Genomic DNA, 115,343 nt, shown 5'->3' on the forward strand with positions numbered 1-115,343 from the left:
TTAAAAGGCTTAGCTGTATATTCAGGGGGTTATTATGAGGTTATAGTACGGCAATATTTTATAAAAAATACCCGCCAAAACCTAACAAGGCTTATGTCGCAAATGTCTTATAAGTCTTTTGTGGTGTCGGATGTAGGTACAATTCAAAACGTACTGTCTGCCGAAGTTGCCAGGATTTCGGTGGCCTACCAACAGTACTTTGGCACCGTTCAGCAGGCAGTTATGGTTATTGTTTACATGATGTTTGCCTTTTTTGTAGATGCTAAATTTGCCGTGCTTATTTGTATTGGTGGTGCGCTTACTAACCTTGTTTATAAAAAGGTATATACTATTACAAAAAAAGCATCCGAAAAACTTACGTTTGAAAGTAATTTTTATCAGGGCCTGATTATACAGTATGTTAATAGCTTTAAATATCTAAAAGCAACAGGCTTATTAGGTAAATACAATCAAAAGCTACTCAATACTATAGAGCATATAGAGCATAACAATACAAAAATAGGTAAACTAAGTGCTATAGTTAGCGCAACCAGAGAGCCTCTTTTAATTGTTGTTGTAAGTGGTGTAATACTATTACAGGTAAATGTATTAGGAGGTACTTTAAGTACAATACTTGTAAGTATGCTTTTCTTTTACAGGGCGCTTTCATTTTTAATGATGATGCAGTCTTCTTACAATGGCTTTATAGCAGTTTCTGGCTCTATGGATAATATTACGGCTTTTGAAAATAAGCTAATGAATAACAAAGAGGCCAATGGTACTGTTAAAATTACCGAGTTTGATAGCGAAATTAAACTGGAAAGTGCAAGCTTTGGTTACAAAGACACTACGGTTTTAAAAAATATAAATATCAGTATTCCAAAAAACAAAACCATAGCCTTTGTTGGCGAGAGTGGTAGCGGAAAATCAACATTGGTTAATGTACTGGCAGGCCTTATTCCGTTAGATAAAGGATCTATGACGGTAAACGGAATTAATAGTTTAGAGCTTGATATCAAAACTTTCCAAAAAAGAATTGGGTACATTACACAAGACCCGGTAATATTTACCGATACCGTTTTTAATAATATTACCTTTTGGGACGAACCTTCACCCAAAAGTTACGATAAATTTAAAATAGCAGTAAAGCAGGCGTCGGTGGAAGATTTTCTGGCCGAAATGCCTCAAAAAGAAAATACGGTACTTGGTAATAATGGCGTTAATTTAAGTGGCGGCCAAAGGCAGAGAATTTCCATTGCAAGAGAGTTGTACAAAGATGTTGATATACTAATTCTTGACGAAGCTACATCGGCATTAGACTCTGAGACCGAAAAGGCAATCCAAAATAATATTGAATCTTTACATGGTAAATATACCGTGCTTATAGTAGCGCATAGATTGTCTACCATTAAAAATGCCGACCTTATTGTTGTTATGAATAATGGAGAGATTGTAGAATCAGGAAGTTTTTCTGAATTGATGGAAACATCCGTAAGGTTTAAAAGAATGACTCAAATGCAGGAACTGTAGGTTTTGCAAACTATTAAATTTAATTAAGTATTTATGACATCGCTTCTGCATAAAATTTTAAATACAAGAACTGTTTTTAGGTTCCTTAACAGCTATAAAAAGAAGGCTACAGCTCAAAATTTTATAAAATACCAAAAGTTATTAAATAAAAGTAAAGAGCAGGTTGCTTACAATGTAGGAGAACCTATTTATAATGGTAACGAATTTTTTAATAACCTTATTTATAAAAATGAGACCTGGCAGGTAGTAAAAAACAGGTTTAACGACAGGTACCTAAAGTTTTTTAATATTCCGCTAACTACAGTTGATACTGTTTGTACAGACAATAAAACAACTATAGATGGCGATAACATGTATTTTAATACCTCTGGTTTGTTAGACGACTGGATTTATTTTTATATAATGGATTATTCTCAAAAAAACTACGAGCTTAGTTTTGATGCTGTATTTAACACTGAGTTTAGAGAGATACAGTTTGGGTTTAGATATTATGATTTTTACAACCGATACAGGTTTAGGATAGAAGATAATCAGTTGCATTTTGATGCGGTGCATAAAGGGCAGTTTTACAACAGCCTGCAAACAGAGCCGTTTAAAATTAATGTAGACGAGGTTTATAAATTTATAATTGCAGTTAAAGACAATAAATTTAGCTTTATGTCTAACGGTAATGTAATTATGACGGTAACAGACGATTTAAAATTGTTTACCAAAGGATCTGTTGCTTTAATTTTGTGGGATGATAGTGGCAACAGTAATATTAAATGCGCCTTTAACAACATTCAGCTTAAGGCAGTTGTGTAACAGCACAACGATGTTTTAATACATTTAACCTATATATTTGATAATTTAGAAACAAAAATTATGAATTTTTTAATCGATAATGCCGGTTTTGTTAATAAAGGAGCTGAACTAATGCTTCGCTCTGTTATTGAGAAAACAAAAGAAAAATTTCCAGGCAGAACCTGTATTGTAACCCCACATAGCGTTGGTGGTATATATTCTCAGGCAATTGGAGAGGGATTATATATTTATCAAAAAAGTAAAATATTAAAATATTTGCCAGAAAAACTTCTTAAAAAAGTTTATTTTGTTAAGCCATCGCAAGTAGATATGCTTTTAGATGCAGGAGGGTTTCAGTTTGGAGACCAATGGGCAGCTATGTTTACAAAAGAATCTAACGAAAGAGCAAGAAGTTATTATAAAACATTAAAAGATGGCGGTGCCAAGCTTGTTTTTTTACCGCAGGCATTTGGCCCATTTACAAATGCACATGCAATTGAGCGCATGCAAATTGTTTTTGAGTATGCCGATATTTTATTTGCGAGAGAAAAAATATCATACGATTATTTGATAAAATTGTTTGGCGAAAGCCCAAAAATTGTTTTAAAGCCAGACTTTACTAACCTTATTAAACCTAAGGTGCCATTGGTTCAGTTTATTGAAAATAAAAGGTATGTTTGTGTAGTTCCAAACCGTAAGATGATTTCTGATACAAGCAAGGAAGTGTCTGAAGGATATGTAGCTTTTTTAACACAAATGTGTCAGTTTTTTATTGATCAGGGAGAAGAGTTGATTTTGCTTAATCACGAAGGAAAAGGAGATGAAGATATTATTAATAAAATACGTCCTCAGTTATCTAAAGAGGTGTTAATGCTTACAGATCTTAATGCGTTGGAGGTAAAGGCAATTATCGGCAAGACAAAACTTCTTATATCGTCAAGATTTCACGGTGTAGTTAGTGGTCTTTCTCAAGGAGTGTGTACCTTTGCAACCGGATGGAGTCATAAATATCCTGAATTGCTTGCAGATTATAAGGTTAGCGAAAATTTGCTGGATATTATGGATGTTGAAACGGCAAAATCCAAAGTAGGAGAAGCTTTAAAAAATGCAAACAGTATTCACCATGTTAAGCCAGAAGTTATAAAAAGCCTTGAAGCCAAATCTAACGAAATGTGGGATCAGGTCTGGAAGCTTAAATAATTAAGATATATAATTGTTGCCTACCTTACAAGAATGAATCGTGTTTCTATAATCATACCCACTTATAACAGAGCGGAAGAAATAATAAAATGCCTTGATAGCCTGGTAAGCCAGACGTATACAAACATTGAAATTATTGTGGTTGATGATGGATCTGTAGATGATACCGAGCAGGCAATAAAAGCATACTGTTTAGATAAGTCTTTGCCGGATGGCAAGTTGGTTTATTACAAGCAAAAAAACCAGGGAGCGCCAACAGCAAGAAACTTTGGATTAAAAAATGCAACCGGAAATTTTGTAGTATTTTTTGATTCTGACGATCTTATGTTCCCGGATCGTATTCGACTTCAGGCAGAGGCAATGACTAAAGAAGGCAGCGATAGCTGTGCCGGCGGCTTTACAGATTCGGCCAACGGTAAAAAATTTATCCCTAATCTTGATGAAAGTAAGGGAGTTATAGGTTCTTTGATCCACTGGAAAATAATGGGCAGCACGCAGTGCTGGATGTATAAAAAAGAGCTTTTGGATAAGCTGGGCGGCTATGATGTTTCTTATGCATGCTATCAGGACTGGGACCTAACGTTTAGGTACCTTTCTCATAATCCTAAAGTTGCTGTTGTAAAAGAGAGTCTTACGCTTTTTGTTAACGATGACCGTAACGACAGGATAACCTCTCAGGTACAATCGCAAAAAAGGCTGCCGCACATACAAAGGTATTACCTTAAGGTGTTAAAGTGGCTGCTAAATAACAATACCAATACTCAAACATTAAATCATACAATATTTATATATGTTAACCAGATTGTTTTTGGTTACTATAAAAACGGATTAAAAAGTAATGCTAAAGAGGCCTTAAAATCTTTTGGCGTTATTTTAAAACAGGCACCGGGCTTTTTGGCTGTAAAGTGCAAAACCATATTATATTATTATTTATTTAGAAGGCTACTACGTGTATGAAAAACTGAATTTAAATTTAATCTATAAAGCTTATGAATGCAAAGCTTACCCTAATAATGCGCTTGGTAAAACACGCTGTTAGACTTGATTACAATACATTTTATTTCAATTTTACATACTTTAAGTTTCAGGATGCTATTAAGCTACCTGTATTAGTATCAAAAAATGCAATATTAAAAGCCACTAAGGGCAGCGTTATTATAGATGGCCCTCTTTATTATGGCAGGGTTGTTATAGGAGGAGGCCATGTGGGCATTTTTGATAAAAGGCGTTCTAAAACAATGTGGGAGGTTTCGGGCACCGTAAATTTTAAGGGCAAAGCCTATATAGGGCGCGGCTCTAAAATAGTTGTAATTAAAGGTGGCGAATTAATATTTGGCGATAAGTTTAGCATAACAGCCGAAACATCTATAATTGCCGCTAAAAAAATTGAGTTTGGCAGCAACTGCCTTTTATCTTGGGATATTTTAATTATGGATTCTGATGCCCATAGCATATTAAATCAGATTGGAGACATAATTAATGCACCCAAAGAAATTATTTTTGGCGATGGTATTTGGATGGGTTGCCGTTGCACTGTTTTAAAAGGTGCCATTATAAGGTCTGGAGATGTTATTGGGGCAGGAACAACTGTAAGCAGGGTGTTAGATGAAGAAAATGCTTTATATGCAGGTGTGCCGGCAAAATTATTAAAGCAAAATATATCCTGGAGATAATAAACAAAAAATAAAGTAGCTGTTAAGCTGCTTACATTAATATAAATTATAGATTAATGAAGCTTTCGATTATTACAATAAATTTAAATAATGCTCAGGATTTAGTCAGGACTATCGAGAGCGTTAACAGTCAGACTTTTCGTGATTTTGAATTTATTATAATAGACGGGGCCTCTACAGATGGCAGTGTTGAAATAATAAAACAAATAGAAGACAGGCTGGCATTTTGGGTTAGCGAGCGCGATAGCGGTATTTTTAATGCTATGAATAAAGGTATTAAAAAAGCCAGCGGAGATTACCTCATAATGCTTAATGCCGGTGATGTTTTGTACGATAACAATACATTGCAAAATATTTTTGAAAGTAATCCTACCGAGGATATTTTATATGGCGATGCTATTTTAGAAAGTAAAGGGAAGATTTTTGGAGAAAAGATTTTTTCTCATCCTATAACTTTTGGTTTTTTTAGAAGAACTTCCATAAGCCATCAGGCAGCTTTTATTAAAAGAGAGTTGCATGACAGAATAGGCTTTTATGATGAAACTTTGCGATTTGCATCCGACTGGAAATTCTTTGTTTTGGCTTTTTGTAAATATGATATCAGCTCAAAATATTACAATAAATTTATTGCGGTTTGTAACTGCGATGGATTAACGTGGAATCCGAAGTATTTTCCAGCAATGAAAATAGAAATGGCTAACGTTTTAAATCAGTATTTTTCAGTTTTTACTGCAGATTATGAGGTTTTAGATAAATTTAAGAGTAAAAGAAATTTCTTTTCTACTCAACTAAATAAAGGTAAATCCTTTATTAAAAAGCTTATCAAATAATATATATGATTACAATCACATAATCTAATAAGAGTTAGTATATAATAGTATTAAGAAATTTTATAATTCGGATGAATTCAGCAATTTGTACACTTTTTGAAGGGCATTATCATTACGGCGTTGCAGTGCTTGCCAATTCTCTTTATAGAAATGGTTTTAGAGGTTCATTATATGCGGGATACAGAGGAGAACTGCCACCATGGGCAAAAAATGAGGAATTGCAAGAAATGCAGTGGTGTAACGGAAAGACATTAAAAGTCAAAGATGACTTTTCTATACATTTTATTCCACTTACAACAGATTATCATTTAACAAATTACAAGCCTGACTTTATGTTAGACCTTTGGAATGGACCTGCTGCTAATGTTGAAAGGATGTTTTATTTTGACCCGGATATTGTAGTTTCTGCTCCTTGGTTTTTTTTTGAAAAATGGGTTACTTGTGGGATTGCACTTTGTGAAGATGTCAATTCTCCTCTTTCTAAAAACCACCCTACAAGATCTGCCTGGCGTAATTATTTTTCGAAAAATGGTATCTTCCTATATTTTAAAGATATTATTTATGTCAATGGGGGGTTTGCGGGAGTTTCATTAGGTAATAGAGGTTTTTTAGAAACTTGGAAATTGGTACAGGAGGCTATGGCGCCTGCAATAGGAGGTTTAAATAGTTCCGCATTTATTAATGGCTCTCAATTACCTGAAGGTGCACAGGGGCCTTTTGCTCCTTTCGGTAAAACAGATCAAGATGCACTAAATGCAACTATTGAGGCATGGGATGGCGAGTATAGTTTTATCACCCAAGAGGGGATGGGCTTTAGGTCTGGCTTGGCTATTTTACCACATGCTTTGGGGCAGCCAAAGCCGTGGAAATGGAATATATTTAAACAGTCTTTATCAGGCAGAAGACCTCGTCTAGTAGATAGAGAATATTGGAAATATGCTGATGGGCCTCTTAAACCACACTCTTTGAAACATGTTAGGGCGAAAAGAAGGCGATTAATCATAGCGGCGGTGGTAGGTAGGTTTTATAAATTGTAGATAGAATTAAATTTATTAAAAACTAAATATGGGAAAATTTTCAGAGCGTTTTTTTTTTGTACTTCGCATACGTTATATAAATAAATACATTTTTATGCTAAGAAAATTGTCTCTTAAAATACAGGGAATGAAAATTGGTGCCTCTACCGTTACGCCAAAAATGAATGTTACTTGGCCGCATCAGGTTAGTATAGGTAATAAATGTAGGTTAGAGCACGATATTTATTTTCATTACGATGGAATCTGGAAACAAGGGCCATCTATCATAATAGGTAATAATAATTTTATAGGTTTTGGCTGCGAATTTAATATTACAAAAAAAATTACAATAGGTAATAATTGTCTTATAGCTGCAGGGTCTAAATTTATAGATCATAACCATGGCACGGCTCTTACAGAGTTAATGCGAACGCAAAAATCTACCGAAGACAAAATTGTAATAGGTAATAACGTGTGGATAGGGGCTAATGTGGTTGTTTTAAAAGGAGTTATTATTAATGATGGTGCTATAATAGCAGCCGGTGCAGTGCTTAACAAAACTGTGCCCGCTGATGAAATATGGGGAGGGATACCCGCAAAAAAAATAGGAGAAAGAAAGTAATTGTGTGACTTTGATTATTACAAGATCTTCTAAAATTAAAATTAAAAAATGAAAATAGTTTTTCTTTGTGGCTCTTTAGAGCCCGGTAAAGATGGGGTTGGCGACTATACTTTGCTTTTAGCAACAGAATTGATACGCCAGGGCCATGCTGTAAAAACTATTGCGCTTAACGACAGGCATGTTAAAACAGATGTATACAGTGTCTGGCATGATAAAGAAACATCAGTAGATGTGCTTAGGCTGCCGTCATTACAAACGTGGAACGAACGTATGATTAAAGCCAAAAATTTTATTGATGGCTTTAACTCGGATGTGTTGAGTTTACAGTATGTGCCTTTTTCGTTTAACGATAAGGGCCTGCCTTTTAACCTAAGCTCAAAGCTTAATAAACTTTCGCATAAAGGTAAATGGCACATTATGTTTCATGAGCTTTGGGGCGGTATAAACAATAGTAAAACCAATACGCTTAAAAACCGGGTGTTTTATTTTTTACAAAAAAAATGTGTTTTCCATAATTTAAATGCTGTTAAGCCATTTTTAATAACAACAAGTATAAGTGCCTATCAAACGCATTTAAAAAAATATAAAGTATCTATACTGCCTCTTTTTAGTAATATAAGATTTTTAAATAACCATCAGGTTAAACAGAATACTGATATACAGGCTGTAAATTTTGGCACATTTTCCGGAGAGCTGGATAAGTTTAAAAACCAGCTAAACTGGCTTAAAAAAGTGGCCGAAAAGCAGGGCAAAAAAATAATTTTCATAACCTTTGGCAGCGGAGGGCAATTTAAGTTACCTTCGCTGAATATGGCAAAAAATATTTTTGGTAACGAAAATGTCTCTGATTTAGGGCTATTGCCGGCACAAGAGATATCAAATATTTTAAGCCGGTCAGACATTGGAATATCCCGTGCTGACGGACTTTTATGGGGTAAAAGTGGTACTACAATGGCAATGCTTGAGCACGGCCTGCCGGTAGTTTTAAAAGGTACAAGGGCAGATCTACAACTTTCGGTATCGGACTTTAATTATCAGGAACATCTTTATTTTTGCGATGATGATTATAATAACCTGCCGCAAAGAACGCATCCTGTAGATGCTTTGCCTAAAGTGGCAAAACAATTATATAACTTATATACCATAAAAAAATAATATTAAACTTATATATAAATGAAATACTATTATCAAGTAGAAGGTGATGTAAGAAATAATATAGGGGATGTATTGCAGGGCATGGTGGCGAAAGCTTTTTTGCCTGCAGATTCTTTGGTTGCAGATCGCGAAGATCTGGCTTCGATAGATAAAGACCAACCAGGCTTTCTTGTTGCAAACGGATGGTATATGCATTCTTTCGACAAATTTCCGCCGCCGGTTAATGTAACTCCATTATATTTATCTGTACACGTTGCAAATTCTGCTTTATTTCAAAGAGCCGAAGTAAGAGAGCATTTCAAGAAAAACGGCCCTGTTGGCTGTCGCGATCATAAAACGCTTAAATTGTTTTTAGGCTGGGGTATACCCGCATACTATTCGGGTTGCTTAACGGTAACCTCTAATGCACGCTCTCCTATAAACGTTTCGGGCAAAGGCGAATGCCTTTTAGTTGATAATGTAGACCACCCTATCCCGGAAAATGTAAAAGTTAAGTTAGAAACATTACTGGGCGAAAAATTAACAAGGGTATCTCATGATCCGCCGGATACTACAGGTAACCTTAAGGAATACGATAAAAAAGCAACAGCCCACATGGAAATGCTGCTTGAAAGATATTGTAAAGCCCGTATAGTATTAACCACAAAAATACACTGTGCACTGCCAAGTCTTGGTATGGGGGCTAATGTAGCGTTAATACACCCGGACCCTACAGACCCAAGGCTGGATACATTGCGTGAGTTTACAGAGATTGTATCGTACGACCAAATCCTGGCAATGACAACTTTTGAATTGCCTAAAGTAGATAAAACGGCACTTGCCAACAGAAGAAATTTTTTAAGCAAAGTAGTTAAGCAGGGGGCAGAATCAATTTCTAACCCTATAAGTACGTTTGCCGAATATAAAAGCATTAAAAGAAGCAGCGCTATTAAAGCTATGCTATACAGGCAGGCTATTAAAGTATTGCTTTTAGTAGGTGCATCGCAACAAATAACACGTGTTTACAAGTCAAGAGAATAATTAATGGGTAGTATGCCAAAAAAAAGAATCTTGCTTTATTCTACCCAGTTAATGGAAACGGGTGGAATAGAGAGCCATGTAAAAGAATTTATTTCTCAGGTGGCTCCTTTAGACAACGTCTTGATAGACTTAGTTGTTTTAAGGGCAAACAACTCTTTAGAGCAAAAGCAAATGCTCAGGCAATACTGTACCCGTACTTTTTTGCCATCCGGTAAAACTATACAGGGTAAACTCGGATTTCTATTGTTTGTGTTAGGGTCGGTATTCACAAAATATGATGCCCTATACACTAACGGGCAGGGCGAAAGCATTAGCCTGATAAAAAAAATGTTCAGGTTTAAAAAATGGGTACACCACCACCATACATCGGGCGATCTGGCCGATCAGCAAACCTGGGGGCCTTCGTATAAGGTGTCTTTAAGTGAGGCAGACACTGTTGTGGCCTGTTCTAAAAAAAATGCCAAAGACATGCAGTTGGCACTTAAGCGCGATGTTATTACAATACCTTGCTTTTCAAGAAAAATTGTATTAGATAGGGTTAAACAACCTAAAGTATCATCAGATAAGGTTAACCTTGGATATTATGGAAGGCTGATACCTGAAAAAGGGATAGACATATTGTGCAGGTTAAGTAATGAGGAGAATTTAAACCATATACAATTTCATATATGGGGAGAAGGGCAAATGTATCCTGCATCTTTTTTTTATAAGTACCCTAATATAAAATACCACGGGCAATTTAACGGTCAGGAAGAATTAAAACAGGTTTTGGTATCGATAGATGGCTATTTACTATTATCTGTACATCCTGAGGGGCTGCCTATAAGCCTGCTCGAAATAATGAGTGCCGGCATACCGTGGATGGCTACTGATAAAGGGGGCATATCTGATATTGCCTGCGATCCGGTAGCTACAAGAGTAATAGAGTCGTTAGAGCCTTACGGCGATTTAAAACAAAAAATTAACCAGTTTGCTATAGATATAGCTGCAGGAAAAATTGATAGAGAAAATCAGGTTGCGCTTTATGATACTAAGTTTTCGCCAAAGGTATTGGTTAAAGAATGGCTAAATGTTTTATTTACAAATTAATAAATTATGATCATTCTTTCTCATCCGGTTGGTAATCAAAATGTAAGGGCTGCTTTAAGAGGTTTTAAAGATGCAGGTATGCTTAGCGCATTCTGTACCTCTATAGCATCATTTCCGGATAGTTTGTTGCACAAAGTAAGCAGCTCCGTAAAGCCTTTACAGGAAATTAATAAAAGGAGTTTTGATGCCGACCTCCAATCTCTAACCTATTTAAAGCCGGGTAAAGAGTTGGTTAGGCTATTGTCTTTAAAAGCGGGTATTTCCAGCTTGGTTGAGCACGAAAAAGGCGCTTTTAGCATCGACAGGATATGCCATAACATAGACCAGTTTACGGCACATAAGGTGTCCGGCAGTAAACTAAACAACATCAAGGCTGTTTATGCTTACGAAGATGGTGCACTTGAAACCTTTAAACAGGCAAAAAAGTCGGATATATTTAGTTTTTACGACCTTCCTATAGGCTACTGGCGTGCTGCAAGAAGATTAATGCAAAGCGAAATAGACTTGAGGCCGGAATGGGCATCTACCATGCACGGTTTTAGAGATTCTCAGCTAAAGCTAAACCGTAAGGATGACGAGCTTGCCCTTGCTGACCATATTTTTGTTGCGAGCTCTTTTACCGCCCAAACGTTGTTAGATTACCCGGGTAGCCTTGCACCAATAACGGTTATACCCTATGGGTTTCCTAAGGTGTATAACAATAAAACCTATAGCAACGATTTTTCTAAGCCTTTAAAAGTTTTATTTGTAGGCGGGTTATCGCAACGAAAAGGAATTGCAAATATATTTGAGGCGTTTAAGCACGTTGGCGGAGATAAAATAGAGTTAACCATAGTGGGAAGAAAACCCTCTACAGAGTGCAAACCGCTTGAAGAAGGTTTGGCAAAATGTAAATATATACCTGGCCTGCCCCATGCCGAAATTTTAAAGCTTATGCAAACACAGGATGTTTTTGTGTTTCCGTCTCTTTTTGAAGGTTTTGGGCTTGTAATTACAGAGGCTATGTCTCAGGGGTTGCCTGTAATTACCACAGAGCGCACCATTGGGCCAGATATTATATCTAACGGCAATAATGGCCTTATAATTAAAGCCGGCTCTACAGAGTCGTTAATAGCGTCTTTAGAAAATATTTTGCAGGACAGAAGCCAGCTAAAAAAAATGGGCGAGGCAGCAATGCTAACAGCAATGCAAAGGCCCTGGGAAAAATACGGACAGGAACTGGCTCAGGCTGTAAATAAAATTATCAATAAAAATTAACCAACCCAAAAAATGCAAAATAACCCTACCGTAATTAAACAAGAACACAAAAGAAGCTTTGGCCTCGATCTTGTAAGGGCAATAGCCATATCGCTGGTTTTGATTGCTCACTTTGCATATAAATTTGAGCACTTTGGTTTTTGGGGCGTAGAAATGTTTTTTGCCTTAAGTGGTTATCTTATTGGGCAAATACTCTGGAAGAGTTTTTCGTCTAACGATGACTGGTCTTTTAAAAGAATACATAATTTTTGGTCAAGGCGCTGGTGGAGAACGTTACCAAACTACTATCTTTTCCTGTTCTTAATGCTTATATTTCATTACTGGCAGCATGGAGTTTTACCATCATTACTGCGCTTTTCATATTATTTGTGGTTTGGTCAAAATTTGCTTTCGGGCAGCCCTGAATTCTTTGGTGTATCTTGGAGTTTATGTATAGAAGAGTGGTTTTACCTGTCTTTTCCAATTGTTTTATTTTTAATAAGTAAAATAAATTTAAGTAAGCGGGTTTCGTTCTCGGTTACAATTTTTGTATTCTTTGTGTTTTCGGTTATAATGCGTCAGTATTTAATCAACCAGGGAGTTAGTCATCCAAGGGGTATTACGCTTGCAAGATTAGATGCTATTTGTTTTGGTGTAATGGTCGTTTTCATCTTTTCTGGTAATGTGGCGCGTAACCAGCTGAAAAAAATATTTTTTGCATTAGGGCTGCTATTGTTTTTTATAAGCTTTTATCTTGTGTACCTTTCGGGCCTAACGTATGATGAAATTAAAGAAAACCAGTTTGTTTTAACCCTTACACCTTTAGCTTTTGCTTTTATGCTTCCATTTATCGAAAACTGGCCGGGATTAAAGCTTAAATTTGTAAATACGGCAATTACTAATATAAGTTTATGGTCTTATTCTATTTATCTTAGCCATATACCGGTGCTTTTTGTATGCTACGAGGTTTTTTCGTTTATGAGAGCCAGTTCGGCAGGTAATTTATTTAGCAAAATTTTGGCATTGGGTTTTACAATAATCATTTCAGCCTTTATATATAAAAAGTTCGAGGTTCCTCTAACTAAAAGAAGGCCAAAAGAGGTAACTAATTCTTAAAATAAAAAGTTGAACAGACTAAATATAAATGCGCAAGGCGAAAGGTCCCTAAATGCTGTTAATGCCAAAAATAAGTCACACGATTTGTTTTTGATCAAGAGGGCTATATGGATATATTTTTTCTTAGTTATATTTGAAGGCGCCATAAGAAAATGGATTTTACCTGCCCTATCTACGCCACTGTTAGTAGCAAGAGAGCCTTTTACCATCTATATTATTATCCTGTCGATAAGGAATAGGCTTTTTCCTGCCTCAATATCACTTCCATTGCTTATCCTAATAAGTATTTTAAGTTTTTTTGCAGCTGTATTTTTTGGGCATCAAAATATATTTGTGGCTTTATTTGGGGCAAGGATATTTTTGCTGCACATTCCGGTAATGTTTATTATAGCCCAGGTTTTTAATAATGATGATATTGTCAAAATGGGCAGAATAATGCTGTGGATTACCTTACTCATGGCAATTATTATATTTCTTCAGTTTTATTCTCCCCAAACGGCATGGATAAACCGAGGGGTAGGTGGTAATGAAAGCGGAGGTGGATTCCAGGGGGCTATGGGCTATTTGAGACCTCCGGGCACGTTTTCTTTTACAAGTGGTACAACCTCATTTTTTTCGTTTGCAGCTCCATTTGTAGCCTTTTTTTGGCTATCTGCAGATAAAATTAAAGTTAACAGGGCTTTACTAATTGCGGCCACTTTTAGCGTAATTATAGCTATACCACTTTCTATAAGCCGAACTTTATTTTTTAACGTTGGCTTGGTACTTTTGTTTACAATATTTATCTCGATTAGAAACCCTGTGTTTTTAACAAGAATCCTGGTTGCTTTAGTGGTAATGTTTGGAGCTTATACAATATTATCGCAGCAGGAGAGCGTGCAAACAGCGATTGAGGTTTTTACGGCAAGGTTTGAAAATGCTAACGAATCTGAAGGTGGTTTAGAAGGTGTATTGATTGATCGTTTCTTAGGGGGTATGTATAATGCTCTTTTTTCTGGTACAAATGCGCCACTTTGGGGATATGGTATTGGTATGGGATCTAATGTCGGTGCGATGCTATTAGCAGGTTCGACAGCATTTCTTTTGCCTGAAGGTGAATGGGGCAGGTTGATTGGTGAAATAGGCATGATAATGGGACTTATAGTTATATTTATACGTATTTCTATGGGCGCCGGTATTTTAACAAAAGCATATTTTTTACTGTCAAAAAAACAGATTTTGCCATGGTTGTTATTAAGTACAGGGCTAATAGTAGTATTGCAGGGTCAATGGGGACAGCCAACTAATCTTGGTTTTTTTGTGATAATAACAGGGGTGTTAATGGCATCTGTTAAACAAAATTAATCGCTTAATTAATTACCGAACTGCATTTATTTAAATTTCATGCAGCTATTTACTATGAAAATAATATTTTTATCTCATCCACTTTTTTTGGGTTCTAATAGTATGCCAAGGTATGCTAATTGGCTTTCTAACGGTATGCGTGCACGTGGGCATGAGGTAGAAATTTGGCAGCCTAAAGCAAGATTTTTTAATTTGCCTGCCCCGCAATCGCTTAAAAAATGGCTGGGTTATATAGATCAATATATTGTTTTTCCGTTTGTTGTAAAAAAAAATATAAAAAAACAGCCTGTCAATACTCTGTATGCTTTTACAGACCATGCTTTAGGACCATGGGTACCATATTTTACTAAATTAAAGCATATTATACACTGTCACGATTTTTTAGCACAACGGTCTGCTATGGGGTCTATACCACAAAATAAAACTGGCTTTGGAGGGCGTATTTATCAAAAATTTATTCGCAGCGGTTATATACAGGGAGAGAATTTTATATCCATATCAAAAAAAACGCAGGAAGACCTGCATTTTTTTCTGGGTAATAAAAAGCCCAAATTTTCTACAGTTGTTTACAATGGATTAAACCAGGATTTTAGCGTACAGGATGCTGCTTTGTGCAGGCATGCTATATCACAATTAATAAATAAAGATGTTTCTGAAGGTTACTTTTTGCATGTGGGTGGTAACCAATGGTACAAAAACAGAGAAGGCGTTATAAAAATTTATAACAGTTTAAGCTTGGATAAAAACTATGGCAAGCTTCCGTTAGTTATGATTGGACCAAAACCTAACCAAAATCTGATTAACGAGCGCAATGCATCGATATTTAAAGATTCTATTTTTTTAATGAGCGATGCGCCCGATGATTTGGTTAAAAAAGCATATAGCGGTGCTACGGCGTTTATATTTCCATCGTTAGCCGAAGGTTTTGGCTGGCCAATTGCCGAGGCTATGGCCAGTGGCTCTTTTGTGGTTACAACTAACGAGGCGCCTATGAACGAAGTTGCGGGCAATGCCGCTCTTTTAATAGATGTATGCCCGGTAGATGCTACGCAGCATAATGCATGGGCAAACAAGGCGGCAATAGATATAATATCGGTTTTGAATAATCCTGAACAAAAATTATCTTATATACAATTAGGTGCTGAAAATGCAAAACGTTTTGACTCTGAAAAAACATTAGATAAAATAGAAGCACTATATAATCAAATTATTGAAGCTAATTAATATGAAAATACTGCGTGTAATAGCTTCAATGAATCCGGAAAACGGCGGCCCATGTCAGGGTATACGCAATAGTATACCTGCATTGCAAAGCCTTGGCGTGTATAATGAGGTGGTATGTTTTGATAGTCCTGATGCCGGTTATCTTGGTAGTGATGATTTTATAATAAATGCTATTGGTCCCGCAAAAGGGCCTTATGCCTATTGCACGGCTTTACAGCCATGGTTGTTAAAAAATATGGCAAGGTTTGATGCTGTTATAATTCACGGGCTATGGTTATACAATAGCTATGGTACCTTTAAAGCATGGAAACATTTTAAAAAACAAAATGCAAATGCGCCAAAGCTTTTTATAATGCCTCACGGTATGTTAGATCCTTACTTTCAAAAGGCTAAAGAGCGTAGAGTAAAAGCTGTAAGAAACTGGTTTTTCTGGAAACTTTTCGAAAACAAGGTAGTTAACAATGTAACTGGTGTGCTATTTACCTGCCAGGAAGAACTACTTTTAGCCAGAGAGCCTTTTGCGCCTTACACACCTAATGCGGAGTTAAATGTAGGTTATGGTATACCTAACCCACCGGTGTTTGATAGCGGTATGCTTACGGCATTTTACCAAAGATGCCCAGAAGTTGCTAATAAACCCTATATACTTTTTTTAAGCCGTATACACAGTAAAAAAGGTGCAGATTTATTAGTATATGCATACAATATACTATACAAACAAAACAATGCTATACCAGCGTTAATTATTGCCGGTCCCGGCCTGGATACAGATTATGGTAAGCAATTAAAAGATATTGCCGGCCCTAATATTTACTTTCCGGGTATGCTTTCTGGTAATTTAAAATGGGGGGCTTTTTATGGTTCAGAGGCATTTATACTACCCAGCCATCAGGAAAATTTTGGTATTGCCGTAGTAGAAGCTATGGCGTGCGCTAAGGCAGTAATAATTAGCGACCAGGTAAATATTTGGCGCGAAATTGAAGCTGGCAATGGCGGTATTGTTATAAAAGATACGCACGAAGGTGCTTTAAGCGGCCTTGAGCAATGGGTAAATTTAGAAGAGAGTAAAAAAGTAGCCATGGGTAAAAATGCCCAAAACACTTTTAAAAAGTTCTTTTCGGTAGAGCAGGCTGCTTTAAATTTAAAAACTATATTTGAGGATATTTAAATGGTTAACACAGATACACATACAGGTGCTTCTTTTTCTCTTAAAAACAGGTTATTACGTGTTTTGTGGGGTATTGTCTATTTTGTGTTTTTTAAATTTTCGCCAAGGCCACTGCATGGTTGGCGCTCTTTTATACTTAAATGCTTTGGTGCTAAAGTTGGCAAAGGAGTGCATGTATACCCCGGCGTAATTATATGGGCACCGTGGAATTTAATTTTAAAAGACCATTGTGGTATTGCAAGTGGTGTTAATTTATATTCGCAGGGAGTTATAACTGTAGGTGAAAAGGCAGTAATATCTCAGGGTAGTTACATTTGTACCGGTACTCACGACTATACAAAAACAGGATTTCCGCTTTATACATTGCCCATTGCAATTGGAGATGATACCTGGGTAGCGGCAGATGTTTTTATACATCCGGGAGTAACTATTGGAAACGGATGTGTAATTGGAGCAAGGTCTGTAGTAACCAAAAATATGCCAGCCTGGATGGTTTGTGCAGGTTTTCCGTGTAAGGTAATTAAAGAAAGAGCAATAGTTAATTAGGCGTAATTAAGATATAAGCTTACTACGTACTTTAGAAATTTGTTAATTATATATAGTAAAATGTCAAAAATTCCTGTAACAGTTATTATCCCGGTAAAAAACGAAGAGTTAAATATAGTTCATTGCTTAAAACTTATATCTGGTTTTGATCAGATTATGGTTATAGACTCTAACAGTACCGATAATACTGCCAAAATTGCTGCAGAGCATGGCGCAGAGGTGCATCAGTTTACGTGGGACGGACAGTTTCCTAAAAAAAGGAACTGGGTTTTACGCAATTTACCTATACGTAACGAATGGGTTTTGTTTCTGGATGCTGACGAATATATTACAGATGCTTTTGTTGCCGAAATACAGCAGGCTATTAAAAACCCTGATTATAATGGCTACTGGATTACGTTTATTAATTATTTTATGGGAAGGCAATTAAAACATGGCGACCCATTTAAAAAACTGCCTTTATTTAGGGTAGGTAAAGGAGAATACGAAAAAATTAAAGAAGACTCGTGGAGCCACCTGGATATGGAGGTGCACGAGCATCCTATAATAGAGGGTAAGGTGGGACAGTTACAATCGCCTATAATACATAACGATTACAAAGGGCTTGAGCATTACATAGCTAAACATAATGCTTATTCTACCTGGGAAGCTAAACGTTTTGTAGCACTGGAAAAAGAAGGTTTTGGAAACCTTACCAAAAGGCAAAAATTTAAATATTCATTAATGCAATCCGGATTTTTGCCTATTATTTATTTTATAGGTGCTTATTTTTTAAAATTAGGCTTTTTAGATGGCAAGCAGGGATACTTTTTTGCAAAATATAAATCATACTATTTTTTACAAATACAAACCAAAATTAACGAACTTAAAAAGATATGAAAAAGAGGATTCTTGTTACTGGCGGAGCAGGCTTTATAGGGTCGCATTTATGCACGAGGCTTTTAAATGAAGGAAATGAAGTAATTTCCTTAGATAACTATTTTACAGGCTCTAAAAAAAACATAGTTCACTTGTTAGATAACCCTTATTTTGAAATGATAAGGCATGATGTAACAGAACCTTTTTTTATTGAAGTAGACGAAATTTATAACCTTGCATGCCCTGCAAGCCCGGTACATTATCAATACAACCCTATCAAGACCATGAAAACATCGGTTATGGGGGCTATTAATATGCTTGGCCTTGCTAAAAGGGTTAATGCAAAGGTGTTTCAGGCAAGTACCAGCGAGGTGTATGGAGACCCGGCAGAGCATCCGCAAAGGGAGTCGTACTGGGGTAATGTTAACCCAATAGGTATCCGTTCGTGCTATGATGAAGGTAAACGCGCTGCCGAAACTTTGTTTATGGACTATCATAACCAAAACAATGTAGATGTAAAAATTGTAAGGATTTTTAATACATATGGACCAAATATGAACCCAGAAGACGGGCGTGTGGTTTCTAACTTTATCGTTCAGGCTCTTAAAGGTGAAGATATTACTATTTTTGGCGATGGGCAGCAAACAAGGTCATTTCAATATGTAGATGATTTGGTAGAAGGTTTTATAAGGTTAATGGATACCCCTAAAGGTTTTACCGGGCCGGTTAATATTGGTAACCCGTACGAGTTTACGATGCTGGAGCTGGCAAAAAATGTTATAGAACTTACAGGTTCGTCTTCTAAGCTTACCTTTATGCCATTGCCGCAAGATGACCCAAAACAAAGGCAGCCGGACATTTCTCTTGCTAAAAAAGAGTTGGATTGGGAGCCAAAAGTTCAGTTAAGAGAAGGTTTGGTTAAAACCATTGCTTATTTTGATACTTTGCTTAGAGAAGAAAATAAGATAGCATAATATTTAAAACAATCAAGATGCAGGTAAATAAATATTTAAAAGTAGTTGTTTACCTGTATTTCCTGATACTTATATATATAACATTTTTTTCGGGTCAGAGGCATTCTGATGATCTGTATGAAAATAACATTAGCTTTAAACTTTTAGAAAGTAAATGGGATTACCTTAATAATTTTGATGACTTGTATGCTAACCAAAAGAGGTTTGTTTTAATAGAAGTTCTTGGTAACCTTATGCTATTTATGCCTTTTACAGCCTCAATATTTGTACTTGTAAAGAAAAAGATTTCTGTATTAGTTTTAATAGCAATTTTGCTTGGGGTGATAATAAGTGTAGAATCATTTCAATACCTTTTTCATTTAGGGGTGTTTGATATAGATGATATTGTTTTAAATTTTACCGGAGGCATGATAGGCTTAACGGTATTTAATTTGTTTTTTAGGAAATATATTTTAAAATGAGGATATTAATATACGGCATTAATTATAGTCCGGAACTTACAGGTATAGGCAAATATACCGGAGAAATGGGCAGCTGGCTGGCTACGCAGGGGCATGATGTGCACGTAGTTACGTCGGTACCGTATTATCCAGAATGGGAGGTTCATCAAAAATACAAAGGCAAGCTTTGGCATACCGAAATTATAGATGGTGCCAAAGTGCATAGGGTGCCATTATATGTGCCTAAACAGGTGTCATCGGTAAAAAGAATAATTCATGAATTCTCATTTATACTGGCGTTACTACCGGTATGGTTTGGCTTTTTATTCAAAAAAAAGGCCGATGTTGTGTTTTGCACAGCACCACCATTTCATTTGGGTTTTTTCCCATTACTGTACTCTAAGCTAAGAGGTGTACCCATGATAAGCCATGTGCAGGACCTGCAGGTAGATGCTGCTAAAGAGTTAGGAATGATAAAAAACAAGGCATTTCTTAATTTAATGTTTTCGTTAGAGCGTTTCCTGTTAAAAAACAGCGCTTATGTATCGACAATAAGTTTGGGCATGCAGCAAAAAATTGCAGCAAAGGGTATTGCTCCCAAAAAACAAATACTTTTTCCTAACTGGGTAGACGAAAATAATATTAAGCCTTTACCAAAAGAACAATCTTTGCGAGCAGAGTTTGGTTTAAGTAATACTGATAAGGTAATCCTGTATTCGGGCAATCTTGGAGAAAAGCAAGGCTTGGAAACCATTATAGAAGCTGCTGCACATTATAAGGATAGGACTGATGTTTACTTTTTAATTGTAGGCTCTGGCGGTGCTAAAGAAAAGCTTGAGCAAATGGTTAAAGAGTCAGGCCTTACAAGGGTTAAATTTTATCCGTTGCAGCCTTACGAAAAGCTGTCTGCATTACTGGCAACGGCAGATGTTCACCTTGTTTTGCAAAAAAAATCGGCTGCAGATTTGGTTATGCCAAGTAAGCTTACGGGTATATTGGCAGCAGGCGGATGTGCCATTGTTACGGCGGAACCGGGTACATCTTTATATGAGGTTGTAAACCAGTATGCTATGGGTATATTAACAGAGCCGGAATCGGCTGTTGCACTAAAAGAAAGTATTGATATTGCTATTAACAGCGATCTTGATATTTATAAAAAAAATGCACGAAGTTATGCCGAAATGTTGCTGAGTAAGAAAAATATCCTTAAAACTTTTGAAAACACGCTCTTAAATGTGTCTTCCATTTAGTTCTTAATTTTTAAATTGTATAGCGTATGGACTTGGTTTTTAATATTAATCAGTTAGGATTAGAGGGGTTAGGGGCTACTTTAACATCATTGATTAGAAATTGCTCTGATAATAGAGAACTTACTTTGTGGTTTTTATGCAATGGACTTTCTGATAGCGATAAAAAAAACATTAAAGCCTTATTAAATGCAGAGAATTATTTAGGTAAGGATAATTATATTGATTTTGATGCTGATGTAGAATTTGGCCATCTTAATTCTTTACACGGAGACAGAACAACTTATGGCCGGTTATTAATGCCAAAATTTGTAAATGCAGATCTGGCTTTATACCTGGATGCAGATCTTGTAATAGAGTTGGATGTATTGCAGCTAAAAGGCTTTGATTTTGATGGTAATTTGTTGGCGGCTGTTTCTGGTTCTACTATTAAATATTCGTTAGATAATCCGTTGTTCATAAATAAACTTAATTGGGATATTAATACCCCTTATTTTAATGCGGGTGTTTTGCTTTTCAATCTACATAAATGGAGAAACGAAAATATAGATTTACAGATTAAAGATATAATGAAAAATTATTCTGACTATCTTGTTTCTCACGATCAAACATTACTTAATGCGCTTTGTGGCGGAGTATTTTCAAGATTACCAAAATCATTTAATGTAACATGGTATCCTGATGCTAAAAAACCTGCCCAGGAAACTGATGCAATAATTCATTTTGTGGGTTCTCCAAAACCTTGGGACTTTTTAGCAGGCAATTTTCATAAAGGTTACAACTTATGGAAATCTTATAATACACCATTTTGGAGCAAACAATATTCATCACTCACGGCAGATAAAGTTTCAAGATTTTGGAATATTAGGCGCAGCTATTTAAGATTGCTTAAAAAGAAAATTAAAGGCTAAGCTCAAAAATTTAATGCTAAGCTAATTTTATGGTAGTGGTCTTTTAAATGTAATATTTATCTGATTTAAAAAAAGGAAAATAATAAGAAAGAATTAGATTTTTATTACAATTTTTAATAATAAAATTCATGACCTTTACGGCAAATATTTTAGCAATTTATTAAAAAGATAAAATGTCGTATACATTGTATTCTAAAAGAATGCTTTAAATTTGCGATTTAACAAAAAAATAGAGTTATATTATTAGTAATAACTACTTTAGATTAAGTAATTAGAGTTACTAAAATATTTAGAAACCGATGCAGCAATATCTTAATAAGATTTCACTGGTAAGATTAATAGCAGATCTCTCTGTTGTAGCATTTACATATATACTATGTATATATATAGTGCAGCCCGATACTTTTCTGGACGATTTTAAAGCAAAATTTTTTCTGCTAATCATACTTCTTTGGGTATGGTTTTTTAGTGGTACGTCTAACAATCTTTATAACGACCACAGGATTAAGCCAGGCTTTTCTATAGAAATATATAAAACGCTTAAAAGTGTATTAATGCTTGGGCTTACAGTAATTATTGTGTCTTATTTTTCGAGATCGTTTTTGCCGGCAAGCTTTGTTATTATGTATGCCGCGGCTTTAATGTTCTTTTTTGGCACAGAGAAATACATCATAAACCGTTTAGTTCTTTTTTTGCGCAAGCAGGGTTTTAACCTTAGGCACGTAATAATTGTGGGGCACGGCAATTCGGCACAGCAATTTCATCAGCTTATTATAAATAATCCTCATTTGGGCTACGATATTTTAGGTTATTTTGAAGACGAACCTAAAGAAACTGCCCTGTGCCCATATTTAGGTACAACTACTAATTTAGGAGCATTTTTAAAAACCAATCGTGTAAACGAAGTTATTGTAGCTACCCCGGGCATAACTATTGGCGAGATAGAAGAAATTACCCATGTAGTAGATAAGGCCGGTATAAGGGTACGTATAATACCCGATTTTCATTTTCAGTTCTATAACCGATACGAGTTTAAACAATTTGGCAACATACCAACCGTTTCGTTACGAAAAGAGCCATTAGAAGAAACCTATAATAAATTTACCAAACGTACTTTTGATATTGTGTTTAGTGGCTTAGTATTGTTACTGGTGTGCTCATGGCTTTTTATAATTATTTCTATATTTATTAAAGTAAACTCTAAAGGGCCGGTATTGTTTAGACAAAAAAGGCTGGGCAGGGACAGAAAAGAATTTTGGTGCTACAAATTCAGGAGTATGCATGTTAACCATGATTCTGATAAAAAAATGGCAACAAAAGGAGATTCTCGTATTACATCGGTTGGACGTTTTTTAAGGAAATCCAGCCTCGACGAATTTCCTCAGTTTTGGAATGTGCTTACGGGTAATATGTCTATTGTAGGGCCAAGGCCACACATGAGTATTCAAAATACAGAGTATCAGGAAATAATAAACAACTATTTAGTGCGTCAGCTTATTAAACCGGGTATTACCGGTTGGGCACAGGTAAATGGTTACAGGGGCGAAATTGAATCGCACTACGATATTAAAAGCCGCGTATCTTATGATATATGGTATCTTGAAAACTGGAGCTTTTTTCTGGATATTAAAATAGTATACCTTACTGTCTGGAATATTTTTAAAGGCGAAGACAAAGCTTATTAACTAAGGTAAATGATAAAAAGGCTGTTTGATATAATTTTATCTGTAATAGTCCTGGCCTTTATGTGGTGGTTAATTATGGTGCTTTATATTTTGGCCACATTTAGCACACACCAAAACGGTTTTTTTATCCAGGAACGCATTGGCCGCTACGGCAAAAAATTCAGGATAATAAAAATACGGTCTATGACAGATGTTGCGGGCAAAAAGCATACAACAACTTTTGGCCGGTTTGCCAGAAAATACAAGTTAGACGAGCTTCCTCAACTTTTTAATGTGTTGGCAGGTAGTATGAGTTTTGTTGGACCGCGGCCAGACCTGCCTGGATACTACGATATGCTCGAGGGGACCGACAGGGCAGTTTTAACGCTTAGGCCGGGCATTACCGGGCCTGCAAGTATTAAATATGCAAACGAGGAAGAGATTCTGTCTCGCGTAGATAATCCTTTAGTTTATAACGATACTATTATATTTCCAGATAAAATTAAGATTAACCTTGAGTATCTAAAGCGGCAATCGCTCTGGTTAGATTTAAAAATATTGTTTTTTACAGTTACACGAAAAAATGCAGATAAGTTGTTTTAAGTAACAGATTTTTAGAACAATATTAACACTTGTTTTTTTACATTTGCAACCAACCCGTATTTCTAAATATATGGCTTCATCAAGAATATGGCTTTCTTCTCCACACATGGGTGGCAGCGAGCTACAATATGTTAGCGAAGCTTTTAGTGGTAATTGGATTGCGCCTTTAGGGCCTAATGTTACCGGCTTTGAAGAAGATTTACAGGGCTATTTAGAAAACGATGTTTTAGTAGCTGCTTTAAGCTCTGGTACGGCGGCCATTCATTTAGGCCTTCTTTTATTGGGTATAGGTGCCGGAGACGAAGTTTTATGCCAAAGTTTTACATTTGCAGCGTCGGCAAATCCAATACTATATCTTGGTGCCACACCGGTTTTTGTAGATAGCGAACCCGATACCTGGAATATTTGCCCATTTTTTTTAGAGCAGGCAATAATTGACAGGATTGCGAAGGGTAAAAAACCCAAAGCTATAATTGCAGTCCATTTATATGGTATGCCATATAAGGTAGATGAAGTTGCTAAGATTGCTGAAAAATATGATATTCCGATATTGGAAGACAGCGCCGAGGCATTGGGCAGTACCTATAAAAATCGAAAATGCGGTACTTTTGGAGATGTTGCGGCACTATCTTTTAATGGTAATAAAATTATAACCACATCTGGCGGTGGAGCATTAGTAACTAAAAGTAAAGATTTAAAAGAAAAAGCAATATACCTGGCCACACAGGCCAGAGAAAATAAACCCTATTACGAACATACAGAGATAGGTTACAATTACCGGATGAGTAATATAAGTGCCGGTATTGGCCGTGGTCAGATGGAAGTTCTAAATAGTCATGTTGCTTTGCGTAGGCAGATGCATGATTTTTACCATTCGGTTTTTGAGAATGTAAATGGTGTAACAGTTTTTAAAGAATATAGTGCCGATTGCATTTCTAATTTTTGGCTTACAACCATTTTAATAGATAGTAAGCTTACTAATGGTGTAACGGCAGAAGATATTAGAATTAAGCTATTAGAAGATAATATTGAGGCCAGGCCTTTGTGGAAACCCATGCATATGCAGCCGGTATTTAAAAAATATCCGTACTACGGAGGCAATTTTTGCGAAAAACTGTTTAATGCAGGTTTGTGCCTGCCATCGGGTTCTAATTTGCAGGTTCAGGAAAAAGAAAGAATTAGGGTTGCCTTGCTTAAAGCTCTTAGGTATAATGCTAAATAAAGGGTTTTAAACTTGTTTTTAAAATAATTACAAAAAATGGTACTATGTTTAATTGGCCGGGTGTAAACTACGATTTAGAAGATTTACTGGAAAGAAAGCCTATTGTGTTAGATGATAAGGCCATAACCGCCCAGCTTAAAGGTAAGGCCGTTTTGATTACTGGGGCTGCAGGTTCTATTGGCAGCGAAATGGTTAGGCAGGTGCTTAAGTTTTCTCCGGGTAGCATTATAATGCTGGATCAGGCAGAAACGCCACTTTATCTGTTAGGCCTCGAAATGGATGGAGAAGTAACACAAACAAAACTGCACACCATACTCTGCGATATTACAAGAAAAGATGCCTTAAAAGAGGTGTTTAAAAAATACAGTCCGGATGTAGTTTATCATGCAGCGGCCTATAAGCATGTGCCCATGCTGGAAAATAATCCGGTACAGGCAGTACTTGTTAACGTATTGGGTACTAAAAATGTGGCCAACCTTGTGGCTGAGTTTAATGTAGGTGTTTTTGTTATGATATCTACAGATAAGGCAGTTAATCCGGGCAGTGTAATGGGGGCAAGCAAATTAATTGCCGAAAAATATGTGCAGGCATTGCATAACAAACTTAAAAAGGAAGATAAAGCGGTTAGTAGGTATATTACTACCCGTTTTGGTAATGTATTAGGTTCTAATGGTTCTGTAGTACCTGTGTTTGCTAAACAGATACATTTGGGCGGGCCTGTTACTGTAACACATCCTGAAATTACGCGTTATTTTATGACCATTCAGGAAGCATGCCAGTTGGTGCTGGAGGCCGGCGCTATGGGGCAGGCATCAGAAATATTTATATTTTATATGGGCAAACAGGTTAAAATTGTTGAGCTCGCAGATAAGATGATACGCTTAGCGGGGCTAAATCCGGGAACAGATATCGAGGTTAAGATAACGGGTTTACGCCCTGGAGAAAAGCTTACAGAAGAACTTATAAATGCTACAACCATTATACTGCCAACTCATAACGAATCTATAATGATAGCAGAAGAACAGCCCATGGATTTTTTGCATGTTTTTGATAATATAGAGGCGATGGTAAAATATGCTAAAAATTATCAATTTAATGAAACTGTAGCGCAAATGAAACAATTATTGCCTGATTTTAGGAGTAAGAATTCGCAATATCAAATTTTTGATAACAACCCTGATAAGCCTTTTTTGTAAAATAATTATATATGTTACAGTACTTTTCTATGTCAACAAAAATACTATCTTTGCTCAATAAAGTAAGCAATATGTGTACTTTACCATCTCGTAAAACCAATAGCAGTCTACAAATGATAAAAAAAATAGGATTACTAATTGTAATTATTTTTGCATTCAGTTCATGTGCTCCAAGAAAAAAAATGGCTTATTTTCAGAATATTGCAGATGTTTCTTCTGATAAATTATATGAAACAAAATTGCAGGCCGATGACTTAGTTAGAATTATGGTAGATGCTCCTGCACCAAATCAGGAACTTGCTGCTCCTTTTAATTTAACTACTCTTTCTCCTACCGCTTCTGGTGGAACATCTGTTACAACAGAGGGCAGAGAGTATCTTATAGATAAAAATGGTGAAATCAGTATGCCCCTGATAGGCAAAGTTAAGTTAGGCGGGCTTACCCGAGATGAGGCGCTATTAAAAATAACAGGAGAAATAAGTAAATATGTTACTAATCCTATCATTAATCTGAGGTTGATGAACTTTAAGGTTACCGTATTAGGAGAGGTAAATTCGCCAGGTAGTTATCCTATAGGAACTGAAAGAATAACGTTGCCTGAAGCACTTGCATTAGCGGGAGATTTACAAATAACCGGTTTGCGAAAAAATATTATGATTATCAGGGAGGTAGAAGGTAAAAAAACCTATGGTTTTGTAGATATAACTAACGCTGATTTTATGAATTCTGAGTTTTACTATTTAACACAAAATGATTTAGTGGTAGTAGAACCAAACAGAATGAGAAGAAATTCATCGGCTATTGGTAGAGAATTATCAATTGTGGTTTCTGCAGTTTCATTGATAGTAACGATTATTACATTTGCAACAAGATAATTTATGAGCGAAAATTCAAAAGATAAATTTGCTGAAATATCATCAGTAAACAATAAACAACTGGATATTAAACAAATTCTTGGGCAGTATCTTTATTATTGGAAATGGTTTGCTTTAAGTGTAATTATATGTTTAATTGCAGCTTACGTACATTTAAGATATGTATCTCCAATGTATAGTATTACGGCTACTATCTTAATTAAAGATGATAAAAAAGGAGGATTAGCCTCAGAATTATCTGCTTTTGGTGATCTTGGCGTTGTAAAAGGTGCTAAGAGTAATACCTATAATGAGGTTGAGCTTTTAAAAACGCGATCTCTTGCAAAAAAAACAGTTAAGGAATTAGAACTTTATGTTTCTTATTTTCAGGAGGGCAGGATATCTAAAAAAGAGATGTATAAAAATGTGCCTATAAAAGCCAGTTTTTATAATACATCTGAAGATTTTTTACTTAAAGGTTTAGGTACTTTTATTGTACAGGTAAAAAGTCCTACTAAGTTTGATCTTTTAGATGCCAAAGAGGTTAAAATCGGAGAATATTCGTTTGGTCAGCCAATTAAAAGACAGCACGCAACAATGGTTATTACCAATACTTTTGGTAAAGATTTTCCTGGAAAAACAACTTATATTGTACGTATAGGTGGGTTAGAAGGGGTTGCTTCATCATACAGAGGAAGGCTGCAGGTATCTCACGGTAACGAAGAAACTACAATACTAACTCTTACCATTGTAGATCCTATAATAGAGCGTGGAAAAGACTATTTAAGTGCAATTATTGACAATTACAATCAGGAAGCCATACAGGATAAAAACGAAGTGGCAAGAAAAACAGATGCTTTTATCAATCAAAGGCTTGACTCTATTAGTCGCGACCTTGACGAGGTAGAAATCGGTATCGAAGGTTTTAAAAGAGAAAACAAGATAACTGACCTTCCAATTGATGCCGGTATTTTTCTTCAAAATAATACAGACTATGCCCAAAGTGCAGTTAGTAATGCAACGCAAATAACGGTAATTGATGTAATGCTTGATTTTTTGAAAAAAAGTACAATAGACGATATTATACCACAAAATATTATGCCTAATAGTGGAGACGCAATACCACTAATTTCTGAATATAATAGGTTAGTATTGGCAAGGCAGCGATATAAGTTAGAAGCAACCGAGCTTAATCCTGCAGTAATTTTTAATAATCAGCAAATTGAGGCCTTAAAAAGTAATATACTCGAAAGTCTTAACAATCTTAGACTTACTTTGCAAATTGCTCAAAAAGATATAGAGCGCCAAGAAGGTATATTTGGCGGCAAAATAGGTAAATATCCTACACAAGAGAGGCAGTTTAGAACAATTACAAGGCAACAAACTGTTATAGAGGCTTTATATCTTTATTTATTACAAAAAAGAGAAGAAAATGCTATTAGTTTAGCTGTAACAGCTCCAAATTCTAAAGTTATAGATGAGGCTTATTCCAATTCTTCACCAATTTCTCCTAAAAGAAATGTCGAATTTTTAAGTGCGTTTTTATTTGGCCTTTTTGTACCATTTAGTATTATTTATGGTAAAAAAATGTTGGATAATAAAATACACAGCAGTAAAGACCTTGAAGATCTTTCTGTGCCGTTTTTGGGCGATGTGCCAAGGGCTGAGTTTAATAACGAACTTATTAGCCAGCATAGCCGTTCTGCAACAGCGGAGTCTTTAAGAATTGTGCGTACTAATCTGGAGTTTATGTTTAACAGTATTCCAGAAGGGGTAGCCAAAACGATATTTGTAACGTCTACAATACCTAAAGAAGGTAAAACATTTATATCGGTAAATCTTGCTGCCACACTTGCTTTAACTGGTAAAAAAGTTTTGTTAATAGCAATGGATATCAGGAACCCTAAATTAGATGAGTATATCAATGTGCCATCTAAAGGATTAACCAATTTTCTTTCTTCTAAAGAAACGGATATTAATAAGTATATATTTAAGCAGGAAGGATTTGAAGAATTTTATGTTCTGCCTCCCGGTATCATACCGCCCAATCCTGCTGAGCTGCTAATGAATAGCAAGGTAGCAGACCTTTTTGAAAAACTAAAATTAGAATATGATTATCTTGTTGTAGATACTGCTCCTGTTAGCTTGGTAACAGATACGATGATATTAGCGCATTATGCAGATACCTTTGTATATGTAACCCGTGCTAACCACTTAGATAAGCGCATGCTAAATATACCAGAAAATCTTTACCGAGAAGGTAAACTGCCGGGCATGGGTATGCTTCTTAACGATACAGGTAGCGAAAAGGGTTATGGTTACGGCTACGGTTATGGCTACGGATATGGCTATGGCTACGGACCGGATATTAAGAAACCTAAAACATGGAAAGACAAATTATTTGGAAAGAAATAAATATTTCCGGATAGGTTTAAATAAAAATTCCCTCTTTAATAGCTAAAGAGGGAATTTTTATTTAGAGCCTGTATCAATGAGGTTGTATCTCTTAGTAGTACATCACTTTTAAAGGCTTCGGTATGGCGCTCATGGTGGGTGTCAGATCCTGTAAAGTCTATCATGCCTTCGTCTAACAGCTTTTTGGCTGTATCTAATACTCCTTTGCCATAATAGCCTGTTACTGATAACAAGTTGAGCTGAAAAAAGCAACCCGCCCTTTTCAGTTTACCATATTCTTCATGCTTAAAATGATAAAATAAATACCTTTCGGGGTGGGCAAGCACAGGTTTATAGCCTTCTATCTGCAAATTGAATATAATATCGTACAGCTGGGCCGGAGGGTTTAAATACGACATTTCTATCAGGACGTAATTATCTTTTAAGGTTAAAAGCGGTTCTGTTTTTAAAAGATTTAAAAATGTATCATCCATCAAATATTCGGCGGCGGCCTTAAAGGGCATTGTAAGTCCCTGCTGATTTAAAAACAGTTTTGTAGCCTCTTCTTTGCCTGTAATGCCAGCGCGCGTGTTATTCCAAACCCCAGTTAATACGTGTGGTGTAGTTATAAACTGCGAAAAACCATACTCCTTAAGGCTATTAATTAGCGTAAGGGTATTATTCTCGTCTTTAGAGCCATCGTCTATACCAGGTAGCAGGTGCGAGTGTATATCGATATAACCATCCGGAATAAGGTCGGCCAAACGTTGTTTTTTGGGTTTGTTAAAAAAGAACAAGGTGTTGTTATTTTATAGTTATCAAACAAAAATAACCATTCCGTTTATAGTTAAAAAACCTGTGCGTAAATTTTATGCTTTTGTAACAGCATTTTTGCTGAATTGGATAGCTCTTATTAATAGTATTATTATTAAAGCAGCCAGGGGCAGTACAATTAAAAAGTGAGGTTTGTTAATCATCCATGCAATGTAAACTGCAATGCACCCAAAGCATATAAAAGCGGTTAATTTTACGGCTTCGTGTTTTTTAGCAAATATAAAATAGAGCAATACTAAAAATAGCGGATTTATAAGCAGGGCGTTGTAATTTAAAGCTATTTCCGCATGGAAGGAGTAGAAGCCAACCGTGCAGAAAAACACACCTAAAAGCCCAAAAATAGCTAATAACGACCTTTGTAAAACCGCCTTGCCAGATAAGTACATTAGCAACAGGCAGGCAAAGGCATAGGTGTAACAATTATTCCATAAGGATGTTTGTTGCTGCGCATTTGCTTTAAAAACGGTAACTGTTGGCTGCGCCAGTGGCCCTGTAGTTAATGTTGTATTACCAACGCCTTCTAATAATTGCTGTGGCAAAAAAAGCTTATACATAATAGCATCGGTTTTATGGCCAAAAATAAGGCTTATGCCAAGGTTTTCGTAAAAGCTGTTGCCCAGACGCTCGTAAATTATTTCGCGGTTGGTTTTGCCTTCATCGGCATTTTTCATTGATATTTTTTCGGGGATGTACTTATTAAAAATATCGCCTACCATAGTAGTACAATTACGGTCGAAAAATTTATAGGTGTAAAATCGCTTGTCTGAATGTAAGGTCGTGCTCAGTTCCGTGGCAATTTGTTGTTTTTGAAGAGGGGAGAGATTTAGTTGTTGCTCAAAAACATCGCGGTTATAATATTGGTAGGTATATACAAAATCTTCGTAAGAACTGGCCGATACAAAGTACTGCAAATCGCCTTTTACAAACTTTAGGTAAAAGTTAGGGGTGTCAAAATCAAAGGTTCCAAAGTTATACACCACGTCCAGGCCAACCAACGGGTCGTGCACCCTAACGGCGGTATGGCCAAAAACGGAATACAACTCGTTACCCGGCCCGCAGGTAATAAGGCTTATAGTGGCTCTGTCAGATAATTGTACCTGAGCTACAAGAGTGTTGGAAAAGAGGGTGGTAACAAGTAAAAGCAGTACAACTTTTAGAGTTTGCATTGGTGTTGGATTTTATCTGCTAAAGATACCTAAATCTACTTTAAGAGAAAAGATGTTAGAGTATAAAGCAACACTCTGATCGCCAATATCGGTAAGTGCATAATCTACAGAGATACCCCTGTATTTAAAACCAAGGCCTATATTGGGCTGAAAACTAAGGCTTGTAGAATTGTCTATTTGTTTTTCATTCTGAAAGTTACCTACACCTGCACGTAGAAAAACAAGGTCCAGATAGCCAAATTCAAAACCGGCTGCAGGGTCTATGCTAACAAAATCAAGGTTAACAATATCGTTAGTTTTGGCAAACTGCATATTAAGGTTTACGGCAGCAAGAAGGCTATAGTCGTAATGAAAGATGAATTTTTTAGACATACCAAACTGAGCTTTTGGCAACGTGATCTCGCTGGTTTCGGGAAGCTCCTGGTTTTGCCCGGCTACGGCGCCGCTTACAGTAGCATACTCGTCTTCATTAATATTCCAAACATTATAAGTGGTGGTAATATCGCGAAGCATTAACCCGAACTTCCATTCGTTTTTAGTCTGGTACTGAAAACCCAGATCGAAACCAAAGCCCCATGAGTTGGCAAACTTGCCAATAACACGGCGAATAACCTTTGCATTAACCCCGTAATTAAAACCATCTAAAGGGGCCGCACGGGCGTAAGAAAGGGTAATGCCATAATCTGCTGCAGAAAAAAGGCTTATACGGTTGTAATCTATATTGCCTTCGCTGTCAATTAATTGTGTGGTATTTAAAATGTCGTCTACCCCAAAACGTATTATTGATACGCCAATGGCACTGCGCCTGTCTTCCAGGGGCATAGCAAAAGCGGCATAATCGTATTGGGCTATATTGGCAAAATAGCTGGCATGCATAAGGGCAAGCTGCTTATCCTGCACGCCTAAAAGGCCGGCGGGGTTCCAGTAGCCTGCGTTAACATCGGCCGTGCTGGATGTAACTGCGTTACTCATACCCAGGGCAGCAGCATCTACACCAATGCTCATAAACTCATTGGAGTATTTTCTAACAACCTGGCTATAAGCAAGAAATGGAGTGCAAAAGAATAAAATAAAAAGTAACTTTCTCAATGCTGTTATTTTGTGCAAATATGACATAAAATTCTCAATTACTAAACTCCAATTCTATTAACTTATTGTGTTAACTTTGTGCTTATAAAAAAAATAGCTGCTATGCCTTTTAAGAAACACGTACCTAACCTTGTAACGCTGCTTAACCTTACGTCTGGCCTTATTGCCCTTGTGTATGCTTTTGATACCAATTGGCAAATGGCTTTTTTATGGGTATGTATAGGTATATTTTTTGATTTTTGGGATGGTTTTTTTGCACGCATTTTAAAAGTACAGAGCGAGCTTGGGCTTCAGCTGGATTCTTTAGCCGATATGGTTACCAGTGGCGTAGTACCGGGCATGATAATGTTCCAGATGCTGGTAGGCATTGCCGATAACCAGGAGGAGTACAACCTTAGCCCCGATAATTTTTATTTAGGCATGTTGCCTTATGTTGGTTTTATTATAACACTGGCCTCTTGCTACAGGTTGGCTAAATTTAATATAGATAAACGCCAAACCGATTCTTTTATAGGCCTGCCAACTCCGGCCAATGCCTTGTTTATTATGAGTCTTCCTGTTATACAGGCGCACAGCGATGGTACCGGCTATGTGTTTTCGTTACTAAGCAATCCGTATGTGCTAATAGGTATTAGCCTTTTGAGTGCCTTTATGCTTAACAGCGAGGTTAGGCTTTTTTCCCTAAAAATCAAATATTTTAATTGGGATACCAATAAAACACAGGTAATTTTTCTTGTAATATCTGTAGTATTACTGTTTTTATTGCAGTATATGGCTATACCGGTAATAATATTATTTTATGTGTTGCTATCGGCTATTATGGGTAAATACAATGCTAAAGCTGCACATTAGACTATGAAACGCGCGCCCGCAAAAAAGCAGGCGGCATCGCCAATGCGGGCCGTAGCAACAACTACGCATAAAAAGGCTGTACGCCGAAAACCCAAGCCTAAAGCTTCTAAAAAAGTTACTCCGGGAAAAATTCTTAAATATTCTTTCCTGCTCCTCGTTATATCTTTTATTGTGGCGGCCGGCTACCAGTACCGTCATGGGTTTTTATACTACCTTGGCTTTAAAACCAACAAGCGTATTGAGGCTATTACCAAAGAAGAAAAAAAAATTGCCAGCCTGCGCCTGTATGAAATTGTGGCCCGGCATAAAGACAAGGTATTTGGTATAGATGTATCGCACTACCAGGGCAAAATTAATTGGGATAGTATAGACCGCACTAAAGGCGAGTTTCCGCTTGATTTTGTATTTATCAGGTCTACCGCCGGAATTGATGATGATACCCAATTTGACCGTAACTGGAGCGAAGCTAAAAAGGGTGGATTTATGCGCGGTGCCTACCATTATTATCGTCCTAATGAAAACTCTCTTAAGCAGGCTGAAAACTTTATTAAAACCGTAAAGCTCGGTAAGGGCGATTTGCCCCCTGTTTTAGATATCGAAAAAATACCCAGCGAACAAAGTATGGACAGCCTTAAAAGCGGACTTAAGCGCTGGCTTGATAAGGTAGAGAAGCACTACGGCGTTAAACCTATTATTTACAGTGGCGAGAGTTTTTATACCGACTTTTTAAAACAGGAGTTTGAAGGCTACAACCTTTGGATTGCCAACTATAGTTTTTTTGAAGACGAAATTAGAAAAGAATGGCTCTTTTGGCAATTTACCGATAAAGGGGGCATAAAAGGGATTGATGGTTCAGTTGATGTTAATATTTATAATGGTAGCCTCTTTGAGCTTGAAAAATTGCGTATACAATAATGCTCCAAAACAATTCTGCTAAATATTTTAGATACGATATTAATGCCCTTAGGGCCATCGCAATTATTGGGGTGCTATTGTATCATTATAAGGTAGAATTATTTTCAGGGGGCTTTACCGGGGTAGATGTATTTTTTGTTATATCCGGTTATTTAATGAGCCGTGTTGTTATTGGGCAGATTGATAAGGGTACTTTCTCGTTTAATGAGTATTTTGAGAGGCGGCTGCACAGAATTGTGCCGGCTTTACTTTTTTTAGTAGCAGTGCTTACTGTAGTCTGTTTCTTTTTTTACCTGCCGGATGATTATAAAGCGAGCCTTAAAAATGCAGCATCCAGCATTTTGTTTTTATCCAATATATTTTACTGGTATAATTCTCCATCCTATTTTGATGCTTCGGCAGATACCAATATGTTTCTCCACACATGGTCATTGTCTGTAGAGTGGCAGTTTTATCTGGTATATCCCTTTGTTTTATTGCTTTTTAATAAAATTTTTAAAAGTAAACGCACTTTTAAAATTGTATTTATAGCGCTCACAATATTTGTGTTTGTTATGTCAGTTATAGTTTCTAATTACAATAGCAGCGCATCGTTTTACCTGCTGCCCACCCGCTCTTGGGAGATGCTTTTTGGCGGTATTGCCTTTTTTGCAGAAGGTAAATTAAGAGGGGCTGTGCTAACAAAAATTATCGCGATAGTAGGTTACTTGCTAATCTTAGCGAGTTTCTTTGCTCTTAAAGAATCACTGCTTTGGCCTGGTTTTTATACGCTTATACCCGTTGCGGGTGCATTTTTGGTAATTATAGCTAATTACAATGACTTTAAAATAGTACGAAATAACAGTCTGCAGTTTATAGGTAAAATATCCTACTCGCTTTATTTATGGCATTGGCCTGTGTATGTTGTAGCTCAGTATTATGGCATCGGAACAGGTTTTGCTGCCGTTCTTGGTTATTGTTTGCTGTCTGTAGTTTTAGGGTATACGTCATACAGGTGTGTGGAAACGTTGCAGTTTTCGGGCAAACGGACTATTGCTACTATTGCAGCAGGATTACTTATCGGAGTATTCTCTATACAATATTTTAATAGCAACAGAATAATGTATAGCAATAAAACACTTGCTATAGCGGCTAATTCGGGTATAAAGCGAAAGCCTTTTTTTAGTCAGTACCGTAAAGATACCTGCTTTGTAGAGTCTATGGCATCTTACAAAAAAAATACCTGTCTGTGTTTTGAAGGTGGTAAGAAAAATATATTGCTAATTGGTGATAGCCATTTAGCGCAGCTATCGCAATCTTTGCGGGAAGAATTTAAAGATGTCAATTTTTTACAGGCAACAGCAACAGGCACATTGCCAACCGTTAAAAGCTACTACAATAAGAAGAAAAATTTAAGGGTATTAATGGATTATGTTTTTTACGAATTTATCCCAAAAAATGCCGGTAAAATAGATGGGGTTATAATTAGCGGTAATTGGGCTGGGCAAAGTGTTGTAGATAAGCAGGCTATTTTGCATGGCCTTAAAGAAACTACAGCCTATTTAAAGCGCTATAAGATTAAGGCAATTGTTATTGGCCAGACCGAACGCTACACCGTGCCTTATCCGGTAATTGCAGCCAGGAGTTATGAATACGGGATTGATAACAACCAATTTTATCTTGACGATTACGCCATTAGTCTCAACAACTTTCTTAGCCCGAATTTAAAAGGAAGTTATGTTGATTTAATTAATACAAGTAGTTTTCCTGCGCTATCGGCCAAAAACCAGACGTACATGCGCGATAAAGATCATCTCACGAAATATGGCGCCGACCTGCTGGTGCAAAAAATAAAACAAGACAGTATAGCTAAAGCTTTTTTTGAGAATACTAAAAAACCGTTCGAAAAGAAGTAATTATTTTGCTTTTTGAACGGTTTTTGGTGTATTTAAAAATTTTCCTGATCTGGTACTGTGGCGTCGGCTTCTTCGCCTTTTGTTTTGTGGAAGTCGATCTTCTTTTTACGAAGCTCAAAGTTTTGGCCAAGGTATACTTTACGTACCATTTCGTCTTGTACCAACTCTTCGGGTATACCGGCTTTAAGGATGCCACCTTCAAACATCAGGTAAGTCTTATCTGTAATAGCAAGAGTTTCCTGTACGTTGTGGTCGGTAATTAATATACCAATATTCTTATCTTTAAGCTGAGCTACGATACGCTGAATGTCCTCGACCGCAACAGGGTCAACCCCCGCAAAAGGCTCATCCAAAAGAATGAATTTTGGGTCGGTTGCCAGTGCACGGGCAATTTCGGTACGGCGGCGTTCGCCACCACTCAATAAATCGCCGCGGTTGGTGCGTATGTGGTTTAGAGAGAATTCATCTATCAGAGCCTCCATTTTGGCTTCCTGCTCCTTTTTAGAAAGGGTAGTAAGCTGTAGCACACTCATAATATTATCTTCGATGCTTAACTTTCTAAAAACCGAAGCTTCCTGTGCCAGGTAGCCAATACCGTTTTGGGCACGCTTGTACATGGGGAAGTTGGTAATTTCCATGTCGTCCAGAAAAATCTTGCCGCTGTTGGGCTTTACAAGCCCCACGATCATGTAAAATGATGTTGTTTTACCTGCGCCATTTGGGCCAAGCAATCCTACAATTTCGCCCTGGTTAACTTCTACCGATATGCCTTTAACAACACTACGGCCTTTATATGTTTTTATTAAGTTATCTGCCCTTAATTTCATTGAGAGTATATTAAATAGTTTCGCCGGCGGCTTTTTCTTCCAGTGCTTCCCAAAATTCGTAAGCGCGGCGTAAATGCGGTATTACAATGGTACCGCCCACAAGGGTAGCAATACCCAGGGCTTCCATAACTTCATCTTTAGTAAGGCCTTCTTTGTGGCTGGTTTCTAAATGATACTTAACACAATCATCGCAACGCAATACTGCCGATGCCACAAGGCCCAGCAATTCTTTGGTTTTAACATCCAGCGCACCTGCCATGTATGCATTAGTATCCAGGTTAAAAATGCGTTTAACAATCTTGTTATTATCGGCCAAAAGCTTATCGTTCATCTTTTGGCGGTAGTCGTTAAAATCCTGTACTAAATCAGCCATTGGTTTCTTCAATTTTAGGTGTTTTGTTCATTCGGCCTGCAATAAGTATGCTTACTTCATAAAGTATAACCAGTGGTATTGTAACAATCATCTGGCTAACAACATCGGGTGGTGTAACTATTGCGGCAATAATTAATATTATTACAAACGCATACTTGCGGTACTTTCTCAAAAACCCTGCCGTTACAAGGCCTAACTTAGCCAGGAAGAAAATAATAATAGGCATTTCGAACACCAGTCCGCACGATATAACCGTGGTTTTAATAAGGCTAAGGTACGAGTCTAAGTCAATATTATTTTCTACAACATCGCTAATTTTATAATTGCCGAGAAAGTTTAGCGATAGCGGCATAATTAAGTAGTAGCCAAACAGCACCCCTAAAAAGAATAATATTGAAGTACTTACTATAAAGCCTACAGCGTGTTTGCGCTCTGTGTCGTACAATGCAGGGCGTATAAACTTCCATACCTGGAATAATATAAAAGGGAAAGCTAATATAAGGCCTGCGGTTATCGAGGTCCATATATCGGTACTAAACTGGCCGTCCATAGTACGGCTCTGGATGCTGAAAGGAAGCTCTGTAACGCAAAAACTTTTATCAAGGTCGTACTTATTAGCCAGGTCGCAAAAAAAGCGGTAGGTAATAAAATCGGCCCTTTTTGGGGCAAATATTATATTATTAAAAATATACTCGCTAAAGGCAAAGGCAACACAGGCGCCAATTAATATTGCAATTGTACTGCGAACAAGCAGCCATCTAAGTTCTTCAAGATGATCCAGGAACGACATTTCGCCGCCCACATTTTTGTTTTTTGCCATTAATAAAATATTTATTTAACTCTATACATTTCTTCAGGAGTACTTACATAATGACAAGAATTCTCAGGGTCATTATCTACTAAGCGCCAAAATTCGCAATAAGAATCATAAGATTCATCTGCAAAAGCTTCAAAATTCATTTTATTAGTAAAAGATATTTTAAAGCCTCCATAAGTATCAACTTTAGCGTCATTTATAACAAGATCGTTATCTGCTATTAACTTCTTAAGATTTACGTCGCGTTTATTTCCATCTATTTTATCCCATACAAAATCAGGCTCATATTCTGTTGACGTGGCTGAATTATAAACATCTGACCATCCAATTAAAATCTTTTTTTCATCAGTAATACGCCAGGCACATTGTATGTGAAGTGCATATTTGTCGTCATCACCTATTACTGCCGAACCTTCATCTTTATTCGTGTTGACTTTAATGCATTCCATATTTCCTGTCCTTGTTGTGCTTGTTATACTTAAGCCTACAAGTTTAGATAGTATATCGTTAAAAGTATCAACCGTAAGTATTTCTATGTTCTCTTCGTTATCTTCAGCCATTATACTATTCCTTCTTTTAAAATATCGTGCAGGTGCAATATGCCCTTATATTCGCCGTCGTCTGCCACTACAAGCTGTGTAATGGCGTAATTTTCCATGGTATTTAAAGCTTCAGATACCATGCTTGCTGTTGTAATTGTTTTGGGGTTGCGCGTCATTACATCGGCAGCGGTAACCCCGGCAATATTATCGCGGTCGTTAAGCATTCGCCTAATATCGCCATCGGTAATAATACCTGTAACCTTATTGTTTTCAACCACTGCAGTAACCCCAAGCCTTTTTTCAGAGATCTCTACAATAGCTGTTTTAATGCTTGAGTCTGGTGCTACCATTGGTTTGTGCGTGCCATCTAACATATCGCCAACACGCAGCAAAAGTTTCTTGCCCAATGCACCACCGGGATGGTACTTAGCAAAATCTTCGCTGGTAAAGTTACGCATTTCCATAAGGCAAACCGCCAGTGCATCGCCTAAAACCAATTGTGCTGTTGTACTGTTGGTAGGGGCAAGGTTTAAAGGGTCGGCCTCCTGACTAACATACGCATGAAGTACAAAATCGGATTGTTTTCCTAAAAACGAATTTTTATTTGCCGTTATGCCAATAAGTGCATTGCCAAAACGTTTAAGTAAAGGTACCAGTATTTTAATTTCGGGGCTGTTGCCGCTTTTAGAAAGGCAAATGGCAACATCATCGGGCTGCAGCATGCCAAGATCGCCATGTATGGCTTCGGCGGCGTGCAAAAATACCGATGGGGTGCCGGTAGAATTAAGGGTAGCAACAATTTTAGCAGCAATTAGGGCGCTTTTGCCAATGCCGGTAATAACAAGGCGGCCTTTAGCGTTGTATATTGTTTGTACAGACTTTGCAAAATCCTCGTCCAGGTACTGCGTTAGTGCGGCAATGCTCTCACTTTCAGAAAGTATGGTTTTTCTGGCAGAGGCCAGTATTGCTTCGTTGTTTATCAAACTTGCTAAATGTTTAAAAAGTTGCGGGATTAAAAGATTTTTGTATCTTTATGTTCTGCAAATTTATGTAAATTACTATAATTGATATAATGAAATCGACCGAAATTGACTTACATAAAGAGTTAAAAAAATATTTTGGTTTTAACAAATTTAAGGGCCTGCAGGAAGGTGTTGTACGCAGTATCATCTCAGGCAATAACACATTTGTAATAATGCCTACCGGTGGTGGCAAGTCGCTGTGTTATCAGCTGCCCGCACTGGTGCTCGAAGGGACTGCCATTGTGGTATCCCCCCTTATTGCGCTTATGAAAAACCAGGTAGATGCTATACGCTCCCTGTCTTCAGAAGCCGGCATAGCCCACGTATTAAACTCATCGCTTACCAAAACAGAGATAAACCAGGTTAAGAAAGATATTACGTCTGGCCTTACCAAACTGCTGTATGTGGCACCGGAGTCGCTTACTAAAGAAGAATACACTGCTTTTTTAAAGGGCGTGCCAATTTCTTTTGTGGCGATAGACGAAGCGCACTGTATATCAGAATGGGGACACGATTTCCGACCGGAATACCGTAACCTGCGTTCTATCATCCGTAACTTGGGCGATGTACCGGTTATTGGCCTTACCGCCACCGCTACGCCAAAGGTTCAGGAAGATATACTTAAAAACCTGGACATGACCGATGCCAACACTTTTAAGGCATCGTTTAACAGGCCTAACCTGTATTATGAAATTCGCCCGAAGACTAAAAATGTAGAGGGAGACATAATTAGGTTTATACGCCTGCACAAAGGCAAAAGCGGGGTTATATACTGCCTTAGCCGTAAAAAAGTAGAAGAAATAGCCCAGGTGCTGCAGGTAAATGGCATTAGTGCCGTACCCTACCATGCAGGGCTTGACGCCAAAACGCGTGCCCGCCACCAGGATATGTTCCTTATGGAAGATGTAGATGTGGTTGTGGCTACCATTGCATTTGGTATGGGTATAGATAAGCCCGATGTTAGGTTTGTAATTCACCATGATATTCCAAAATCGTTAGAAAGCTATTACCAGGAAACAGGCCGCGCAGGCCGCGATGGGGGCGAAGGCCACTGCCTTGCCTATTATGCTTATAAGGATATTGAGAAACTGGAGAAATTTATGAGCGGCAAACCCGTTGCCGAACAGGAAATTGGTTTTGCATTATTGCAGGAGGTTGTGGCGTATGCCGAAACATCGATGTCGCGCCGTAAATTCTTACTCCATTATTTTGGGGAGGAGTTTGACGCCGAAAATGGTGAAGGTGCCGAGATGGATGATAACATACGTAACCCTAAAAAGAAAAAAGAAGCTAAAGACCAGGTGGTTACCCTGCTTGAAATAGTTAGGGATACCAAGATGCTGTATAAGAGTAAAGAAATTGTTTACACACTTACCGGCAAGGTTAATGCCGTTATAAAAGCGCATAGAACTGATGCCCAGCCATTTTTTGGCATTGGTAAAGATTTTGACGAGAAGTTTTGGATGGCTCTTATAAGGCAGGTACTTGTAGTAGACTTTTTATCTAAAGATATTGAGACCTATGGTGTTATTAAGCTTACCAAAAAAGGAGAGGAGTTTATAAAGAACCCGCACTCTTTTATGATGAGCGAAGACCATGACTATAATGATAGCGAAGAAGAAGCTGTAGCAACCGCTGCCAAAGCAACCGGCGTAGCCGATGAGGCGCTTGCCGCCATGCTTAAAGACCTGCGTAAAAAAGTAGCCAAAAAACTTAGCGTGCCGCCATTTGTGGTGTTTCAGGACCCATCGTTGGAAGATATGGCACTTAAATATCCTGTTTCCATAGAGGAGTTAAGCGGTATACACGGCGTAGGCGAAGGTAAAGCCAAGAAATATGGTAAAGACTTTGTAGAGCTTATTACCCGCTATGTAGAAGATAACGATATTATGCGTCCGGACGATCTTGTGGTTAAAACCACTGGAGCTAATTCGGCACTTAAATTATATATTATTCAGAATATCGACAGGAAACTGTCTTTAAACGATATTGCAAAAGCTAAAGGCCTGGCTATGGATGCCCTGCTTAAAGAAATGGAGCAAATTGTTTACAGCGGTACCAAACTTAACATTAAGTATTGGGTAGATGATATTTTGGATGATGAGCAACAAGAAGAAATTCATGACTACTACATGGAAAGTGAAACCGATAGCATTAATGACGCCCTTAAAGAATTTGATGGCGATTATGATACCGAAGAGCTCAGGTTAATGCGCATTAAGTTTATTAGCGAAGTAGCGAATTAGTTGTTGGTTAACGGTTAACAGTTGTCAGAAAAAAAAGCAGCGATGGTAGTACCATCGCTGCTTTTTTGTTTAGATGCACTCTGATTAATATTTTGCTGCATCGACACCCTTATTGTAGCTAATATAAAATTTATCTGCCGATATGTAATTTGATGCATTAACACTTTTACTTTCTCCACATTCTTTACTACGTTGTACAGAAAAGAATTCGCTGCTTGGGTGGTTAGAAATTTCTGAAATATAAAATTCGTTTTGAAACTTTACAGTATTACCGGCACCTACATTGTAAGATATACGGTTGCTAAAAACAAGTGGACTATCGTCTTTGGTATAATTTACCGGACTAACCTGTTTTTTTGATGGATATTTAAGCAGGTTGCAGTTTTTTATCCTCAGCTCATTTATTGAAAATTCTGAAATTATTTTAGATGTTTTTGCTGGCACGCACACAGTTTTACTCTCGGTTACAGCAATTGAAGATCCGGATGAATGTACAATACCCTTTTGTAATGACTGCATACCGAAAAGCGGCACAAAAAGCCCATTTAATTGTACTGCTGCAGTTGTTTTTTTATCGATAGATAAACTTTGTTCGTTACTGGTAGTATAAATACGGTTTTTAAAATAGTCATAGGCAAAATCGTTTAGTACAAAATAACTGTCAGAAAGGTTAATTGTAATGTTTTCATTTGTTTTGTTGTAAAAAATAAACCCTGCATTTCCGGCCTCGCTCCAGAAGTTATAGGTAACCTTACAACTTTCATCTTCATAAATAAGATCTCCCTGTTGATTGGATTTATTGACCGGAGTGGCTTTGTACAGCTGATAATATACTGTTGTAGAGCAAGATGTTGTTGTTAAAGCTATAATAGCGATAAGGAGAAAAAGTCGAAATTTCATTTTGATATTTTTGAAGGTTAATTGTTAAATTTAAGTTTTTTTTAACACATTAACCTATACCCATTAATGGGTATTTTTTGGGATAAAACACCTACTAAAATCCCTTTAAAACTTCAATTAATTGACCGTTGTTAAGGTTCGCTATAATTTGATGAAGCTGCCAATAACTAATAACTTACAACTATCAACTACCCCTCATAAAGCTCCCCACGGTGCGGTTTAAGGGCATCGCGTACTGCTACCATGTGCTCATCGGTTACAACCATAAAGGCAATGGCATGCATGTCATTTAAAATGGTAAACCCTGTAATGTTAAGTGGTAGTTTTTCTATGGTTATAAATTCTTTTAAATGAATTTCGTGATGTTCGGCGGTTTTAGCAGCAGCAGGGCCTCTAAAATCCCATATAAGTTTTATTTTTCTCATTGTAATGCGCAAAGTTTCAGGTTGGCAAAGTTACAAAGTTTGATGCCTGCTTAAATACAGAATAAATATGTATTTTTGGAATTACACACCATAGTAAATGAAATTCAGCTTTTTTAATCTAAAAAATATATTTGTGCTTTTGTTACTGCTCCTGCAAATATGCGGCTATGCACAAACGCCTGCCAGGGTAAAGCCAGCTCCAGCAAAATCGTTGCAGGCTCAGCAAATTCAACCCTCTTTAAACTCAATACCTGCTGTTGCAACAATAGCCGATTTGCGAAACCTGATTGCGAAACCTGACGATGTTGTGTATGTAAAATATCATAGCAATAGCATCGATGGTGGTGGTGGACATTTTATGTGGCGTACTGATGCTATTTTTAAAGACAGTAAATCGTATTTTAGTAAAGATAACGATGGTACGTTAATAAAAGCTAAAAGCGCAACCGGAGGCATGTGGGTTAGGCAATATGATGGCTATGTTAATCTGAGATATTTTGGTGCAAACAGCAAAAATACTAACGAGAAGTTACAGGCAGCTATAGATTTTGCATCGCATAATAATGATAATAATGCACCAACAAAAAGTACCACTGTTTATATACCTAATGGCGGTTGGCTTGTAGATAAAATAGACCTTAAAAATGGTGTTAATATAACAGGAGACTCAAAAGAATTAACAATACTGTATGCTAAAACAGCTGAAGAAGGAGGTACAGAAGTACCCTATCTTTTCGAAGTTCCGTCGGGTCCTGTTAATGTGTCCATTTCAAACCTTAAAATTTTGGGAGGTGTAAAATTCAGGGAGACTGTACCATTTAAAGGTTGTTTTCATTTTAAAGCCAGTGCATCTAAAAATAACGATGGGGGCACGTGGTCGTCATCATTTAAAAATATAGATATTATTGGTTTTAGGGGTAATGGAATTTATTTAGAAGGCGGGGTAACCGGCAATTTGCCAAATCAGTTCCTGCTGTTTGAAATGATAAATGTGGGAATGAGTACAGAGTCGCCCAAATCAAGCTCAGCGCTAAAAATTACAGGGCAGCAGGGGCAGCTAACATTTTTAAATTCGGCATTTAACGGATTTAATAACAACAATACTTTTCATAAAGGCCATGTTGTAGATATATCGTACGGGCCTGGTATAGAAAATTTAGGATCGTACTCGGCGGTGGTGTCGTTTATAAATTCTACGTTTCAGGAAGGCGATCATGGGGTATATATCAACTACGCCGAAAATGTAACCATAGATAATTGCTGGTTCGAGAACCTGGGCAATGCTGTTACAGTTGATGGCTCAGACCACGCCTGTAACAGTATAAACATACTAAATAACCGCTTTGCCAACGCTGCGGGCTATGGGGCATTACCGGTAGTGGCTCCTAATATTTTGCAGGGTGCCTGTGTAACGGTAATAAATTCTCTGGTAACAATAGCAAATAATTACGTAACGGCCAGCGATTTAAACAGCAGCAAAATTACCGATGATTATTTTATAATGGCAACCGGTTTGCCGGAAAGTATTAATCCCGGTGTAGAGGCTTATGGAAATAATTATGCATCGCCTGTTATGGATATGAGTACAGGTATTGTGCCGCGATTAACCAGTATTAGAGATAATATATTAGAATGCGGGCACAATAAAATGGTAGTTGCTAACAACGTGTCTGGCGTAGTAAACATTATAAATTCTACTGTAAATGCGGGTGAAACATTATACATTAAATCCGCTGGCCGCACTATTACTTTTAAAGAAACCAATAGGGGCAACCTGCTTTTAAGTAAAACAGGAAGTCTTACTTTGAACGATGGTGAAGTAGCGGGCTTTACAAAAATGGACGACCCCGATGGCAATCCGGCTGTTTACCAACTTACATCGGTTATAAAAAATCAATAACATAAAAACTTTAATGAAACACTATCTAACTGCCTTACTTTTTGTTACCTCGATAACTTTTGCACAAGATTTGACCTTAGAGCGTGCCAATGGGCTTGCCAAACTGCCGCTTAAATGCCTGCAACAGGAATATCCTAACAAGCTAAGCCAGCTATTAGCTGATGAAACCGAACTTGCCGGGCCTAAAAAGCTGCATCCCGCTTTTTACGGCTGTTTCGACTGGCATTCGTCGGTGCACGGGCATTGGAGCCTCGTGTATCTGTTAAAGCATTTTCCAAACCTTGAAAACAGGCAGGATATCATCAATAAGTTGAAGGTAAATCTTTCTAAAGACAACATACAGCAGGAGGTGGCTTACCTGAGCAAACCTCACGAAAAATCATACGAACGTACCTACGGTTGGGCGTGGGTATTAAAGCTTCAGTTGGAGTTGGAGACTACTAACGAGGCTTATGTCCAAGAAATGGCTGCCAATTTAAAACCGTTGAGCGATCTTATTATACAGCGCTACATAGAGTTTTTGCCTAAATTAAACTATCCGTTAAGGGTGGGAACGCATCCTAACACCGCCTTTGGTATGGCACTTGCATGGGATTATGCCGTGCATGCCAATAACCTGCCGCTGCAAAACAGCCTTCGCGACAACGCACTTCGACTTTTTAAAAATGATGCCGACTGCCCCTTTGCATGGGAGCCCAGCGGTACTGATTTTCTGTCGCCATGTATGGAAGAAATTGCCATTATGCAGCGTGTTATGCCGGAGAAAGAATTCTTGAAATGGCTAAAAGATTTCGCAAAACCATTATTCGATAAAAACTATAAGTGGGAGCCAGGTAAAGTGTCAGACCGTAGCGATGGCCACCTTGTACACCTGGACGGACTTAATTTTAGCCGCGCCTGGAACCTATACCACCTTGCCAAACAATATCCTAAACAACTGGGACATTTAAAAACCCTTGCCGATGTGCACTTAAACTACTCGCTACCTGCTATTGTAGATGGTAATTACGAGGGCGAGCACTGGTTGGCGTCTTTCGCCTTGCATGCCTTTGAAGAGAATGAGTAAATCAGTAGGCAGTCGCAGTTTACAGTAGGCAGTGTTCAGTCGCAGTTTACAGTTAATAAGTGAGTGATGTTATCCTGAGCGAAGTGCAACGGAGTCGAAGGATCTAATAATACATTGCAAAAATTGTGCATTGGCTATAAACAAAAATATTGCTTATTTTTGCCCTATGCCAAGAGAACTTCAAATACAGGTAGCCCCGGAGGTTGCCGCACAGCAGCCTTTACTAACGCAGCATATTGCTAAATTAATGCAGGTAAACCCTGTAGATATTAGTCATATTGCCATAATAAAGCGCTCTATAGATGCCCGCCAGAAAGCTATTAAGATAAACCTTAAGGTGGCGGTGTATTATAAAGAAGAATATACCGAAAAACCTACGCCGCTACCCAATTATAAAGATGTTTCTAACAGTCCAGAAGTTATAATTATAGGTGCCGGGCCAGCAGGCCTTTTTGCAGCTTTGCAGTTAATTGAACTCGGTATAAAACCAATAGTTTTAGAAAGAGGTAAAGATGTGCAGGAGCGCCGCCGCGACCTTAAAGCTATTAACCGCGACCATATTGTTAGCGAAGACAGCAACTATTGCTATGGTGAAGGCGGTGCCGGAACGTATTCTGATGGTAAGCTGTACACCCGTTCTAAAAAGCGCGGTGATGTAGACCGTATCCTTCAGCTTTTTGTGGCTTTTGGTGCGTCTGACGAAATTTTGGTTGAAGCCCACCCGCACATAGGTACCAATAAACTGCCTAAGATTATTGCGTCTATGCGCGAAAAGATACTGGAGTTTGGCGGACAGGTGTTGTTTGAAACCCGAGTAACCGATATTTTGGTAAAAGATAATGAGGTGCAGGGCGTGGTGACCCAAAAAGGTGACACCATAAATGCTAAGAAAGTAATATTGGCAACGGGCCACTCTGCCCGGGATATTTTTGAATTACTCGACCGTAAGAAAATTTATATAGAGGCCAAACCGTTTGCCCTTGGCGTTCGTGCCGAGCATCCGCAAAGCTTAATAGACAGTATACAGTACAGTTGCGATTTTAATACAGGCCGTGGCGAATTTTTGCCACCTGCCCCGTATGCTATTGTAAAGCAGGTTAACGGCCGTGGCATGTATTCGTTTTGTATGTGTCCCGGTGGGGTAATTGCCCCGTGTGCCACCAGCCCCGGCGAGGTGGTAACCAACGGTTGGAGTCCCTCTAAACGCGACCAGGAAACCGCCAACTCCGGTATTGTAGTAGAGCTTAAACTGGAAGATTTTGCTCCGTTTGCCAAATTTGGCGCGTTGGCCGGAATGGAATTCCAAAAAAGTATAGAGCAGCGTGCCTGGCACCTTGCCGGCGAAACACAACGTGTACCCGCCCAGCGAATGATCGACTTTACACAAAGCAAAGTATCGGCAGATATACCAAAAACGTCTTATGTTCCGGGTACTACACCGGTAGAATTAGGCCAGGTATTCCCCGGGTTTTTAACGCAGACTTTGCGTCAGGGTTTTATAGATTTCGGCAAATCGATGCGCGGCTACTTAACTAACGAAGCCATATTGCATGCTCCAGAATCGCGTACATCATCGCCGGTGCGCATACCCCGCGACCCAGAAACTTTAGAGCATGTGCAAATAAAAGGCCTTTACCCGTGTGGCGAAGGTGCAGGCTACGCAGGTGGTATTATCTCTGCAGCCATAGATGGCGAAAAGTGCGCCCTTAAATGTGCTGATTTGGTGTAGGGCTATTGCTTTTTAGGTTCGTCCTGAACAGGTTCCACTTTATTCTATTTAATGTAGAAAACCTTTTTAATACCATCAATATACATTCGGTAAGTTAGTTTCTTGTCATGCAGGCGCTTACTGTATTTAGGAAATATTAGAAAGAACATAAAGATGGCCAGGCTTGCAAGGAAAGTATAAAATACCCATATTAGTGTAAACCGGTTGTTACTTTGGGGGCGCTCAAAAACCGGCCTCAAAATAATATTACTCTTATTATTAATCAAGTTTGATTGCTGTTGTGCTGCGATGAGATATTTTTCTGAGTCTACAGATTTTGGCAGCCTTTCGAAAAGATTTGAAGCGTAATAGTTGTGATTTCTTACCTCCCGATTACACATTTCTGTAAAACCTTTAAACTCATTATCTTTTTGTTTACCCGTAAGCTTATTATAAATAAGCTTTTTAAATTGTATACCGTACCAGTATTGTATAGGTTGTTGCGCATACTGGGTTTTAAATGGCGTTACAAAATACATGGTTAGTATAGTTTTATTACCGAATTTACTTTCAGATATTTCAGAATATTTACGTATTCGGGTGGTATCTATCTCATAAGTGTCTAAATAGTAATAGCGTGCTTTTTCAAACTTCGAAATGCTTTCTACATTATTTAAGGTAATTATTTTTGAAGTGGTAACTGTAATGTACTTTTGTGTAATAATGCCCATCATAATCATGGTAAACATGGCAATTATAGCAATGCTTCCTTCAGACCGTGCATTTTTATATATCAGTATTGTTGTACGCGGGTTTAGCCAAATAAAAATGGGTAACATTGGTAAAAACAAGGGTAGCCATAGTTCCCACAGTTCTTCGTTTATTTCTATACTGTTAAAGTAGATGCTAAAAATCCACCTGAATAGAGCAAGCCCACCAACGGTGTACAATGTGATTTTTAAAAAGGGCGGGAGCAGGTACTTTGCCTTTATTATATAGTTTTCGAAACTCATTTATCGTGAATAGTTTAAACGCCGCATTTCTTGTAAGCCTTCCGGCAAATATAACAGCAAAAATTAATCACGGCTTACATTTCCACTTTATTATTGTATGTACGCAGTAAACAAAAAATCCTCCGCGTGGCGGAGGATTTAGCAGCTTTTTCAGAAATCTATTTTTTGGCTTTTGGCCAAACAAAGCCAACACTTTCGGCAATGGGTTTTGGTGGCATAATGTTGCTGTGTGCTGTTATTTTACCATTTTTAACCGTATAAATTTCGGCGTCTTTAAATTTTAATGTTTTGCCGGTAGCTTTCTGGCCCATAAGGTCACCTCTCCAGGTGCCGGTCCAGTCGGCTATCACTACCACTTCGTCGCCATTGGCATAGTACTTTTCGTTTGTACATTTAAAATCAGGAAAAGCAGCCCTCCACTGCTTATGGTTTAATATAAGGCTGTCTTTGCTCTTGTAAACGTGGGCTTCACCGGTATCGCCATATTCGGTAAACGTATCCCCATAATCTTTAAAAACACCTGCTACATCATCTTTTACAAAAGCTTCATTAGATGCCTTAACAATGGCAATGTTTTTTTCGGTGGCCGGTACGGCTGTTGCTGTAGTATCTGTTGCGGCAAGGTTGGCTGCCGATTGTTCGTTTGGACCTGTTTTTTTGCACGAAACAGCCATAATGCCACACAGTGCAAAAGCCAATAGTAAGTGTTGTTTTTTCATTGGTTTAAATTATTGGTTATTAGGTAAATGTAGTTTATTAAAGCTGTTGTAGCAATACCTATGTATGGGTATTTTCTGTTTAAGAATATAAGGCGTAATTAACGCGGCTATCTTTCATTTTTTTTGAACGATAATTAACATGGCTTCAACGGCTTGATGTTATTTTAGGTATTAAATTTGTTATGATAATCTACGATTCTGGTTTTAATTCTTAAATCTGCAATCTTAAATCTGAACTTAATTATGGCCACAAAAAAAATAATACCACGAGAGCAGCTTACCAAAGCTGATATTATAGATAAATATTCTGACTATTGCCTTATGCATGGCTTTAAGCCAGCTACGGTTTATAAGTTTGCTAAAGAGAACGGTTTTGAAGAAGCCGACTTTTATAAATTCTTTGCATCATTCGATTCGCTGGAGCGTTTTTACTTTGTAGAGATGTTTAACCATGCGCTGGAAACACTGGAGCCATCGCCAACCTATGCCGACTTTGGTGGTGTAGAAAAGCTGAGCGCCTTTTACTTTACCTTTTTTGAAATTGCTACCGCCAACAGGAGTTTTGTGGTGTACAGCCTTAACGAGGGGTCGTCTAAATTAGATAACATCCGAAAGCTTAAAGAGCTGCGTGCCGAGTTTGGCAAATATGCACAGGCCGTGCTGGATAAGCCGTTTGAGCTTAAAAACCAAAAGGCAGATAAATTTCAGGGCGATGCCCTGCGCGAGGCAGCCTGGCTACAGTTTTTATCCATCTTTAAATTCTGGTTGCAGGATACCTCTCCGGGTTTCGAAAAGACCGATATTTTTATAGAAAAATCGGTTAAGGCGTCTAACGACCTGGTGTATAACTCGCCATTGGGCAGCCTTTTCGACCTGGGCAAATTCATCTTTAAAGAAAAATTTACAGCTTAATTACATGAAAAGACTCGATTCTATCCCCACAAATAAGATTGACAGGGTGGCCAAACTGGTTACCACAGGTGTGAAGGTAGGGGGGAATTACCTTAAATATTACGGGCAAAAAATGGTTAACCCAGAGTTAACCAAAGATGCCCTGCACGAAAATAACGCCGCCGATATTTATGATGGGCTTAAAGAGCTTAAAGGCAGTGCCCTTAAAGTGGCCCAGATGCTTAGCATGGAAAAAAACCTGCTGCCGCAAAGTTATGTAGATAAGTTTTCGCTAAGCCAGTTCTCGGTTCCGCCACTATCGGCACCGCTTGTAGTAAAAACGTTTAAAAAGTACTTTGGCACAGAGCCGCACGTACTGTTTGATGAGTTTAGTGCCGACTCTATAAATGCTGCCAGTATTGGGCAGGTACACCGAGCCAAAAAAGACGGTAAAGACCTTGCGGTTAAAATTCAGTATCCAGGTGTTAGAGACAGTATTAGTACCGATATTGCTATTGTAAAGCCCATTGCCATAAGGATGTTTAACCTTCAGGGCACGTCAGACGAGTATTTTCAGGAAATTGAAGACAAGCTTACAGAGGAGACCGATTATGTGTTAGAAATCCAGCAAAGCGAGTTTGTACGCCAGGCCTGCGAGGGTATTGAGAACCTTAGGTTTCCGCATTACTACCCTAAACTGTCCTGCGAGAAGATAATTACAATGGATTGGATGAATGGTGTCCACCTTTCAGAATATACCAAGATGCCGCACTCTCAGGAGGAGCGCGACAGGGTAGGGCAGGCGCTGTTTAACTTTTACATGTTCCAGATCCATAAGCTAAAATATTTTCATGCCGATCCGCATCCCGGTAACTTTTTGGTTGATGCCGAGGGTAACCTTATAGCGATCGATTTTGGTTGCATGAAAAAAATACCGGACAGTTTTTACATTCCGTATTTCGAACTCATACAAAAAGGCGTTTTAGAAAATGATGCTCTTTTTAGGGAAAAACTTATCGAACTTGAAGTTCTAAAAGTGAAAGATCAACCTGCCGATGCCGATTTTTTTGCTGCTTTGTTTAAAGAATTGTTGCAGGTATTTACAAGGCCGTACCAGTCGGAAACCTTTGATTTTTCAGATCCGTCATTTACAGGGGCCATTGCCGCACTAAGCGAAAAATTTGCTAACGATAAGACCCTGCGTAAAATGAATGGTAACCGTGGCTCTAAGCACTTTATTTACGTAAACCGCATGTTCTTTGGGCTTTACAGCCTGCTGGCAGATCTTGGATCGGTCATCAAAATAAACGATTATGAAAAGTACCACCTACAAGGGCAACAAGAGCTATCTGCCGTCTAAGCCTTGTGCTGCCTGCGGCCGCGAATTTACGTGGCGCAAAAAATGGCAAAACAACTGGGATGAGGTCAAATACTGCAGCGATAAGTGCAGAAGGGGATAAAAAAAAGATCCGCATGTGTACCATGCGGATCTTTCTATTTCTTTTTATAATAGTCTATAGACTGCACTACCTTTTCCAGCTGTGCTTTTTGCTCTTCATCATTATAAGAATATATAAAGCATAAGGCAAAACCATCTTTAACTGTAGCCATATAGGTTTGATATATAGATACTCCCTCCATCTCTATAGCAAGATTCATGGCATAAAATTCCCAGCCGTTAACCCTTACTTTTTTGAAATTTTCGTCTATATGCTTGTATTGTACCTGTCCTGAAAGAAGTAACTTTCGGCTTTGAGATAAATAATCTTCTCCGCTTCTTACACCTGGCGCTCTCTTTAAGCTCTCTGCTACAAGCATAAAGCTTGGGTTAAAAATTTCGGCAATGCCTTCCTTATATTGAAAAACTGTTAGTAACGAGGCAGAGTTTACTTCAGATGCTTTTATGGCAGCCTTCATTTTTTCGTTATCTCCAGCTACAAATTCAGCGCCCTCCTTCATCAGCTCTTTAGACTGTTCCTGTGTTTGCACCACCCAATTTTGAGGGATAGCTATCTGGATATCAAAAAATCTGTTTGTGTATCTGTTGTTTTTTACTGCCCCATAATCAAACCCTTCTTCTTCAATAATGGGTTTGTTATTGCAAGATGTTACTACTAAGGCTACAAGTAAAATAAATAAATTAATTTTTTTCATGGTTTAATTGTTGGTGTGGTAAATATATTTAATTAAGGATAAATAATTGGCATCAATAAATATAATAATCCTGACAAATGTTTTTGCAACATAGTTTGTCAAACATTCCAATCAAAAAGTTAAACCACTTCATATCCGCAAAACTTTTCTTATTTTTGAAAGCTATTAGGAGTTTATGACAGAAGAAAAAGTAATACTGGTTAACGAACAGGACGAGCCTATTGGGCTGATGCCAAAAATGGAAGCCCACGAAAAAGCGCTGCTTCATCGTGCGTTCTCGGTTTTTGTGCTCAACTCTAAAAACGAGGTTATGCTGCAACAGCGTGCTGCCCAAAAATACCACTCGCCACTGTTATGGACCAACACCACCTGTAGCCACCAACGCGATGGCGAAACCAACCTACAGGCCGGTACACGCAGGCTTCGCGAAGAAATGGGCTTTACTACAGAGCTTAAAGAACTGTTTTCGTTTATTTATAAAGCGCCTTTTGATAATGGCCTTACAGAGCATGAGTTTGATCATGTTATGATTGGCTATTATGATGCTGCACCCCAAATAAACCGCGACGAAGCCGAAAGCTGGAAATGGATGGCTATTGAAGATGTAAAGAATGATATGCTGGCCAGTCCGGAATTATATACCGTTTGGTTCAGGATAATATTTGATGAGTTTTACCATTTTTTAGAAGAACATAAGATATAGTTGATGGTTGTTGGTTGTCAGTTGTTGGTCTGAACCGAAGCTTTTTACCGACAACCGACAACCAAAAACCAACAACCAAAAACCAACAACCATCAACTAACAACTAATAACTAACAACCAAAATGAGAGTTACCGTTAGCCGAAGCGCCCATTTTAATGCCGCCCACCGCCTGTACCGCAAAGACTGGACAGAGGAGCGCAATAATGCCGTTTTTGGTAAATGCAACAATGCTAACTTTCATGGGCATAACTACGAGCTTATAGCAAGCGTTACGGGCAATATAGACCCGGAGACCGGCTATGTTATAGATATTAAAATACTTAAGGATATTATTGCCGATGAGGTAGAAACACCCTTCGATCATAAAAACCTTAACCTGGATGTGCCCGAGTTTGCTAACCTGAACCCTACGGCCGAGAATATTGCCGTGGTGATCTGGAACCGCATGCGTCCGCGTTTAGACCCAAAATTAACATTAGAGATTACCTTATACGAAACCCCAAGAAATTTTGTAACCTATAAAGGAGAATAAGAAATTATGAGCATTAAATTTTACCCATTAGTGTTTGAACCCATACTGCAGGACAGGATTTGGGGTGGCACAAAACTTAAGACCGATCTTGGTAAAAACATACCTACACAAACTACCGGCGAAAGTTGGGAGCTTTCTGCTGTAAGCGGAAACGTAAGCGTGGTTAGAGAGGGCGAATATGCCGGAAAGCCATTAACCTATTTGCTGGAGCAGTTTCCTACAGAGGTGCTGGGCACTAAAGTGCACGAGCAGTTTGGGGCGCAGTTTCCGCTATTATTTAAGTTTTTAGATGCCCGCGAAGACCTTTCTATACAGGTGCACCCTAACGACGAGCTGGCTAAACAACGCCACAACTCTTTTGGCAAAACCGAAATGTGGTATGTTATGCAGGCCGACCCGGGATCGCGCATTATTGTGGGCTTTAAAGAAAAATCAAGCCCCGAAGAGTATTTAGAAAAACTGGAAAGCAAAAAGCTAATTGATATCCTTAACCAGGTTGAGGCTAAAAAAGGCGATGTGTACTTTTTAGAAACCGGTACCATACACGCCATTGGCGCAGGTATAGTAATTGCAGAGATTCAGCAAACATCTGATATTACGTACCGTATTTACGACTGGGACAGGGTAGATGCTAACGGCAAAGGCCGTGAGTTGCACGTGGAGCAGGCACTGGATGCCATGAACTACAATACCACCGATACTAAAAAGGAATATAATAAAGATGAGAATAAGAGCAATACCATGGTAGACTGCCCTTATTTTACTACTAACTTTTTGCCGCTAAACGGTTTTACCGAAATTAGCAAAAATGGCAATAGTTTTACGGTTTATATATGTACTGATGGAGAATATAGTATTGAGGCAGATAATGTGACATATACCTTTAAAAAGGGCGATACAGTACTTATACCTGCCGGTTTAACTACATATTCGCTTACAGGAACGGCCACTTTGTTAGAAATATACATTTCTTAACAAAAAAATAGGATAGAAATTGTAGTTTTGCACGATAATTAAAAAACAAGAAGACATGTCAAGCGTTAAAAATTTAAAAAAAGATATCAATTTCGTATTAGGAGATATTATTGAAGCAGTTTACCTAACAGAGCTTACAACTACAGGAAAACCGTCTGAAAAATCAGAAGCTATAGTAGATGAGGCAATTAGTGCTTTTGATGCATTAATCAAGCAAGTAAACGCTAAAAAAGTAGAAGATAAAAAAGCGCACTTTAAAAAAATCAACCAACAACTGGAAGAAACTGCCGGTCAGCTTGTTGCAAAGATCAACGCACTTTAATCAAAAAAAATCAATAAAAAGTGCTAAAATAATTTTGGAAATTTAAAAACCACTCTTATATTTGCACCCGTATTGAGAACGCCGGTGTAGCTCAGCTGGCTAGAGCAGCTGATTTGTAATCAGCAGGTCGTGGGTTCGAGTCCCTCTATCGGCTCAATAAAACAACCGCTTCAGGAAACTGAGGCGGTTTTGTTTTTTTATACATTTGCCAACATATTTAATTCTGCACGTATGCTGCTTCCCGCTTTTGATAATTCCGCTATAAAAAACCTCCTTTCGCAAAACCCGTTATTTGTTTTTGCTTTAGAATCTGAAGCTACACACGAGTTTGCCTATGTTAACCCGCTTTTTGTGGGTATAGGCAAGCTAAATGCCATGTACCATCTGGTAAAAGCCATAGATAAGCAAAAACCGGGTATAGTAATTAATTTGGGGTCGGCAGGTAGCCTTACGCACAAGCGCGGCGATGTGGTTTGCTGTACATCATTTGTACAACGCGATATGGACGTTACAGCGCTTGGTTTTAAAAAATATGAAACTCCGTTTGCAGTACACGATCCGGTGCTGTTAAACGGCCTTAAAATTGACGGAATGCCCCAAGGCGTATGTGGCACGGGCGATAGCTTTGTGGTAGACCATAACACGACCGATTATAATGTAATAGATATGGAGGCCTATCCGCTGGCGTGGGTATGCATGCAGGAGCAAATTCCGTTTTTGTGCTTAAAATATATTTCTGATGGTGCCAATGGCGCTGCTGCCGAAGACTGGCCGGAAATGGTTAAGCATGCCGCGGCGGCCTTAAAAGCAGCTATGCAAAGCTTACAGATGTAGTTGATAAAGGGGTTTATTCGTCAATTTTAAATATCCTAAAATTGATAACCTCTGTTGTGTAGGGTTTCCTTTTTCAATTTGCCTTTCCCCTAACCAATCCAACAATTATATTAATCAGTAATAATGGCTGAAGGAGAATAAATATTGCGAAAAGTAATAACGGAAGTATTTCGGCAGAATCATTATAAAACGAATCTTTATAAATGATATTCAAAATTGGTGTTGCCACAAGATAAATAAATACAATGCCTGTAGTGGCCTTAGCGTGGAGTTTTGTGAGCTTAGGGCTTATATTAAGCCGTAGGGTATACAGTATCCAATATATTGCCCCCAAGAAAAAATAGAGCAGTGTAAAGAACACGGTAAAATGAAAACAGTCGATTACAAAATAGGTATCGTGTATATTTATGTCAAGCGTAGTAGTGTTGCTGATTAAATAGTACAGTGTACCCACAATAAAAATTAATAGGGCAGTAACCCAAAAGTAATTATCTGCCCTATGTTTAAATTTTATCTTCAAAGTTTTTATTTTTCTGAAAACTGGCTACTGCACCGGTGCAGCCTCTGCCTTTTTGCGGTCGGCTACATATTTGGTAAGCATTTTACCATAAAGCGATTTTGCTACCTGTGGGGTCATGCTCTTTCTAATAGTATCCAGGTATTTTGTGTTGGCATCCGGAATTTCAGATAAAGCTATGTAAGGACCAGCCTCATATTTAGCATTGTTAAGCGCAAAGTTGGCAGTATAAAGGTAACGCCTTTTTAGGTGCTGATCGCTTTTTAAAGATATACTATCCAACTGGGCTATGTTTTTGCTTTTGCGGGCTTCTATATCCTTTGCAACAAGGTCTAAGTTGGCATCGGTAAGGCGTTTTTTAACGGCAAGAAATTCCTGGTACACTTCCTGGTTTTTAGAGCCGGTTATTTTTGCTGCCGAATAAAACTTATCCAGATACGTAACTATTTTGATATTACCGGGTTCTGCAAAAAATTGCAGGTTATCATCTACAGAGTTGGTTTTAACCCTGTCTATTACCAGATACAGCATCTCCGGAGAGTCCAGCTTTAAGTGGCTCTCAAACGTTGGGCTGCCGTCTATAACTATAGTGTCTATATTTACAAGAGCGGTATCGGCATAGCGTTGTATAAACAGTTTACCCTTTTTAAAACCTTTAATAGTACCTGTAATGTGCACATTGGCATCGGCATGGTTTTCTTCTTTATTACAGGCAACAAGCAGTATAAGTGCAGAAAGGGCAAGCAACGTATTTTTCATGAAAAGGATAGTGTTAAAAAATTTCCGCAAAGTAATGAAAATTATGCTTAGCTACTATTTCGATATATGATTTTATGGAACTAATAATTATTTTTTGTTTTATGAGTCATTATGTTAATGAAGCAGATGTAAAACGGCTGCCATTTGGCAGCCGTTTCTGTAAGGGTAATTTAAAGAAAGCTATTGTTTTAAAAGCTTTTTAACCGTTTTAGTATTTGTGCTTCCTGTTATTTCTACAAAATAAGTGCCGGGTGCAAAAGGCGTGCTGTCTATTTGCAGGCTGTTAGCGGCTATTGCAGAATTAGTATACAGTGTTTTGCCGGTAACATCGTAAATTTTAACCGATGCTATAGTCTCTGTACCTTTGTTAAGAGCAATGGTTATGTTGTCTTTAGCCGGGTTAGGATATACCGAGAAATTAGTTTGATCTACCGCAACAACACTTAGAGGTGCCATAAAATGCGTTTCGAATGTATTGGTTACAATAGCAGGGTTAAAGTCGAAGTAAATACTGGCGTCGTTAGGAATAATATCGCCTACAGCAAAGCCTGCAACCGGTTTTACCCTAAAATAAATGTAGCCGTGGCTGCCTTCTTCGTTATCCTGTTCTGCCGGTAATAGTATGTGGTTAAAGGTCCACACCAAATGGTTATCCTGTCTGTCTAATACAAAATCGTGACTGGCATACAGCATTTCAACCGTGTTCTGGTCTAACTGAGGGTCTAAAACATCGTCTACGCTTACATTAAGGGCACTTGCAGTACCTGTGTTCTGAAAGCGTATCCTGTAGTATAGGTAATCATCATTCGTAAAGTCATCAATTAAAACATCGCGTCCGCGCGATTCGATTATATCGTTAGGGTCGTAAGAGCCAACCACAACCTGTGTGCTTACCGATGTATTGTTTTCCGGGGTTGCATCGTCTTCTAACGGTGTAATAGTAACGGTAGATGTAAATGCATCGTCCAGGTTAACATCCGGTATTACGGGTGTTTGCAGCGTAACTGTAAATGTGCGGGTTTCGAAGGGCTGCAAATTGGTAAAAGGAAGGTCGAAGCCTGTAGGCGATAGTACTGCGCTGCCATCAGATATTGTTGTAATAGTAGCATTAAGCTCTTTTACGTAATTGATCGATCCGGTAGCTATAGCCTGGTTGCCAAGGTTGGAGTATACAATTTGTTCGATATACGTAAAGCCCGGAACCGGCGGCGCGCTAACCGGTATGGTGTAAATGGCAAGGTCCTGGTACGGTGTGGTAATGGTTACAGGAAAATTATAGGTTACTACGGCATTGCCCGGCATAACGGGAATATCAGTATACGATGGTGTTGCAACCGTGTAGTAATCAGTATATTCTGGGGCTATATCGTACTGAAAATCATAAGTATTTCCTAAAACCTCATCATAAATAGTATAACTGCCATTAAAAGAGGTTACGGTGTGCACATTGCCATCATTATTAGCTTCGTATACAAAATTGCCTAATGGAAAACCCATCTCGCCGACATCCTGAACGCCATTGGCATTGGCATCTAAAAAGGCATTAAGGTTGATGCCTGAACAGTCTAAAGCGCCCTGGGAGTTGGTATCCATAATAGTAATGAGTCCCGCTTGGTTACTAAAATTGGTAACCATTATCATATAATATTCGCCGGCAACGGCGCCCGGTATATTAACCTCTTCTGTAGATGAGGCCGAATAGCTGCAATCTACAACTGCCGATGTATTTAAAAATTCCGGCCCGCAAACAGCACCCGTAAATGGCCCCCAGCAAATAAAATCGACATCTATAGGTGTATTGCCAAAGGTGTATTGTTCTATTAAAAAGTTAAGATCGCCGCTTTGGCTTACGGGCATGTAAAACCACGCAGGGTTAGGCTCAGAACCCAGGCACCCGTAACTTTCTACGGATAAAGGATCGGCATTTGGCGAAGCAATAGTATTCAAAAACGGTTCGCCAAGAGCGCCACAAAGCGGATAGGCATTGATACACTCGTTGGCGGTATCCTGCGCAAAGATGGTTTGCCCTATTGCAAAAAGGGCAAGGAGTAAAATTTTTTTCATAGTTGGTAAGATTTTAACTGCAAATTAATAAATTTATTAATACGTTGATAATCTATTTGTTATAATAATAAAAAAAATCTCCCTGCTCTTACAAACAGGGAGATCTCTAAAATTTATTAAGGCTGAAAAAATTATCCTTTAAGCCAAGCTTCTCTAAGTTTAGCCTTAGAAGCGTCGGTAGCCTGATAGCCTTCCATTTCTTCGGTAGGTAATTTTACTTTACCTTTTACGGTTTGCTCTTTACCGTCACGCTTTACTTTTACGCTAATAGCATCACCATCTTTGTAGCCCATGCTACTTGTAATAAGGTCGTAAATATTATCGTAGTTGTAAGCAACATCGTTTATGGCAACAATAACATCGCCCTTTTTAATGCCAAGAGTTGTAAAGAATTCGTTTGGCTCAATATCTGTCCTCACAAAAATTTCTTTAGTTTGGTTTACACCAATAAGCGGCTCTTGCTCGCCTTTAATAAAGGGGTGGCCCGGTTTTTTAATGGTAGTTTTGGTAACGCCCATTTTAGCAAAGTAGGTTTCGTAAGGTATAGGCGCATTGCCCGCAACGTATGTTTTTAAGAACTCGCCCACGGCAGGGTAGGTAAGTGCTGTAATTTTAGCAAATAAATCTTCATCATTAAAAGGCTTGTTACTGCCGTATTCTTTACTCAGGTCGCGCATAAGGCTAAGAACGCCTCTTTGCCCGTTGCTGCTTTCTCTTAGCTGTATATCAAGGCACATAGCAATAAGCGCCCCTTTTTGGTATACGTTAGCATAAGCATCTTTATAGGGCTTTTGCAATACGTTTTTACTCATTTGGGTAAACGGCATGGTATCATCAAAACTTTTAGCCTGTTCAATTTTATCGGCAATGCGCACTAAAAAGCCATCTTCGTCTATAAGGCCCTGCTGCACCTGGAACAGGTTGGCAAAGTATTCGGTAACACCCTCGTACATCCAAAGGTGCTCACTCATTTTTGGCGTGTTGTAGTTAAAGAACTGAATTTCTTTAGAGTGTACGCTAAGTGGCGTAACAATATGGAAAAACTCGTGCGATACTACATCTTTAAGTGTTTCTTCCAGCTGGTCAAGCGGCATCATCTCTGGCAATACCACTGTTGTTGAGGTAGTATGCTCTAAGGCACCAAAGCCCTGTGCATCTTCTTTACCTGCCGAAGAAAGATAGATAAGCACACTGTATTTTTTAGTACTGTTTATAGGGCCTAAGAATTTTTTTTGCGCCCTCATCATGGTTTCCATAACAGGGGTAACATCTTTAGCAGTTACTTTGCCTGTAGGCGAGAACACGCTTATAAGTATCTCCATACCATCTACGGTAAACGTAGTATAATCGGGTTTAGAGTACATAATTGGGTGGTCTACCAAATCAGGGTAGCGTGGCGATGCAAATTCATCTATCTCGTTGCTGGCATTGGTATCGGTTAGCGATGTAGACGCCCAAAGCGTTGAAGGGTGGGTAACGGTAACCTCGTACGGAAGTTCGCCTTTGCCTTCAAAATAGCCTATAAAACCGTGGGTATTAAGCAGTATATTCTGGTTAGCCAGAATGTTGGTGCCCGATGGTGAGAAAATTGGGTCTTCTTTCTCGGTTTCGTTATCAAAAGTATCGTTAACCAGGTAGGTTATCTTAGCCAGCTTTTTGGCACCGGTTATTTTCCATGAGTTATCATCGGCTTTGGTTACGGTAAGCTCTTTGCCTTTGTTGTCAAAAGCCTTAAAGCCTTCTATAAACTGGCCGTAATTATCTTCAGAGTACGTTCCCGGAATAATTTTAGGTATAAAATAAGTAACGGTTTCGCTCTTAAAATCCTGTGGTATAACAGTAACGGCTACTTTATCGTCTTTTATTTCTTTAAGGTCTATGGCAACCTTAATGTCTTTGCTTTTTTGGGCATAGGCAAAGCTGCCCATGGTTAACGCTAAAGCCAGCGTATAAACAAATCTTTTCATAAATTAAATATCTTGTTGTATGTAAGTCGGCCACAAGTGGATTTTGTTACAAATAAAGATAGGAAATTTAAAATAAATACAATTAAAAAGTAAGTTACTCGCCATAAAATACCTCTGTGACCAATAACGTGTTTGGGTCAAAATATATTTTAGCCTCTTCAGACGCGCCAAATGAAGAAGGATAAGACAGGTAATACAAATTCTCTCCGTTGAACGGATAAATGATTATCTCTGCCGATTGTTCGTCCTGAGTCCAGTATTGGAAGTCAAGATCGCCCATAATTTTACGGGCTTCATTTAAAGGCATTCCTACCGTAACTAAATAACAGTTTTGTTCGAACATTCGGCTTCGCGCCTCTAATCTTATAAAGATAACTATTTGGATAAGCACAAGCATAATGCCTATTATGGCAAAGATATTTTTGGTTCTCTTCATTTGCTATTTGTTATTATACAACCTGTATTTTTTAGTATTGCCCCTGATTATAAAATACAAAACCCCTGTTGTAATTATACATAACGAAAGGCTGTCTTCCATATTGGGTGTGTTGGCATAGTAAATAAAAATATCGGCAGCAATAAGCGTTGCAGCCATAAAAAACATAACATTTCTAAACAAAGTAGCCACAGCGGTAATATTAACTTTAGCTTTTTCCTGCGCCGACATAGTATTATATCCGGCGAGTAAATTATACATCTTGCCGTATTTAATGGATATGCCTAAAACTATTAAGAGTATTGCAATTGCCCACATACTGTTTAATTTATGTTATGCTGGTTTTACTAAGCTTTAATTCTATGTTGTTGTTTATTTGCAAAAGATGGAGTATAAAGGATTTTTTGTCTTTAGGAGATACCACTACGCTGTTATACCCCGTAAAGAAAAGCTCCAGCCGGTCTAACGATAACGCGGGGGAGCTTACCCAATTAGAATCGTCGCTAATTTTTCGAATGGATGAAATAGCGACTGTTTGTTTGCTGAATCCACATCTAACAAATAAGTTATCGCCATCTACTACATAATAAGTAGTAAAAAATAAGTGCGCTACAAAAGCCATAGTGACAAGCATTATCAATAGGCCGGGCCATGCACCTTCGTATAACATAACGCCGGTGCATCCGCCCAAAACTACGATAAGTGGTATAACTAACTCCCAACCTATCTTAGATTTGTAAACCACATTGCCTATTTTACCTGTTGCAGTATCCATGTAGAGATCTCGGTAAGTGCAGCGGGAGCAAAGGTTTCTTCAATCTCGGCATATTCCTGTGGAGAGCCTGTTGTGCTGGTCTGGAACAGGTGGTTTAAGCCCGGCAGTTGCTTTGTAGTAACTTTTTTGTTGCCACTTTTAGCAGCTGCCCTTTTAATGGCATCCAGGTTGGCAGTTGGCGGAACCTGTAAATCTTTCTCACCATTAAGAGCCAGTATTGGGCATTTTACTTTTTCTAATGCCGGGTAGGGGTCGTATTTTATAAAGTTGCTAAACCACGGCGATGATACCTCTGCAGCCTGGTTGTCTACATACGGGCCCAATTGATCTTGCGGTACACCTTTAGAAAGTAGTAATGGTTTTAGTTCGTTAGTAAAAACTTCGGTAGCCCTCTTTTTAGCTGTTGCGGCATCCGGGGCTTCTTTAACGGCTGTATACACCTTTTTGTTGATGGCTCCGAGCTTGTTCAATTCTTCCTCGGGCATGCCGTTGGCTTTGCCTATAAGATAGTTTTGAAGCATCAATATCTCATCGCCTGGTATGGCTGTGCCTGCAAGTAGCACTATATAAGCTACATCGGCATTAGCATTGGCAACAATAGGGGCAATAGTACCGCCTTCGCTATGGCCCATAAGCCCGATTTTCTTCTTGTTGATTTCTTTACGGGTTTTAAGGTAATCAAAAGCCGCCTGAACATCGGTAGCAAAATCGTTTGTAGTGCCTTTGGTAAAACTACCGGTAGATGCCCCCGTGCCACGATCATCATACCTTAAAACGGCAATGCCTTTTTTGGTAAGATAGTCGGATAGTATCAGGAATGGTTTGTGACCGAGTAGCTCTTCGTCGCGGTTTTGTGCGCCGCTACCTGTGATTAAAATAACGGCCGGGTAGTTGCCCTCTTTTTTAGGCAGGGTAAGTGTACCGGCAAGGGTAATGCCTGCTTTCTCGTTTTTAAAAGTTATCTCTTCCTCATAATATGGGTAGGGTTTTACAGGCTCCTGCGGACGCTTTGGTTTTTCTGCAACGGCAGGGTTGCGGCTCAGGTCAAGAGGCAAATCGTTACCGCCCTGGCTAAACGTACCTTTAATTACATCGTTCTCTAAGGTGCCTTTATAGCTTATGCCACCTTGCGGAATACCAAAAGCAAGCAAGTTGTTCTCGAAACCAATGGCTTGTATGGGGATGTTTTTAGCACCCTGATCCGGGCTATCCATAGTGGCGGTGTAACCGTTTTCTGTTTTATTAATGTTGATGGTTATGCGCAGCTTGCCGCCCGGAAACACCAGCTGGCCATACCACGGGCCCGAAATGTCTTGGGCAAAAAGGGTTGTTACTGCAAACAGAATAACAAATGTGAATAGTTTTTTCATTTTTTGTGTTGATGATTAATAGTTTAAATAACCAATTAATAGTTTGGCAATTATTTCGGCAAGTAATACAGTAAAACCTAATGCTACCTTTTGTTTTGTTAGTTTAAGGTTGGTTGCGGTTTTAAACCCGTGGTACAATAGCGCAACAAACCATATAAGCGATCCAACGCCTAATATAAGTATTATTACTACGGCAACTAATGCCATAACGCTTGCGCCTATACTTATATTTGATGTATGCGAAGGGTCTAAGTTAGCAAGGCTGTCTAAAATACCACCTATGTTAATTAAAGAGGCAAGATAAATGGGTGCACGGGCAATAAGTGCAACATTTAAAATATCTATAGCCCTTGTTTTTTTATTGATAAAAAGCGCCAGTAGATAAAGCACTATAAAAAGAGTAACAGTATTAATGGCGTTATCTATAAAAGGTTGCCGTAGCGTTACGGTAGTTTTACCGGCAGTGTGCATATCTACCACGCCATCAAAACGTGCATCGAGGTAAAAGCCTAACAGGCAACCCAGGCCGCCTAATATAAGGCCAATAAGTAAAAGCTGTATTTCGGTAAGTTTTTCGTACGGATTGTAATAAATTGATTTCATTGGTTGGTGTGGTGGTTTAGTCTTTTGGGGTGTTGGCCTTTACTTTTTCTATAAGGTCGTCCAGTCGGTTGCGCACGGTGGGGTAGCTAATACCCATTATAGAGGCCATTTCTTTAAGGCTGCCGCTGGTTAAAAAAAACTGTAATATAAAAGCCTGGTCTTCTTCGGGCAGGCGCACTAAAGAGGGGAGTGTAAAGTTACCCGACACCTGTGTGCTGCACGATGGGCAGGTAAGCTGCGATACATTTAAGGTATTGCTACAGCTGGGGCAGGCAGTGGGTAGTTTTGGTTTTTGCATAACATGTGTTGTAATGTTAATGCAAATGTAAATAAAATTAATTTTAAGTTTAATAAAATTAATATAAAAATTCACTTTATTAAATTTTGGTAATAAAAAACTCTCCATAGGGGAGAGTTTTGGGTTTTTAGAATTTTTCTCTAAAATAATATTTTGAATCCAATTCGTCGTCTTCTATACTGCTCAAAGGTTTAGGCTTCGGTTTTTTGGCAGCCGTTTTTTTCTTCCAAAGCTCAAAATTATCAGGCGATAATCTCTTCTTCATAATCTCGGTCACTTCCTTTTCAGATAATCCAAACTGCGTTTTTATCTCTTCAAAAGGTTTTTTTTCTTCCTGGGCCAGCGTAGCAATACGGTCTAACGCTTCCCTGTTTAGTTCTGAGCGGCTACTCCTTTTCATCGCTTGAAAAATTAAATCAGATAATAAATTAGTAATTAATATTGTTTAATCAATATTACTAAAAAATTCGATTAAATGTAACTATGCAGTATTTTTTTACAGAATGATAAAATTAGCGCGTTTTGCTCTTTAAAGTTTAACGATTTTTTAAAGAATTGGCAGATGTAAAACAGATTAGTCAGTTAATTATGATGGATGCTTACTATTGCGTGCTTGTAAAAGGCATCGATCAGGTATATAGGTAGGCCCACAATATAAGCAGTATCTGTAAAGGTAGCCTAACAAGGCGAACCCATTTGGGTAACCCCATACCGGCCCGATCGTTAGTGTACATAAACACATTGGCAGGAAATACAGCCACCAAAAGCACTATAATTCCCCATGCAGCGTAAGTACTTACAGCGGGAATGCATAATGCAATGCCCAGTAAAAATTCGGCAAGGCCACTAAGAATGTTTAATGCTTTTGGATTTGGGAATGAGGGCGGAATCATCCGCGTATAAATTTTGGGCACCCTAAAATGGTTAAGGCCTGCCAATATATAAATTGCAGCCATTAGGTATAAGTGCCAGGGTAATGTCATGTGTATTTGGTGTATTTACCCAAAGTTACATAATTATTGTTTGCTGCGGGTATTAATATTCATAAGTACAACGGCGCTTAATATTAGGGCAATACCCAGCCATTGCAATGGGCTAACGGTTTCGTTTAAAATAAAATAAGCCATAGACACCGATACTGGCAACTCTAAAGACGACACAATACTGCCCAGCCCCAGTCCGGCTTTTGGGAAGCCTGCGTTGAGCAATAGCGGCGGTAAAATGGTGCCAAAAACAGCAAGGAAAATTCCCCAGCTAAAAAAAATCGAAAAATTAAACTGCCCCGGCCAGGTAATGGCAGTAAAGCAAAGCACTACGGTGGTACCACCCATAAGCATAAACAGGCTGCGCTGGGCAGTGGGCAAATGGGTAGCTATTTTGTTGCCGCTAAACATGGTGGCGGTAAACGATGCCGCGGCTAACAACCCCCAAACTAAACCCTGCCAGTTGGGCAAAGCATCTACGTTAGATAAGTTGGCTGCCAGTACCGTGCCGCTTAAAACAATGGCTACGGCAATAATTTTTTTGATTGACGGCACTGTTTTGGTAATTATCCACTCCAGAATAACGCCCATCCAAACCGTTTGCATTAGCAATACTATAGCTATTGAAACGGGTATGTAGGTAACCGACATATAGTAAAATACACTGGTAAATCCCATAGATGTACCCGCGATTATTAGCTGTACTTTATTTTTAAGGGTGGCTTTGGCTAAAGGTTTAGTACCGGTGCCTTTCCGGATGGCGAATACTATGGCCATGCCCAAAAGGCCTAACAAAATTTGAGAAAGGGTAACTTCGGCAGTGGTATAGCCTTCGGCGTAAGCCAGTTTTACAAAAGTAGCCAGCATACCAAAGCTGGTAGCGCCAAGGCCTACGTAAAGTACGCCTTTAAAAACATCGTTTTTCATAATAACAAGTACAGCCTGCAAAGTTAAGGCAATGGGTAAACCTGCTGTTATGGTTTGTAAAGCTTAACAGTTTTGGTGCAAAATCTAATTTAAAATATACTAATTGTATAGTAATAAAGTTATAAAAGTCATTTTGCGATGCTTATAATAAACGCCCAATACTAAATCAACTACTTTTATAGTTATAGGTAAAACCTTACCACCTAACTATATGATGCGCCTGACTATTATTGTATTGCTGCAACTGTTTAGTTGTAGCAATATTGCCACCGAGAGTACTCTTATTGCCGGAAAAACTTCTCCCGTAAAAAATTATACAACGCAGCATACACAGGCACTTGCCTTTTGCAAACAGCAAAATTTTAGCCAGGACTATTACTTTTTAGTCGACTTAAGTATGCACAGTGGCCGGAACCGTTTTTATGTATACGATTTTAAAAGTGGAAAAATAACCAATCAAAATCTGGTTACCCACGGCAGTTGCGATGCTTTTGACGATAACACTACCAAATGGGAAAAGGCCAAATGCAGCAACACGCTGGATAGCCACTGCTCATCTGCCGGAAAATATAAGGTGGGCAGACGCGATTACAGTTCGTGGGGCATTAAGGTAAAGTACTGGCTGGAAGGGTTGGAAGAAAGCAATAGCAATGCTCGTGACAGGGTTGTTGTATTGCATTCGTGGGAATCGGTGCACGATACCGAGGTTTACCCGCAATACAGTCCGTTAAGTTGGGGATGCCCTGCGGTATCGGATAATTTTATGCGAACGCTGGATGTTAAACTTCAGGCAACACCTAAACCTGTGTTGCTGTGGATTATTGATTAACCCTGTCTGGTGTGTTCTTTAGCCTCCTCGATCAGGTCGCTAAGGTGTACTCTAAGGGCACGTACCGAGATGCTGATTTCCCAAAACGAAACCGCCAACGAGGCAAGCAGCAACAGCAGGCTAAGCCCAAACACATAAGCACCCCAGGTTTGAAAACCTGTAAACAGCAGCGCCATAGCAAACACCGAAAAGAATAAACTAAGCACCCCATACATTTGCATGTGTCGTATTAGCGTAAGCCTCAGGTTTAGGTTACTTATTTCTAACAATATGCTCTTGGTCTTGTTTTGCTCGTAGCTTACTTTTAACCCCCGCACTATAGCCGCTATGGTTAAAAACCTATTAGTATAAGCCAGCAATATTAACGATGTGGCAGAGAATAGCAGGGCAGGGGTTTCTATGGGGAGGGTCATTAGTGTTGAGGTTAGGTTGCGATTGCCTGTGGTAACATTTGTAAAAACGGTAAAGCCTTATTATAATCAAGGTCAGGATATTCCAGCCCTAATTTACGAATGTTGTTGTAATAAACCTGATGCTGATTGTAATAGTATTTCTCTGATTGTATAAACCATGCTTTGGCCCCGAGCTTTTGTGCGATGAACCACTTTTCTAAGAGGCGCGCGGTACGGCCATTGCCATCTTCGAATGGATGGATCTTTACAAAAACCAAATGCAACAGTGCTGCATAAAATAGTACTTCAGCAAAAGATAATTCGGTGTCGAGCAAAATTTCCGTATCGCTGTATAGCTTTTGCATTTCAGTCGCTGCGATATCCGGGGTAGCGGCAACATACTCTATTTTGCCGTCATCGGTAATAACAAACATATTGCCTTTGCGGAGTTTGCCCTGCTGGCTTGTATGCAATATGTTTTTAGTGAGCAGTGCATGCGCCTTTAAAATAGTTGCAGGAGTTAGCTTGTTGACTGCTGCAAATTGGTAAGCGCCATACAGGTCGTCTATCTTTTGAGTATAATCGGGTTGGTAATGCGCACCCAGGCGTTTGTGTTTAATAAACGAGTCCAGTTCTATATCTTCCCCTTCAATCTTAGAAGAGAATACTGCTGATACCGATGTATAAAAACTAAAGGTACTTGTGGTAAGCTCGCTTTCCTGCAACGCTTCAAAATTTTCTTTTATAGATGAATCGAAGCTGTCTTTATAGGCTTGTAGTAGAGTGGTGGGGATTATTTGAAATGTTACTGGCATTGAGAAAAGTAAGGTTTTTTATCGGGTAATCCAATTTTCAATTATTATACCTTCTATTCTTTTAAACTCGCTAATATTTTCAGTTACCATTATTAAATTAGAAGAAATAGCAGTTGTGCCAATTAGTAAGTCGAAGTCGCTAATCATTTTTCCTATCTTTCTAAGTCTTGATTTTTCTTTGCCATATAAGTAAATGCAATCTATAATTGGCACGATCGTAATATGGCTGGCAAATGATTCTATGAGTTGAAGATTTTTCTGAACGTTAGAACTATGTTCAGCACCATAAATTAATTCGGCTAATGTAATTTCTGATATGGTAAAATTGAAAATGCCAACTTCATTGAATTTAGTTTCAAGATTGTATTTTCCCCTAAAAAAGTGTACACAGATATTAGTGTCTAAAAGATATTTCATTAAAAATTTTCGATGTCGCGATTATTAACCCTCGATTCTTTTATATCTCTTATTATCTCATCAGAATCTCTACTATCTTCCCAAGCACCAAATAATGAAGCTATGCTATTTATTTCTTTTGGTTCTTCAATAGATTCTGTCAACCCCATAATTATTTTTTTCTTCGAAGTAAGATCAAGATTACTTAGAAGATCTATATATCTCTTTAAAGACGAATTGTTTAGGGTTATATTTGCCATTTTTAAAATCTTTAAACCAAAGGTAATAAAATTAGGCGAAATATCTTGTCTATGTAAAAGTGTCAATAACTAAAACCTTCAGCTTTCACCTCAGGTCTGTTATTTAATATCTATTATCCAAATGTATTATCAAAGCTATGCCTCTTTTTCAGCATAATCCAGCAACTGTAATGCGAGGTCAATATCTGTGATGGATTTGTTTAGGTTCATTTTTTTTATAGCATTCAGGAAATAAGAAAAATCAAACAGTTTATAAAACTCGGCTCCGTTATAATCGTAGGGCGATTTACCGCCCGTTATATCGGTTTTAAAAAATTCGAGTTTGCTATTTAGTCCAAATGGCTTTGACATGTAAATTTCAAGAGATTCCGCATCGCTATTAAGTCTTTGTGTGTTACAAAAAGCTTCGTAGCTTCCGCCTTCATTAAAGTGATTTATTAAATCGGTTAATGTCATTAGTTTAAGTATCAGGTAATATAAATAAGTTTTACTGAAATAGAGTTTGTAAAGATCAACTTTTTAGATTTCTTAAAAGTCGAATGGTTCATCCTCCTCTGGAAATATAAGGTTAGGGTTTTTAATGTCTAGCATGGTTCTAACAAGTCCTTCATGGCTAAAAAACACACCCTCATTTCTGATTCTGATTCTATCATTAATAGAGAAATTTGAATTTGGTTTAGAAGCACTTTCAACCATTTTAATGTCTTCATCCAGAGCTTTTTCCAAATTTTCATTTATTAATAATTGTAATTCTTCCAGTGTGTTAATTTCAGATTCATTCAAATCCTTAAGCAAACCCGCATAGTCTTCGTTTTCGTCTTTATTTTGTATTGGTAATGCCTTATCTAGCGTGGCTGAAAGTATATCAACATTTAGAGTTAATTTTTTGGTTTCGATATTACTTAAGTTTATTTCATGTTTGTAATCGCTCCTTTCTATTAGTAATCTATCAAATTCTAAATCTACTATTTCTAATAAAGCCGATGCTCGGCCAATTGAACGAAGAAGTTCTTTAGGCACACTTTCTTCTTGCTTATATTGAAAAGTATTTGAAACTTCAGCCCACATATGTTGGCTAAGAGTTCTTATTTGAATTTCAAACTTTATATTATCTAGCTCTTTATAGGAAGGTACACTTGTCCATTCCTGAGGTATTCTTCCAATAATATGAATTGATGAATAACCAAATTGATTGTTTTGTAGCTTATCGATTGTATTATGAATTTTTACTTCATTAAATGTTTTGCTAAGTAGTTTTGAAACTTTTTCGACATCTGTCTTAAAAAGTAAAATTACTCTTAGACCAATTAGATCTTGTAATTCCTTAATTGACTTCTTTATGTTAAAGCGTCCGCTATTAACCTTGTCAAAAATTGATTCCCACTTTTTAACCCTTGTTTGAATAGGAAAACCAAGCGAAATACCTTCGTCTAAAAATAACTTTTCAATCTCATTTTTCACTACTTCACAGGTTCTGATACTGATTGGCAATAGCTCTTCATGTTCTTTTTGAAAGGCATCGAATTTATCATTCATAATTGAGGGGTATAAGAGCACCAATGTACAAATTATCTTAAACAAAAAAACCTGCAGCTTTCGCTGCAGGTCTATTATTTAACATCTATTATCCGGATGTCTTATTTTATAAGCTCAAAGCTACGCTTAACAAAAGCGGTAAGCTCTTCGCCTTTAAGCAGGTTCTGGCTAAGTTTAGCAAGGTCTAAAGCCTGTTTAATTGCGGCTTCGCGCTGTGCATCATCAGTATTGGCAAGAATGGCACCGGCAAATTCGCTATTAGTGTTAACCACAAGGTTATACATATCCGGGAAGTTGTTCATACCAAACATACCGCCACCACCGCTGGTCTGGCTCATTTCTTTCATACGGCGCATAAACTCCGGCTGCGTAATCATAAACGGCGCACTGTTGCTGTCCATCGCCTCAAGCTGAACGGTATAACCTGTAGCAGGCACAACCGCCTCAATAGCTGTTTTAAGCTTGTCTTTTTCTTCGTCAGACAGTTTAGAAATAGCTTCCTCATCTTTATTGATCAGCTTGTTTACGTTGTCTGAATCGACACGTACAAACGTAAGCTTATCATTATCGCTTTCCAGTTTCTGGATAAGGTGCGATACAATTGGCGAATCTAAAAGCACTACCTCGTAGCCTTTATCTTTAGCGGCAGAAATATAACCGTGCTGTGCCTCTTTGTTAGATGCATAGAGCACAACTAACCTGCCATCTTTATCGGTCTGGTTAGGGGCAAGGGCTTCTTTAAGTTCTTCAAGGGTGTAGTACTTATCGTCTACCGTTGGGTATAGTACAAATGCACCTGCTTTTTCGTAGAATTTAGGTTCGCTAAGCATACCGTATTCTAACACGATTTTAATATCGTTCCATTTTTGCTCAAAATCCTCACGGTTTTCGCTGAACAAAGATTTAAGTTTATCGGCTACCTTACGGGTAATGTAGTTGGATATTTTTTTAACGGCGCCATCGGCCTGTAGGTACGAACGCGACACGTTTAGCGGAATATCCGGACTGTCGATTACACCACGAAGCATGGTTAAAAATTCGGGTACAATTCCTTCTACATTGTCAGTTACATATACCTGGTTTTGATACAGTTGTATCTTGTCTTTCTGGATTTGAAGCTCAGACGACATTTTAGGGAAATATAAAATACCTGTTAAGTTAAAAGGATAGTCTACATTAAGGTGAATGTTAAACAATGGCTCGTCGTACTGCGTTGGGTACAGTTCATGGTAAAAATCGCTGTAATCAGCTTCAGTCAGGTCAGCCGGTTGCTTGGTCCATGCCGGGTTAGGGTTGTTGATAATGGTGTCAACTTCCACTTCTTCGGGCTGGTAGTCTGTTGGAGCATCCTCCGGAACAGGCAGGTTCTCAGTATGGGTACCAAATTTAATTGGCACCGGCATAAACTTGTTGTATTTTTTAAGCAGGTCCCTGATTTTACCTTCTTCTAAAAACTCTAAAGAATCTTCGGCAATATGAAGGATAATCTCTGTACCGCGTGTAGTTTTATCGGCCGGCTCTAACGTAAACTCAGGGCTGCCATCGCAAACCCAGTGTACAGCAGGTTCGTCTTTGTATGATTTGGTTACAATCTCAACTTTTTCGGCCACCATAAAGGCAGAATAAAAACCAAGGCCAAAGTGGCCAATAATACCGCTGTCTTTAGCCGAGTCTTTGTATTTCTCTAAAAACTCTTCTGCACCACTAAAAGCTACCTGGTTAATGTATTTTTCTACCTCGTCGGCAGTCATACCAAGACCCTGGTCTGTAATGTAAATTTTCTTGTCGTCTTTATCTATCCTAACCTCAATTATGGGGTTGCCATACTCAACGGCAGTTTCGCCAATGTTGGTAAGGTGTTTTAGCTTTAGGGTAGCATCGGTAGCGTTACTTACCAGCTCGCGCAAAAAGATTTCGTGATCGCTGTATAAAAATTTCTTGATTAAGGGAAAGATGTTTTCTACCGAAACATTAATTTTTCCTGTTGTCATAGTGAATAGGTTTTTTGTTTGTACAACAGCACAGTCAAATAAGATACCAATTTTTGATTGGTGACAAATTGGCATTTTTATAGGCCCTTTGGCTGTTTTGTTGCAACCGACTGTTAAAAAAAAAGATTTTAAGAAAAGATTAATACGCCAGTGTGCTGAAAACTAAAATGCAGCATACTTCTTTAAAATCAATTAATTTGGAAGTATTTATGTTGTAAGAATTTATGTTTTATTAGAGTATTTCCTGTTAAAAAAACGGCACAGCTATTGTAAAGTAGCCTGTAATTGCTGTAACTTTATACTGTAAAACACATGCAATTAAAATGTAAACCTATTTAACTATTATGAAAAAATTATTGTCTTTATGCATGCTGGTGGCGTTGTTTGCTTCATGCGGGTCGTTGGACCAAAAATCTCAGGTGGGCCTTAAAGGTAACTGGACTATTAGCAGCGTTACATATCCGGGGTCTGAATACATTAAAGTAACCTCTTTTGATGTAGCCGACTCTAAATGTTTTGAAGGCAGCTCTTGGAACTTTATCTCTAATAATAATAAAGGTACCATGACACTTACAAAAGCAGACTGCCCGGCTTTTACCAGCCCTATAGTTTGGACAATTACTAAAGAAGGCGCTTTTAACTTTAAAATTACCGAAGGCGAAAAAGCCAAAAGGGTAACACAGGGCTACACACTACAGATAAGGAATCAGACTGAGAGTTCTTTCCAATTGGTAGATAATGTAACCGTAGGTGGTAAAACGGTAGAGGTAACGTACCAGTTTAGCAAAATTTAATCAATAAACACACAATAAATACAACAACATGAAAACAACAAAAATCTATTTACTGGCCCTTGCTTTTGTAGCCTCTGTGGGCTTTACATCGTGCGAGGCAGTTAAAAATACAAACAATACCCAAAGAGGTGTTGGTATAGGTGCTGCATCCGGTGCTGTAATTGGCGGTGTGTTAGGTAACAACATTGGTAAAGGTGGTAACACTGCTCTTGGCGCTATTATTGGCGGTGTAGTTGGTGGTACCGTTGGTGGTGTTATTGGTAACAGGATGGATAAACAAGCCCAGAAAATTGATGAGGCACTACCGGGTGCTGAAGTAGAAAGGGTAGGAGAAGGTATTAAAATTACCCTTGGCGAAAACTCTGTAAACTTCGACCTTAATAAAGCTACACTAACATCTACAGCTAAGGCAAACCTTGATAAGCTTGTGCCGGTATTTAATGAGTACCCGGATACTAACATCCAGATATTTGGTTACACAGATAGCAGCGGTAGCGATGAGTACAACCTTAACCTTTCTGAACAAAGGGCAGCATCTGTAAGGAGTTACTTAGGTGGTAAAGGTATTAGCACATCTCGTATTGTAGCTAAAGGTATGGGCGAAGTAGACCCGATTGCCGACAATACTACTAAAGAAGGTATGGCTAAAAACAGGCGTGTAGAGTTTGCTATTACTGCAAACGAGAAAATGGTACAGGATGCCCAAAAAGAAGTTAAACAATAGTAAGACAGCTTATTATTGCCATAATAGAAACGCCCCATGCAGTTAGCATGGGGCGTTTTATGTAGTAGGTGTGTTTAGTAATTTAAATAGAAGGCGTATTCCTTAAATTCCCGTGGGGAATTACCTCCAGTCGTTATCAGACCTGTTACGGCCAAGATAAAGTGTTAAGCCAATAGATGCGTTAAACTGTCCGCCAACAAATGCTTTAGGGCCGTATGGCGTACGAAATTCTCCGCTGTAGTTAAAGTGCTGGCTAAAGTGCACTGTGTAAGCCGCATCTACATGCAGGGCTAAATTTTCAGCAAGCCAAAATTGTGGTGTTAAACCTAAAATAAGGTCTCCCATAGCATCAGTGTCTCTCTGACTTGGGCGAATGGTTGGGCTGTTAGATTTAAACATACCAACTCCTAAACCACCATGGGCTAATACGTTAAAATAACCATTGGTAGCATCGGGTAAAGAAATGTAACGGCCTAAGTTGTATATTGCATGCGCAGTAAGGCGGTTGTACTTTACGCCTTCGTCGGCATCATTATAAAACTCATCGTGTCCAAAGTCGCCTTTTACACCCCAGTATTCGTTAAACATATACCTTCCGCCAATGTTAAAATGGGCGTTATCCGTCAATCCGGGCTTGCCGGAGATACCAATTCCATACCCTGCCTCGACAGAATATTGTCCAAAACTTCGTTGAGAATACATTGATACTGAGCACAGTAGAGCAACGATTAGTAAAGTAAAACTTGTTTTCATAGGAGATTTTTAAGGAATTGTAAAAATATTAATATTTCTTTAACATATTACAAAAATTATAACAATATGTAATATATTTGTAATACTCTCATATTCAGTGTTTTATGTGTAAAATTGGCGAGTAATTTCCTGCATATTTTACGTAAGTAGAAAAAATTCTGTTAAAATGTTAATGTTAAATATGTCAGATAAAGTAAAAATTATCTATTTCGTAGATAATTTAATACTATTGGCTTGTTTCTCATAATGTTAAAATTTTAAAATTTAAAACCATGCCGTGTTTTTAAACGTAAATAGATGAGAGGATTAGTTGCTATGAGAATGATTAATTCTTCGTGGAATGTGTTTTTATTGGTTAGGTTTTATAAGGGTGCTTAAATTTTATTTGGGCACCCTTATTATATTAACAAACAATTGGTCTTAAATCGATATTTTTGCAGTGCAATACAACCCATTAAGATAATGCTGGCAATAAAAAACATTTCATTCGGCTATACCGATACTACTATACTCCATCAAATAAGCTTTACCGTAAAGACCGGACAAAATATTGCCGTTATTGGCGAGAGCGGCTGCGGCAAGAGTACCCTGCTTAAAGTTATTTACGGGCTGTACGACCTTAACGAAGGCGAGATAAGCTATAAGGGCGAGGTAGTTACCGGCCCCAAGCACAACCTTATACCGGGTATGCCGTACATGAAATACCTTGCGCAGGATTTCGATTTGATGCCCTATACTACTGTGGCCGAAAACGTTGGCAGTTTCCTGTCTAACATTTACCCTGAAGAAAAACAGCGCCGTATTATGGAACTGCTGGAAGTGGTTGAAATGCAGGCTTTTGCCGATATCAAAACCAAATTTTTAAGTGGCGGGCAGCAGCAACGTGTGGCCCTGGCAAAGGTATTGGCCTTAGAACCAGAGGTTTTACTACTGGACGAACCTTTTAGCCACATCGATAACTTTAGAAAAAACGCTCTTAGGCGTAACCTGTTTGCCTACCTTAAGCAGCAAAAGGTTACTGTTATTGTGGCCACGCATGATAGTACCGATGCCTTATCCTTTGCAGATGAGACCATTGTGGTTAAAGCCGGACGCATGGTTGATAAGGCGCCATCTAAAGAAATTTACTATAACCCTAAAGATAAATACACGGCATCGTTGTTTGGCGAGGTTAACGAGATAAAACTGGAGCTGCTTACCCTTACCCAAAAGCCTGATGAGACGGTACTTATCTATCCGCACCAACTAAAGGTTGCCGAAGGCGGCCCGCTACGTGTTGTGGTTAAGCAGTGCTACTTTAAAGGCAGCAGGTACCTGGTCAAATCGGCGCTAAATAAGCAGGTGGTGTTTTTTGAGCACTATAAAGAGCTGTTACCCAACCAGGAAGTTACCCTTGCGGTAGATCGCAATGCGTTTGGGTAATCCTCAAAATAATCCCAATTTAAAATTTGGTACAATTTTGGCTGTAATTCTATCAAAATTTAAAAATAGATAATCTTTAACGTATTTATTTTAAGGATTGTGTATTTTTACAATGTGTTTCTACTAAAACAATCAATTTATGTACAATTCAAAAATATCAGGCCTGGGATATTATGTTCCTGAAAACGTGGTTACTAACGACGACCTGTCTAAAATAATGGAAACCAACGACGAGTGGATCCAGGAGCGTACCGGTATTAAAGAGCGCAGGCATGTTATTAAGGGCGATGGCGATACCACCACCACTATGGGGGTTAAGGCCGCCCAAGTAGCCATAGAGCGCGCCGGCATTGATAAGGATGATATAGACTTTATAGTGTTTGCTACCCTTAGCCCTGATTATTACTTTCCGGGGCCGGGCGTTTTAGTGCAGCGCGACCTTGGTTTAACGCGTACCATTGGTGCGTTAGATGTTAGAAATCAGTGTTCTGGCTTTATATATGCGCTCTCTGTGGCCGACCAGTTTATTAAGACAGGTATGTACAAAAACATCCTGATTATAGGGTCTGAGCTACACAGCACAGGCCTGGACATGACCACCCGTGGCCGTGGCGTATCGGTAATTTTTGGCGATGGCGCCGGTGCTGCCGTGCTAACCCGCGAGGAAGATAACACCAAGGGCATACTCTCTACCCACCTGCACAGCGAAGGTCAACATGCTGAAGAACTGAGTCTTATAGCGCCGGGCATGGGCAAGCGTTGGGTAACTGATATTATTGCCGATGCCGACCCGAACGATGAGAGCTACTACCCATACATGAATGGCCAGTTTGTATTCAAGAATGCGGTGGTACGTTTTAGCGAGGTTATTATGGAAGGCCTTGCTAAGAACAACCTGCAAGTGTCTGATATCGATATGCTTATACCGCACCAGGCTAATTTAAGGATCTCGCAGTTTATTCAGCAGAAGTTTAAACTGACTGACGATCAGGTGTATAACAATATTATGAAGTATGGCAACACTACGGCGGCTTCTATACCAATTGCGTTGACCGAGGCGTGGGAGCAGGGCAAGATTAAAACAGGTGATACTGTGGTACTTGCAGCGTTTGGCAGCGGCTTTACCTGGGGTAGCGCTATTATTAAATGGTAGATTCTTCAGGTTTCGAGTTTAAAGTTTAGGGTTCAGGGTTTTTACCCAGCCGTAAAAATATAGGGTCCCTCGCAGTTATGCGGGGGATTTTTTTTGGCACATTCAAAGCCTATTTCGCAATCCTAAAAAACGTAATTTTAACATTGATATTTCACTTTTGGACTTCGAGATTGGGAAAGAATTTCAGATTTTAGAATTGAGATTTCAGATTCAAAAATGGCGACCTGAAATTTAAATTTTAACATTGATATTTCACTTTTGGACTTCGAGATTGAGGAACGGATCTCAGATTTCAGAATTGAGATTTCAGATTCAAAAAATTACGACCTGAAATTGAGATTTTAGAATTCAGATCGGGGCCTGAAAATCGGAATTCGGATTTTAGTTAAAAAATCAGATTTTAGAATTGAAACCTGAAATTTAACCTGCTATTTTTTGCCTTGTAGTACTGAAGCAATCCTTGCAGTACTGCGCCTGTAAATGTTTTGTAATTTTGTACCGTTATAATTGCTCCATCTTTTTAAGGTTTGCTATTAATGAAAAAACGTATGCTCTGGATACTGCTCCTTTTACCGGCTGCCCTTGCGGCTTATTATTTTTATCCGTCTGCACCCTTACCACAGGGGAGCGTGGTAGACAGGCTCGTGGTGCAAAAATCGAAACGTAAAATGGAAGCCTACGCCAACGGCCGGCTTTTAAAAACCTACACCATAGCCCTGGGCAAAAATCCCGAAGGGCACAAACAATTTGAGGGCGACAACCGTACGCCCGAAGGTAGCTATACCATTAACGCCCGTAACCCAAACAGCGGCTACCATAAAAATCTTGGCGTATCCTACCCCAACGAGTCCGACCTTGCCCATGCCCAAAAGCTCGGCAGGCCTGCGGGTGGCGAAATCAAAATTCACGGCCTGCGAAATGGCAGTGCGGGTTACATTAACAAATTCCACCATTTTAAAGACTGGACCGCCGGTTGCATTGCCGTTACCAACCAGGAAATCGACGAGCTTTATGTTGCGGTTAAATTGGATGCGATTATAGAGATTCTGCCATAAAATGTTTTTTATATCATATAATTTTGTAATATTATTGAATAATTAACATTATTTGGTATGAATAAAAATGAAAATTTGTTAAACGCAAATACAATTTCCTTTAGTGATATAATATCTAGCGATAATATTTATACAGTTCCTTTATTTCAAAGAGATTATTCTTGGAGGGAAGAGAATTTGGATGATTTATGGCTGGACATCGAAAATGCACGTGCAGATAGTACTAGGCATTATATGGGATCTATCGTACTAATAAAAAAAGAGAAAAAAAACTTAGAAATAATAGATGGTCAGCAAAGATTAACGACTCTAAGTATCTTAGCTTTAAGCTGTATTAAAGTCATTAGTGAATTAATTGATTCGGATGTTGACAAAGATGACAATATTGATAGGAAAGATATTTTAATGCGAAAGTTTATCGGGTATAAATCAGCTAGGTCGCTGATGTTTTCACCAAAATTAAGACTGAATAAATTAAATGATCCTATCTATTCTTCATATTTGATTCAATTTAGCAAGGTTCCAAATATCAATAGAGAAGCATCTTCAAATAAGTTATTGGTTGAAGCATTTGAATACTTTTATGATAAGATAAAAAAGGAAATTTTTGTAAATAGTGATATTAATGAAATAATTGACTTTTTAGAATTTGTTGGTGATAATTTACAATTTATACAAATTACTGTTGTTGATGAATTAAACGCATATTTAGTGTTTGAGACATTGAATGACCGTGGAATTCCATTGACGGTAACAGATTTATTCAAAAATTATTTGTTTTCCAGAGTTTCATCTGATGATCACGATCACATTAAAAACAAATGGGATAATATTTTAAAATTTATTAATTATAAAGATTTTTCAAATTTTTTGAGATATTTTTGGATATCTCGTAATAAGCTTATAACAGAAAAGGACTTATTTAAAGCTATTAAAAGGTCAATTACTAATCAGCAGGAAGTCTTCCAAATTATAACTAATTTAGAAATTCATGCAGAAGTTTTTAATGCATTATCAGATCCTAATGATGAGCTATGGAAGGGTGAAAATGATATAATTAAATATCTTTCTGAATTACAATTATTTGGTATCAAACAACCGTTTCCATTATTATTAGCTGCTTATGAGAAGTTTGATTTGCAAACTTTCGCAAGGGTTGTAAAAATATGTTCAGTTATTTCATTTAGATATTCTGTGATTTCGGGATTGAAAACAAACGTATTAGAGCAAACGTATAGTCGAGCTGCTAATAATATTTCGAAGGGGATAAGTAAGTCTGCTAAAGACGTATTTAAGGATGTGAGTAATTTGTACGTAACTGATGAAGTATTTACAAATCAGTTTACATTAAAGTCTATAAAAACATCAAAAAATCGTTTAGTCAGATATATTATTTATGCTTTGGAAAATAAAGAAGCCAACACTGAAAAAAGTTACGATAAAGATAGTGGAACTATTGAACATATATTGCCAGAAAACCCCTCTATTGAGTGGAACAATTCATTTTTAAAAGATACCCAACTTGAATTTATCTATAGAATAGGTAACTATACCCTGTTGGAAAAAAAAATAAATAAAGAGTGTGAAAATAAAGTTATAGAGGAGAAAGTCGATTTATATAAAACTTCAACTTTTCAACTTTCAAATAAATTTGATTACGAAGAGTGGACTCCAGCTAAGTTAAAACATAGACAATCGCAACTTGCAAAATTAGCTAAACAAATCTGGAGATTGGAGTATTGAAAGGTTAGGTGTTTAAAGCCTAATTTATCTTATTTGCGTTCTTTAAAAAAAAGCAGGCCCCGGAAACAAACGCTCCGGGGCCGTGCCTACCTAAACCCAAAAATATGAATGCATTTTTACTAATGCCTGATTAAGAAAAGAGTGGGGAATGTTAGAACATACCGCCGCCGCCCTGCTTGGTATTGTCTTCGCGCTGTTTGCGCTGCATAGCCCTGTTTTTACCGGCACCAAACATATAGTTCATGCCAAAGTAAACCGTGCGGCTCTCCCACCTAAAGTCGCCCGTTTGCGGGAAAGGATTGTTAGCGTCGAACCTGTAGCGCATGGTTTTAAACATATCGTTAAACCTAACGCTCAGGCTCATTTTATTGTCTAAAAGGCTGTAGCGTGCGCCACTGTCTACCTTATACATTTCTTTGCTGTTGTTTTGTACACCGTCTACACCGCTTCGGTAAAAACCGAAAAGTAAAAAGCTCAGGCGGCTGTTAACCCTAAAGTTACTGTTAAGCCTTGCATTAAAGGCGGCAACATCTACACTTTTAATAGTAGGTTCGTAGTCGTCTACAGTGCCCGGTACCAGAACCGATACGCTACCTTTTTGAGATATCTGGCTAAAATCAATCGCCGGCTGCACATCCCACCATTTGGCAATTTTATAGTTGGCCGATAGTTCAAAGCCAAAAGCAGTATTGTTGCTAAAGTTGGCAAAGCTCATAATCTGGTCGTCCGGGTTCTCTGTGTTTTCGTCCGGGTACAGTATCCTGCTAATTTCATTATCAATAAGTCGGTAAAACACACCCCCCGTAATAGACGATCCTTTACCAAACATCCTGGTGTAGTTAACCTCTACGCTGTTGGTAAACTGCGGCTCCAGGTACTGGTTACCTAAAGACGTTACCAACGGAGTACTGAACTCCCTAATAGGTTTGGTTTGCTCCAGGCTTGGCCTGTCTACACGGCGACTGTAGCTAAATTGCAGCGTGTTTTTATCGTTAACGCTATAGGTTACGTAAGCCGACGGGTACAATGTAAAATACTTGTTCTGGAAGGTAATCTGGCCTTTGTTAAAGTTGGCGTCCGATTTATAGTGCTCAAAACGGGCACCCAGCTGGTAGCTGAATTTACCCAGCTTTTGGCCAAAAGTGGCATACGCCGAATAAATATCTATATCATAGCTGTACATCGAGTTTTGCAGCGCCGGGTTGGTAATAGTGCTGTTGGTAGTCCTGTAGGTATTATCGCTACGGATAAGTCGCGACTCGGCGCCCAGCTCTAAAGTAGATTTGTCGTTAAGCGGGTTAACATAATCCAGGTTAAGGGTGGTGTTGCTACGCTTATCTAAAATATTGTCGTTATAAACGTTAATAGAGTCGCCCACGGTAGTATTAAAATCGGCAAGCTGGGTTTGCTTATAGTCGTTGTAATTACCTTCAAAATCAAGATTGTGGCCCTCTTTTTCAAACTTGTGCTTGTAAGCAATATCGTAAGTATTGTTGCGGTTATCGGTATCGTAAGTAGAAAGCTGAGTAACAGCCTGGCGGTCTACACCTGCCGGATACGTAATATAAGTGTCTACATTGCCCTTGCCGTTAGTGTAGTTAAGGTTGGTGTAGGCCGATAGGGTATTGTTATCGTTTATGTAATAATCCATGCCCAGCTTACCAAGGTACGACTCGTTATCGTTAACAATAGCAAGGTTCTGGTCAGAGTTAATGCTGTCTAATCTAACTACGTGGCCGGTATTAAAATATTTGCCAAAGTTGCTGCCGCCGTTACCAAAAAAGTTAACCTTTCCGGTGCGGTAGTTCATATCCAGCGAGTTGTTATATTTTGGAGTTTCGCCAAAAGTAATGCCGGAGTTGAAGCTGCCGTTAAAACCATCGTTAGCGTTTTTGTTAAGTATTATGTTTATAATACCGCTCATACCCTCGGGGTTGTACTTGGCGCTTGGGTTGGTAATCAGCTCAATTTTCTTGATCGATGTACTGGGTATCTGCTTAAGCAATTGCGCCGGGTCTATACTTGTTGGCCTGCCGTCTATCAGCACCCTAACGTTAGAGTTTCCGCGTAGTGATATCTTGCCGTCCTGGTCTACGTTAACCGATGGTATGTTGTTCATAATTTCGCTCGCAGTTCCGCCCGCAGTAGTAAGGTCGCGGCCTACTGTAATAACCTTGCGGTCCAGCTTTTGCTCAATGGTAGAGGTTTCCTTTACAATATTAACCTCGTCCAGCGTAGTGGCTTCTTCGGTAATAATTATGTTTCCTAAAGACAGGTCTTTTTTACTGTCCGATAAGTTAGCCGCAACCACAACAGTCTTGTAGCCCATAAACTGAATTTCGACACTGTAGTTTTTAAGGGCAAGTTTGTTAACGTTAAAGGCACCATTATCGTCGGTAATGCCGCCGGTAATAACCGCGCCGTTTTCTTTAACCACAATATTTACGTAGGGCAGTGGCTGGTTGGTGGATTTATCGGTGACCTTACCGGAAATGCTACCCTGGGTTTGGGCAGTAACAGACAGTATGCTCCCAAAAAGGAGCACAAATAGCAATTTAAGTTTCATTGTTCGTTAATTATATCCTGCCTTTTGGTGGTTGGCCTAAAGGCAGGATGATTGATTGATGATACCCATAAGACCATTATTGATAAAAAATGTTACAAATTTTTTTGAAAAAATTTTTATTTAGAATGATTATAGCAGTTATTTTTTTGAAAGGGAGAAAGTTAGGAGATAGTAAAATTTTTTGAAAGTTTAGCAAGGAGCCATAAAGAAGCCGCAAAGAGAAAGAACAATCATAGTCGTGCAGTCCTCTCCCTAACCCTCTCCAAAGGAGAGGGGACAGCTACACTCAAATGTTATTAGCAGTATGCTGTACTGTACCCGTTCCTGGCTCCCCTCTCTTTCGGAGAGGGGTTGGGGGTGAGGTTAATACGGGTTTATTTCGCGCCCAGTCCTCTCCCTAACCCTCTCCAAGGGAGAGGGAACAGCTACACTTAAACGTGATTAGCAGTATGCCGCACTGTACCCGTTCATGCTCATCTCTCGGAGACGGGTTGGGGGTGAGGGCAACCGCGTTACGATAAAGTAATTATGTTAAGACTAAGATACCCGTTCCAGGCTCCCCTCTCCTTCGGAGAGGGGTTGGGGGTGAGGTTAATACTGATTTTATTTCGCGCCCAGTCCTCTCCCTAACCCTCTCCCCAAGGAGAGGGGACAGCTACACTCAAACGTGATTAACGGTATGCCGCACCGTACCCGTTCTTGGCTCCCCTCTCCTTCGGAGAGGGGTTGGGGGAGAGGACAACCGCATTACGATAAAGTGATTATAGTTTAGACTAAGATGCCGCATTATACCCGTTCATGCTCCCCTCTCCTTCGGAGAGGGGTTGGGGGAGAGGACTATAAGATTACAGTCTGACGCCTCAAACAAGCTTAATCAACCTAAAAATCAACACCTTCCCTATAATTTAATTAACAAATTATTTAAAGTTTTTCCTGTCAACAGGTTGCCGAAATATCGTTATCTTTGCACGCTTTAAAAAATTATACCAATGGCGTTACCTCAAATACTTACCCTTCACGTACAAAAAGCTGTAGAGGCTTTGTTTGGCATATCTGTAGAAAAGATAGAACTGCAGGCTACCCGGAAGGAATTTGAGGGCGATATTACTATGGTAATTTTCCCACTTTTAAAGGTGGTAAAAAGCAACCCGGTAGAGCTGGGCAATAAAATTGGCCAGTACCTGGTAGACAATACCAATATTGTAAGCCGTTACAACGTAGTTTCGGGCTTTTTAAATATTGTTATTGGTGATAACTACTACAAAGACTTTTTTAACGAGATAAAAGCCGATGAGCATTTTGGCACCGTGCAGCCCGTAGAAGGCGGCAAGGCCGTAATGGTAGAATATGCATCGCCAAACACCAATAAGCCACTGCATTTGGGCCACGTGCGCAATGTGCTGCTGGGCTATTCGGTAGCTAATATTGTAAAGGCATCGGGTAAAAAAGTGTATAAAACCCAGGTAGTTAACGACAGGGGCATCCATATATGTAAAAGCATGCTGGCGTGGGAGAAATTCGGTAACGGAGAAACCCCCGATAGCACCGGCCTTAAAGGCGATAAGCTGGTAGGTAAATACTATGTGGCGTTTGAAAATGAATTAAGGAAACAAACTACACCTATTCGCGAAGATCTATTTGCGAATAACTTTAGTAACTATCCGGAGCTTGAATCTAAGGTTTCAACCCTTAATCAGGAAAGGAAGAATTTTGCAGATAAGATAAAGAATGCTGTAGCTGGATTAGAAATTCCTTCTAATGCTAACGGTAAAATAACTGAAGCGTACAAAGCCGGTAAAGAAGGTGTAAACACTTTTAAAAGCATTGTAAAGGCAGTTAAAGATGATAGGTCGGAAGAGGTTTCAGAAAAAGAAATTTCTCAGTTTGAAAAAAACGTAAAGTCTATTATTACGTTAGAAAATAAAGAGTCGGAAAAAGTTTCTGAAATTCTTGAAATAGCAAGGGCACAGACCCCTATAATGAAAGAAGCCCAGGCCATGCTCCTTAAATGGGAGGCAGGCGATGAGGCTGTACGTTCGTTATGGGCTACCATGAACGGCTGGGTATACAAAGGCTTTGAAGAAACCTACACTAATATTGGTGTAGACTTTGATAAAAATTACTACGAGAGCAATACTTATTTATTAGGTAAAGATGTTGTAGAGCAGGGGCTTGCCAGCGGCGTATTCTTTAAAAAAGAAGACGGCTCGGTATGGATAGACCTTACCGAAGACGGCCTCGACGAAAAACTGGTGCTGCGTAAAGACGGTACATCGGTATACATGACCCAGGATATTGGTACCGCCATACAGCGTGTTAAAGATTTTCCGGATGTTGGCGGTATGGTGTACACTGTGGGTAACGAGCAGGATTATCACTTTAAAGTGCTGTTCCTTATCCTTAAAAAGCTTGGTTTCGACTGGGCTGCCAACCTGTACCACCTTTCGTACGGAATGGTCGACCTTCCTTCGGGTAAAATGAAAAGCCGTGAGGGTACCGTGGTAGATGCCGACGACCTGATGGCCGACATGACCGAGACTGCCCAAAAAATTGCCGAAGAACTGGGCAAGCTTGAAGGTTATTCTGTTGAAGAAAAAACCAAACTGTATAACATTATTGGCCTTGGTGCCCTTAAATACTACATACTTAAGGTAGACCCTAAAAAACGCATACTGTTTAACCCCGAAGAATCGGTAGATTTTGCAGGTAACACGGGTCCGTTTATACAATACACCTACGCCAGGATCCAGTCGCTGCTGCGCCGTGCCGATTTTGATATTTCGGTTACGCTTGCTCCGGAGGATATCCAGCTTCACGAAAAAGAAAAAGAGGTTATAAAACTGGTGTCAGAATATCCTGCTGTAATTCAGGATGCTGCCGCAAGCCATAGCCCAGCCCTTATTGCCAACTATGTGTACGAGCTGGTGCGTGCTTACAACTCGTTTTACCAAACCGTACCGGTATTGGGTACTGAGGTGCTAAACGAAAAAATATTCAGGATACAGCTATCTAAAAAAGTGGGCGAAACTATAAAATCGGCGTTTGGGCTGCTGGGTATCGGCGTGCCAGACCGTATGTAATTTTTACACAACAACACACCCTCCCGTGAGCCAGAACAAGCCTTATTTTTTTCAGTCGTTTGCCATAGTGGTGCTTTCTATTGCGGCCTTGTATGGCTTTAAGCAATATTTGCCTGCCAAGATATTTACAGAAACCGGCAGCACCAAAAATGTTGTGGTAGACAGCCTTATGCTCGAAGCATCGGAAGGTGCCGATAGTGCTGTTGCAGAAAAAGACACGCTTTCTAATACTAAAATTTCTTTTCAGGAAACCAACGGTGTAAAATTTCCTGCCGAAACGTTTGAAGATTACAAGGGCTACCAGCACCTTATAGCTTTTTACGAAAAGCTGATGCAGCTGGAAAACACCCAGCAGGGCAACGTGCGCATTGCTTATTTTGGCGACTCGATGACCGATGGCGATATGATTGTTAAAGACCTAAGGTCAAGCCTGCAAAACCGCTTTGGCGGAGAGGGCGTGGGCTTTGTAAATATAACATCAGAGTCGGCTCCATCGCGCAGCACGCTAAGCCACTCGTTTTCGGGCAACTGGAAAACGCAGTCGTACCTTAATGTAAAAAATCCAAGAAAACCCTTTGGCATCAACGGGCATGTGTTTTTTGTAAAGCACGATACCGTAAGCCCGGTTTGGGTAAAATATAAAGCCAGTAAGCTAAACCACCTTTCCAGCCTTAATAACGCTACCCTGTTTTATGGCAGGAGCGGCAACACTAAGGCAAAAATGCAGTTTATTGTTGGGGCCGATACCATTACTAAAAAACTAAGTGCCGGCAACATTTTAAATACGGTACCGGTTAGCGGTGGCGATGTAAAATCGTTCAGGGCTAACTTTATAGCGGCAGATTCTATTCCGTTTTACGGCTTTAATTTTGACGATGGCCGTGGCGTGCACGTAGATAACTTTTCTAACCGCGGTAACTCCGGTTTGCCTATTGCTACCTTCAATACCAATTTAATGAAGGCCTTTAACGAAAAGCTGGGTTACGACCTTATAGTGCTGCATTACGGCACCAACGTGCTTAACTACGGCTCGCTTAACTACAGCTGGTACGAAAAGAAAATGAGCAGGGTAGTGGCGCATTTAAGGGAGTGCTTTCCCGGTGTGGCCATCCTTATTATATCTACTGCCGATAAAAGCAGTAAGTACGGTACCGAGATGAAGACCGACTCTGCTGTGGTACCCCTTACCCTGGCACAAAAACGCTATGCGGTACAGACGGAATCAGGTTATGTAAACCTATACACCCTAATGGGCGGCAATGGCTCTATGGTTAGATGGGTAGACGATGTGCCTGCCTATGCCAATAAAGATTATACCCACTTTAACTTTAGGGGTTCTAAAAAAATATCCGACCTTATTTACAGTCAGTTAAATAACGGTTACGAAAAATACAAAGCGCTGCGTGGCGGTAAGCCATTGCCTAAAGAGCCAAAAAGAGATTCGGTTTTTCAGGTAGCACGGCCTAAACCGGTACAGCCGGTGCCGGTAAGCAAACCTGCAACCGATAGTTTTAAGCTTAAGCCTGCCGCACAACCGGTAAAAAAACCGGCGCAGCCTGCATTTAAGCCTGCCAAACCTACGGTGCCACAGCCTAAAGTAAATCAAAAACCTTTAGAGCCCGTTACGGCGCCCGTAATAAAAGATACTGCCAATGCCCAATAAAGCAATAACCATACTACTACTGTTTTTTGCTTTTTTTAAAGGCACTGCCCAGGTTGTAGACACTACAGATACCTATACTAACGATGTGGTTATAGACACTGTTGCCAACGATAGCATCGAACTCGTGGGTGCCAACGTTATTACCAACACATCATCGCTTAACCTGTTTTTTGAAAAGCTCTATTTAATGGAGCAGCAAAAAGCGGGTAAGATAAATATAGTGCATGTGGGCGACAGCCACATTCAGGCCGACCTGATGACCAACTGCATCCGCAAGCGCCTTCAGGAAAAGTACGGCAACGCCGGGGCGGGGTTTATTTTTCCGCACCAGCTGGCAAAAACCAACGGTACATACAACGTTCGCTTTAAAAGCAACGCTTCGTGGAGTGCCCGCCGTAACATTTTCTCGGTAGAAGAAGGCATGCCCGTAGGCCTTAGCGGTATTGCCCTAAAAACCAGGGAAAATTTTGCCATAGAGCTTGATGTAAGGGATAGCGCCTACCAGTTTAATACCATAAAAGTTATTACACCCAAAAACGCCGCCCTGTTTGATGTAGCCACCAGCTCTAAAACCATAATTTTAGAAAGCAACGTGCCTAAAAAAATAGTGCACCGCATTAAAAGTGGCGAGGTGCTGGGCAGTATTGCCAACAAATACGGTGTAACCATTACACAGCTTAAAAAAGAGAACGGCTTAAAGAACAACAACATCCGCGCGGGTAAAACGTTGAAAATACCTACCACCGAAATGCAAAAGCGCGAGGTAAGGCGATCTGAATTTATTCCGCTTACGCTTAAAGAAGATGCCCTAACGCATTTTTACCATTCGGATAAAGCCTTAGATAAGTTGTACCTGCTATCTAACAAAGAAGAAAAAGAAGTGAACCTAAGTGGCCTGGTGCTCGAAAATGATGCTTACGGTATCTTGTACCACAGCATTGGCGTTAATGGCGCTAAGGCATCAGACTATAATAAATACCCGTTGTTTTTTGAGCAGCTTCCGGCACTAAAGCCAGATCTGGTTATTGTGTCGCTGGGCACTAACGAGTCGTTCGATAAAATGGCGGCGCCCGATTTTATGGCACAGCTTAACCAGTTTATTGCAGGCGTTAAGGCTAAAAACCCCGATTCGTGTATTTTGATCATGACACCGCCACCATCGCTTTTCAGGAGAAAATTCCCCAATACGTTTGCGGCATCGTATGCTAAAGATATACTGGTTCAGGAAACCGATGCCAATTATGCCACCTGGGACCTTTTTACCGAAATGGGCGGCCTGTACAGCGTTACCCGCAATGCAGCCCGCGGGCTTATGAGTGGCGATAAGGTGCACTACAGCAAAGATGGCTACGAAAAACAGGGGAAACTTTTTGCCGAATCGTTTATTAAGGCGTACGATAATTTTAAAACCAACAGGAAGTAATGCAGCTTACAGATTTTTTGCCGCAATTTACAAATGAGAATTTGAGCGAATGGTTTTTATATAATGCCAAAGAGCCTATGCTGTTTAGTACAGTAAAGTTTTTAAGGCTGTTTGTTATATTTTATGCCATTTACATACTTATAAAAGGCAACTTTAAGGCAAGGATATTTTTTACTGCTGCCTTTTCGCTGTACTTTTATTACCTGTGCAGCGAGCGTTATTTTGTGCTGCTCATATTTTCGTCGGTGGTAGATTATACCCTGAGTTACTTTTTGTACCGCGAAACCCGCGACCTCCAAAAAAAAATATACCTGTGGTTCAGCGTTATTGTAAACCTTACATTCCTGGGCTATTTTAAATACACCACTTTTATTTTAGACAGTGCACACTCGCTTTTTGGTATGGATTATACCATTGGCAAAGTACTGCTTCCGGTGGGTATTTCGTTTTATACGTTCCAGTCCATCAGCTACATTATAGAGATCTATCGTAAAGAAATTACCCCGGCTAAAACCTACCTGGATTACCTTTTCTTTGTGTCGTTTTTTCCTCAATTGGTGGCAGGGCCCATTGTTAGGGCAAAAGATTTTATCCCCCAGATATACGCCAAGCTACAGCTTACTAAAGAAGATGTAAATACGGCTTTCTTTCTAATCATAGGCGGGCTTATTAAAAAAACGGTAATATCCGATTATATATCGCTAAACTTTGTAGACCGCGTTTTCGATTCGCCTAACAGTTACACGGCTTTCGAGAATTTAATGGCATCTTACGGCTACACCATCCAGATTTATTGCGACTTTTCGGGCTATAGTGATATGGCCATTGGTATAGCGTTACTACTGGGCTTTAAACTGCCCACCAACTTCCGTACACCTTACAAATCGGCCAGTATAACCGAGTTTTGGAGAAGGTGGCACATATCATTATCTACCTGGCTAAAAGACTTTTTATACATATCGGTAGGGGGTAACAGGCACGGCTCGTTTGCGGGTTTCCTGTTCCCGGCGTTGTTCTTTTTTGGGTTGATTGTCTGGGGCGTTACTGTTGCGCCAACAAGCAATATTCCGTTAATTATAAGCGTAACTGCGCTTGTGGTGTTTTCGCTAACGTTTTTACTTTCTAAAAACAGGGAGCGTACTATGTTTACTAACGTAAACCTGTTAACCACCATGTTGCTGGGCGGGTTATGGCACGGCGCCGGACTTAAGTTTATCGTTTGGGGTGCCCTGCACGGCATAGCCCTGGCGGTACATAAAATATGGGCAGAATTCTTCCCTTCAAAAAATGAGGGCAAACAAGGTCTTGCAGGCTTTGGTGCTTCGATATGGAAATACATTTCCATTTTCCTTACGTTCCATTTTGTAACATTCTGCTGGATATTTTTCAGGGCGCAGGATAAGGTTAACCACCAGGATTTTGATTTTGCACTGCAAATAATCAATAATATAAGCAATGTAACTTTCGATCCGGAACAATGGCAAACCATTATAATGGGCTATAAAAACGTATTTATACTTATGGGTATAGGCTACGTTTGGCACTTTTTGCCACAAGGCTTTTCAGATGGGTTAAAACAAACCTTCCTGAGCCTGCCATTGTTGCTTAAGGCTATTATACTTGGCTTTGTGTTTTGGCTGGTATATGCAACGGCATCGGCAGGGCCACAGCCGTTTATATATTTTCAGTTTTAAATGTAACTTTTTAAGCATAATTAGTGTTTTTGTTTAAATCTCCATTTATAATGGGGGTGGCGTGCTGTTTTTATTGAAATATTTTCAGTAAATTGCCGCCTTTAAAAAACAACTAACTTATGAAAAAAACACTACTACTTTTTTCGCTATGTGCTTCTATGTTTAGTTATAAAGCTGCTGCGCAGGAGCCTTATACGCTAAACCTGTTTAACCAGGCTGTGTATTACGGCATGTACGAAGGCACAGTAGACGAGCCGTTACCGGAAGGTGCAATTCGCCACAGTAACTCGTCTTACGGTAAAAAGCTTACAGCAGAGCAGATAGCTTCTTTTGGTAACACACTTACCATGACGGTTACATTAAACCCATTATGCGATAACTACGACAGGATAGGTAAAGTTAACCTTGTGCTTGTACCGGCAGGTGCAACATCTTACGCGTATAACGATACCAATATTACCCGTATGGAAATTGGGCGTTTTATTACCCCGTTTATGGATATGAATGTTACAGATCCTAACGCGGTGCCTTACGTTTACAACGTAGATAACCTTACCCAGATTTTTCATGATGCAACCATTAATACTGAGTACGACTTTTGGGTAGAGCTTGAAGTTTACGGTTACCAGGGTGGTCCTGGCCAGGGTGGTGCAGCGGTAGAAATACCGGGTTGTGCTGGCAGGAACGATGTTTACATGGGGTCGTTAGATTTTACATCTACTACAAATCCGGACCTTGTATTAGGCGAAAATCATTTTGTACCGCTTATTAGCAACTACGAATTAAAAAAATACGCCTACCCAACCAATACAGATGTTGAAGGCGAAACTACTAAAACAGTTACCTTTACTTTAGATGAGGCTGTGCCTAACGCTAAATTTTACCTTATAACGTCTAACCACGGTTCTAACAGTGGTGGCGAAGAGTATGTTAGAAGATGGCATTATGTGTACCTGGATGGGGTACAGGTAAGCAGCTACAGGCCGGGTGGTGTTTCTTGTGTGCCATACAGCGTTTACAATACACAGCCAAACTGTATCTATTTGCTTTGCAACGGTACAAGTGCCCCAAGGCCGGATACTAACTCTGCATGGAGCTGGAATAACTGGTGCCCGGGCGATAAAATTCCGATAAGGGAAATTGCACTTGGCGATCTTGAAGCAGGAGAACACAGCTTTAAAATAGATGTTCCTGCGGCTACATTTACAGATGATCAGGGGTATTTCCCAATGTCTGTTTATTTCCAGGGCTATACCGAAGTTAACTTATCTACAAAACAGTTAGACGTTGTTAACTTTAGCATTGCACCAAACCCGGTTACCGATGTAGCTACTATAACTACAACTGCCGGACAGGAAGTAAAATCGGTTGCTGTAATTAACACGTTAGGCCAAACCGTTTGGACCGGTACGTCTGATAAAGTAGACCTATCTTCTTTACAAAGTGGTATTTATGTTGTAAATGTTGCATTTACAAACAACCAGACTGCTACTAAAAAAGTGGTTAAAAACTAAGTAATTAGTTTTCATACATACAAAAATCCGCCCACTGTGGCGGATTTTTTTGCGTTATACTGAATCGTTTTTGTTTGAGAAGTAATGCTTTAAATACAGCCTTTTTGCTATCTAAAAACTAAACTTTATAAGGGCATTTGGGGTGCGCTCTAAAGAGTAGGTGTTTACTACCTCTACACCATCGTTAGTGTTATTTATACGGTAGTAACGGTTAATGATATTTTGCCTGTTAAAGATGTTTTGCACTGCTACACCCACCTGCATACTTATCTTTCTGGGTAGTTGCCATGTGTAGGAAGCCGAGAAATTTACCTGGAAAAAATTATTGATGTTCTCTGAATTTGGATACGGGTAAACAATAGAGGCTGTGCCCACATTGTTGTAGGTTGGCGTGTTGATAAGCGGGGGTGTATAAGGCCTGCCGGTAAACCATTTAGAGCCCAGTGCCATTTTTAGGTTATCCCACTCGTAAATAACGGCGGTATTAACGGTATGGCTCAGCTCAAAACTACTGGGGAATTTATAGGGCTCTACGCCATCAAACCTGTAATTGTTGTTGTTCCAGGTATAGCTAAGCCATGCATAAAAATCGTGGAATTGCTTTTGTATCAAAAACTCGGTGCCGTATACGGTGTAGTTGCCTTTTGCCTGGGTTAGCTCCAGCTGATCCTGAAAAGCCTGCCCAAAAGTGGTAATGCCATCTACCTTTTTATAAAAGTTATCTAACGTTACAAGCCAGCGCCTGCTTTTAAAGGTAGCACCAACAGAGGCCTGGCTGCTTTTTTGTACCGGCAAATCGTTATCGTTAGCCAGTACCCAACGGCGTTTTTCAATCCCTAAAAAATCAGCCTGTAGCGCTACAATTTGCGATGCCGTCTGGCTTTTTCTTTCGGCTAAAGCCTCCAGTTTAAAACTGTTGTTAAGCTGGTAATTTACAAGAAGTCGCGGCTCTGCATACAGCATGGCAAACTGCTCAATGTAATTTATGCGCAGGCCGCCACGGGCATACAGGCGGCTCTCTGCAGGCGAGTATTCCATTTCGCCAATAACGGCATGGCTACGTAATACTTCTTTAACGTTGCGGCTGTAGTCGGGCTGGTTAACACGATCGTTATTCTCGGTGCCAATTTCGTTATACTGATAACCGCTGTGCAGGGTAAACTTTGGGCTTAGCTTAAGGTTATCGCTAAACCGCAGGCCGGCATCCAGTATCCTGTTTTGCTGCTCTATAGTCTGGTTGTTTTCTATAGAGGCATTTTTACCATCTACATTATAATACGATGCATACAGGCTCGCTTCGCTGCTGTGGCCTTTGCTCCACTGCGTGCGCCATGCTACGGTCCCACCAAGGGTAAGCTGGTTTAGCGTGCTTATTTGGGTAACCACATTGGTAGCGGTAATGGTGCCCTGCGTAAAATCGAGGGTATTGCTAATGCCAATAACATCGGCATACAAATCGTGCTTTGTGCCTATTTTTTGATGGTATTGGGTGGTAAAATCGTAAAAGTAAAATTCTTTATCGCTTTTATAATTTACATCGGTACTGTTGCTAAGGCTGGTAACAATGGTATTCTGAAAAATACGCTTAGAGTATTTGCTGTAGGTAGGAAAATCGAGTACATCGGTAAAAGACCGCCTGGCCGATACCTCAAAATTAGCTTTTTCAGATGCTTTTATTTTGGTGTAAAAGTCGGCGCTGATCATATTGGTACCTATACTGGTACTGCCGGTGCCAATGTCTTTAGGGCGGGAGGATATGTCTACCGCGCTCGATACGCTTTCGCCATAAAAAGCGGATGTTCCGTTTTTGGAGATTTTAATATCGTGTGCCAAATTAGGGCTTAACGCCGATATCAATCCAAAAAAATGACCGGTCTGGAACAAGCGGATACCATTCCACATAAATAGGTTCTGGTCGTGCGTGCCACCTCTTACATTAATGTTGCTAACGGTTTCGTCTATGCTATTAATGCCGGGCAGCTGTTGCATGGCCTGTAGTACATCGGGCTCTATAAGGCCGGGCAATATGCCGAATTTGCGGGGCTTAATGGCATAAGTGCCATCTTTTTGTTTTGATATACCTGTGGCAATATACCGCTCTGTAACCACCTCCTGCAATTGCACGGGGCTAAGTTTAAGGATAATTTCAAGGCAATCGTCGTCTGGGGTGTAGTTTGGTTTTACAATAATAGCTTCATAGCCCATGTGGGTTACATATACATCATCTTTAAAACCCGCCGGAAGCTCAAAAAAACCGTCAGATGCGGTTACTAATCTCCTGTCGCCATTGTACTGAATAACAGCATTGTCTATAGGCTGGCCAACTTCGTCTACAACATAAGCGCAGCCATGCCGGTCTTTGGGTTTAATAAGGGTGGTGTAAACGCTAATGTAGCGCTCATTTTCTTTAAAGTAGAGCAGGGTGCGGTTGGTAAGATAAACCAGTTTTGCCTTTAGCGGAAGTTTAGGGTCGGGCGGAAAAATAGAGTGGCCCACCACATCATTCTCGGCATAGCTAAACTTAACGTTATGCTGCGCTTCTATGGCCACCATTATTTTTTTTAACTCAATACTTTTCAGCTCGTCCTGCCCAAACATGTTGGGGACGATAAAAAAAAAGAATACTGTTAATAAAAAATGCCGGGTTCCAAAGGTCATTCAGCCGTTAATATGATTTTTTTGCCGTCTTTGCTGGCTTTTAAATGATACGAAGTCTGGATAAGGTCCAGCGCCTGGTCCAGGTTGTTCATAGGCAATGTGCCGCTGTATGGGCTATCCGATGCTGTACTTTTTAGCACTATAGTAGTGTTGTACTGGCGTTCAATTTCTTTAATAACATGCGGCAGGCTCTCTTTAGAGAACGATGCCTCGTAGGTTAGCCATCCCGGTGCGTCTCCCTCTTCGTTAGGTACATCCAGGTTAGTTCCGTTTTGGTAGGCAACAGACTGGCCCGGTGTAAGCAATACCGTATTATTGTTGCTGGTAACCTTAACCTTGCCCTCAAAGCAGGTAACATCTAAGCGGCCATCTCTGGCTTTAACATTAAACTGGGTGCCCACTACCGTAACTGTACCGCCTGGGGTAACCACATCAAACTTTTCGCCTTTAGCTACTTTAAAATACGCCTCGCCGTTAAGTTCTACCTTGCGGTTGCCGGCCCAGTTCCACTCCCTAAATTCGGCCTCAGAACCCGAGTTTAAAACTACTTCAGAGTTATCGGGTAAACTAAACGTTGCCCTTTGCCCGTTGGCAGCCAATTGGGTGGTGGTATGTGTGGTGTAAAAAAAGTACGTAACACCAAGTGCCATAACCAGCATTGCGGCAATGCGCGGCAGCCACGGGTTTAGCTTTCTAACTTTGGTGGTATTGCTATATTTACGCTGTTCTATTTTTTGATAAAGAGAATCCATATCTGCCTGCGGCACTGTTAGCTGCGCCGAGAATTCTTTTATTTTGCTGTAGGTGCTGTACTCCGGTAATAGCATGAACTCCTTCATTTCTGCATCGCTCATCTCGTTGTTCAGCCACCTTGCTAACGTAACATCATCTTTCATTGTAACCTGTTTTGTGTAACTATAACAGTTATATTTTAAAATACCCTACCTAATGTTGTCTATTTGTTTTCTAAGTTCCTGTAGCGCACCATGTATGCGCTTTTCTACCGCCTTAATGCTAATGCCCAGTATCTCTGCAATTTCGTGGTATTTTTTACCATCTATGCGGTGCAGCAAAAAAGCGCTGCGCTGGGCTTCGCTAAGGCCGGCAATGGCGTTTTGCAGTTTTACTTTAAACTGCTCTTCCTCCATTAAAAACTCAGGGTCCTGGCCATCGGTATGGTTGTGTACGTTTTTTTTAGAATATTCCAGCACCACCTTTTGGTGGGCAATCTGGTTTAGGGTAGTGTTGTTGGCCACCGTATATAAAAACGATTTGGCTTTCTCTGGCGGCACATTGGCGCAATTTTCCCATAGCTTTATAAAAGCCTCCTGGGTTACATCTTCGGCCTGCTCTTCGTTACCAAATTTATAATACAGGTAGTTGCGCAGGGTCCTGGCATGGCCCTTGAAAAAATTAGCGAAAGTAAGTTCTTCGCAAATGCCTGTGGTGGAATCTTTTTTCATTTTGGCTTATAAAAACGGCTGTTAAATTATAAATTTTTTCGATTGCAAACTGCCAATGCCGTTTTTATTTTGAAAATCGAAATTTAGGTACCGTAAATAATAGGTGAGGGATGGCGAATCCTAAATCATAAGTTAGCGTTACTCAATTGTAAAGGTTATATCAAAAAAATGCTATTATTTTGCAGTAACAACTAACACTTATATATAGTATGAAAAAACTAACCTTAGTAATGGCGGCAATGGTTTGCCTGGTAGGCGCATCATGCTCGGATGACGATAGCAAGTCTACAAACAATAACAACGCTGCCGATGTGGCTGCAGTAATTACAACGGCAACATCGGGCACGTGGAAAATTACATCGTTTTTAGAAGACACTAACGATGAAACCAACCACTTTACCGGCTACAATTTTACCTTTGGCACTAACGGAAGCCTTACGGCAACTAATGGTACCAACAACTATGCAGGGTCGTGGTCTGTTACTGATAGCAATAGCAGCAGCGACGATGACGACAGCAGCAATAGTAACGATATTGATTTTAATATAAATTTTACCACTCCCGCCGATTTCGAAGAGCTTAGCGACGATTGGGATATTTTAGAACGTACTGCTACTAAAATAAAATTAGTAGATGTTAGCGGCGGCAACGGCGGTACGGACTACCTTACTTTCGAAAAAAATTAACCTTATTAAGGTAGGGTATTTTAATGTTGAGCTGTTTTATTACCGCAAAACACCAGAATTTTATCCCTTGCTATGGGGATTATAATATTTTGAAAAAGAAAACCAATTAGTTTTTGTTTAAGGCCGACCCTTTCCCCGGGGCCGGCTTTTTTTATGAAAAAAGTTAGGGGCGGGGTAGGGTATTTTAATCGGCGGCTGTTATTAGTGCATCAATCATCAAATCGATACGTGAGAAACTTTTTTAAAATAGGCCTTGTTGCTTTGCTAAGTGCAGCTGCTTTTGCTGTTTCGTGCCAGGAAGATTCGATTACCGAAAACAACGAAGATGCCCTGGGGCCAACATCACAGCTTACTGCCATACTAACAGCACTTACCGCAAACGAGACTACTACCATAAATGCCATAGACAGTACTGCATGTTTTAATATAAAGTTACCGGTACAGGTTGTTGCCAATGGCCAGCAGATTACTGTTGCCACAGAAAATGATTATGCCACAGTAGCAGCTGTTTTTAATCAAAGCAGCACAGATGTTGATAATTTATCATACAGCTATCCTATTACGGTAGTGTTTGCCAATTATGCCGAGGTTGCTATTAACAGCGAGGCAAATTATAATAGTATAGTAAATGGTTGCAATTACAACCTGCAATATATAAATAGTGCCTGTGTTGCCATAAATTATCCGGTAACGGTATTTGGGTATAATAGCGGTTTCCAAATGGAAAATACCTATACTATTACAACGGATGCCGAACTGTACAACATGCTGCTTAACCTTGGGGTTAACGAGTATTATTCGGTTAGCTACCCTGTTGAGTTAACAGTAGGAGGTCAGCAAACCGTAACCGTTAACAGCAATGCCGAACTTGAAGATGCTATAGTAGCTGCGGTTAGCAACTGTGTGGTTACCCCACAGGAGCCGGAACCCGTTGGGTGCCAAAACCCGGGTGTGCTGGTAGATGGGCTTGTTGTTTACATGCCGTTCTCTAATAATGTAAACGACCTGAAAGGAAGTGCTGTTGTAGCTTTAAACGATACCACTTTTGTGGCCGACAGATATAACAATGCAAGGTGTGCCATAGCGTTTAACGGCAGCCAGTCGTTACAAATAGCGGGCAGCACTGCCAACGCACTTGTAAATGGCGATAATGTTAGTATAAGCCTTTGGTTTAAAATGCAAAATACAGAGGTAGGCAACCTTGAGCACCTGTTTACAAAAGGCAGTGGCGGTGCAGGAGGGTTTAACCTTTCGGTTTACGATGGCAATACACCCTTGTTTGGTGTGGCAGAGCCTAACTTATACAACCAGTTGTGGGATATGAACTGGAACCAGGACCTTAACCTGTGGCAGGACACCACCAACTGGCACCACCTTGTTATAACACTTAACGCCAATTTTGAGGCTAAGCTATACCGCGATGGTGTGTTGCAAAATACAGAAGCTTTTGTAAATGCCGGTATTGGCACTACAGCACTGGATTATTTTATTGGGCAGGACTTTACAGGCTTTTTAGACGACCTTAGGGTGTACAAAAAAGTGCTTACCGCAACAGAGGTGCAAACCCTCTATGAGCTGGAAGGCGACTGCAATACGTGTTTAGAATAGTTGTGTTTTTTTTAAATATTCAAGTTTTTTCCAAGAAACCGGCCCTTTCCCAGGCCGGTTTTATTTTTTTTTATTTTTTAACGCAACCTTTTTAATATGTTGCCGACTATAGATAAACAGGGCTGCAAAGCCGTGTGGTTTGCATCAAAAATTAGATGCATTTAGCGTTTGGATAGTTGTGTTTTTTTAAATATTCAAGTTTTTTTTCTATGAGAACCGGTTCTTTCCACCGCCGGTTCTCATTTTAAAACACCGGGGCGTGCAAATTTTTAAAACAGTGTCGTTAATTTTTTAAGGGCATTCTGTAAGTAAATTCTATTGTCTAAAAGTTGCCGGTGTTGTTGTAACAGGTTTTAAATAAGTGCTTTAGAGTTATTAAATCATTGTTTCTAAAGCGTATACGATAATGTGTGTTAATTAATTTTTTCTTACAAGAATTCCGGCTAATCTTCAGGCCGGTTTTTTTTTGCGCTTTTTTGTGTTAAAATCCTTTTTTTACGTAGGGTTTATGTTAAATTGCATGTTTAATATATAAACGGGTAAGCCGGAAACGTATAAATAACCAACAATTATCTTACAATCCGATACGGCCTTTTTTTATAGTATTATATAGGTTTAAATCAGCTCCTTAACCGGGGCTGATTTTTTTATGTACCTAACCCTCTAACTTCAAAATCAAATTCTTAAATTTGCACCTCTACAAAAAAGAAACCATAAATTATGTTTGATAATTTAAGCGATAAATTAGACAAGGCGTTCCACGTTCTTAAAGGGCACGGAAAGATTACCGATGTAAACGTTGCAGACACTCTTAAAGAGGTGCGCCGTGCGCTACTTGATGCCGACGTTAACTTTAAGATAGCTAAAGACTTTACTACCCGCGTTAGGGATAAAGCCCTTGGCGAAAACGTACTTACAACCCTGCAGCCCGGCCAGTTAATGGTTAAGATCGTTAAAGACGAACTTACAGAGCTTATGGGGGGCGATGCTGCCGGTATAAACCTAAGCGGCAACCCAACGGTAATACTAATGTCAGGTCTACAGGGTTCGGGTAAAACCACGTTCTCGGGTAAGCTTGCCAATTACCTTAAAACTAAAAAGAACAAAAAGCCATTATTGGTAGCGTGTGATATTTACCGCCCGGCGGCTATTAACCAGCTACACGTTGTGGGTGGCCAGATAGGCGTAGAGGTATATAGCGAAGAAGGCAACCGCAACCCGGTAGAAATTGCCCAGAACGCTATTAAGCATGCTAAAGCCAACGGCTTTAATGTGGTTATTGTAGATACCGCAGGCCGTCTTGCTGTCGATGAGGAGATGATGAACGAGATAGCTAACGTGCACAAGGCCATTGAGCCGCACGAAACGCTTTTTGTTGTAGATGCCATGACGGGCCAGGATGCCGTTAATACTGCAAAAGCGTTTAACGACAGGCTTAATTTTGATGGTGTTATACTTACTAAATTAGATGGCGATACCCGTGGTGGTGCCGCTATTACTATAAAATCGGTTGTAAACAAGCCAATTAAGTTTGTGGGTACGGGCGAAAAGATGGAGGCTATAGATGTTTTCTATCCGGCACGTATGGCAGAGCGTATTCTTGGTATGGGCGACGTTGTATCGTTAGTAGAACGTGCACAGGAGCAGTACGACGAAGAAGAGGCACGCAAACTTCAAAAGAAAATTGCCAAGAACGAATTTGGTTTTGATGATTTTCTTAGCCAGATCCAGCAGGTTAAAAAAATGGGTAACATGAAAGACCTTGTTGGCATGATACCCGGTGCCGGTAAAGCTTTAAAAGATGTAGAGATAGAAGATGATGCCTTTAAGCACATCGAAGCTATAATCCACTCGATGACGCCTGTAGAGCGAAGTAAACCGGCCGTGCTTGATGCTAAGCGTAAAACCAGGATTGCCAAAGGCAGCGGAACGTCTATCCAGCAGGTTAACCAGTTGCTTAAGCAGTTTGACCAGATGAGCAAAATGATGAAGATGATGCAGGGCGGCGCAGGCAAAAACCTTATGAGGATGATGGGCGGCATGAAAGGGATGAAACCTTAATTTTAGTTTTATTTGTTTAAGGTTTCAGGTTTCAAGTTTGCTTATTCTGTTCCTTAACCATTTATAACTAATAGTTTATAATATAAAACTACTAATACTGAGTTTTGCGTACTTGGGGCAACCTGAAACCTGAAACTTTAAACCTGAAACGAACAAATGCAATTATTAGACGGAAAAAAAGTCTCGGAAGACATTAAAGTCGAACTTGCCGAGGTTGTAAATAAAATGAAAGCCAATGGCGAAAAGGTACCTCACCTGGCTGCTGTTATTGTGGGTAACGATGGCGCAAGCCTTACCTACGTGGGCAGTAAAGTAAAAGCCTGCGAGCGTGTAGGTTTTGAGAGTACCCTTATAAAGCTGCCAAGCACCATATCTGAGCTGGAGCTGCTTCAAAAAATTGAAGAGCTAAACCAAAACGACGATATTGATGGTTTTATAGTACAGCTGCCGTTGCCTAAGCAAATAGACGAGCAAAAAGTACTAATGGCCATAGACCCAAGTAAAGATGTGGATGGTTTCCATCCGGAGAACTTTGGTAAAATGGCTTTGGATATGACTACGTTTATACCCGCTACACCGTTTGGTATTTTAGAGCTCTTAGAGCGCTATAATGTAGAAACTGCCGGTAAGCATACCGTAGTAATAGGCCGCAGCCACATTGTGGGCCGCCCAATGAGCATCCTTATGGGGCGCAAGGGTTTCCCGGGCAATAGTACTGTTACGCTAACGCACAGCCACACAAAAAACATAAGCCAGATAACCACACAGGCCGATATTATTATTACCGCCCTTGGTGTACCCAACTACCTTAAAGCCGAAATGGTTAAAGATGATGTTGTGGTAATAGACGTGGGTATTACCCGTGTTGCCGATGACACTACCGAAAAAGGCTACCGTATTACAGGCGATGTTGATTTTGAGAACGTAAGCAAAAAAGCATCATTCATTACCCCGGTTCCCGGTGGTGTTGGCCCAATGACAATTGCCATGCTTCTTAAAAACACGCTTCTTGCCCGCGAAATGAGAAAAGCTAAGCTATAAGCTGAGTTTCGATATAAATACAAATCCCGACTGTGAAAGCAGTCGGGATTTTTTATTACAGGCTTATGTGTTTTCTGTTTACGTTGTAGTTGTCAAAATTGGGATGGTGCCAAAATTTTTCTAATCCCATTTTCTCGTATGCATCGAGTTCATCCGCATACATAGGGTACAAACCCACTATATTTATTTTATAATCAGCTCCAATGTCTATGTTTGAATAATCTTCTTTATTGAGTGTGCTGGGCGCAAAAATAAAAAAGGCATCCATTTCAGAGTCGTCGCTAATTTTCTCTCCAAAATTAATATTTTGTCCATATTTAAATGGGCAGTCACCTCTAAGCCTATTCGCTATGTAGGCGCTAATCCTCTCCCATGAAGGGTTTAAAGACGCCACAGATACGCAAAGTTCCGGCCTTCCGAATTTCCATTCAGGGTGTTGTGCCAGTGATAATCCGTATGTAAATGCTGTTGTGTAACCCTGTTCAGGAATATCCTTATATACAATAGAAGCCACTCCCGGCAAGCCATTACTTAGGCTTTCTTCCATATAATAAAGAGGTTCTTTTTTAAAAATACTATTTAAATGTTTTAAATAGCGTGCAGCTAATTCTCCTTTATCTTCAGGCTTTTTCTTTCCTCCAAAGTTAAATAGTCCCATATCTACATCACAATATTGTTATGCTAATATAGTAAAAAAAAGTCTTTCTGCCAATGCGATTTTCCTCATTAATGCCAGTGCAATACAGTTGTAGAGACGTTGCATTGCAACGTCTGCCAATATATATTAGACGTTGCAATGTAACGTCTCTACATAAAAAAACCTCCCCAAAGGAAGGCTTCATTCAAAAATATAGTATTGTTAATCGTTATCAATTTTATAACCCAGTTTAACCATGTTTTCTATGGTAAGGGTAAAAGCCTTTTTATTAATACCAAGGGGTAGCTTGGGCTTAAGGCGGGCAACTTCGGTTTTAGAGTCGGCGTCATACGTGTAGGCATCAACCTGGTAGCGCACGTTTTCGGTGGGGTTGTAAATAGTGTTGCCGGCTTCAATATCGGTATCTTTTGTAATCTTTATCATTGTATAAAGGTATCGTAAATAATTGAAATATAGTAAGATAATTAGCGGTAGTTGCCTGTGGGCTTAGTGCTTTCTTAGGCTATCGTTAAAAAAGGGCGCGCTTTTGGGTAAAATGGCTAACTTTCGGCTTCCAAAAAATCTATCCAAATTCCAATGAAAAAACTTGCATTCCTAATTACCCTAATTACCATGACAGCCAGCGCCCAAAAAGTATATCCTACCATAGGCAAAACAGAAAGTTATGATGCCTCTTTTGCCAAAATTGTTTCGGCCGATGCCAAAATAGAAGTCCTTGCCACCGGCATTATCTGGGCCGAGGGGCCAACCTGGGTTGAAAACGGCAGCTACCTGCTTTTTAGCGATGCCCCGCAAAACACTATTTTTAAATGGGAACCTAAAGGCGGGCTAACCGTATTCCTGAAACCATCAGGCTATACCGGCCTGGGCCAGTACAGCGACGAACCCGGCAGTAACGGACTCCTGATTAATAAAGACGGCGAACTCGTGGCCTGCGAGCATGGCGACCGCCGCATTACCAAAATGAACCTAACCCTTGGCGGGAAGGTTACCCTGGCCGATAACTGGAAGGGCAAACGCTTTAGCTCGCCTAACGATATTTGCCAGCACAGCAACGGCACCTACTTTTTTACCGATCCGCCATACGGGCTGCCCGGCCGCGAGGGCGATACTGCCAACAGACAAATTAAAGAAGAGGGTGTGTATAGCATTACGCCGGCGGGTAAAGTAACCCAAGTGGTAAGCAATTTATTACGCCCTAACGGCGTTGCGCTTTCGCCAGATGAAAAGACGTTGTATGTAAGCCAGTCTAACGGTGCTACGCCTTATATTAACGCCTACGCAGTTAAAGCCGATGGCACACTGGGTAAAGGCACGGTGTTTTTCGACTTCAGTAAATCGGGCGTTACACAAATTAGTAAGGCTGCCGCCGATGGCATGAAGGTAGATGCACAGGGCAATATTTACGCCGGTGCCGCTAATGGCATTGTGGTAATATCGCCGCAGGGCAAAGCGCTGGGCCGTATAGAAACCGGTGTGGCTACCTCTAACTGCGCCTTTGGCGCCGATGGCTACTTATATATTACGGCCCATAACTATTTGTGCCGCATAAAACTCAATAAATAAAATAAGTAAAACCCTAAAATACAAAACCCCCGAAGCGCTACTCTTCGGGGGTTTACTTTTGGTGCCTTATGGGGTTTGGCACCGAAACAATACACTTTGTTTAACTTATACTACTATGTTACAGGTGTTATTGTTTTATTATTTTAACCCTTTTGGTTGCATCGTTAGCATATACGTTTAGTAGGTATGCGCCCGCCTGCAGGTTTTCCAGGTTAATTGTGGTGTTGGTGCTGCCTATGTTTTGCTTAAGCACCAATTGGCCGGTAATGTTATAAACTTCTACGCTGTCTATAGCAGCAGCGTTATCAATAGTAATTATGTTTGATGTTGGGTTAGGATATACTTTCAGTTTGTTAAAAGTAACATCGCCTAAGCCAGTAGTGTCATCTTGGGTAGTAAACTCGGTAATTGTCCAGTCGCTCCATAGCGGTCCGCACTGCGTGCGTGTAAACACATAGTACGTAGTGTTAGGCTCTAAGTCGGCAAGATCAATAGTAAGTTCCGGGATAAATGTTCCTTCTGCCGGAGGGGTATTGGTAGTACCATAAGCATACTGGTAAACCGTTGCCGGTGTATTGCCTGTAGTTGGCGCCTGCCATTCGATAGTAGCTGTAGTAGTAGTTATATCGCTAATCACTACATTAGTAGTAACACCGCAAACATTCTCTTCTATGGCAATAGCATCTACATATAAATGCCCTTCTTCAGATGCACTATGCGCATTGAAACCAAGGTAGTACACACCACTCTCGGTTACATTAAAGTAATTAATAGCATTTGTTGCCGGTGTAGCACCTGTTACAATATGGTCACCTAACGGATCTGTTCCCACAAGGAAACCCGGATTAGGATTGGTAGCAATAGCCACTTTTAATTTCTCTGTAGTACCGGCACTGTTGTTACCAAAGGTGTACGATATTTTATAGTACGTACCCGCAGTTAACTGTACACCCTGTGTAAAGAACCATGCATCGGCAGTTTCATCGCTTGGATAATAGTGCAGTGCATTGTTGGTAAAACCACTTCCTGGATTGTTAGATGTTACCCATTCGTTACCGGTATCAGCGTCGCCAATAGTAGTACATGAAGGGATTGCAGGTACGGTAGCCGACTCAAAATCCTGGTAGTATGGCACAGTAGTAGCATCGCAGGCAGGGGTAGTAAAGCTAACATAGTCGCTCCAGTCGCCCATTAGCGGGCCGCACTGGCTCTTTAAGAACACATAGTAAGTTGTGCCCGGTAAAAGATCAATAAGGTTAGTGGTAAGTCCGTTTACGTACGGGCCACCATCAGGAAAGTTAATGTTGGTGCTGGTGCCTACAAAATAGCCAAAGCTTGTGTTTTCGGCAGGGGCAGCCCATGTAACGATAGCACCTGTCTGGGTAACGTTACTAATAGTAATATCCTGCGGGGTGCCGCAATCCCAAAGAGAGATAGTAACATCATCAATAAATAAAGTACCCTGAGATGCCGTACTGTTGGCATTAAAGCCAAAGTAGTAAATGCCATCTGTTGCAACGCTTATTGGGGCAGATGTAAACGTGGCTAAAGCGCCACCTGTAATAGCCGCCTGTCCGCCAACTGGTACAAGCACAGATGCTGCATTGGGGCTGGTGCCCATAGTAACCTGAAAGCTCTCTGTAGTAATGTTGCTGTTGTTACCGTACTTGTAGGTTATTTTGTAGTTAGTACCCGCTGTTAGCTGTATGCCCTGTGTAAACAGCCATGCATTTGCAGCAGCATCTGTACCTGTGTACTGAAGGGTTTTAGTTGTAAAGCCATTGCCTGGAGCATCGGCAGTTACCCATTGGTTGCCCGCTGTTGTACCCAGGGTAGTACACGTTGGCATGCCCGGCACGGTAGTCGATTCAAAATCCTGAGTGTAAGGTATGGTAGTGGTATCGCAAGATGGGGTTGTAAAAGTAGTGGTATACCACTCGCTCCATATCGGGCCGCAAAGTGTACGGTTAAATACATAATATGTAGTACCCGGTAGTAATCCTGAAAGGGTTGCTGTAGTACCCGGGTTAAAAGTACCTTCTGTAGGAAGGGTGTTTGTTGTGCCGTAAGCATACTGATAAACGCTTACCATTGGCAGGTTGCCTGTAGTTGGTGCTGCCCAGCTAACCGAAGCACCTGTTTGGGTTACGTTATTAATTACAATAGACGATGGCACGCCACATACCTGCGGCTCAATAACAAAATCGTCTATGGTTAAGTTACCGCCGTTTGCCGGAGTTGTAACATTAAAGCCAAAGTAATAAACACCCGATGTTGGTATGTTGAATAGTGTAACGTTATTGGTTTGCGGCGTACCGCCCGTAGCAGTGTGCGTTGCAAAGGTAGACGATACACTGGCCGGGTTAGGGCTGGTATTAAGCGTTACGGTAAAGTTTTCTGTACCTGTTGCGCTGTTGTTGCCATACTTGTAATACACCCTGTAATAAGTGCCTGCATTTATCTGGATGCCTTGCGTAAAGAACGATGCACCTGCAGCCGTAGTAGTGCCTGTGTATTGTAATGCGTTACTATCAAAACCATTGCCGGGAGCTGCAACTGTAGCCCACTGGCTGCCTGTTGTTATAGCTGCTACCGATGTACAGGCAGGCAGGGCAGGTGTGGTAACGTTTTCAAAATCTAAAGCATACGGTATGGTTGCTACATCGCAGCTTGGGGTAGTAAACGATGTGGTTACCCAGTCGCCATACACGTTGCTGCCGCATACACTTCTTACATAAACATAATAAGTTGTGCCCGGAGTTAACGTTGTGTTGGTTTGTGTTGTAGAAAATACAGCCGTGCCCGTTGCAGGCGGTGTAGCCGATGTATTTAAAGCATACTGGTAAAACCCAAGCGGTGTAACATTGCCACCTGTAGCTGCTGCCCAGTTAATGCTGGCGCCGGTTTGCGTAATGCTGCTTACCGCTAAGTTTTGAACAATACCACATGATGTAGGTTCAATTTTAAAATCGTCTATATACATAGCGCCCTGGTTGGCTGCGCTTAGTGCGCTAAAACCAAAGTAATACACTCCTGTAGTGGGTACGGTAAAATAGCTAAAGCTTGCGTTGTGTAAAACACCGTCAGAAAACGTGGTTGTAACCGTTACAGGTGTTGCAGCTTCTGCTGTAGCTGCCGTGCCATACGTAAACAAAAAACTCTCTGTACCGCCGCCGCTGTTGGCGTACTTGTAAGTTATTCTGTAAGGTGTGCCTCCCGTAAGGTTAATACCGCGGGTATAGAATTTTGAATTGGCATCAAGTGTACCGCCGGTATATTTTAAGGCTTTACCAGAAAACCCTTCTATCGGGTTATTATCATTCTGCCAGAAATTTGGCGAACCTTCCGATGAAGATACGGTGCAATCGGGTACAAAAAGTCCCGACTCAAAGTCAAGGTAATAAGGCGGATCGGTTGGGCCGCACTCCTGTGCGTTACCGGTAAAGGCAACAAACAGGGCAAGGAAAAGTAGTGTAGTAAATTTTTTCATTCAACAATAATTTTTAAAAGTGATTTTGGTAGTTATTCATAGATAAATAACAAGCGGCAACATTACATAAAAATTGTGTAATAAATTTTTAATATGTTGATTTAGTGGAGAATAAATAGTGACACGATGCGATAATTTTGGCGACACCCCTCTTTTAAATCATTGATTTTTATGTGAATACAATTCAGTTGGTTTAAATTGAATTTATGAATTTATAAACATTATTTTTCTTACAAATACGCATTCTGAACTACATTTATTTTGGTTAATGTAATTTGCACTGAAAATGTAAAAAAAGCCCTAAGTACAAGTACTCAGGGCTTTTTAGGTATTGGGCAGTTAGAATTTAAAAATCGGTAGCGGTGCTAACACCTTTCCAGGCATTTATCTCGGCAGAAAGGTCGGCTATTTTCTGTGTGGCCAGTCCAACGGCATCAGTACCTAAAAATAAATGTAATGGTGGGTTAGGAGCCTCAGCAACCTTAATAATTTCGGCTACGCCTTTAGCAGGATCGCCCGGCTGGTTGCCATTTATTTGCTCGTCGTGTAGTTTTTGAGATTCACGAACCGATGCATATGCATCTATAGGATTTTTAGGTGCTGCTATAGATCCGGAATCCAGGAAGCTGGTTCTAAAGTAGCCCGGCATAACAAGGGTAACATTTACATTAAATGGTTTGGCTTCTACAGCTAAGGCTTCGGTTAAACCATTTACGGCAAACTTAGTGGCACAGTAAATTCCAAAACCCGGAAAGCCACCCACAAAACCGCCAATAGACGAGATGTTAAAAATGTGACCCGACTTCTGTTCGCGCAAGTGCGGCATAGCCTGGCGGATAACGTTAAGCGTACCAAATACGTTTACCTCAAAATTTTGGCGCGACTCGGCATCGCTTAGTTCTTCAAGGCCGCCAAACAGGCCGTACCCCGCATTGTTTACTACATTATCCAGTTTGCCAAATTTAGCAATGGTGGCTTGTATAGCTGTGGCAACACTTTGCTCGCTGCTTAGGTTAACTTCTAACGGAAGTAAGTTAGGGTGTGTTCCGGCTGCTTTTTCAAGGTCGGCAATGCTGCGCGATGTTGCTGCTACGTTATGGCCTTTGGCCAGTAATTGTTCTACAAATTGTAACCCGAAGCCTTTTGAGGCACCGGTTATAAACCAGGTTGTTGTTGACATAATAAAATATAATTGATTGTTAGTAATCTGTTGAGGTAGTAATTTCTTTAAGCGATTCTATTTCTTTGGTAAGGCTTTCAATTTTTGCCATAGCCCTTTTGTAGGCATCGGTACCTAAAAATAAGTGTACGGGAGGGTTGGGGTTAAAACCGGTTGCTATCATTGCGGCAGCGGCTTTTTCGGGGTCGCCGGCCTGGTTGCCATCCATAGTTAGGTATTTGGCGTGCGATGCCCTTATAGCCTCATAATCGGCAATAGGATTTTTTGGGAGAACCAATGAGTCATCGGTTAAAAAGCTGGTGCGAAAAGCGCCGGGAGCTACAACCGTGGCGGTAATGCCAAAGGCTTTAACATCGTCTGCCAAAACCTCGGTAAGGCCTACAACGGCAAATTTGGTAGCGGCATAAGGTGCCCAGCCGGTTGCTGCCGAAAATCCTGCAATAGAGGCTATATTAATAATGTGCCCGCTGCGTTGCGTTCTCATAAAAGGTAATGCATGGCGAATGGTGTTTACGGTACCAAACACATTAACATCAAACGATGTGCGAAGTTCCTGGTCTGATACTTCTTCCAGGCTGCCGCCAATGCCATAGCCGGCGTTATTGATAAGCACATCCAGGCTGCCAAAGGTTTCGTGGGTTTTGGCAATAGCCTCTTGTACCGATGTATCGCTGCCAAGATTGGTTTGCAGGGGTAAAAAGTTAAGATTGGTGCTGCCTACAGCTTTAGTAAGGTCGTTAAGATTGCGAGACGTTGCTGCAACCTTTTGTCCGGCCTGCAACAGCTGTTTTACAATTGCAAGCCCTAAACCTTTAGATGCCCCGGTTACAAACCAGGTTTTTTGAATTTGATTTTGCATAACGTGTACTGTTTTTTGTATGGTACAAAGTTATGGCAGTAGTGTGGGCGGTTAATTACGCCATTCAAACTAATGATTGCGTAAATCAAACATTTCTAAATGTAGATGGTGTTTTGGCGGTAAACTTCTTGAAAAAGTTATTAAAATGCGCAGCCTCCTCAAAACCAAGGCTGTTGCTAATTTCGGCAATATTCCAGTCGGTGTGCTTAAGCAGGGCTTTGGCTTCGGCCACAAGGCGCTCGCTTATAAGAGCTGTAGTGGTTTTGCCTGTGGTATTTTTAATGGCGCGGTTAAGATGGTTAACGTGTACCGACAGGTTCTCTGCAAAATCAGCGGCAGAGCGCATGGTAAAACGCTGTACCGGTGTTTCTATAGGGAACTGCCTTTCAAGCAACTCGTTAAACACGGCAGTAATGCGCGAGTTTGCATTAGGGTGGTTGTATAGGTTAACAGCAGCCTCTGTTTTTAATGCTAAGTGAATAAGCTCGTTAAGATAACTGTGCAGCAGGTCGTACTTAAATGTGTAATCAGAGTTTATTTCGGTAATCATCTTTTCAAAAAGTGCTGCTACAGCTGCTTCCTGCTCGTTATTTAGCTTGTACGATGGATCGCCGCCAATGGCAAACATGGGCAGGTCGGCCAGGTTAGTGCGCGATTTATCGGTAAAAAAAGCCGGCGTGAATATGCAAAAGTAACCTTTACTTTCGTCGCTAAGAGGTTCCCACGTGTAGGGTACCTGCGGGTTAAAGAAAATAAGGGCAGTGCCCGGTATCTCGATACTTTTATCGGCATAATGGTAGCGGTTGCCACCATTAATAAGCGCAACCTTATAAAAATCGCGGCGTGCATAGCGCACCGGCGCATTGTGCAGGCAGTCTTCTATCCTAAAAACATTAAAGTGGCCTACACCTGCATTAATGTTTTGCGGTGGGGCTTGTACTTTCTCGTCGTAAAAATTCTGAAGCGTTTGCGTTTCCATGAGTAATGCGTTGTAAAATTCAAACAAATTTAGTTTATGTGTTTTTTAAAAACAAGCATTTTACAAAATACCTTATGTATAGGAGTGTTTATGTAAGTAACGATGCGTTATGTGTGTAAGAATTTAAGAATTACCATTCATCCTCAAAAAACAACCATTCGTCATATATTTTATTTGGGTAATTAATTATTGTAATACTTTTGATTCAACAAATAACCAACCAACCAATCTAAAACAAATTAATTATGGTAACTGTATTCGTTTATGTTGTTAAGCTTGTTGTATCTGCAATAACCTTATTATTATTTTAAGCACGCCGTTAGCACGTTAAGTCATCAATCATCAATCAAGATCCGAATCATTAAAAATGTACAATCACAATTTAATACTGTAGTAGTTTAACGCTTTATTCCTGGATAGCCTATCGGGGCTTTTGCTAAGTTTTAGTATTGCCCTGGTATGCTTATCATAAGTAAATACATTATAGTAACAATATCAATCATCAATCAAAATTGGCATACAAGGTTGCCGGTCCGGATTCATCACCCCAAAAGCAACAAAATAAATTTGCGTACTTATTTGAGTTAGTGCGTGCCGGGCAATACTTATGTTGCCCGGTTTTTTTACAATTATATGAAGTTAATAAATAAACCGAAATACATTTTTTTTAGTGCCCTGGGCTTTGTGCTCTACGTGGTTTTTACGCTGTCTTTAGATAAGATATCGATTAAACTAAGCATGCCCGATGAACCTATGCGCCTAAAAATAGTTAAATACTTTATATTGGAAGGTTTAGCCTGCGGGTTTTTAGCCTGGGCACTCTCTTTTATTATATTGTTTTTTTACGAAAAATGGATCGATTTCTCCGATCTTAAAAAACGATCGGTTTATAAAATGGTACTTGTTTTTAGTCTGACCCAGGTGCTGTACAGTTTTTTAATATGGCCTATATTATATGCGCTATACTTTTACTACATGGGTAATGATTTCGAATTTACCTTTGTGCAAAAGCTAACCAATGTGCCTTATTTTACGGTTATATTTTTAATATGGATATTTAGTGTTACCTCCTATAAAGTATTTAATTATATTAATTTAGTAAAAGTTAACCAGCTGCAATTGGAGTCTAACCTTAGAGAGTCGCAGCTTAATACGCTTAAAGGGCAAATAAACCCACACTTTATGTTTAACAGCCTTAATAATATTAGGGGACTGATTTTAGAAGATGCCACCCGCGCCCGCGACATGATTACCCGCCTTAGCGAAATGCTGCGTTACAGCCTTACCAAGAACGATGTTAACACGATATCTATTAAAGAAGAGCTGCAAACGGTAGATAATTATATTGAGATATCTAAAATTCAGTTTGAAGAGCGCCTTACGTTTTCTATTGCCGTAAGCCCAGAAGTGCTTAGTGTTTGTATTCCGCCCATGATCATTCAGATGCTGGTAGAAAATGCTGTTAAGCATGGTATTGGCAAAATTAAAGAAGGTGGGGCTATAAACCTTAGGGTGCAAAAAGCCAATGGCGAGCTTATTATTATGGTTCAGAATTCCGGCAGCCTTTCTTACATAGAAGGCACTACGAGGCTGGGACTTGAGAATATTAAAAAAAGGCTGAGCCTTATATATGGCAATAAAGCAGGCTTTACCCTGCAGGAAAGTAATAATTTTGTTGAAGCAAAAATTAGTATACCAGTAGTATGAGCAGTATAAAGGTTATTATAGTAGAAGATTCGCGCCTGGCCCGTAATGAGCTTAAGGAGCTTATTAAAAACCATGTGGAGCTGGAGGTTATTGGCGAAGCCGAAAATGTTGACACTGCCTACCAGATGATTACAGAAATGCGCCCTGACCTTATTTTTCTGGACATTAACATGCCCGAAAAAGATGGTTTTGAGCTGTTGGAAATGCTGGAAGATGTGCCGGTTACCGTATTTACAACGGCTTTTGATGAGTATGCTATAAAATCGTTCGAATATAATGCGCTTGATTATCTGCTTAAACCCATTAACCAGAACCGCTTTGCCGACGCGGTAGAGAAGGTTAAAACCAAACTGGCTGGCAGTAACACCGCACGCGAAGCTACTGTTATTGAATATTTAAACGAGAACAGCCAGATTTTTATTAAAGATGGCGAAAAGTGCTGGCTGGTAAAAATAGGCGAGGTGTTTTTGTTTGAAATTGTGGGCAATTACACCCGCGTGTATTTTAAAGACTGCAAGCCGCTTATATATAAATCGCTTAACCAGATCGAAGAGCGCCTGCCACAGCACTTATTTTTTAGGGCTAACAGGCAGCAGGTTGTCAATCTGCAATATATTAAAAGTGTCGATAACTGGTTTAACGGCAAGCTTAAAGCTACTATGAACAACGGTAGCGAAGTAGAAATATCAAGGCGCCAGTCGGCTTTATTTAAAGAGATGCTGAGTCTTTAATGAAGTCGTAAAGTCGTAAAGTTTTAAAGTCGAAGGTCATAAAGTTTTAAAGTCGGAAGTCCGGTGTTGGGATAAATGTGGTTTAACTGAAAACTGCGACTGAAAACTAAAAACTGGTCTTAACAAACTCCAGTATCGTAGCATCAAAAACATCGGCGTTAGCCAGAAAGCGGCTTTTAATGGGCAGGTAAAAAAGCTTATCTTGGGGTAGTTTGCCTTCAAGGCGCATATAATCTTTTTCGGTTGTAACTATAATTTTACTTTGGGCCAGGGTTTTTAGCTCCTCAATTTCGGCTGCTGTAAAATCATGGTGGTCGGCATACTCCTTAATAGTGTCGTTACTTCCTTTTAAGTAATTAAAAAATGGCTGAGGTTTTGCAATACCTGCCACCAGTATTTTCTCCTGAGTTTTAATGTTGCTAACCATTAAGCTCGTAGTGCTGTTGTGTACAGCGCTATCATATTCTATAGAGGTAAAATATACTTTTTGCCCCGGTTGCGGCTTTAGTTTATTTATTATGCTGTTTTGAGCCTGTATAGATAGGTCTGGCGGACACTTAGTAACAATTATAGCGCCTGCTCTTTCAGCTCCGCTACGGCTCTCTCTTAGGTTGCCGGCAGGCAATATATAGTCATCGGCATAAATATCGCCATATGCAGTAAGTAAAATATAAAAACCGGCTTTAACGCGGCGGTGCTGGTAGGCATCATCCAATAAAATAACATCGGGATTGGTTTTGCTTAAAAGTTGTTCAATACCATTTTTTCTGTCGGCATCTACCGCTACAGAAATGGTGCTAAATTTAGAGTAAAACTGGTAGGGTTCGTCGCCCAAAATATCTGCATTGCTATCCGAACCGGCTAAAACAAAACCTTTAGATTTTCTTTTATAACCGCGGCTCAGCGTTGCTATTTTGTACTTATCGGCTAAAAGCCTGATCAAATATTCTGTTTGAGGGGTTTTGCCGGTTCCGCCCGTGCTTAAATTGCCAATAGCAATTATAGGCAGGGGGAAGGCATACGATTTAAAAATACCATTATTATACAACAGATTTCTTAAAGCTGTTATAAGCCAGTAAATTATAGAAAAGGGCAGGAGTAGTTTTCGTAGAAAAGACATAAGGCAAAAATATCATTTTCCGGGAGATGTTGCGTGTTTTAAACAAAAAAAATGCCCTGTACTACAGGGCATTTAAAGCTTATAAAAACTTATTATTGTTTTGTAAATACAGTAACGTAGTTTACAGTTACACCACTTTCGGTATAAGAAGATTTAATTTTTAACTCAGTGTTAGATAGCGTTTCAATTGTAACAGTCTCTGCATCTGTACCGATACCTGTAGTTAGTGTGTTACCATCTTTAACGTAAGTTTCGTTGTAAATTGTATCTGCAACGCAACCTGTAGGGTATTCTACATCAAAGTATTTTCCGTCAGCAGTAAATTCAACGTAATCTTTGTTGCATCCTTCGGTATGCTCGTAATCTAATAACATTTCCTGGCCCTGTGCGCTAACGCCATCTTTAGAGTAAGCCCATTT

General features: G+C 39.5%; 108 protein-coding genes, 1 tRNA gene and 1 pseudogene (2 of these 110 only partly in view). 64 read left to right on the forward strand and 46 right to left on the reverse strand.

Annotated elements, in window-relative coordinates:
• The 28 genes from G509_RS0107185 to G509_RS0107320 form a co-directional block, all read left to right on the forward strand.
• On the forward strand, positions 1-1,509 hold the 3' portion of the coding sequence (locus G509_RS0107185) for an ABC transporter ATP-binding protein (RefSeq protein ID WP_026990898.1). It extends 294 nt beyond the left edge of the window; the window shows 1,509 of its 1,803 coding nt (coding positions 295-1,803); the start codon falls outside the window, past its left edge; its stop codon occupies positions 1,507-1,509.
• A 33-nt stretch (positions 1,510-1,542) separates the two neighbouring features.
• The gene (locus G509_RS0107190; RefSeq protein WP_026990899.1) at positions 1,543-2,313 is read left to right on the forward strand and encodes a hypothetical protein; all 771 of its coding nucleotides are present in this window, start codon (positions 1,543-1,545) and stop codon (positions 2,311-2,313) included.
• A gap of 60 nt (positions 2,314-2,373) precedes the next feature.
• A complete protein-coding gene (locus tag G509_RS0107195; RefSeq protein ID WP_026990900.1) occupies positions 2,374-3,492 on the forward strand; it encodes a polysaccharide pyruvyl transferase family protein in 1,119 nt (372 codons plus the stop codon).
• 33 nt (positions 3,493-3,525) lie between these two features.
• On the forward strand, positions 3,526-4,449 hold the full coding sequence (locus G509_RS22785) for a glycosyltransferase family 2 protein (RefSeq protein WP_026990901.1): 924 nt from the start codon (positions 3,526-3,528) through the stop codon (positions 4,447-4,449).
• A gap of 32 nt (positions 4,450-4,481) precedes the next feature.
• The gene (locus tag G509_RS0107205) at positions 4,482-5,165 is read left to right on the forward strand and encodes an acyltransferase (protein ID WP_026990902.1); all 684 of its coding nucleotides are present in this window, start codon (positions 4,482-4,484) and stop codon (positions 5,163-5,165) included.
• Between the two features lie 56 nt (positions 5,166-5,221).
• Positions 5,222-5,995: a glycosyltransferase family 2 protein gene (locus G509_RS21600; RefSeq protein WP_051199999.1), complete on the forward strand. Its 774-nt coding sequence runs from the start codon at positions 5,222-5,224 to the stop codon at positions 5,993-5,995.
• 71 nt (positions 5,996-6,066) lie between these two features.
• Entirely contained in the window at positions 6,067-7,032 is a 966-nt protein-coding gene (locus tag G509_RS21605; RefSeq protein WP_035738658.1) for a hypothetical protein, read from the forward strand.
• A 94-nt stretch (positions 7,033-7,126) separates the two neighbouring features.
• On the forward strand, positions 7,127-7,633 hold the full coding sequence (locus G509_RS0107220) for an acyltransferase (RefSeq protein ID WP_242604869.1): 507 nt from the start codon (positions 7,127-7,129) through the stop codon (positions 7,631-7,633).
• A gap of 48 nt (positions 7,634-7,681) precedes the next feature.
• Entirely contained in the window at positions 7,682-8,788 is a 1,107-nt protein-coding gene (locus G509_RS0107225; protein ID WP_026990904.1) for a glycosyltransferase family protein, read from the forward strand.
• Between the two features lie 18 nt (positions 8,789-8,806).
• Positions 8,807-9,808: a polysaccharide pyruvyl transferase family protein gene (locus G509_RS0107230; RefSeq protein ID WP_026990905.1), complete on the forward strand. Its 1,002-nt coding sequence runs from the start codon at positions 8,807-8,809 to the stop codon at positions 9,806-9,808.
• A gap of 12 nt (positions 9,809-9,820) precedes the next feature.
• The gene (locus tag G509_RS0107235) at positions 9,821-10,897 is read left to right on the forward strand and encodes a glycosyltransferase family 4 protein (protein ID WP_207382701.1); all 1,077 of its coding nucleotides are present in this window, start codon (positions 9,821-9,823) and stop codon (positions 10,895-10,897) included.
• Positions 10,898-10,903: 6 nt separating this feature from the next.
• A complete protein-coding gene (locus G509_RS0107240) occupies positions 10,904-12,154 on the forward strand; it encodes a glycosyltransferase family 4 protein (RefSeq protein WP_035738659.1) in 1,251 nt (416 codons plus the stop codon).
• Positions 12,155-12,166: 12 nt separating this feature from the next.
• Complete coding sequence (locus G509_RS22790) at positions 12,167-13,249, forward strand: acyltransferase family protein (RefSeq protein ID WP_051200001.1); 1,083 nt, start codon at positions 12,167-12,169, stop codon at positions 13,247-13,249.
• A gap of 9 nt (positions 13,250-13,258) precedes the next feature.
• On the forward strand, positions 13,259-14,593 hold the full coding sequence (locus G509_RS0107250; protein ID WP_026990908.1) for a hypothetical protein: 1,335 nt from the start codon (positions 13,259-13,261) through the stop codon (positions 14,591-14,593).
• A gap of 54 nt (positions 14,594-14,647) precedes the next feature.
• Positions 14,648-15,817, forward strand: coding sequence for a glycosyltransferase family 4 protein (locus tag G509_RS0107255; protein WP_026990909.1), 1,170 nt, complete (start codon positions 14,648-14,650; stop codon positions 15,815-15,817).
• Position 15,818: 1 nt separating this feature from the next.
• On the forward strand, positions 15,819-16,985 hold the full coding sequence (locus tag G509_RS0107260) for a glycosyltransferase (RefSeq protein WP_026990910.1): 1,167 nt from the start codon (positions 15,819-15,821) through the stop codon (positions 16,983-16,985).
• On the forward strand, positions 16,986-17,531 hold the full coding sequence (locus tag G509_RS0107265; RefSeq protein ID WP_026990911.1) for a DapH/DapD/GlmU-related protein: 546 nt from the start codon (positions 16,986-16,988) through the stop codon (positions 17,529-17,531).
• 60 nt (positions 17,532-17,591) lie between these two features.
• Positions 17,592-18,410 (forward strand): glycosyltransferase family 2 protein, encoded by an 819-nt coding sequence (locus tag G509_RS0107270; protein ID WP_035738662.1) that lies wholly within the window; start codon positions 17,592-17,594, stop codon positions 18,408-18,410.
• Positions 18,407-19,363, forward strand: a complete 957-nt coding sequence (locus G509_RS0107275; protein ID WP_026990913.1) for a UDP-glucuronic acid decarboxylase family protein — start codon at positions 18,407-18,409, stop codon at positions 19,361-19,363. Before G509_RS0107270 ends, G509_RS0107275 begins: the two co-directional genes overlap by 4 nt.
• Before the next feature lie 17 nt (positions 19,364-19,380).
• Positions 19,381-19,824 (forward strand): VanZ family protein, encoded by a 444-nt coding sequence (locus G509_RS22795; protein ID WP_026990914.1) that lies wholly within the window; start codon positions 19,381-19,383, stop codon positions 19,822-19,824.
• Entirely contained in the window at positions 19,821-21,053 is a 1,233-nt protein-coding gene (locus G509_RS0107285; protein ID WP_026990915.1) for a WcaI family glycosyltransferase, read from the forward strand. The genes G509_RS22795 and G509_RS0107285 overlap by 4 nt, the downstream gene beginning before the upstream one ends.
• A 26-nt stretch (positions 21,054-21,079) precedes the next feature.
• The gene (locus G509_RS0107290) at positions 21,080-21,961 is read left to right on the forward strand and encodes a glycosyltransferase family 8 protein (protein ID WP_026990916.1); all 882 of its coding nucleotides are present in this window, start codon (positions 21,080-21,082) and stop codon (positions 21,959-21,961) included.
• A gap of 299 nt (positions 21,962-22,260) precedes the next feature.
• On the forward strand, positions 22,261-23,646 hold the full coding sequence (locus tag G509_RS0107295; protein ID WP_081663259.1) for an undecaprenyl-phosphate glucose phosphotransferase: 1,386 nt from the start codon (positions 22,261-22,263) through the stop codon (positions 23,644-23,646).
• A 9-nt stretch (positions 23,647-23,655) separates the two neighbouring features.
• A complete protein-coding gene (locus G509_RS0107300; protein WP_026990918.1) occupies positions 23,656-24,228 on the forward strand; it encodes a sugar transferase in 573 nt (190 codons plus the stop codon).
• Between the two features lie 70 nt (positions 24,229-24,298).
• Entirely contained in the window at positions 24,299-25,450 is a 1,152-nt protein-coding gene (locus G509_RS0107305) for a DegT/DnrJ/EryC1/StrS family aminotransferase (protein ID WP_026990919.1), read from the forward strand.
• A gap of 44 nt (positions 25,451-25,494) precedes the next feature.
• Complete coding sequence (locus G509_RS21620; protein ID WP_051200009.1) at positions 25,495-26,646, forward strand: UDP-N-acetylglucosamine 4,6-dehydratase family protein; 1,152 nt, start codon at positions 25,495-25,497, stop codon at positions 26,644-26,646.
• A gap of 113 nt (positions 26,647-26,759) precedes the next feature.
• Complete coding sequence (locus tag G509_RS0107315) at positions 26,760-27,521, forward strand: polysaccharide biosynthesis/export family protein (RefSeq protein WP_051200011.1); 762 nt, start codon at positions 26,760-26,762, stop codon at positions 27,519-27,521.
• 3 nt (positions 27,522-27,524) lie between these two features.
• On the forward strand, positions 27,525-29,915 hold the full coding sequence (locus G509_RS0107320) for a GumC family protein (RefSeq protein ID WP_051200013.1): 2,391 nt from the start codon (positions 27,525-27,527) through the stop codon (positions 29,913-29,915).
• Between the two features lie 35 nt (positions 29,916-29,950).
• On the opposite strand, the gene G509_RS0107325 is transcribed toward G509_RS0107320, so the two are convergent.
• The 3 genes from G509_RS0107325 to G509_RS0107335 all read right to left on the reverse strand — a co-directional run bounded on the left by G509_RS0107325 (position 29,951) and on the right by G509_RS0107335 (position 32,983).
• Entirely contained in the window at positions 29,951-30,691 is a 741-nt protein-coding gene (locus tag G509_RS0107325) for a tyrosine-protein phosphatase (RefSeq protein ID WP_026990922.1), read from the reverse strand.
• Positions 30,692-30,763: 72 nt separating this feature from the next.
• The gene (locus tag G509_RS0107330) at positions 30,764-31,894 is read right to left on the reverse strand and encodes an Lnb N-terminal periplasmic domain-containing protein (RefSeq protein ID WP_026990923.1); all 1,131 of its coding nucleotides are present in this window, start codon (positions 31,892-31,894) and stop codon (positions 30,764-30,766) included.
• 12 nt (positions 31,895-31,906) lie between these two features.
• Positions 31,907-32,983: a putative type IX sorting system protein PorV2 gene (locus G509_RS0107335; protein WP_242604871.1), complete on the reverse strand. Its 1,077-nt coding sequence runs from the start codon at positions 32,981-32,983 to the stop codon at positions 31,907-31,909.
• A gap of 102 nt (positions 32,984-33,085) precedes the next feature.
• Between G509_RS0107335 and G509_RS0107340 the strand changes: the two genes are divergently transcribed.
• The 3 genes from G509_RS0107340 to G509_RS22800 are packed head-to-tail and all read left to right on the forward strand — an operon-like array spanning position 33,086 to position 36,645.
• Complete coding sequence (locus G509_RS0107340) at positions 33,086-33,835, forward strand: CDP-alcohol phosphatidyltransferase family protein (RefSeq protein ID WP_026990925.1); 750 nt, start codon at positions 33,086-33,088, stop codon at positions 33,833-33,835.
• A gap of 3 nt (positions 33,836-33,838) precedes the next feature.
• Positions 33,839-34,750 carry a glycoside hydrolase family 25 protein gene (locus tag G509_RS0107345; RefSeq protein WP_081663260.1) on the forward strand — a complete coding sequence of 304 codons (912 nt, stop codon included), beginning with the start codon at positions 33,839-33,841 and terminating at the stop codon, positions 34,748-34,750.
• Complete coding sequence (locus tag G509_RS22800; protein ID WP_051200036.1) at positions 34,750-36,645, forward strand: acyltransferase family protein; 1,896 nt, start codon at positions 34,750-34,752, stop codon at positions 36,643-36,645. Before G509_RS0107345 ends, G509_RS22800 begins: the two co-directional genes overlap by 1 nt.
• A gap of 32 nt (positions 36,646-36,677) precedes the next feature.
• Here the strand turns inward: G509_RS22800 and lptB are convergent, their stop codons facing one another.
• The 5 genes from lptB to G509_RS0107375 are packed head-to-tail and all read right to left on the reverse strand — an operon-like array spanning position 36,678 to position 40,187.
• Positions 36,678-37,472, reverse strand: a complete 795-nt coding sequence (lptB, locus tag G509_RS0107355) for an LPS export ABC transporter ATP-binding protein (RefSeq protein WP_026990927.1) — start codon at positions 37,470-37,472, stop codon at positions 36,678-36,680.
• Positions 37,473-37,482: 10 nt separating this feature from the next.
• Complete coding sequence (locus G509_RS0107360) at positions 37,483-37,845, reverse strand: carboxymuconolactone decarboxylase family protein (protein ID WP_026990928.1); 363 nt, start codon at positions 37,843-37,845, stop codon at positions 37,483-37,485.
• On the reverse strand, positions 37,838-38,665 hold the full coding sequence (gene tatC, locus G509_RS0107365) for a twin-arginine translocase subunit TatC (protein WP_026990929.1): 828 nt from the start codon (positions 38,663-38,665) through the stop codon (positions 37,838-37,840). The genes G509_RS0107360 and tatC overlap by 8 nt, the downstream gene beginning before the upstream one ends.
• An 11-nt stretch (positions 38,666-38,676) precedes the next feature.
• Entirely contained in the window at positions 38,677-39,222 is a 546-nt protein-coding gene (locus G509_RS0107370; protein WP_026990930.1) for a hypothetical protein, read from the reverse strand.
• Complete coding sequence (locus tag G509_RS0107375) at positions 39,222-40,187, reverse strand: KpsF/GutQ family sugar-phosphate isomerase (RefSeq protein ID WP_026990931.1); 966 nt, start codon at positions 40,185-40,187, stop codon at positions 39,222-39,224. Before G509_RS0107375 ends, G509_RS0107370 begins: the two co-directional genes overlap by 1 nt.
• Positions 40,188-40,276: 89 nt before the next feature.
• Here G509_RS0107375 and recQ point away from each other — a divergent pair, with 89 nt between their 5' ends.
• Positions 40,277-42,472: a DNA helicase RecQ gene (recQ, locus tag G509_RS0107380; protein WP_026990932.1), complete on the forward strand. Its 2,196-nt coding sequence runs from the start codon at positions 40,277-40,279 to the stop codon at positions 42,470-42,472.
• 84 nt (positions 42,473-42,556) lie between these two features.
• Here the strand turns inward: recQ and G509_RS0107390 are convergent, their stop codons facing one another.
• Both G509_RS0107390 and G509_RS0107395 read right to left on the reverse strand, forming a co-directional pair.
• A complete protein-coding gene (locus tag G509_RS0107390; RefSeq protein ID WP_026990933.1) occupies positions 42,557-43,372 on the reverse strand; it encodes a hypothetical protein in 816 nt (271 codons plus the stop codon).
• A gap of 188 nt (positions 43,373-43,560) precedes the next feature.
• Entirely contained in the window at positions 43,561-43,797 is a 237-nt protein-coding gene (locus G509_RS0107395; protein ID WP_035738665.1) for a hypothetical protein, read from the reverse strand.
• A gap of 97 nt (positions 43,798-43,894) precedes the next feature.
• Between G509_RS0107395 and G509_RS0107400 the strand changes: the two genes are divergently transcribed.
• The 3 genes from G509_RS0107400 (at position 43,895) to G509_RS0107410 (ending at position 48,492) form a co-directional block, all read left to right on the forward strand.
• Entirely contained in the window at positions 43,895-45,697 is a 1,803-nt protein-coding gene (locus G509_RS0107400; protein WP_026990935.1) for a hypothetical protein, read from the forward strand.
• A gap of 13 nt (positions 45,698-45,710) precedes the next feature.
• A complete protein-coding gene (locus G509_RS21630; RefSeq protein WP_035738668.1) occupies positions 45,711-46,763 on the forward strand; it encodes a DUF2891 domain-containing protein in 1,053 nt (350 codons plus the stop codon).
• A gap of 166 nt (positions 46,764-46,929) precedes the next feature.
• On the forward strand, positions 46,930-48,492 hold the full coding sequence (locus G509_RS0107410; protein WP_026990936.1) for an NAD(P)/FAD-dependent oxidoreductase: 1,563 nt from the start codon (positions 46,930-46,932) through the stop codon (positions 48,490-48,492).
• 44 nt (positions 48,493-48,536) lie between these two features.
• Here the strand turns inward: G509_RS0107410 and G509_RS0107415 are convergent, their stop codons facing one another.
• On the reverse strand, positions 48,537-49,484 hold the full coding sequence (locus G509_RS0107415) for a hypothetical protein (protein ID WP_026990937.1): 948 nt from the start codon (positions 49,482-49,484) through the stop codon (positions 48,537-48,539).
• 158 nt (positions 49,485-49,642) lie between these two features.
• Positions 49,643-50,203: a nuclear transport factor 2 family protein gene (locus G509_RS22805; protein WP_051200038.1), complete on the reverse strand. Its 561-nt coding sequence runs from the start codon at positions 50,201-50,203 to the stop codon at positions 49,643-49,645.
• A 243-nt stretch (positions 50,204-50,446) separates the two neighbouring features.
• Here G509_RS22805 and G509_RS0107425 point away from each other — a divergent pair, with 243 nt between their 5' ends.
• From G509_RS0107425 to G509_RS23090, 3 genes are read left to right on the forward strand one after another with little or no spacing between them, the layout of a single operon-like run.
• Complete coding sequence (locus G509_RS0107425) at positions 50,447-51,115, forward strand: TetR/AcrR family transcriptional regulator (protein WP_026990938.1); 669 nt, start codon at positions 50,447-50,449, stop codon at positions 51,113-51,115.
• Positions 51,116-51,119: 4 nt separating this feature from the next.
• Complete coding sequence (locus G509_RS21640) at positions 51,120-52,454, forward strand: ABC1 kinase family protein (RefSeq protein ID WP_035738670.1); 1,335 nt, start codon at positions 51,120-51,122, stop codon at positions 52,452-52,454.
• Positions 52,408-52,554: a DUF2256 domain-containing protein gene (locus G509_RS23090; protein ID WP_081663261.1), complete on the forward strand. Its 147-nt coding sequence runs from the start codon at positions 52,408-52,410 to the stop codon at positions 52,552-52,554. Before G509_RS21640 ends, G509_RS23090 begins: the two co-directional genes overlap by 47 nt.
• 34 nt (positions 52,555-52,588) lie before the next feature.
• On the opposite strand, the gene G509_RS0107435 is transcribed toward G509_RS23090, so the two are convergent.
• Positions 52,589-53,248 (reverse strand): hypothetical protein, encoded by a 660-nt coding sequence (locus G509_RS0107435; RefSeq protein ID WP_026990939.1) that lies wholly within the window; start codon positions 53,246-53,248, stop codon positions 52,589-52,591.
• A gap of 175 nt (positions 53,249-53,423) precedes the next feature.
• On the opposite strand from G509_RS0107435, the gene idi reads away from it, so the two are divergent.
• From idi to G509_RS0107465, 6 genes are all read left to right on the forward strand, one after another.
• Positions 53,424-53,951: an isopentenyl-diphosphate Delta-isomerase gene (gene idi / locus G509_RS0107440; RefSeq protein WP_026990940.1), complete on the forward strand. Its 528-nt coding sequence runs from the start codon at positions 53,424-53,426 to the stop codon at positions 53,949-53,951.
• A 122-nt stretch (positions 53,952-54,073) separates the two neighbouring features.
• Positions 54,074-54,484 carry a 6-pyruvoyl trahydropterin synthase family protein gene (locus G509_RS0107445; RefSeq protein ID WP_026990941.1) on the forward strand — a complete coding sequence of 137 codons (411 nt, stop codon included), beginning with the start codon at positions 54,074-54,076 and terminating at the stop codon, positions 54,482-54,484.
• 6 nt (positions 54,485-54,490) lie between these two features.
• Positions 54,491-55,459: a type I phosphomannose isomerase catalytic subunit gene (locus G509_RS0107450; protein ID WP_026990942.1), complete on the forward strand. Its 969-nt coding sequence runs from the start codon at positions 54,491-54,493 to the stop codon at positions 55,457-55,459.
• A gap of 55 nt (positions 55,460-55,514) precedes the next feature.
• Complete coding sequence (locus tag G509_RS0107455; protein ID WP_026990943.1) at positions 55,515-55,781, forward strand: hypothetical protein; 267 nt, start codon at positions 55,515-55,517, stop codon at positions 55,779-55,781.
• An 80-nt stretch (positions 55,782-55,861) separates the two neighbouring features.
• Positions 55,862-55,935 (forward strand) — tRNA-Thr (locus G509_RS0107460).
• A gap of 77 nt (positions 55,936-56,012) precedes the next feature.
• Positions 56,013-56,615, forward strand: coding sequence for a 5'-methylthioadenosine/S-adenosylhomocysteine nucleosidase family protein (locus tag G509_RS0107465; RefSeq protein WP_035738715.1), 603 nt, complete (start codon positions 56,013-56,015; stop codon positions 56,613-56,615).
• Positions 56,616-56,688: 73 nt separating this feature from the next.
• Here G509_RS0107465 and G509_RS23890 read toward each other — a convergent pair whose 3' ends face one another.
• The 13 genes from G509_RS23890 to G509_RS0107530 all read right to left on the reverse strand — a co-directional run bounded on the left by G509_RS23890 (position 56,689) and on the right by G509_RS0107530 (position 67,314).
• Positions 56,689-57,144, reverse strand: a complete 456-nt coding sequence (locus G509_RS23890) for a hypothetical protein (protein ID WP_117590881.1) — start codon at positions 57,142-57,144, stop codon at positions 56,689-56,691.
• A gap of 15 nt (positions 57,145-57,159) precedes the next feature.
• A complete protein-coding gene (locus tag G509_RS0107475; protein WP_026990946.1) occupies positions 57,160-57,891 on the reverse strand; it encodes a DUF4369 domain-containing protein in 732 nt (243 codons plus the stop codon).
• 180 nt (positions 57,892-58,071) lie between these two features.
• Positions 58,072-59,955: a T9SS type A sorting domain-containing protein gene (locus G509_RS21645; RefSeq protein ID WP_051200040.1), complete on the reverse strand. Its 1,884-nt coding sequence runs from the start codon at positions 59,953-59,955 to the stop codon at positions 58,072-58,074.
• Positions 59,956-60,086: 131 nt separating this feature from the next.
• A complete protein-coding gene (locus tag G509_RS0107485) occupies positions 60,087-61,922 on the reverse strand; it encodes a M61 family metallopeptidase (protein WP_026990947.1) in 1,836 nt (611 codons plus the stop codon).
• 94 nt (positions 61,923-62,016) lie between these two features.
• The gene (locus tag G509_RS0107490; protein WP_026990948.1) at positions 62,017-62,358 is read right to left on the reverse strand and encodes a hypothetical protein; all 342 of its coding nucleotides are present in this window, start codon (positions 62,356-62,358) and stop codon (positions 62,017-62,019) included.
• 3 nt (positions 62,359-62,361) lie between these two features.
• Positions 62,362-62,676 (reverse strand): DUF3784 domain-containing protein, encoded by a 315-nt coding sequence (locus G509_RS0107495; protein ID WP_026990949.1) that lies wholly within the window; start codon positions 62,674-62,676, stop codon positions 62,362-62,364.
• Between the two features lie 10 nt (positions 62,677-62,686).
• Positions 62,687-63,133, reverse strand: coding sequence for a PH domain-containing protein (locus tag G509_RS0107500; protein ID WP_051200041.1), 447 nt, complete (start codon positions 63,131-63,133; stop codon positions 62,687-62,689).
• The gene (locus G509_RS0107505; protein ID WP_026990951.1) at positions 63,109-64,503 is read right to left on the reverse strand and encodes an alpha/beta hydrolase family protein; all 1,395 of its coding nucleotides are present in this window, start codon (positions 64,501-64,503) and stop codon (positions 63,109-63,111) included. The genes G509_RS0107500 and G509_RS0107505 overlap by 25 nt, the downstream gene beginning before the upstream one ends.
• Positions 64,504-64,518: 15 nt before the next feature.
• Entirely contained in the window at positions 64,519-65,106 is a 588-nt protein-coding gene (locus tag G509_RS0107510; RefSeq protein WP_026990952.1) for a hypothetical protein, read from the reverse strand.
• A gap of 16 nt (positions 65,107-65,122) precedes the next feature.
• Complete coding sequence (locus tag G509_RS0107515) at positions 65,123-65,404, reverse strand: DUF2089 domain-containing protein (protein ID WP_026990953.1); 282 nt, start codon at positions 65,402-65,404, stop codon at positions 65,123-65,125.
• 127 nt (positions 65,405-65,531) lie between these two features.
• Complete coding sequence (locus G509_RS0107520) at positions 65,532-65,804, reverse strand: DUF2805 domain-containing protein (RefSeq protein WP_026990954.1); 273 nt, start codon at positions 65,802-65,804, stop codon at positions 65,532-65,534.
• A 229-nt stretch (positions 65,805-66,033) separates the two neighbouring features.
• Positions 66,034-66,387 carry a DoxX family protein gene (locus G509_RS0107525; RefSeq protein ID WP_026990955.1) on the reverse strand — a complete coding sequence of 118 codons (354 nt, stop codon included), beginning with the start codon at positions 66,385-66,387 and terminating at the stop codon, positions 66,034-66,036.
• 33 nt (positions 66,388-66,420) lie between these two features.
• Complete coding sequence (locus tag G509_RS0107530; protein ID WP_316931114.1) at positions 66,421-67,314, reverse strand: EamA family transporter; 894 nt, start codon at positions 67,312-67,314, stop codon at positions 66,421-66,423.
• 211 nt (positions 67,315-67,525) lie between these two features.
• Here G509_RS0107530 and G509_RS0107535 point away from each other — a divergent pair, with 211 nt between their 5' ends.
• Complete coding sequence (locus tag G509_RS0107535) at positions 67,526-68,143, forward strand: murein L,D-transpeptidase catalytic domain-containing protein (protein ID WP_026990957.1); 618 nt, start codon at positions 67,526-67,528, stop codon at positions 68,141-68,143.
• Here G509_RS0107535 and G509_RS0107540 read toward each other — a convergent pair.
• The 7 genes from G509_RS0107540 to htpG all read right to left on the reverse strand — a co-directional run bounded on the left by G509_RS0107540 (position 68,140) and on the right by htpG (position 73,533).
• Complete coding sequence (locus tag G509_RS0107540) at positions 68,140-68,556, reverse strand: DUF2721 domain-containing protein (RefSeq protein ID WP_026990958.1); 417 nt, start codon at positions 68,554-68,556, stop codon at positions 68,140-68,142. The genes G509_RS0107535 and G509_RS0107540 overlap by 4 nt on opposite strands.
• Before the next feature lie 11 nt (positions 68,557-68,567).
• Positions 68,568-69,350 carry a Fic family protein gene (locus G509_RS0107545; RefSeq protein WP_026990959.1) on the reverse strand — a complete coding sequence of 261 codons (783 nt, stop codon included), beginning with the start codon at positions 69,348-69,350 and terminating at the stop codon, positions 68,568-68,570.
• Between the two features lie 18 nt (positions 69,351-69,368).
• A complete protein-coding gene (locus G509_RS0107550; protein ID WP_026990960.1) occupies positions 69,369-69,767 on the reverse strand; it encodes a type II toxin-antitoxin system VapC family toxin in 399 nt (132 codons plus the stop codon).
• A complete protein-coding gene (locus G509_RS0107555) occupies positions 69,767-70,006 on the reverse strand; it encodes a hypothetical protein (protein WP_026990961.1) in 240 nt (79 codons plus the stop codon). The genes G509_RS0107550 and G509_RS0107555 overlap by 1 nt, the downstream gene beginning before the upstream one ends.
• A gap of 135 nt (positions 70,007-70,141) precedes the next feature.
• Positions 70,142-70,462, reverse strand: coding sequence for a hypothetical protein (locus G509_RS21650; RefSeq protein WP_035738675.1), 321 nt, complete (start codon positions 70,460-70,462; stop codon positions 70,142-70,144).
• A gap of 72 nt (positions 70,463-70,534) precedes the next feature.
• Positions 70,535-71,542 (reverse strand): GTP pyrophosphokinase, encoded by a 1,008-nt coding sequence (locus tag G509_RS21655; protein WP_051200043.1) that lies wholly within the window; start codon positions 71,540-71,542, stop codon positions 70,535-70,537.
• A 101-nt stretch (positions 71,543-71,643) separates the two neighbouring features.
• Positions 71,644-73,533 (reverse strand): molecular chaperone HtpG, encoded by a 1,890-nt coding sequence (gene htpG / locus G509_RS0107570; RefSeq protein WP_026990962.1) that lies wholly within the window; start codon positions 73,531-73,533, stop codon positions 71,644-71,646.
• A gap of 344 nt (positions 73,534-73,877) precedes the next feature.
• Between htpG and G509_RS0107575 the strand changes: the two genes are divergently transcribed.
• On the forward strand, positions 73,878-74,327 hold the full coding sequence (locus G509_RS0107575; RefSeq protein WP_026990963.1) for a lipocalin family protein: 450 nt from the start codon (positions 73,878-73,880) through the stop codon (positions 74,325-74,327).
• A 28-nt stretch (positions 74,328-74,355) separates the two neighbouring features.
• A complete protein-coding gene (locus G509_RS0107580; protein WP_026990964.1) occupies positions 74,356-75,051 on the forward strand; it encodes a YiaD family glycine zipper/OmpA-like lipoprotein in 696 nt (231 codons plus the stop codon).
• A 120-nt stretch (positions 75,052-75,171) separates the two neighbouring features.
• Here the strand turns inward: G509_RS0107580 and G509_RS0107585 are convergent, their stop codons facing one another.
• Positions 75,172-75,804, reverse strand: coding sequence for an outer membrane beta-barrel protein (locus G509_RS0107585; protein ID WP_081663264.1), 633 nt, complete (start codon positions 75,802-75,804; stop codon positions 75,172-75,174).
• Positions 75,805-76,266: 462 nt separating this feature from the next.
• Here G509_RS0107585 and G509_RS0107590 point away from each other — a divergent pair, with 462 nt between their 5' ends.
• The 4 genes from G509_RS0107590 to G509_RS0107605 all read left to right on the forward strand — a co-directional run bounded on the left by G509_RS0107590 (position 76,267) and on the right by G509_RS0107605 (position 81,177).
• A complete protein-coding gene (locus G509_RS0107590; RefSeq protein ID WP_026990966.1) occupies positions 76,267-77,226 on the forward strand; it encodes an ABC transporter ATP-binding protein in 960 nt (319 codons plus the stop codon).
• 139 nt (positions 77,227-77,365) lie between these two features.
• On the forward strand, positions 77,366-78,379 hold the full coding sequence (locus G509_RS0107595) for a 3-oxoacyl-ACP synthase III family protein (protein ID WP_026990967.1): 1,014 nt from the start codon (positions 77,366-77,368) through the stop codon (positions 78,377-78,379).
• Between the two features lie 548 nt (positions 78,380-78,927).
• Positions 78,928-79,434, forward strand: a complete 507-nt coding sequence (locus tag G509_RS0107600) for a L,D-transpeptidase family protein (RefSeq protein WP_242604873.1) — start codon at positions 78,928-78,930, stop codon at positions 79,432-79,434.
• Between the two features lie 57 nt (positions 79,435-79,491).
• The gene (locus tag G509_RS0107605) at positions 79,492-81,177 is read left to right on the forward strand and encodes a DUF262 domain-containing protein (RefSeq protein ID WP_026990969.1); all 1,686 of its coding nucleotides are present in this window, start codon (positions 79,492-79,494) and stop codon (positions 81,175-81,177) included.
• A gap of 151 nt (positions 81,178-81,328) precedes the next feature.
• Here G509_RS0107605 and G509_RS0107610 read toward each other — a convergent pair whose 3' ends face one another.
• Positions 81,329-83,743: a TonB-dependent receptor gene (locus G509_RS0107610; protein ID WP_026990970.1), complete on the reverse strand. Its 2,415-nt coding sequence runs from the start codon at positions 83,741-83,743 to the stop codon at positions 81,329-81,331.
• A 989-nt stretch (positions 83,744-84,732) separates the two neighbouring features.
• Here G509_RS0107610 and argS (G509_RS23830) point away from each other — a divergent pair.
• From argS (G509_RS23830) to G509_RS0107635, 6 genes and pseudogenes are all read left to right on the forward strand, one after another.
• Positions 84,733-85,230, forward strand: a pseudogene (argS, locus tag G509_RS23830) (arginine--tRNA ligase domain-containing protein); the annotation flags it as partial.
• 12 nt (positions 85,231-85,242) lie between these two features.
• Positions 85,243-86,823 carry an arginine--tRNA ligase gene (gene argS, locus G509_RS0107615; protein WP_425306987.1) on the forward strand — a complete coding sequence of 527 codons (1,581 nt, stop codon included), beginning with the start codon at positions 85,243-85,245 and terminating at the stop codon, positions 86,821-86,823.
• Between the two features lie 25 nt (positions 86,824-86,848).
• Positions 86,849-88,486, forward strand: a complete 1,638-nt coding sequence (locus G509_RS21660; protein ID WP_242604874.1) for a hypothetical protein — start codon at positions 86,849-86,851, stop codon at positions 88,484-88,486.
• The gene (locus G509_RS0107625) at positions 88,476-89,909 is read left to right on the forward strand and encodes a LysM peptidoglycan-binding domain-containing protein (RefSeq protein WP_026990972.1); all 1,434 of its coding nucleotides are present in this window, start codon (positions 88,476-88,478) and stop codon (positions 89,907-89,909) included. The genes G509_RS21660 and G509_RS0107625 overlap by 11 nt, the downstream gene beginning before the upstream one ends.
• The gene (locus G509_RS0107630) at positions 89,909-91,603 is read left to right on the forward strand and encodes an MBOAT family O-acyltransferase (RefSeq protein ID WP_026990973.1); all 1,695 of its coding nucleotides are present in this window, start codon (positions 89,909-89,911) and stop codon (positions 91,601-91,603) included. Before G509_RS0107625 ends, G509_RS0107630 begins: the two co-directional genes overlap by 1 nt.
• 119 nt (positions 91,604-91,722) lie before the next feature.
• Positions 91,723-93,117 carry a peptide-N-glycosidase F-related protein gene (locus tag G509_RS0107635; protein ID WP_026990974.1) on the forward strand — a complete coding sequence of 465 codons (1,395 nt, stop codon included), beginning with the start codon at positions 91,723-91,725 and terminating at the stop codon, positions 93,115-93,117.
• Between the two features lie 111 nt (positions 93,118-93,228).
• On the opposite strand, the gene G509_RS0107640 is transcribed toward G509_RS0107635, so the two are convergent.
• The 3 genes from G509_RS0107640 to G509_RS0107650 are packed head-to-tail and all read right to left on the reverse strand — an operon-like array spanning position 93,229 to position 97,238.
• On the reverse strand, positions 93,229-95,775 hold the full coding sequence (locus G509_RS0107640; protein WP_026990975.1) for a TonB-dependent receptor plug domain-containing protein: 2,547 nt from the start codon (positions 95,773-95,775) through the stop codon (positions 93,229-93,231).
• The gene (locus G509_RS0107645) at positions 95,772-96,671 is read right to left on the reverse strand and encodes a FecR family protein (RefSeq protein ID WP_026990976.1); all 900 of its coding nucleotides are present in this window, start codon (positions 96,669-96,671) and stop codon (positions 95,772-95,774) included. The genes G509_RS0107640 and G509_RS0107645 overlap by 4 nt, the downstream gene beginning before the upstream one ends.
• A 45-nt stretch (positions 96,672-96,716) precedes the next feature.
• Positions 96,717-97,238 (reverse strand): RNA polymerase sigma factor, encoded by a 522-nt coding sequence (locus tag G509_RS0107650; protein ID WP_026990977.1) that lies wholly within the window; start codon positions 97,236-97,238, stop codon positions 96,717-96,719.
• A gap of 209 nt (positions 97,239-97,447) precedes the next feature.
• Here G509_RS0107650 and G509_RS0107655 point away from each other — a divergent pair, with 209 nt between their 5' ends.
• The 4 genes from G509_RS0107655 to G509_RS0107670 all read left to right on the forward strand — a co-directional run bounded on the left by G509_RS0107655 (position 97,448) and on the right by G509_RS0107670 (position 102,634).
• The gene (locus G509_RS0107655; protein ID WP_026990978.1) at positions 97,448-97,924 is read left to right on the forward strand and encodes a hypothetical protein; all 477 of its coding nucleotides are present in this window, start codon (positions 97,448-97,450) and stop codon (positions 97,922-97,924) included.
• A gap of 228 nt (positions 97,925-98,152) precedes the next feature.
• Positions 98,153-99,532, forward strand: coding sequence for a LamG domain-containing protein (locus tag G509_RS0107660; RefSeq protein WP_026990979.1), 1,380 nt, complete (start codon positions 98,153-98,155; stop codon positions 99,530-99,532).
• 720 nt (positions 99,533-100,252) lie between these two features.
• Positions 100,253-101,593, forward strand: a complete 1,341-nt coding sequence (gene ffh, locus G509_RS0107665; protein ID WP_026990980.1) for a signal recognition particle protein — start codon at positions 100,253-100,255, stop codon at positions 101,591-101,593.
• Between the two features lie 156 nt (positions 101,594-101,749).
• Positions 101,750-102,634, forward strand: coding sequence for a bifunctional 5,10-methylenetetrahydrofolate dehydrogenase/5,10-methenyltetrahydrofolate cyclohydrolase (locus tag G509_RS0107670; protein ID WP_026990981.1), 885 nt, complete (start codon positions 101,750-101,752; stop codon positions 102,632-102,634).
• Between the two features lie 55 nt (positions 102,635-102,689).
• Here G509_RS0107670 and G509_RS21665 read toward each other — a convergent pair whose 3' ends face one another.
• Positions 102,690-103,292 carry a suppressor of fused domain protein gene (locus G509_RS21665; RefSeq protein WP_051200047.1) on the reverse strand — a complete coding sequence of 201 codons (603 nt, stop codon included), beginning with the start codon at positions 103,290-103,292 and terminating at the stop codon, positions 102,690-102,692.
• Between the two features lie 201 nt (positions 103,293-103,493).
• A complete protein-coding gene (locus G509_RS0107680; protein WP_026990982.1) occupies positions 103,494-103,715 on the reverse strand; it encodes a hypothetical protein in 222 nt (73 codons plus the stop codon).
• 153 nt (positions 103,716-103,868) lie between these two features.
• Here G509_RS0107680 and G509_RS0107685 point away from each other — a divergent pair, with 153 nt between their 5' ends.
• Positions 103,869-104,858 carry an SMP-30/gluconolactonase/LRE family protein gene (locus G509_RS0107685; protein ID WP_026990983.1) on the forward strand — a complete coding sequence of 330 codons (990 nt, stop codon included), beginning with the start codon at positions 103,869-103,871 and terminating at the stop codon, positions 104,856-104,858.
• 127 nt (positions 104,859-104,985) lie between these two features.
• Here the strand turns inward: G509_RS0107685 and G509_RS0107690 are convergent, their stop codons facing one another.
• From G509_RS0107690 to G509_RS0107705, 4 genes are all read right to left on the reverse strand, one after another.
• Positions 104,986-108,348 carry a fibronectin type III domain-containing protein gene (locus tag G509_RS0107690; protein WP_026990984.1) on the reverse strand — a complete coding sequence of 1,121 codons (3,363 nt, stop codon included), beginning with the start codon at positions 108,346-108,348 and terminating at the stop codon, positions 104,986-104,988.
• 346 nt (positions 108,349-108,694) lie between these two features.
• Positions 108,695-109,528 carry an SDR family NAD(P)-dependent oxidoreductase gene (locus G509_RS0107695; RefSeq protein ID WP_026990985.1) on the reverse strand — a complete coding sequence of 278 codons (834 nt, stop codon included), beginning with the start codon at positions 109,526-109,528 and terminating at the stop codon, positions 108,695-108,697.
• A gap of 19 nt (positions 109,529-109,547) precedes the next feature.
• Positions 109,548-110,387 carry an SDR family NAD(P)-dependent oxidoreductase gene (locus tag G509_RS0107700; RefSeq protein ID WP_026990986.1) on the reverse strand — a complete coding sequence of 280 codons (840 nt, stop codon included), beginning with the start codon at positions 110,385-110,387 and terminating at the stop codon, positions 109,548-109,550.
• A gap of 85 nt (positions 110,388-110,472) precedes the next feature.
• Positions 110,473-111,366 (reverse strand): helix-turn-helix domain-containing protein, encoded by an 894-nt coding sequence (locus tag G509_RS0107705; RefSeq protein ID WP_026990987.1) that lies wholly within the window; start codon positions 111,364-111,366, stop codon positions 110,473-110,475.
• 633 nt (positions 111,367-111,999) lie between these two features.
• Here G509_RS0107705 and G509_RS0107710 point away from each other — a divergent pair.
• Both G509_RS0107710 and G509_RS0107715 read left to right on the forward strand, forming a co-directional pair.
• On the forward strand, positions 112,000-113,073 hold the full coding sequence (locus G509_RS0107710) for a sensor histidine kinase (protein ID WP_026990988.1): 1,074 nt from the start codon (positions 112,000-112,002) through the stop codon (positions 113,071-113,073).
• Positions 113,070-113,804: a LytR/AlgR family response regulator transcription factor gene (locus G509_RS0107715; RefSeq protein ID WP_026990989.1), complete on the forward strand. Its 735-nt coding sequence runs from the start codon at positions 113,070-113,072 to the stop codon at positions 113,802-113,804. The genes G509_RS0107710 and G509_RS0107715 overlap by 4 nt, the downstream gene beginning before the upstream one ends.
• A 106-nt stretch (positions 113,805-113,910) precedes the next feature.
• On the opposite strand, the gene lpxK is transcribed toward G509_RS0107715, so the two are convergent.
• Both lpxK and G509_RS21670 read right to left on the reverse strand, forming a co-directional pair.
• Positions 113,911-114,924, reverse strand: a complete 1,014-nt coding sequence (gene lpxK, locus G509_RS0107720) for a tetraacyldisaccharide 4'-kinase (RefSeq protein WP_026990990.1) — start codon at positions 114,922-114,924, stop codon at positions 113,911-113,913.
• A 92-nt stretch (positions 114,925-115,016) separates the two neighbouring features.
• Positions 115,017-115,343, reverse strand: partial view of a hypothetical protein gene (locus G509_RS21670; RefSeq protein WP_051200049.1) — the 3' portion only. 102 nt of this gene lie beyond the right edge of the window; only the last 327 of its 429 coding nucleotides appear in the window; the start codon falls outside the window, past its right edge; it ends in the stop codon at positions 115,017-115,019.

Origin of the sequence: Flavobacterium subsaxonicum WB 4.1-42 = DSM 21790 (assembly GCF_000422725.1) — a bacterium.
Taxonomy (GTDB): domain Bacteria; phylum Bacteroidota; class Bacteroidia; order Flavobacteriales; family Flavobacteriaceae; genus Flavobacterium; species Flavobacterium subsaxonicum.

Bases quoted from the DNA above. Each gene is read 5' to 3' on its own strand.
- G509_RS0107190 (WP_026990899.1), top strand. From the start codon at position 1,543: ATGACATCGCTTCTGCATAAAATTTTAAATACAAGAACTGTTTTTAGG.
- G509_RS0107195 (WP_026990900.1), top strand. From the start codon at position 2,374: ATGAATTTTTTAATCGATAATGCCGGTTTTGTTAATAAAGGAGCTGAA.
- G509_RS22785 (WP_026990901.1), top strand. From the start codon at position 3,526: ATGAATCGTGTTTCTATAATCATACCCACTTATAACAGAGCGGAAGAA.
- G509_RS0107205 (WP_026990902.1), top strand. From the start codon at position 4,482: ATGAATGCAAAGCTTACCCTAATAATGCGCTTGGTAAAACACGCTGTT.
- G509_RS21600 (WP_051199999.1), top strand. From the start codon at position 5,222: ATGAAGCTTTCGATTATTACAATAAATTTAAATAATGCTCAGGATTTA.
- G509_RS21605 (WP_035738658.1), top strand. From the start codon at position 6,067: ATGAATTCAGCAATTTGTACACTTTTTGAAGGGCATTATCATTACGGC.
- G509_RS0107220 (WP_242604869.1), top strand. From the start codon at position 7,127: ATGCTAAGAAAATTGTCTCTTAAAATACAGGGAATGAAAATTGGTGCC.
- G509_RS0107225 (WP_026990904.1), top strand. From the start codon at position 7,682: ATGAAAATAGTTTTTCTTTGTGGCTCTTTAGAGCCCGGTAAAGATGGG.
- G509_RS0107230 (WP_026990905.1), top strand. From the start codon at position 8,807: ATGAAATACTATTATCAAGTAGAAGGTGATGTAAGAAATAATATAGGG.
- G509_RS0107235 (WP_207382701.1), top strand. From the start codon at position 9,821: ATGCCAAAAAAAAGAATCTTGCTTTATTCTACCCAGTTAATGGAAACG.
- G509_RS0107240 (WP_035738659.1), top strand. From the start codon at position 10,904: ATGATCATTCTTTCTCATCCGGTTGGTAATCAAAATGTAAGGGCTGCT.
- G509_RS22790 (WP_051200001.1), top strand. From the start codon at position 12,167: ATGCAAAATAACCCTACCGTAATTAAACAAGAACACAAAAGAAGCTTT.
- G509_RS0107255 (WP_026990909.1), top strand. From the start codon at position 14,648: ATGAAAATAATATTTTTATCTCATCCACTTTTTTTGGGTTCTAATAGT.
- G509_RS0107260 (WP_026990910.1), top strand. From the start codon at position 15,819: ATGAAAATACTGCGTGTAATAGCTTCAATGAATCCGGAAAACGGCGGC.
- G509_RS0107265 (WP_026990911.1), top strand. From the start codon at position 16,986: ATGGTTAACACAGATACACATACAGGTGCTTCTTTTTCTCTTAAAAAC.
- G509_RS0107270 (WP_035738662.1), top strand. From the start codon at position 17,592: ATGTCAAAAATTCCTGTAACAGTTATTATCCCGGTAAAAAACGAAGAG.
- G509_RS0107275 (WP_026990913.1), top strand. From the start codon at position 18,407: ATGAAAAAGAGGATTCTTGTTACTGGCGGAGCAGGCTTTATAGGGTCG.
- G509_RS22795 (WP_026990914.1), top strand. From the start codon at position 19,381: ATGCAGGTAAATAAATATTTAAAAGTAGTTGTTTACCTGTATTTCCTG.
- G509_RS0107285 (WP_026990915.1), top strand. From the start codon at position 19,821: ATGAGGATATTAATATACGGCATTAATTATAGTCCGGAACTTACAGGT.
- G509_RS0107290 (WP_026990916.1), top strand. From the start codon at position 21,080: ATGGACTTGGTTTTTAATATTAATCAGTTAGGATTAGAGGGGTTAGGG.
- G509_RS0107295 (WP_081663259.1), top strand. From the start codon at position 22,261: ATGCAGCAATATCTTAATAAGATTTCACTGGTAAGATTAATAGCAGAT.
- G509_RS0107300 (WP_026990918.1), top strand. From the start codon at position 23,656: ATGATAAAAAGGCTGTTTGATATAATTTTATCTGTAATAGTCCTGGCC.
- G509_RS0107305 (WP_026990919.1), top strand. From the start codon at position 24,299: ATGGCTTCATCAAGAATATGGCTTTCTTCTCCACACATGGGTGGCAGC.
- G509_RS21620 (WP_051200009.1), top strand. From the start codon at position 25,495: ATGTTTAATTGGCCGGGTGTAAACTACGATTTAGAAGATTTACTGGAA.
- G509_RS0107315 (WP_051200011.1), top strand. From the start codon at position 26,760: ATGATAAAAAAAATAGGATTACTAATTGTAATTATTTTTGCATTCAGT.
- G509_RS0107320 (WP_051200013.1), top strand. From the start codon at position 27,525: ATGAGCGAAAATTCAAAAGATAAATTTGCTGAAATATCATCAGTAAAC.
- G509_RS0107330 (WP_026990923.1), bottom strand. From the start codon at position 31,894: ATGCAAACTCTAAAAGTTGTACTGCTTTTACTTGTTACCACCCTCTTT.
- G509_RS0107340 (WP_026990925.1), top strand. From the start codon at position 33,086: ATGCCTTTTAAGAAACACGTACCTAACCTTGTAACGCTGCTTAACCTT.
- G509_RS0107345 (WP_081663260.1), top strand. From the start codon at position 33,839: ATGAAACGCGCGCCCGCAAAAAAGCAGGCGGCATCGCCAATGCGGGCC.
- G509_RS22800 (WP_051200036.1), top strand. From the start codon at position 34,750: ATGCTCCAAAACAATTCTGCTAAATATTTTAGATACGATATTAATGCC.
- lptB (WP_026990927.1), bottom strand. From the start codon at position 37,472: ATGAAATTAAGGGCAGATAACTTAATAAAAACATATAAAGGCCGTAGT.
- G509_RS0107360 (WP_026990928.1), bottom strand. From the start codon at position 37,845: ATGGCTGATTTAGTACAGGATTTTAACGACTACCGCCAAAAGATGAAC.
- tatC (WP_026990929.1), bottom strand. From the start codon at position 38,665: ATGGCAAAAAACAAAAATGTGGGCGGCGAAATGTCGTTCCTGGATCAT.
- G509_RS0107370 (WP_026990930.1), bottom strand. From the start codon at position 39,222: ATGGCTGAAGATAACGAAGAGAACATAGAAATACTTACGGTTGATACT.
- recQ (WP_026990932.1), top strand. From the start codon at position 40,277: ATGAAATCGACCGAAATTGACTTACATAAAGAGTTAAAAAAATATTTT.
- G509_RS0107390 (WP_026990933.1), bottom strand. From the start codon at position 43,372: ATGAAATTTCGACTTTTTCTCCTTATCGCTATTATAGCTTTAACAACA.
- G509_RS0107395 (WP_035738665.1), bottom strand. From the start codon at position 43,797: ATGAGAAAAATAAAACTTATATGGGATTTTAGAGGCCCTGCTGCTGCT.
- G509_RS0107400 (WP_026990935.1), top strand. From the start codon at position 43,895: ATGAAATTCAGCTTTTTTAATCTAAAAAATATATTTGTGCTTTTGTTA.
- G509_RS21630 (WP_035738668.1), top strand. From the start codon at position 45,711: ATGAAACACTATCTAACTGCCTTACTTTTTGTTACCTCGATAACTTTT.
- G509_RS0107410 (WP_026990936.1), top strand. From the start codon at position 46,930: ATGCCAAGAGAACTTCAAATACAGGTAGCCCCGGAGGTTGCCGCACAG.
- G509_RS0107415 (WP_026990937.1), bottom strand. From the start codon at position 49,484: ATGAGTTTCGAAAACTATATAATAAAGGCAAAGTACCTGCTCCCGCCC.
- G509_RS22805 (WP_051200038.1), bottom strand. From the start codon at position 50,203: ATGAAAAAACAACACTTACTATTGGCTTTTGCACTGTGTGGCATTATG.
- G509_RS0107425 (WP_026990938.1), top strand. From the start codon at position 50,447: ATGGCCACAAAAAAAATAATACCACGAGAGCAGCTTACCAAAGCTGAT.
- G509_RS21640 (WP_035738670.1), top strand. From the start codon at position 51,120: ATGAAAAGACTCGATTCTATCCCCACAAATAAGATTGACAGGGTGGCC.
- G509_RS23090 (WP_081663261.1), top strand. From the start codon at position 52,408: ATGAAAAGTACCACCTACAAGGGCAACAAGAGCTATCTGCCGTCTAAG.
- G509_RS0107435 (WP_026990939.1), bottom strand. From the start codon at position 53,248: ATGAAAAAAATTAATTTATTTATTTTACTTGTAGCCTTAGTAGTAACA.
- idi (WP_026990940.1), top strand. From the start codon at position 53,424: ATGACAGAAGAAAAAGTAATACTGGTTAACGAACAGGACGAGCCTATT.
- G509_RS0107445 (WP_026990941.1), top strand. From the start codon at position 54,074: ATGAGAGTTACCGTTAGCCGAAGCGCCCATTTTAATGCCGCCCACCGC.
- G509_RS0107450 (WP_026990942.1), top strand. From the start codon at position 54,491: ATGAGCATTAAATTTTACCCATTAGTGTTTGAACCCATACTGCAGGAC.
- G509_RS0107455 (WP_026990943.1), top strand. From the start codon at position 55,515: ATGTCAAGCGTTAAAAATTTAAAAAAAGATATCAATTTCGTATTAGGA.
- G509_RS0107465 (WP_035738715.1), top strand. From the start codon at position 56,013: ATGCTGCTTCCCGCTTTTGATAATTCCGCTATAAAAAACCTCCTTTCG.
- G509_RS0107475 (WP_026990946.1), bottom strand. From the start codon at position 57,891: ATGAAAAATACGTTGCTTGCCCTTTCTGCACTTATACTGCTTGTTGCC.
- G509_RS21645 (WP_051200040.1), bottom strand. From the start codon at position 59,955: ATGAAAAAAATTTTACTCCTTGCCCTTTTTGCAATAGGGCAAACCATC.
- G509_RS0107485 (WP_026990947.1), bottom strand. From the start codon at position 61,922: ATGAAAAGATTTGTTTATACGCTGGCTTTAGCGTTAACCATGGGCAGC.
- G509_RS0107490 (WP_026990948.1), bottom strand. From the start codon at position 62,358: ATGAAGAGAACCAAAAATATCTTTGCCATAATAGGCATTATGCTTGTG.
- G509_RS0107495 (WP_026990949.1), bottom strand. From the start codon at position 62,676: ATGTGGGCAATTGCAATACTCTTAATAGTTTTAGGCATATCCATTAAA.
- G509_RS0107500 (WP_051200041.1), bottom strand. From the start codon at position 63,133: ATGGATACTGCAACAGGTAAAATAGGCAATGTGGTTTACAAATCTAAG.
- G509_RS0107505 (WP_026990951.1), bottom strand. From the start codon at position 64,503: ATGAAAAAACTATTCACATTTGTTATTCTGTTTGCAGTAACAACCCTT.
- G509_RS0107510 (WP_026990952.1), bottom strand. From the start codon at position 65,106: ATGAAATCAATTTATTACAATCCGTACGAAAAACTTACCGAAATACAG.
- G509_RS0107515 (WP_026990953.1), bottom strand. From the start codon at position 65,404: ATGCAAAAACCAAAACTACCCACTGCCTGCCCCAGCTGTAGCAATACC.
- G509_RS0107520 (WP_026990954.1), bottom strand. From the start codon at position 65,804: ATGAAAAGGAGTAGCCGCTCAGAACTAAACAGGGAAGCGTTAGACCGT.
- G509_RS0107525 (WP_026990955.1), bottom strand. From the start codon at position 66,387: ATGACATTACCCTGGCACTTATACCTAATGGCTGCAATTTATATATTG.
- G509_RS0107530 (WP_316931114.1), bottom strand. From the start codon at position 67,314: ATGAAAAACGATGTTTTTAAAGGCGTACTTTACGTAGGCCTTGGCGCT.
- G509_RS0107535 (WP_026990957.1), top strand. From the start codon at position 67,526: ATGATGCGCCTGACTATTATTGTATTGCTGCAACTGTTTAGTTGTAGC.
- G509_RS0107540 (WP_026990958.1), bottom strand. From the start codon at position 68,556: ATGACCCTCCCCATAGAAACCCCTGCCCTGCTATTCTCTGCCACATCG.
- G509_RS0107545 (WP_026990959.1), bottom strand. From the start codon at position 69,350: ATGCCAGTAACATTTCAAATAATCCCCACCACTCTACTACAAGCCTAT.
- G509_RS0107550 (WP_026990960.1), bottom strand. From the start codon at position 69,767: ATGAAATATCTTTTAGACACTAATATCTGTGTACACTTTTTTAGGGGA.
- G509_RS0107555 (WP_026990961.1), bottom strand. From the start codon at position 70,006: ATGGCAAATATAACCCTAAACAATTCGTCTTTAAAGAGATATATAGAT.
- G509_RS21650 (WP_035738675.1), bottom strand. From the start codon at position 70,462: ATGACATTAACCGATTTAATAAATCACTTTAATGAAGGCGGAAGCTAC.
- G509_RS21655 (WP_051200043.1), bottom strand. From the start codon at position 71,542: ATGAATGATAAATTCGATGCCTTTCAAAAAGAACATGAAGAGCTATTG.
- htpG (WP_026990962.1), bottom strand. From the start codon at position 73,533: ATGACAACAGGAAAAATTAATGTTTCGGTAGAAAACATCTTTCCCTTA.
- G509_RS0107575 (WP_026990963.1), top strand. From the start codon at position 73,878: ATGAAAAAATTATTGTCTTTATGCATGCTGGTGGCGTTGTTTGCTTCA.
- G509_RS0107580 (WP_026990964.1), top strand. From the start codon at position 74,356: ATGAAAACAACAAAAATCTATTTACTGGCCCTTGCTTTTGTAGCCTCT.
- G509_RS0107585 (WP_081663264.1), bottom strand. From the start codon at position 75,804: ATGAAAACAAGTTTTACTTTACTAATCGTTGCTCTACTGTGCTCAGTA.
- G509_RS0107590 (WP_026990966.1), top strand. From the start codon at position 76,267: ATGCTGGCAATAAAAAACATTTCATTCGGCTATACCGATACTACTATA.
- G509_RS0107595 (WP_026990967.1), top strand. From the start codon at position 77,366: ATGTACAATTCAAAAATATCAGGCCTGGGATATTATGTTCCTGAAAAC.
- G509_RS0107600 (WP_242604873.1), top strand. From the start codon at position 78,928: ATGCTCTGGATACTGCTCCTTTTACCGGCTGCCCTTGCGGCTTATTAT.
- G509_RS0107605 (WP_026990969.1), top strand. From the start codon at position 79,492: ATGAATAAAAATGAAAATTTGTTAAACGCAAATACAATTTCCTTTAGT.
- G509_RS0107610 (WP_026990970.1), bottom strand. From the start codon at position 83,743: ATGAAACTTAAATTGCTATTTGTGCTCCTTTTTGGGAGCATACTGTCT.
- argS (WP_425306987.1), top strand. From the start codon at position 85,243: ATGCTGGCGTGGGAGAAATTCGGTAACGGAGAAACCCCCGATAGCACC.
- G509_RS0107625 (WP_026990972.1), top strand. From the start codon at position 88,476: ATGCCCAATAAAGCAATAACCATACTACTACTGTTTTTTGCTTTTTTT.
- G509_RS0107630 (WP_026990973.1), top strand. From the start codon at position 89,909: ATGCAGCTTACAGATTTTTTGCCGCAATTTACAAATGAGAATTTGAGC.
- G509_RS0107635 (WP_026990974.1), top strand. From the start codon at position 91,723: ATGAAAAAAACACTACTACTTTTTTCGCTATGTGCTTCTATGTTTAGT.
- G509_RS0107640 (WP_026990975.1), bottom strand. From the start codon at position 95,775: ATGACCTTTGGAACCCGGCATTTTTTATTAACAGTATTCTTTTTTTTT.
- G509_RS0107645 (WP_026990976.1), bottom strand. From the start codon at position 96,671: ATGAAAGATGATGTTACGTTAGCAAGGTGGCTGAACAACGAGATGAGC.
- G509_RS0107650 (WP_026990977.1), bottom strand. From the start codon at position 97,238: ATGAAAAAAGATTCCACCACAGGCATTTGCGAAGAACTTACTTTCGCT.
- G509_RS0107655 (WP_026990978.1), top strand. From the start codon at position 97,448: ATGAAAAAACTAACCTTAGTAATGGCGGCAATGGTTTGCCTGGTAGGC.
- ffh (WP_026990980.1), top strand. From the start codon at position 100,253: ATGTTTGATAATTTAAGCGATAAATTAGACAAGGCGTTCCACGTTCTT.
- G509_RS0107670 (WP_026990981.1), top strand. From the start codon at position 101,750: ATGCAATTATTAGACGGAAAAAAAGTCTCGGAAGACATTAAAGTCGAA.
- G509_RS21665 (WP_051200047.1), bottom strand. From the start codon at position 103,292: ATGGGACTATTTAACTTTGGAGGAAAGAAAAAGCCTGAAGATAAAGGA.
- G509_RS0107680 (WP_026990982.1), bottom strand. From the start codon at position 103,715: ATGATAAAGATTACAAAAGATACCGATATTGAAGCCGGCAACACTATT.
- G509_RS0107685 (WP_026990983.1), top strand. From the start codon at position 103,869: ATGAAAAAACTTGCATTCCTAATTACCCTAATTACCATGACAGCCAGC.
- G509_RS0107690 (WP_026990984.1), bottom strand. From the start codon at position 108,348: ATGAAAAAATTTACTACACTACTTTTCCTTGCCCTGTTTGTTGCCTTT.
- G509_RS0107695 (WP_026990985.1), bottom strand. From the start codon at position 109,528: ATGTCAACAACAACCTGGTTTATAACCGGTGCCTCAAAAGGCTTCGGG.
- G509_RS0107700 (WP_026990986.1), bottom strand. From the start codon at position 110,387: ATGCAAAATCAAATTCAAAAAACCTGGTTTGTAACCGGGGCATCTAAA.
- G509_RS0107705 (WP_026990987.1), bottom strand. From the start codon at position 111,366: ATGGAAACGCAAACGCTTCAGAATTTTTACGACGAGAAAGTACAAGCC.
- G509_RS0107710 (WP_026990988.1), top strand. From the start codon at position 112,000: ATGAAGTTAATAAATAAACCGAAATACATTTTTTTTAGTGCCCTGGGC.
- G509_RS0107715 (WP_026990989.1), top strand. From the start codon at position 113,070: ATGAGCAGTATAAAGGTTATTATAGTAGAAGATTCGCGCCTGGCCCGT.
- lpxK (WP_026990990.1), bottom strand. From the start codon at position 114,924: ATGTCTTTTCTACGAAAACTACTCCTGCCCTTTTCTATAATTTACTGG.